General features: G+C 68.7%; 70 protein-coding genes (1 of these 70 running past the window's edge). 45 read left to right on the top strand and 25 right to left on the bottom strand.

The annotated features are described in order from the left end of the window. Both ACLQ2R_RS05145 and ACLQ2R_RS05140 read left to right on the top strand, forming a co-directional pair. A partial coding sequence (locus ACLQ2R_RS05145; RefSeq protein WP_425958110.1) for a WD40 repeat domain-containing protein occupies window positions 1-1,410 on the top strand: 1,410 nt, incomplete at its 5' end. 118 nt (window positions 1,411-1,528) lie between these two features. After that, window positions 1,529-2,464 carry a DnaB-like helicase C-terminal domain-containing protein gene (locus tag ACLQ2R_RS05140; RefSeq protein ID WP_425958109.1) on the top strand — a complete coding sequence of 312 codons (936 nt, stop codon included), beginning with the start codon at window positions 1,529-1,531 and terminating at the stop codon, window positions 2,462-2,464. Window positions 2,465-2,715: 251 nt separating this feature from the next. Here the strand turns inward: ACLQ2R_RS05140 and ACLQ2R_RS05135 are convergent, their stop codons facing one another. Continuing rightward, window positions 2,716-3,153: a hypothetical protein gene (locus ACLQ2R_RS05135; RefSeq protein ID WP_425958108.1), complete on the bottom strand. Its 438-nt coding sequence runs from the start codon at window positions 3,151-3,153 to the stop codon at window positions 2,716-2,718. A gap of 149 nt (window positions 3,154-3,302) precedes the next feature. Between ACLQ2R_RS05135 and ACLQ2R_RS05130 the strand changes: the two genes are divergently transcribed. Next, the gene (locus ACLQ2R_RS05130; RefSeq protein ID WP_425958107.1) at window positions 3,303-3,491 is read left to right on the top strand and encodes a hypothetical protein; all 189 of its coding nucleotides are present in this window, start codon (window positions 3,303-3,305) and stop codon (window positions 3,489-3,491) included. A gap of 178 nt (window positions 3,492-3,669) precedes the next feature. Here ACLQ2R_RS05130 and ACLQ2R_RS05125 read toward each other — a convergent pair whose 3' ends face one another. Continuing rightward, window positions 3,670-3,849, bottom strand: a complete 180-nt coding sequence (locus ACLQ2R_RS05125) for a hypothetical protein (RefSeq protein WP_425958106.1) — start codon at window positions 3,847-3,849, stop codon at window positions 3,670-3,672. A gap of 169 nt (window positions 3,850-4,018) precedes the next feature. Here ACLQ2R_RS05125 and ACLQ2R_RS05120 point away from each other — a divergent pair, with 169 nt between their 5' ends. From ACLQ2R_RS05120 to ACLQ2R_RS05110, 3 genes are all read left to right on the top strand, one after another. Beyond that, window positions 4,019-4,651, top strand: coding sequence for a hypothetical protein (locus ACLQ2R_RS05120; protein WP_425958105.1), 633 nt, complete (start codon window positions 4,019-4,021; stop codon window positions 4,649-4,651). 916 nt (window positions 4,652-5,567) lie between these two features. Next, entirely contained in the window at window positions 5,568-6,218 is a 651-nt protein-coding gene (locus tag ACLQ2R_RS05115) for an endonuclease domain-containing protein (RefSeq protein ID WP_425958104.1), read from the top strand. 257 nt (window positions 6,219-6,475) lie between these two features. After that, window positions 6,476-6,826 carry a hypothetical protein gene (locus ACLQ2R_RS05110; RefSeq protein WP_425958103.1) on the top strand — a complete coding sequence of 117 codons (351 nt, stop codon included), beginning with the start codon at window positions 6,476-6,478 and terminating at the stop codon, window positions 6,824-6,826. 1,535 nt (window positions 6,827-8,361) lie between these two features. Here ACLQ2R_RS05110 and ACLQ2R_RS05105 read toward each other — a convergent pair. Then, window positions 8,362-8,682, bottom strand: a complete 321-nt coding sequence (locus tag ACLQ2R_RS05105; protein ID WP_425958101.1) for a hypothetical protein — start codon at window positions 8,680-8,682, stop codon at window positions 8,362-8,364. A gap of 676 nt (window positions 8,683-9,358) precedes the next feature. Here ACLQ2R_RS05105 and ACLQ2R_RS05100 point away from each other — a divergent pair. After that, window positions 9,359-9,967, top strand: coding sequence for a hypothetical protein (locus tag ACLQ2R_RS05100; RefSeq protein WP_425958100.1), 609 nt, complete (start codon window positions 9,359-9,361; stop codon window positions 9,965-9,967). Window positions 9,968-10,149: 182 nt separating this feature from the next. Here the strand turns inward: ACLQ2R_RS05100 and mobF are convergent, their stop codons facing one another. Beyond that, window positions 10,150-14,127: a MobF family relaxase gene (gene mobF / locus ACLQ2R_RS05095; protein WP_425958098.1), complete on the bottom strand. Its 3,978-nt coding sequence runs from the start codon at window positions 14,125-14,127 to the stop codon at window positions 10,150-10,152. A 472-nt stretch (window positions 14,128-14,599) separates the two neighbouring features. On the opposite strand from mobF, the gene ACLQ2R_RS05090 reads away from it, so the two are divergent. The 3 genes from ACLQ2R_RS05090 (at window position 14,600) to ACLQ2R_RS05080 (ending at window position 15,979) form a co-directional block, all read left to right on the top strand. Next, window positions 14,600-14,902, top strand: coding sequence for a hypothetical protein (locus ACLQ2R_RS05090; RefSeq protein WP_425958096.1), 303 nt, complete (start codon window positions 14,600-14,602; stop codon window positions 14,900-14,902). Window positions 14,903-14,947: 45 nt separating this feature from the next. Further along, window positions 14,948-15,163, top strand: coding sequence for a putative dsRNA-binding protein (locus ACLQ2R_RS05085; protein WP_425958095.1), 216 nt, complete (start codon window positions 14,948-14,950; stop codon window positions 15,161-15,163). A gap of 63 nt (window positions 15,164-15,226) precedes the next feature. Then, window positions 15,227-15,979, top strand: a complete 753-nt coding sequence (locus ACLQ2R_RS05080) for a hypothetical protein (protein WP_425958093.1) — start codon at window positions 15,227-15,229, stop codon at window positions 15,977-15,979. Window positions 15,980-16,292: 313 nt separating this feature from the next. Here the strand turns inward: ACLQ2R_RS05080 and ACLQ2R_RS05075 are convergent, their stop codons facing one another. The 5 genes from ACLQ2R_RS05075 to ACLQ2R_RS05055 all read right to left on the bottom strand — a co-directional run bounded on the left by ACLQ2R_RS05075 (window position 16,293) and on the right by ACLQ2R_RS05055 (window position 21,316). Continuing rightward, window positions 16,293-16,838: a WbqC family protein gene (locus tag ACLQ2R_RS05075; protein ID WP_425958091.1), complete on the bottom strand. Its 546-nt coding sequence runs from the start codon at window positions 16,836-16,838 to the stop codon at window positions 16,293-16,295. Beyond that, entirely contained in the window at window positions 16,780-17,811 is a 1,032-nt protein-coding gene (locus ACLQ2R_RS05070; RefSeq protein WP_425958090.1) for a YdcF family protein, read from the bottom strand. The genes ACLQ2R_RS05075 and ACLQ2R_RS05070 overlap by 59 nt, the downstream gene beginning before the upstream one ends. Window positions 17,812-17,941: 130 nt before the next feature. Next, complete coding sequence (locus ACLQ2R_RS05065; RefSeq protein ID WP_425958089.1) at window positions 17,942-19,015, bottom strand: methyltransferase; 1,074 nt, start codon at window positions 19,013-19,015, stop codon at window positions 17,942-17,944. A gap of 8 nt (window positions 19,016-19,023) precedes the next feature. Continuing rightward, window positions 19,024-19,974 (bottom strand): ABC transporter substrate-binding protein, encoded by a 951-nt coding sequence (locus tag ACLQ2R_RS05060; RefSeq protein ID WP_425958088.1) that lies wholly within the window; start codon window positions 19,972-19,974, stop codon window positions 19,024-19,026. Between the two features lie 523 nt (window positions 19,975-20,497). Beyond that, the gene (locus tag ACLQ2R_RS05055) at window positions 20,498-21,316 is read right to left on the bottom strand and encodes an SAM-dependent methyltransferase (protein WP_425958173.1); all 819 of its coding nucleotides are present in this window, start codon (window positions 21,314-21,316) and stop codon (window positions 20,498-20,500) included. Between the two features lie 191 nt (window positions 21,317-21,507). Between ACLQ2R_RS05055 and ACLQ2R_RS05050 the strand changes: the two genes are divergently transcribed. The 8 genes from ACLQ2R_RS05050 (at window position 21,508) to ACLQ2R_RS05015 (ending at window position 31,854) form a co-directional block, all read left to right on the top strand. After that, window positions 21,508-22,779 carry a hypothetical protein gene (locus ACLQ2R_RS05050; RefSeq protein WP_425958086.1) on the top strand — a complete coding sequence of 424 codons (1,272 nt, stop codon included), beginning with the start codon at window positions 21,508-21,510 and terminating at the stop codon, window positions 22,777-22,779. 8 nt (window positions 22,780-22,787) lie between these two features. Next, window positions 22,788-23,333 (top strand): GNAT family N-acetyltransferase, encoded by a 546-nt coding sequence (locus tag ACLQ2R_RS05045; RefSeq protein WP_425958085.1) that lies wholly within the window; start codon window positions 22,788-22,790, stop codon window positions 23,331-23,333. A 377-nt stretch (window positions 23,334-23,710) separates the two neighbouring features. Then, window positions 23,711-23,884, top strand: a complete 174-nt coding sequence (locus ACLQ2R_RS05040; protein WP_425958083.1) for an FxLD family lanthipeptide — start codon at window positions 23,711-23,713, stop codon at window positions 23,882-23,884. Between the two features lie 108 nt (window positions 23,885-23,992). Then, window positions 23,993-24,157: an FxLD family lanthipeptide gene (locus tag ACLQ2R_RS05035; RefSeq protein WP_425958082.1), complete on the top strand. Its 165-nt coding sequence runs from the start codon at window positions 23,993-23,995 to the stop codon at window positions 24,155-24,157. 97 nt (window positions 24,158-24,254) lie between these two features. Beyond that, on the top strand, window positions 24,255-27,344 hold the full coding sequence (locus ACLQ2R_RS05030) for a lantibiotic dehydratase (protein ID WP_425958081.1): 3,090 nt from the start codon (window positions 24,255-24,257) through the stop codon (window positions 27,342-27,344). Continuing rightward, the gene (locus tag ACLQ2R_RS05025) at window positions 27,341-28,618 is read left to right on the top strand and encodes a lanthionine synthetase C family protein (protein ID WP_425958080.1); all 1,278 of its coding nucleotides are present in this window, start codon (window positions 27,341-27,343) and stop codon (window positions 28,616-28,618) included. The genes ACLQ2R_RS05030 and ACLQ2R_RS05025 overlap by 4 nt, the downstream gene beginning before the upstream one ends. A gap of 40 nt (window positions 28,619-28,658) precedes the next feature. After that, window positions 28,659-30,752, top strand: coding sequence for a methyltransferase, FxLD system (gene fxlM / locus ACLQ2R_RS05020; RefSeq protein WP_425958079.1), 2,094 nt, complete (start codon window positions 28,659-28,661; stop codon window positions 30,750-30,752). Between the two features lie 4 nt (window positions 30,753-30,756). Continuing rightward, a complete protein-coding gene (locus ACLQ2R_RS05015) occupies window positions 30,757-31,854 on the top strand; it encodes a hypothetical protein (RefSeq protein ID WP_425958078.1) in 1,098 nt (365 codons plus the stop codon). 12 nt (window positions 31,855-31,866) lie between these two features. Here ACLQ2R_RS05015 and ACLQ2R_RS05010 read toward each other — a convergent pair whose 3' ends face one another. Then, window positions 31,867-32,142 (bottom strand): transposase family protein, encoded by a 276-nt coding sequence (locus tag ACLQ2R_RS05010; RefSeq protein WP_425958172.1) that lies wholly within the window; start codon window positions 32,140-32,142, stop codon window positions 31,867-31,869. 301 nt (window positions 32,143-32,443) lie between these two features. On the opposite strand from ACLQ2R_RS05010, the gene ACLQ2R_RS05005 reads away from it, so the two are divergent. Next, a complete protein-coding gene (locus ACLQ2R_RS05005) occupies window positions 32,444-34,483 on the top strand; it encodes a hypothetical protein (RefSeq protein WP_425958077.1) in 2,040 nt (679 codons plus the stop codon). Between the two features lie 520 nt (window positions 34,484-35,003). On the opposite strand, the gene ACLQ2R_RS05000 is transcribed toward ACLQ2R_RS05005, so the two are convergent. The 3 genes from ACLQ2R_RS05000 to ACLQ2R_RS04990 all read right to left on the bottom strand — a co-directional run bounded on the left by ACLQ2R_RS05000 (window position 35,004) and on the right by ACLQ2R_RS04990 (window position 39,021). Further along, a complete protein-coding gene (locus ACLQ2R_RS05000) occupies window positions 35,004-35,630 on the bottom strand; it encodes a hypothetical protein (RefSeq protein WP_425958076.1) in 627 nt (208 codons plus the stop codon). A 47-nt stretch (window positions 35,631-35,677) separates the two neighbouring features. After that, window positions 35,678-35,905 carry a hypothetical protein gene (locus ACLQ2R_RS04995; RefSeq protein ID WP_425958075.1) on the bottom strand — a complete coding sequence of 76 codons (228 nt, stop codon included), beginning with the start codon at window positions 35,903-35,905 and terminating at the stop codon, window positions 35,678-35,680. A gap of 710 nt (window positions 35,906-36,615) precedes the next feature. Then, window positions 36,616-39,021 (bottom strand): PASTA domain-containing protein, encoded by a 2,406-nt coding sequence (locus ACLQ2R_RS04990; RefSeq protein WP_425958074.1) that lies wholly within the window; start codon window positions 39,019-39,021, stop codon window positions 36,616-36,618. 361 nt (window positions 39,022-39,382) lie between these two features. On the opposite strand from ACLQ2R_RS04990, the gene ACLQ2R_RS04985 reads away from it, so the two are divergent. The 10 genes from ACLQ2R_RS04985 (at window position 39,383) to ACLQ2R_RS04940 (ending at window position 52,437) form a co-directional block, all read left to right on the top strand. Continuing rightward, window positions 39,383-39,925, top strand: coding sequence for a hypothetical protein (locus tag ACLQ2R_RS04985; protein ID WP_425958073.1), 543 nt, complete (start codon window positions 39,383-39,385; stop codon window positions 39,923-39,925). Between the two features lie 84 nt (window positions 39,926-40,009). Then, a complete protein-coding gene (locus ACLQ2R_RS04980; RefSeq protein ID WP_425958072.1) occupies window positions 40,010-40,273 on the top strand; it encodes a WXG100 family type VII secretion target in 264 nt (87 codons plus the stop codon). Between the two features lie 3 nt (window positions 40,274-40,276). Beyond that, window positions 40,277-44,524 carry an FtsK/SpoIIIE domain-containing protein gene (locus ACLQ2R_RS04975; RefSeq protein ID WP_425958071.1) on the top strand — a complete coding sequence of 1,416 codons (4,248 nt, stop codon included), beginning with the start codon at window positions 40,277-40,279 and terminating at the stop codon, window positions 44,522-44,524. A 156-nt stretch (window positions 44,525-44,680) separates the two neighbouring features. Then, the gene (locus ACLQ2R_RS04970) at window positions 44,681-46,066 is read left to right on the top strand and encodes a protein kinase domain-containing protein (RefSeq protein WP_425958070.1); all 1,386 of its coding nucleotides are present in this window, start codon (window positions 44,681-44,683) and stop codon (window positions 46,064-46,066) included. A gap of 13 nt (window positions 46,067-46,079) precedes the next feature. Beyond that, a complete protein-coding gene (locus ACLQ2R_RS04965; protein WP_425958069.1) occupies window positions 46,080-47,066 on the top strand; it encodes an AAA family ATPase in 987 nt (328 codons plus the stop codon). Next, window positions 47,063-48,220 (top strand): DUF58 domain-containing protein, encoded by a 1,158-nt coding sequence (locus ACLQ2R_RS04960; RefSeq protein WP_425958068.1) that lies wholly within the window; start codon window positions 47,063-47,065, stop codon window positions 48,218-48,220. Before ACLQ2R_RS04965 ends, ACLQ2R_RS04960 begins: the two co-directional genes overlap by 4 nt. After that, window positions 48,217-50,316 (top strand): DUF3488 and transglutaminase-like domain-containing protein, encoded by a 2,100-nt coding sequence (locus ACLQ2R_RS04955; protein ID WP_425958067.1) that lies wholly within the window; start codon window positions 48,217-48,219, stop codon window positions 50,314-50,316. The genes ACLQ2R_RS04960 and ACLQ2R_RS04955 overlap by 4 nt, the downstream gene beginning before the upstream one ends. A gap of 9 nt (window positions 50,317-50,325) precedes the next feature. Then, on the top strand, window positions 50,326-50,577 hold the full coding sequence (locus ACLQ2R_RS04950) for a hypothetical protein (RefSeq protein ID WP_425958066.1): 252 nt from the start codon (window positions 50,326-50,328) through the stop codon (window positions 50,575-50,577). A gap of 4 nt (window positions 50,578-50,581) precedes the next feature. Further along, a complete protein-coding gene (locus tag ACLQ2R_RS04945) occupies window positions 50,582-51,946 on the top strand; it encodes a hypothetical protein (protein ID WP_425958065.1) in 1,365 nt (454 codons plus the stop codon). Continuing rightward, window positions 51,946-52,437, top strand: a complete 492-nt coding sequence (locus tag ACLQ2R_RS04940; RefSeq protein ID WP_425958064.1) for a hypothetical protein — start codon at window positions 51,946-51,948, stop codon at window positions 52,435-52,437. The genes ACLQ2R_RS04945 and ACLQ2R_RS04940 overlap by 1 nt, the downstream gene beginning before the upstream one ends. Window positions 52,438-53,133: 696 nt before the next feature. Here the strand turns inward: ACLQ2R_RS04940 and ACLQ2R_RS04935 are convergent. After that, a complete protein-coding gene (locus tag ACLQ2R_RS04935; RefSeq protein ID WP_425958063.1) occupies window positions 53,134-53,958 on the bottom strand; it encodes a DUF2637 domain-containing protein in 825 nt (274 codons plus the stop codon). 1,025 nt (window positions 53,959-54,983) lie between these two features. Here ACLQ2R_RS04935 and ACLQ2R_RS04930 point away from each other — a divergent pair. Next, window positions 54,984-55,388, top strand: coding sequence for an ATP-binding protein (locus tag ACLQ2R_RS04930; protein ID WP_425958062.1), 405 nt, complete (start codon window positions 54,984-54,986; stop codon window positions 55,386-55,388). Window positions 55,389-55,478: 90 nt separating this feature from the next. Here the strand turns inward: ACLQ2R_RS04930 and ACLQ2R_RS04925 are convergent, their stop codons facing one another. Continuing rightward, window positions 55,479-55,769: a hypothetical protein gene (locus ACLQ2R_RS04925; RefSeq protein ID WP_425958061.1), complete on the bottom strand. Its 291-nt coding sequence runs from the start codon at window positions 55,767-55,769 to the stop codon at window positions 55,479-55,481. Window positions 55,770-56,004: 235 nt separating this feature from the next. On the opposite strand from ACLQ2R_RS04925, the gene ACLQ2R_RS04920 reads away from it, so the two are divergent. The 4 genes from ACLQ2R_RS04920 (at window position 56,005) to ACLQ2R_RS04905 (ending at window position 57,900) form a co-directional block, all read left to right on the top strand. Continuing rightward, a complete protein-coding gene (locus ACLQ2R_RS04920) occupies window positions 56,005-56,406 on the top strand; it encodes a hypothetical protein (protein WP_425958060.1) in 402 nt (133 codons plus the stop codon). Between the two features lie 139 nt (window positions 56,407-56,545). After that, window positions 56,546-56,884 carry an STAS domain-containing protein gene (locus tag ACLQ2R_RS04915; protein ID WP_425958059.1) on the top strand — a complete coding sequence of 113 codons (339 nt, stop codon included), beginning with the start codon at window positions 56,546-56,548 and terminating at the stop codon, window positions 56,882-56,884. A gap of 232 nt (window positions 56,885-57,116) precedes the next feature. Then, complete coding sequence (locus ACLQ2R_RS04910) at window positions 57,117-57,497, top strand: STAS domain-containing protein (protein WP_425958058.1); 381 nt, start codon at window positions 57,117-57,119, stop codon at window positions 57,495-57,497. Window positions 57,498-57,744: 247 nt separating this feature from the next. Beyond that, window positions 57,745-57,900: a hypothetical protein gene (locus tag ACLQ2R_RS04905; protein ID WP_425958057.1), complete on the top strand. Its 156-nt coding sequence runs from the start codon at window positions 57,745-57,747 to the stop codon at window positions 57,898-57,900. 160 nt (window positions 57,901-58,060) lie between these two features. Here ACLQ2R_RS04905 and ACLQ2R_RS04900 read toward each other — a convergent pair whose 3' ends face one another. Then, window positions 58,061-59,263, bottom strand: coding sequence for a hypothetical protein (locus ACLQ2R_RS04900; protein WP_425958056.1), 1,203 nt, complete (start codon window positions 59,261-59,263; stop codon window positions 58,061-58,063). Between the two features lie 375 nt (window positions 59,264-59,638). On the opposite strand from ACLQ2R_RS04900, the gene ACLQ2R_RS04895 reads away from it, so the two are divergent. Continuing rightward, the gene (locus tag ACLQ2R_RS04895) at window positions 59,639-60,178 is read left to right on the top strand and encodes a cysteine hydrolase family protein (RefSeq protein ID WP_425958055.1); all 540 of its coding nucleotides are present in this window, start codon (window positions 59,639-59,641) and stop codon (window positions 60,176-60,178) included. A 154-nt stretch (window positions 60,179-60,332) separates the two neighbouring features. Here ACLQ2R_RS04895 and ACLQ2R_RS04890 read toward each other — a convergent pair whose 3' ends face one another. The 3 genes from ACLQ2R_RS04890 to ACLQ2R_RS04880 all read right to left on the bottom strand — a co-directional run bounded on the left by ACLQ2R_RS04890 (window position 60,333) and on the right by ACLQ2R_RS04880 (window position 63,129). After that, complete coding sequence (locus ACLQ2R_RS04890; protein WP_425958054.1) at window positions 60,333-61,568, bottom strand: NAD(P)/FAD-dependent oxidoreductase; 1,236 nt, start codon at window positions 61,566-61,568, stop codon at window positions 60,333-60,335. A 390-nt stretch (window positions 61,569-61,958) separates the two neighbouring features. Beyond that, window positions 61,959-62,633, bottom strand: coding sequence for a DUF6766 family protein (locus ACLQ2R_RS04885; protein WP_425958053.1), 675 nt, complete (start codon window positions 62,631-62,633; stop codon window positions 61,959-61,961). A 100-nt stretch (window positions 62,634-62,733) separates the two neighbouring features. After that, on the bottom strand, window positions 62,734-63,129 hold the full coding sequence (locus ACLQ2R_RS04880) for a hypothetical protein (protein ID WP_425958052.1): 396 nt from the start codon (window positions 63,127-63,129) through the stop codon (window positions 62,734-62,736). Between the two features lie 374 nt (window positions 63,130-63,503). Between ACLQ2R_RS04880 and ACLQ2R_RS04875 the strand changes: the two genes are divergently transcribed. Then, a complete protein-coding gene (locus ACLQ2R_RS04875; RefSeq protein WP_425958051.1) occupies window positions 63,504-64,316 on the top strand; it encodes an SDR family NAD(P)-dependent oxidoreductase in 813 nt (270 codons plus the stop codon). Window positions 64,317-64,407: 91 nt separating this feature from the next. Beyond that, window positions 64,408-65,646, top strand: a complete 1,239-nt coding sequence (locus ACLQ2R_RS04870; RefSeq protein WP_425958050.1) for a cytochrome P450 — start codon at window positions 64,408-64,410, stop codon at window positions 65,644-65,646. A 292-nt stretch (window positions 65,647-65,938) separates the two neighbouring features. Here the strand turns inward: ACLQ2R_RS04870 and ACLQ2R_RS04865 are convergent, their stop codons facing one another. Continuing rightward, window positions 65,939-67,192 (bottom strand): hypothetical protein, encoded by a 1,254-nt coding sequence (locus ACLQ2R_RS04865; protein ID WP_425958049.1) that lies wholly within the window; start codon window positions 67,190-67,192, stop codon window positions 65,939-65,941. A gap of 466 nt (window positions 67,193-67,658) precedes the next feature. Between ACLQ2R_RS04865 and ACLQ2R_RS04860 the strand changes: the two genes are divergently transcribed. Next, the gene (locus tag ACLQ2R_RS04860) at window positions 67,659-69,752 is read left to right on the top strand and encodes a cellulase family glycosylhydrolase (protein WP_425958048.1); all 2,094 of its coding nucleotides are present in this window, start codon (window positions 67,659-67,661) and stop codon (window positions 69,750-69,752) included. A gap of 167 nt (window positions 69,753-69,919) precedes the next feature. Here the strand turns inward: ACLQ2R_RS04860 and ACLQ2R_RS04855 are convergent, their stop codons facing one another. Next, window positions 69,920-71,110, bottom strand: a complete 1,191-nt coding sequence (locus ACLQ2R_RS04855; protein ID WP_425958047.1) for a sigma-70 family RNA polymerase sigma factor — start codon at window positions 71,108-71,110, stop codon at window positions 69,920-69,922. Between the two features lie 73 nt (window positions 71,111-71,183). On the opposite strand from ACLQ2R_RS04855, the gene ACLQ2R_RS04850 reads away from it, so the two are divergent. Continuing rightward, window positions 71,184-72,038, top strand: a complete 855-nt coding sequence (locus ACLQ2R_RS04850) for an alpha/beta fold hydrolase (RefSeq protein WP_425958046.1) — start codon at window positions 71,184-71,186, stop codon at window positions 72,036-72,038. A 905-nt stretch (window positions 72,039-72,943) separates the two neighbouring features. Further along, complete coding sequence (locus ACLQ2R_RS04845) at window positions 72,944-73,999, top strand: beta family protein (RefSeq protein WP_425958045.1); 1,056 nt, start codon at window positions 72,944-72,946, stop codon at window positions 73,997-73,999. 135 nt (window positions 74,000-74,134) lie between these two features. Here ACLQ2R_RS04845 and ACLQ2R_RS04840 read toward each other — a convergent pair whose 3' ends face one another. After that, a complete protein-coding gene (locus ACLQ2R_RS04840; protein ID WP_425958044.1) occupies window positions 74,135-74,701 on the bottom strand; it encodes a hypothetical protein in 567 nt (188 codons plus the stop codon). Between the two features lie 648 nt (window positions 74,702-75,349). Here ACLQ2R_RS04840 and ACLQ2R_RS04835 point away from each other — a divergent pair. Further along, entirely contained in the window at window positions 75,350-76,978 is a 1,629-nt protein-coding gene (locus tag ACLQ2R_RS04835; protein WP_425958043.1) for a family 16 glycoside hydrolase, read from the top strand. Between the two features lie 162 nt (window positions 76,979-77,140). On the opposite strand, the gene ACLQ2R_RS04830 is transcribed toward ACLQ2R_RS04835, so the two are convergent. Genes ACLQ2R_RS04830 through ACLQ2R_RS04820 form a run of 3 tightly spaced genes read right to left on the bottom strand, consistent with a single transcriptional unit; the run spans window position 77,141 to window position 80,719 of the window. Beyond that, window positions 77,141-77,797 carry a TetR family transcriptional regulator gene (locus ACLQ2R_RS04830; protein ID WP_425958042.1) on the bottom strand — a complete coding sequence of 219 codons (657 nt, stop codon included), beginning with the start codon at window positions 77,795-77,797 and terminating at the stop codon, window positions 77,141-77,143. Between the two features lie 9 nt (window positions 77,798-77,806). Next, window positions 77,807-79,864, bottom strand: a complete 2,058-nt coding sequence (locus ACLQ2R_RS04825) for a TIM barrel protein (RefSeq protein WP_425958041.1) — start codon at window positions 79,862-79,864, stop codon at window positions 77,807-77,809. A gap of 9 nt (window positions 79,865-79,873) precedes the next feature. Continuing rightward, entirely contained in the window at window positions 79,874-80,719 is an 846-nt protein-coding gene (locus tag ACLQ2R_RS04820) for a shikimate dehydrogenase (RefSeq protein WP_425958040.1), read from the bottom strand. 230 nt (window positions 80,720-80,949) lie between these two features. On the opposite strand from ACLQ2R_RS04820, the gene ACLQ2R_RS04815 reads away from it, so the two are divergent. The 4 genes from ACLQ2R_RS04815 to ACLQ2R_RS04800 form a co-directional block, all read left to right on the top strand. Beyond that, window positions 80,950-82,299 (top strand): MFS transporter, encoded by a 1,350-nt coding sequence (locus ACLQ2R_RS04815; protein ID WP_425958039.1) that lies wholly within the window; start codon window positions 80,950-80,952, stop codon window positions 82,297-82,299. Window positions 82,300-83,343: 1,044 nt separating this feature from the next. After that, a complete protein-coding gene (locus ACLQ2R_RS04810) occupies window positions 83,344-84,582 on the top strand; it encodes a hypothetical protein (protein ID WP_425958038.1) in 1,239 nt (412 codons plus the stop codon). Between the two features lie 62 nt (window positions 84,583-84,644). Further along, the gene (locus ACLQ2R_RS04805; RefSeq protein WP_425958037.1) at window positions 84,645-86,591 is read left to right on the top strand and encodes a hypothetical protein; all 1,947 of its coding nucleotides are present in this window, start codon (window positions 84,645-84,647) and stop codon (window positions 86,589-86,591) included. Then, window positions 86,588-87,426, top strand: the start of a protein-coding gene (locus ACLQ2R_RS04800) for a hypothetical protein (protein ID WP_425958036.1). Its footprint extends 1,381 nt past the window's final position; the window shows 839 of its 2,220 coding nt (coding positions 1-839); the start codon lies at window positions 86,588-86,590; its stop codon lies off the right edge, out of view. Before ACLQ2R_RS04805 ends, ACLQ2R_RS04800 begins: the two co-directional genes overlap by 4 nt.

The following is an 87,426-nucleotide window of genomic DNA, read 5'->3' as shown; positions in this document are numbered from 1 at the left end:
CACCTCCTCGCCACCGGCAACGGCGACCACACAGTGCGACTATGGGACCCCACCACCGGCCAGGCTGTCGGAGAGCCCCTCACCAGCCACGCCGAGACCGTCTGTGCGCTGGCCTTCCACCCAGACGGCCACCTCCTTGCCACCGGCAGCGACGACCACACGGTGCGGTTGTGGGATCCGACCACCGGCCAGGCTGTCGGAGAGCCCCTCACCGGCCATACCGAGGCCGTGTACGCGCTGGCCTTCCACCCCGACGGCCACCTCCTCGCCACCGCAAGTGAAGACCACACAGTGCGGCTATGGGACATCAAGGTTGGTCAGCCTGACCGCAAAACCTTTTATGAACGGATTCGACGGTCCCAAAATCGGACATTCGTATTACGACGTGATCAGCTAGAGCTACGACGAAGGCTTGAGGAATCGGATGCGCGTATTACGAGCCTTTCCGGTGAGCTCAAAAATGCCCAGGCTCGCACCAGTCCACTATATGGTGAATGGTTTGTGCCCAATACGGCGTTGGATGCCCATAAAGGCGAAGCCAATGCGGTTGCTTTCCACCCTGGTGGCCGTCTGATCGCCAGTTGTGGCGATGATGGAAAAATACGCTTATGGGAGTGTTCGACTGCCGGCCCGCCTGTCAGCGTCGGTGCGCTGCCCAGTAGCGACGGCGGGATTATTCTTCATGCCACTTTTCATCCCTGGGGGCACATGCTGGCCAGTACGGATGCTGACGACCTGGTGCGGCTCTGGAACCTGTCTACCGGGAAATTCGTTGAGGTACGAACCGGCCAAGAAGAAATCAAAATGATGGCGTTCCATCCAAATGGTCACTTACTGGCTACTGCAGGGTACGACCATACGGTGCGGTTATGGGACGCAGCCACTGGCCAGTCCGCAGGTCCTCCCCTTGCTGGTCACACCAATGCCGTAAGAGGGGTGGCCTTCAAGCCTGGCGACAACGTACTGGTCAGCGTAAGCCTCGATGGCACAGTGCGGCTATGGGATGTGGGGACCGGTAAGCTTATCGGTTCGCCAGTCATGACCAAAGCAAAAAGCCTCAACGTGTTGGCGTTTCATCCTGGCGGTAATCTGATAGCCGTTGGTGGCGCCGACGGCTACGTGGATTTGTTTGACTTTTCCGGCCAGGCCGCTCCTATGTTGTTAGGCGGACACACGGGGGATGTCACTGCGGTTGCGTTCCACCCTGGCGGCCATCTACTGGCCACTGCGGACGATAATGACACGGTACGGCTGTGGAACCTACCTACCTATTCCCCTGCTTGCCATCCCCTCACTGCAGATACGGGAGGAATCAACGCGGCAATATTCCATCCTGGTGGCCATTTGCTGGCCTGCGCTGAAACGAGCGGCTGTGTGCGACTTTGGGGAGTAAAGAGCCCGTCAGCGTGATCTCGTGGCCGCAATAGAGGTTTTACTGGCAGTTCACCCAGACAGCCTCGCACATACGCGTGAGGAAGTGCGGAAACCCATGCCCGACGGAGGCTCTCAGAGTCTACGGTAATCAGCCATGGACACACCCTCACCCGACGATCATCCCGCCCCTGCCGAGCAACTCGACGCTGCCTCAGTGGTAGACGAGCCACAGCAGCTGTGGGAGATATTGCCTGGCGTTTTGGACGCAATGGAGGCCGTTGCCAGCGCCGAGGGAGATCCTGCGCTTGTCGCCACAGGGTTTCAAGACCTCGATGAGTTGCTGGGCGGAGGACTGCATCCAGGGACGCTGATCGTGGTGGCCGCTCGGCCTGCGATCGGCACTTCTACGTTGCTCAACGATTTCTGCCGATCCGCAGCATTGCGGCAGGATTTACCAACATTCCTGATCAACTATGAATCCCTGCAAAAAGACATTGTCTGGCGACTACTCTCGGCAGAAGCACGTATTCCTCTTCACTCCATTCGGAATGGTAAAATGACCGACGAAAACTGGTGCCGGATAGCAAAGGTCATGAAGCAGGTTGCTGAAGCCCCCTTGCACATCGCCACTCCTGCAGACTGGACCGTCACACAGATGTGCGAGCAGATCACCCGGCTGCACGCCGAGCACCAAACGCGACTGGTGACAGTAGACAGCCTGCACCTCATGCGAGCGGATGTGCGCAGCGATACTCGGGAGCGAGAGGTCACCGAGGCCACCTCGGCCTTGAAGAGGCTGGCCATGCGCCTGGGCATCCCGATCGTGGTGACGGCTCAGGTTAACCGCCAGCCGGAAGCTCGCCCCGACAGGGCACCTTGGCTATGTACCGATCTCCGCGATTCAGGCGCGGTGGCACACATCGCCGATGTAGTGATCTTGCTCCATCGCGAGGATGCTTATGTTCGCGAGTCACCCCGGGCCGGCGAGGCTGACCTGATTGTCGCCAAGCATCGCCATGGACCGGCTGCCATGGTCACCGTGGCCTTCCAAGGCCACTACAGCCGCTTCGTAGACATGAAAATGCCCTAGATGTACACCTAGAGCAGCGTCCTGCGACAAGAGGCGCCCACGTGGCGACCCTCACACGAAGCGAGATGGCTTCTTATCTGCTGGGCTTCGTCTCAGGTTCTGAGCGCTTTGGGGCGTTGTTACCCCCTTAGCTGCTAATAGGTTTCAGTGGATAATGTGAGTTATCCGGGGACATTGGAAGCGGAGGGGCGAAGACACCAAGGGGCGTGAGCGGTCGGCGTCTCACCATACGCTTTCCGGTATCGCCGAAGTCAGTCCTGCGTCGGCTCGACCACGGTCGGTGAGGGACCCGGTGTGCCGCGCGCCCAGACCTCCATTTTCGATGGGGCCTTTTTGAGGACTTTGTCGGCGCGGTACTGGGCTGTGGACTTACGGCGATTGAGGGCCAGGGCCAAGTCGGCGTAGGAGCCGCCGGCAACGAAATGGGCGCGGATCAGCGCGTCGCGCATGCCATCCAAGCGGGGGGCAAGCTGGTGCTCCAGATCGTTGATCGCGGTCTGGATCTCATCGAGCGTCTCCTCGCCCGGGGTGTCCCAGGCGCCCGAGCGCAGCCGGTCCAGCGCCCACAGCAGAGTTTGGGCCCAGTCGGCAAGCCAAGCGCCATCGACACCGAGGTCAGCGGGCATATGGATGACGGCATCATGGGAGCCGTCATCGCGGGTGATGAGCCCAGGGTTGTTGCGGGGCATGCCCCTCCTTCCGTACGGAAATCCGTACGAGTCACCATCGTACGGATTTCCGTACGAGTCAAGGAGTGCTGTCTCGCATTCGCGGCACACTCTGAAGTTGCGCGGCGATGCGAAGGAAGATGGGAAAGCGGGAAACGGATTCCCCGCTCATGTCGATGCCTTTCCCCAAGTCCTACGCCGAGATGACGGAGCACTACGTTTCCGGTGCCCAGCAGGATCGCTTCTCCGACGACACGAAGGTGGCCCTAGCCATCTGCGCACAGGCCAACGCCACCCTGGCTGTAGCCGCCGCGATCGAGCGCCTGGCCGACGTGCTCGCCCCCTCTTCTCTCCGGTGAGGCACCGCCCGGCGCGCCCGAGCCGCCCACCAACGGGCCGAAGCGAGGGGCGGTAGATGAGCCGGCCAGAGCGACCGGGACGCCCGGCCCCAAGGACCTGCCGTGGATCACCCACCTGATCAGCCCAACAGGTGAGCGGCGCCTGGGATTCAACCACCAGGAGGGCCGCTTCTACCGCCTATGGCAGCACCGAGAACCAGAGCCGCTGCACACCGGCGAGGCCGTTCTGCTGCGCCCCAGTGACATTGACCTGATCATCAAGGTGGCCATGATCTGGGTGATGGCTCACCCCGCTGCCCCACGCAGCAAAGAGATCAGCGATGAGGTCGCCGCCGGGGCGAAAGCCGTGGTCCTGCACTTCGCCGGCGCCTCGCAACGCAGCACGCCAGGCGGTCCTCGCACCGGGGCCGACAAGCGATCACTTTCCCAGCGAGAAATCATCCCGCCGCATTGGGCCTAGCCTGCAGTTCGGCCCCGCAGGGTTGTCCCATTCAGATCGTCGGTGGTCACTGTTAGTGTCCGTTTCCATGTCCGAGGTCAGATACACCGCGGCGTGGGTTCCCGATGACGATCCCCACCGCGATTGGGAAGATGCCGCCAAGCTGGCTGTCGCCTGGGTGCTCCAGCAGGCCAAACAGGAAGGTGCCACCCCGCTGCTGGTGACACCGACCCAGAACCAGTGGAACACCGGCGTCAACTCCATCACCCGGTTCGCCCATGCCTATCCGGCAACCACACTGCGCAGCGGCCGCGAGCAGGCCCGACGCGGCCCGGGCCCGGTGCTGGTGTATGCGCCCGACTTCGAAACGCTGGACCTGGCCGTCGGCTACGCCCGCGGCTCTTGCCTCGCGGTGATCGAAACCAGGGCGACACCGCTGATCGGCTGGGCGATGGAGGCCCGGGCCGTCAACCTGCTGACTGGTGAGGTGACCGCCGACACCCGCACCGACAGCCAGCGAGAGACCCTGGAGCGCGTTCGCGTCAATGGAAACAACGGGTGGACGCGGGGATTCGGACAAAATCAGACAATGCGAATCCTTCAAGGCACATACGGGCGAGATGGACTGACGAAGGACATCATTCTCGGGACGATGCTCGCCAAGGGCCGCCACGGCAAGGCCGTCGACCGACTCGGCAAACTCCTCGACCGGTTGGCGTGACGATCCCTGGACGCGAGGCCGCTCACCAGCTCTCATCTGGCGTAGGCCAGAAGCATGCGTCAACGGTCCGTTGACGCAGGTGAGCCGTTCGACGTAGATCGGCCATCCGCTGAGGACATTGCCGCGTCTGGGCCCGTCTGCCTGGGCGCGGGAGGTACGGTCACGATCTATGACGACAGCCGGGGCCGGCAAGCCCCCCGCGAAGGGTAGCAAACCTCTGCGAGCCTGCCCGGTCTGCAAGAAGCCCGTCGGTATAGGCCAGCGCTGACAGAAAACCAAGGTCGGGGGGTGGGCACGCACGCTGCATGCCCACCCCCAAAGCGGTCGAGGGCAAGCCAGCGAAACCGGCGAGAAAGGCACCGAGCGGTTCGCAGAGCGAAGCTGGCAACACGGGCACGACGGGCCGCGTGGTCGCGGCGCGGTTCGCCAGCACCTGCGTCGGCTGCGGGTAGGGCTACCCGGCCCAGACGCTGATCGACAGGGTCGAGCAGGGGTGGGCGCACCCGGCATGCGCACAAGCCATGCGAGCGCGAGCGCGGATCCTGGCGGGGGAGACTACCGGGGGCGCAAAGCGCCGGACTGGCGGCGAGGATCCAGCCCGTCGTCAACGCGAACCACCCGTTGACGACGTAGGACACCGGGGTGCTCATCCCGAAACGCCCCCCCGCGCAGAATGCGCGGGCGTTCGGCCGCTCTCCCAGGGGGCGCAGCTCGGTGTACCCGGCTGGCCACATTCGGCCCACCTTGTCTTCAGCAACTACAACGTGCCTGACCTGCGTGTCACCGTGGAAGCATGCAAGGCGATGTGCCAGAGGTACGCGTCGTTGACGGACGCGTGGTCACCGCGCCCGGGATCGGGCCGGTGGCGATGGTCTGGCTCCCACGAGACGGGCAGGTCATCGCGAAGATCCCCGCGATGACAGACGATCGGCGGTGGCTGCACCAGATTGTGGGCATCCGTTCCCCGCACTTCGACAACGACCGGTGGCACCTTCCGCGCAACTGCCTGCTCAAGCTGGTGACGGCCGCGATCGACCGCTACGGCTACATCGTGGTGTGGCGGGACATGTCGAAGCTGTCGCGCTGCTCCAAAAAGTGCCTGGAGGCCGAGGGGGTCGAATGCGACTGCTCGTGCATGGGGGCTCACCACGGCGGGAACTCCAGCGGCTGGTTCGAGCGCATCGGGGACGTGGTGGTGGCCAACCTCGGTGAGATCACCCGCACCGCCGTCGTCTACGGCGCGAAAGGAGACGAGGCGGGCACCGCGCTCTACAACGGCGAATTGCAACGAAGGCGCTACCGCGTGGACCGCGCCGGCCGCCAAGACTGGCCCACGGCCTCGCGGTTCATGTGCACCGGCTGCATGAGCGCGCGAGCACGCGTCTGGGACCACTGCCACACCCACGAGTTCGTCCGCGCACCGCTGTGCAACCCCTGCAACACCCGCCACTGGAGCGGATGGCAACCCCAGCACGGCCGAGCCCCCCGCAGCCGCAACATCGACACCAGCTACTACCGCTGGTGCCCCTTCTACGGCGAGAAGCAGCTCGGAAAGTGCAGCGCGTAGCCCGCTCACAGAAACGGACTGTCCAGGCGCCAGCCTTGCGTCGACGTTGAGCACCAGGGCGACGACGTTGTCCGGTGGCACGCCGACGACGAAGGAGTTGGCGTGGCGTCGATCGCCGTCGACCGTCACGGCGAGCACCGAAGTGGCGATCGCGAACGGTTCCACACATCGCACCGGCACCCTCCAGGAGCGGGGAGCGTGTCATCGTGGTGACGACAAATCTGTCATCACTGTGACGACGTCCGGGAGGCCGCGCTGTGGAACCTGCCTACGACCTCACCGATCCCGATGACGCCCGGCGGTTCCTGGAGGACGACCCCGCGGGCGGGGCCCGCTGGCGCCTGCCCGGTAGTGAGCCCATCTACGTCGACCAGCTGGCCTCGCTGCTGCAGTTCACCGAGCCGCGCCCGCACTCTCACACCCTGACCGGCGACGAGGCGCTGGCCGGGCTCACGTTGCTGGCGGCACTGCGGGACTGGCTGGCCGACGCCGAGCCCGACCTGGTCGATGCGGCCCGCCGGGCCGGGGGCACCTGGGAGGAGCTCGCGCCGGTGCTGCGCGTCGCCGACCGTCGTGCCGCCCAGCGGCGCCGCGGCCGCTCAACGTAGGAGGACGTCAAGCGCCGCCACCGGCGAGGTCGTCATCGGCATCGGCCGGGATGTTCGGCAGGCAGAGGGCACACCATCCCCACCCCGAGGGTGTGCGGGCAGGCCGGCATCTGGGCAACTTCGCGTGACCCTTCGGGGAGCCATCGCAGCCACCAGCACTCCTGCTAGTCCTCGGTGTGCTGCCCCAGGGCGAGGTGGGCGCCATTGGGTTCCCGTAGTACTCGCCGAAAATCGGGCGGATATGGCTGGGTAGGCTTCTGAGCTGGGAATCTGTGGGTCTGGCGGGAGGTCTTTCTTGGCGACGCAGGTGTTCGTGTTCGAGCCAGAACGAAATCACCTATGGAAGGGTTGTCTCAAGAGTGATCCAGGTCACAAAAATGCCGTTTCGAGGCTCAGCTTCTCTGAGTGTGACGAGTTTCATACTCCTGCAGCATAAAAAGCTGTGATCAGCAGATACGTCGCGACATTCGAGGTGGATGATCTTCCGATTTGAGGATCGCTTTGCTCGCCATCGCCCAGCGGAGTAGGTTACGCGACGCCACATTCAAACAGCCATCTCACCTCTCCGATCGGTTGCCCCGTACGGGATCGATCGGCCGGCGCCTTGATCGATCCCCGATCTACCGGGCTCCGGAGGAGGTACGGGGTGACCGCCAGAAGGTGGCATCTGGAGAAAGTTCGCAGACGGGTTGCGGTCTGCGGAGCTTGGGTACGCGAACGGGCTCAGAGCTGTAAGCGAAAGAGTCTTGAGGGCATCGAAGCTGCGCGACGGACCGCCCCCGTGTGGGGGCCGCTCGCAATGCGAGCAAGCCACCTCCTGTGGGAGTGGTGTAAAGACAGCGAGCCCAAGTAGATGATCATCTACCTGAGCTCGCGGTAGCACGAGAGGCTCTGTTCTGGTAGGCCGCCGGGGCAGAGCCTTTCGCTTGCGCCCACAAAATCATCCAGCGGAACACTTTTGACGACGCGTCGTGGAACCTATCTCCGATGCATGGTTCTTGCCAATGCGACTGGTCACGGAACGGTAACGAACATCTGTGCTTGCAGCACGGAGTGACGCTTCTACCAGGACAAAGGGCCTCCAGCGATCGCTGGTTGTGATTCCAGTCACAACTGGGGGTTCACCTAGCACGAACTCACCGAAGGGTCGGACCCGCAATCTCTGTGGCGCCAGATGAACTTCGCGCCATCGCGAAATTCATCACGTTTTCGCAGGTCAAGAAGCGATCATCCCGTGTCGGCCGTACCGCTGGGCGCCATCAAAGAGACCAATCACTGGGGTGATAACTCGGTGAGCGGCCTGTGGATCACCGCTTAGATTGATCTTACGGACAACGCCGCTTCGACACCGAGCTTGCACGAGGCGCTGGCCACGATCGCCACCGTGTCATGCTCAGCTACACCAACGGCCCCAACCTTCGGGTGCGCTCCTCATGCATCGTGCACACGGTCGATGACGACTTAGCTGGGCGGGCACCGCATGCCAGCCCGGCTTGCATGGTCGGGGTCAGCAGCTGGGATCCGGCCGCAGTTTCCTACGCGCTCGCCGACAGGGTCCCGGGCCTCTGGTATCGGCAGGGCGTCATCACCAGTGTGCGGGTGGCCGCGTCCAGGTGGGCCACCGTCTGCGAGCCCAGGCAGTAGCGGCATCCCAGGACGGCGGCGGCCGCAGAGTCGAACCAGATGCGGTGCTCCCACGCCGGGGGCTGCTCAGCTGGCGGTGGGGGAGGTTCGGCGGGCTCCTGCTCGGCACCGACCCAGCCCCGGCCATCACAGAACCGGCACGCGATGCGCAGCCGGCCCAGCCGCTGGCCGCCCTCCCCTTCGCACTCGGGGCAGGTGATCGGGTCGCTCATTGCTGCCCCGTCCCGGCGCACGAGGTACACGCCGCCCAGATGCTCTGCTTCTTGGTGCTGCCGTTGCGGTCGATCCATTCGCCGCTCGCGCCCAAGCAGGTGCCGCAGATCGGCGGGTCCTGTTGCTCCTCGGCCCTACCTCGACGCTACGCCGCCCCGGAAACCGCGTCAGGTCCTTCCCGGCCCCCTTGCCCGCTTTCCTCTCGGCCCTGAAGCGGAGGGAACTGTTCCACCTTCCCGCCTTTACGACGTTGATTCATTTCCGCGTTTCGGGCCGCGTGGTCGTCGGGGTGGCCCGTAAGGCGGTCGGTGATTGCGGCGGTCAAGGCCACGGGGCGAGCGCAGCGAGGACCCGTGGACTTGAGGGCCGCGGAGCCGACCGCCATACTCCGGGCCGCGATGACCAAACCCCGCCCCTGAGAGTGCCAGCCGAGCCTCGTCCGACTCAGCGCAGCGCTCTAACCACCGCGCGGGTGGTTGGCCGAGTTCGTGCTGTCGCTGCCGGAGGAGCGGCATGCGGACATCGGTCGGCGAGTGCGGAACCTGATCGGCCCGTAGGGCAGACAACGCGAGAGCCACCCCCCTGCCCCGGAGGGGGTGGCTCTCGTGTTGTCTGGAGGATCACGGTCTGGGCACTCCCCTCCCTCACAGCCGGGCCGGGCGCGACGATCGAAGGGTGGCGGAATGGGCGAAGTTGATCGAGGCCATTGCGGGCCTGGTGGGTGCGATCGCGTGGCCGGTGGCGATCGTGCTCGCGGTGTGGTTGATCATGCAGCGGCACAAGGCGGCGTTCGGCCGGCTGATCGACCGGGTGACGGCGGTGTCGTATCCGGGCGGTCAGATCGATCTGGCGGAGATTGAGGCGGCGAAGCTGGCCGAGGAGGAGGCCGATCAGGAGGCGCAAGTTGCTGAGCTGGTCGAGCAGGCGGCTGGGGAGGAGGAAGGACAAGAGCAGAGACGCGAGGTGCTGGAGGCTCTCGCGGCGCAGGCTGAGGAATTGGGAAGGGTGCGCTCGGAGCTCGGTCTCCTCAGAAGTCAGCAAGACACCTGGTTGCCGACGAAGCAGCCACCGCCGAGTGGATTTCCAAAGGTACCGGATTACGTCGCGTTGTTGAGCCGGGTTCCCGAAGAAGTCGCCCGTCTTGACGTGAACCGCGCTGAGGCGCGGGCTGAGCGCCGCCGACAGGAAACGGTCCGAGCGAAAAAGCGCCAAGACGAGGCAGATCTAGTGGCTGCGGAGACGGCGAAGCGCGCACGCTCGGTGAGGCAGAGTTCCGAGGGCTGAGCTCCCCGGCGAATCCATCCCACCAGCGGCTTTATGCGGTTTCAGGGCGATAAGGACAACCTTGGCGACACCGAGGGGAAGTCTGCGGTTCACCACGGTGTGGCACTACTGCAGAAGCTGCGGCCGCTTTCGGCTTCCTTCTCAGGGGATTCCGAAAACTCCAAGATTTCCACCGTCGCGGGTCACAGTCCCAACCCTGGGCGGGGGCTCTTAGTGCTGGGTGGGCGGTAGGGGCGTGTGCGGTTGCTGGCCCGGGCGGTGGCCTGGCGCTGTTGCGCTTCGGTGCGTTCGCGAGCCTGTTCGTTTCGGGTGCGGACCCGCTGGGCTGCGGCCGGATCTTGGCGGGCGAGGTCTTGGCCGCGTCGCACCTCCTGGTTGAGCTGGCCGCGATGGTCGCGCTCGGCGACCAGATCAGCCAGCAGGCGGGTGGCGCGCTCGTACTGGCTAGCCGGGGAGTCGGCGATAGTGCGGAAACTGAGCCAGGCAGCCGCGACGCGCTTCCGGTCGGCCAGGCCCGGCATCACCTGCTCCACGCGCTCAGCGATCGTCGTCTCCAGCACCCTGGCGAAGGACCTCGAGTCGCCCAAGAGGCGGCGCCGCGCCTGCAGGTCGGCCACGCTCGCACACGAAGGAGAGGCTCGGCGGGCGGCGTGCAGCGCGGCCTGCTCGGCGCGCGCGGCGGCCTCAGCCCGGCGAGCAGCCCTGGTCATCGCCTGAGAGACCTCCTGCAGCTTCTCCTGCAGCCGGGTGCGCTGGCTGCTGGGCAACAAGGCGCGCAACCCGCTGTTCTTCTCGGCCAGCGCCGCCCGCAGCTGGGCAACGCGCTGCTGAGCGCGCTGGTAGGTGCCCTGGGCGTTTTGTCGCCGATCGCCAGCGGTGCGGCCCTGGTCCAGGGCACGGGCTAGGCACTCGCGCTCGTCGGTGAGCTCGGTCTTCACCTGGGCGCGGATGGCGGCGACCTGGTCGGCCTCCTCGCGCTCGTGGCGCCGTTGCTGGGCGACCTGCTCGGCCAGGGTCGTCGCTTGGGCGGCGGTCGCCTCGATGCGGGCGCGCAGGGCCGCGTCGCTGAGCAGACCGTGCGGGCGATCGGGGCGGGTGACCTCGGTCAGCGCCACGCGGGCGGCCACCACCCGGGCCGCCTCGGCTTCGATGGCCGCCAGTTCGCGGGCCCGCACCGCGGCGATCGGCTCAGGCTCGGGGGTGAGGAGCTGGTCGGCGCGATCGCCCTGCAAGGTGGCGGCGTAGGCGTCCAAGGCGCGGTGCAGCTCCTCGGCCCGGTTGCGCGGCTCGCCGTGGCGAGCGCGATCGGCATCGGACTCCAGGACGGTGCGCGGCAGGTACAGGCGCGCCGACAGCCGGTCGCGGCTCATCGCCGCGTACAAGGTGTGCGGGTCCAATCCCATGCCGTAGATGAGGGTGTGGTGGCTGGTCAGGCCTTGGGCGGCCGCGACGGTCATCGCGGTGCCGTGCGAGAGGCCTCCGGCGGCGATGTAGGCGGGCCTCACCCGCTCGACGACCAGGGCCGGGCCGTCGGCGCCGAGCCGTCGCCACTGCACGTCCACCGACCGGTCGCGGTGGATCGCCACCACCACGCCGCGGTAGCCGTTGAGGACGTCCGCGCGCCGCCCCTTGCTCTTACGGGAGCGGTAGTCGTTGGCCCGCACCCGCACATGGTCGCCAACCGCCAACTCCACCATGCGCCCACCGGGAAGCCGGTACCGGACATCTGGCCCCGATAGCTCCCCGGCCTGGCGGCGGATCGCACGGGCGGCGGCGTTGAGGCGTTCGGCTTCGGCGTTCGTGCCGGTCAGCACCAGGACCGCGGCGAGCTCGTCGTGCACGTCGTCGCGGTAGCCGGTACGCACCGTGGCCCAGTCGGCCAGCAGCGCACCCAGGGTGTCGGTGGCGTCGCGTCCGGCATGCACATGCCCGCCGCGACTCCACGTTCGCAGCGCCTCGGTGCGGTCGCCGTCGCGCCATTGGGCCAGCGCCTGACGCTCGATCGGGTCGCGCTGGCGCCGGTTCTCGCCGAGCACCAGGCCGTCGACTTGGCGGTGGATCGCAGCGAAGGTGCCGCCGACGCCGATCGCGCGCAGCTGCAGCGGGTCGCCGATCGCCACGACCTTCGTGCCGGTGCGGTGCGCCTCGCCCAGGACCACCGCCAGGTCGCGGTCGTCGACCATCGCGGCCTCGTCGAGAACCAGGACGTCGACGCCGTCCAGGCCGCGGCCGCCGGGGCCCTCAGGGTCGGTGATGCGCTGCATCCAGGTGGCGAGGGTGTACGCGCCGATGCCCGATTCGGCGGTCAGGTTCGCGGCCGCCACCGCGGCGGTCGCGGCGCCGGCCACCACCAGGCCGCGACTTTCCCACCCCGCCCGGGCAGCGGCCATCAGCATGGTCTTACCCGCGCCCGGAACGCCGATGAGCGCATCAACGCCATGGCCGTCGCCGAGCAGGCGGTCCAAGGCGGCGCGCTGGGAGAGGGAGAAGGTGAGGTTGTGGGCGACCTCGAAGGCCTCGCGCGACAACTCGATCGCCGCGGTGTCCAGGACGGCGGCGCCTTCGGTGTAGCGCTGACGGGTGATGCCCAGCACCTGCTGCTCAGCTTCGAGGATGTCGGTGGAGGTGTAGCGGGCGGAGTTCACTAGGTGCCGCGCCCCCGCGTCGGCCAGGCGCACGGCGGGGTCGTGGGTCAGCACCGCGTCGGTCAGCGCCTGCAGGTCGGCCAGATCGGCGACGCCATCAGGGCAAGCGTCGGCGACGGCGGCCAGGACATCGGCGTGGCTGACGGTCTTGGTGTGCGCGGTCAGGCCACCCTCGGGGCGCCAGATCCACTCCGCGATCTGTTGCGCGCTGGGCCGGGGCGGGAGGCCTTCCCCGGGGTGGATGCAGCGGGCCAGCGTGCTGGTGGCGTCGATGCCGTCGGCGGCGCACTGGGCGTGCCAGTCAGCGCGCCGGTCCCCGTCCGGCAGCCGGTGCTTAGCCTGGCGGCTGGTGGCGCTGGCCACCTTGCGCGCGTGCGGGTGCGCCTCGTCGTAGGTGAGGCCGTGTTCGGCCAGCAGTTCCTTGATCTGGCCGTCGCGTTTGGAAAAACGGGTGCGCATCTCCTCGTCGACGCCGACGATTTCCCACGCGCCGGTGTGCGCGTCGCGCTCCCAGCGCACCCCGAGGTCGGTGGTCAGGCGGCGTCGCAAGCGGGCCTTGAGGAAGGCGTCAGCGGCGTGGGCGTGGCGGTGCAGGTCCTTGCCACCGGCCGCGATGGCCGACCATTTGCCGTCGACTCCGCGCACCATGTTGGCGATCTGGACGTGGGCGTGCAGGTGCGGATCAGGCATGGCGTCGCCGACGGGGCGGGCGGTTTGGTGCCACATCACCCACCCCAGCAATCCGCCGGTGGGCGCGCGGTCGGCGAGCTGGCCGTCGCCCTGGTGGCCGCGCTGGCCGTAAGCGACCCATCCCTGCACCGCGTCGACGGTCTCGATGACCGAGGCGGTGAACTCCTCGTCGACGACAGCGGAGACCGTCGGGCTGCCCAGGCCGTGCAGCACGCTGATGCTCTTAGTGAGGTCCAGGGTGAGGTCGTAGCCGCGGTTGCCGACGCGCACCCGCGCTGCGCGCCAGCGTCGCGCCTCGGCAAGTTGGTCGGCGTCGTAGACGGCCGCCAGGTCCAGCCCGGCGGCCTTGGCGAGTCGGCGCGCGTCGTCGTAGGGGATCACGTAGGCCTCGCCCTTGCGCCGCACGCCCCGCGCCAGCCGTACCGCACGCTTGGCCATCTCCTTGTTGCCGGCCACCAGCGCGGCGACGTCGGCGACGCCGCGCTCGGTCGCGGCCTTCTCCAGCGCGTCGGCCAGCGGGCCGCCGGGCAGCATCGCGCGCGGGTCGACGGCTTGTTTGGCCTTCATCAGGACCTGGCGGGTGTGCGGGTGGCGGCCGTCCATGAGGGCGCGGGCCGCCTCGTGCTGGTCGGCGGTGAGCGGGGTGCCGGGGGTGAGACCGACCTCGCGCAATCCGTCGCCGATCCACATCAAGGGACGATCCCCGGCCAGCCGGTAGGAGATCTGCCCCTCCTCCTGGCCGCGCACGAGGTGGTGGCTCTGGCAGCCGGCGCCCTCCTGCAGGCGGTAGTCGACCTGTGCCTGGTCGGGGCCGAGCGTGCTCACCCACGCCACCAAAATCACCCCCTTCACGTCCGCCCAGCTCGGCGCCGGTTTCTGCGGCCGCAGGCCGTTCGTATCGCCAGATACCTTGGGTCCAAGATCCTTTCTGTGATCTTTTTATTTTGTGATGATGAGTCTGACAAATGGTTCATATGGTGTCTATGGGTTGTGCTGCTGTGATGCTGTCCGATCGATCGTTGAGTGCTGTTTTTGTGCTCTTGATCGTTGGTCGTTGTCATGGCTCTTGTCATGTTCGGCGTCGGAAGGGCCGCCTCCGCCGTGCCGCTCGCTGGCTCTGCAGCCCTCGGCGGTGAGGCCGCTCTGGCAGGGTGGGCTGTCGTGAGTACCGACGAGCAGCATCTGATTCCGGCCTCGCGTCGCCACGGCGGCCTGGTGGCCACCCCGGGGTGGCCACCAGGAGGGTGAGCGGTCGTTCTTCTGCCGGATCTGCCAGCGAGCCGAGCGTGGGGTATGGGTGCCAGCGGGCTGGTATCTCCTTGAGCGCGCGCCCGGCGGCAAGGGCCGCCACATCCGCCTCGGCCTGTACTGCAGCGTCGCTTGTCTGGTGCGCGCGGGGGAGATGTTGAAGGCCGGGGCGGCCGAGCACGCCGCCCGGATGGACCTGCCCACCGAAGAAGACCGGCGCCGCGAACGCACCCGCGTCGTCGACATCGCCAAGAGCCTGAACGTAGAGACCTTCACCCTGAAGACGTGGCTGAAGGAAGCGGGCATCCAGATCAGCCCGGCCTCGGCCGCACCGGTGGCGGCGGGGACGTAGGGGGCATTGGTCGGGGTGAAGGCAGGGGGGCGTCATCCGGTGAGCGTGTTGAACGAACTGACCCAGCAGGGCCGCATCGAGGCGGTCATCTGGACGGTGGAATCGACCGGCCCGTCGCACGCGCCGGCCTTCACCGCGGCCGCCACCACCCGCCTGCTCGCCACGAACACGCCGGTGCGCGGCCAGGGGAGCGGGGCCAATAAGGCGGCCGCTCGGGCGGCGGCTGCGGCCGCGTTGCTGGAGCAGCTTGATCCAGCCTGAGTGACTTGCGCTTCAAGGAACAGCGCTGCTGTCCGCACTCTGGTGCACCTCACGGCCTGTGCGATGTCCGGCACGCTTCTGGCCGCGATGGTTCTTGATCGGGCGCGTCTTTGGCATACGAAATTCCAAGTCGCGTGTGCCGTGCTGGAACGCCATCGGCAGGCGGAGAAAACTCAGCGGCTGATTTCTGTAGGCGGTGGGTTACCGGAGAACGTCGTGTTGAAAATTCCCCGCTGGGCGATGGAGGCGGCCGATCCCTTCCTGGAGGCAGGCTGGCGAATCAGCGATGTGCTGTATGCGCTGGACCACTATCCGGACGGCAGCCCATGGCAGTACACGCCGTTTGTCCACGGAACCCATGACTGGGCCAAGCAGCGTCTGAACGCCTGGCGGGATGGGCACGGCTATCCGCTCGCTCCGCGACATGTGGTGCTTGAGGAACAAGCAGAGCGCCTTCGTGCCGAACAGCATCAACAACGTCAGAAATGGGCGGCAGAGCTCGCGCAGGCCAGTGCGACGCCCCTGCAGGCGGCCCAGTGGGCGCGGTTCTTGCTGAGCAACGCTTCTCCCAGGGCCGCGCGGGTGATCCGCGCTCGGGAGCTAGCCGCGAAAAGTAGTCCTGCTGAGAATTACCGCACGGACAAGGAGCGGTGGGATAAGGCCGACAAGGCGGCACAAGCAGCGGTAGAGAGCGCAGCAAAGTGGCCAGCCGAGCCGTGGTGCCCACCCGACCCCGACGATGAACAAGATCCGCGCATAATATCGCTGACTCGAGCTCGGGACCGAGCACACCGGGAACGACGCTGGCGAACCTGAGGGGCTCTTGTCAGCCATATCAGCACGGCGCGGTTCAAGGGCGCTTCACCCCACGCGCGCGCGCTTACCCTTAGGTCACGAGCTGGCGGCGCAGCTGCTCGCGTTCAACATCAGTGAGGCCGGTCAGCCATTCCCAGCGGGTGACCCGGCGCACCTTCCCCCCCGGGCTGAATTGTGGGCCAGCACAATGCGCGAAGCCCGCCCCATCTCTTGTTCGGCCACGACGTGGGGGTTGGTCGCCTCCCACGCCACGTCGCTCCAGGAGGCGTTCTCGGCGATGTCGGCAGCCGCGCGGTAGGCCGGGGCGCCGTGCTCACGGGGTCGGTCTCCCATCGGCTCCCAGCACGAGGCGCAGCGCACGAAAGCCATCGACCGTCGCCGGGTCGGTGTCGGCCACGGCCGCCTGGACGCCCGCGGCAGGGTCGGCGGTGTTGACGAGCGCGATGACGACCGGGCCGGTGAAGACCACGTACCTGAACGAGCTGCGAAAGCCCGGGCACACCGCGCCGCGCGCTCCGGCCGGTCGGCGCTCGCCGAGCGCGATCTCCTCGGCCCGGCGCCGCTGCTCGGCTTCTTGGGCGGCCAGGTGGGCATTCCAGGCCTCGATCGCCGCGACGGGCAACTGCGGCTGCCACGAGCTGTCGAGCGAGGCGAGGCGTGCGCGGTGCTGGTAGTCCCTGCGTGCGAACTGCACGTCGTCCAGGACGATCCAGTAGTCGGCGGCGAACAGCTTGGCCAGCGTCACCAGTCGGGGGAAGAGGTTGGGCTGGTGGATGGCGCACACCTCGCCGTACGGCGGGTCAGGGCGTAAGGAGCCTGCTGTCGAATCCGGCGCGGAGAAGACCCTGGTAGGCGTCATGGACCTCTCCTGGGACGGGCTGCTCGATGGCGTAGCCGAGCTTGGGGTACTCGATCACGCGCTGGAGGTCGCCGACGAGCATGTCGATGACCAGCTTCGGATCACCGATCGAGCTGACGTAGTCGTCCAGCTCAAGCGGCTCGGAGGCGCACACCACCTGGACCTCGGGCCATACCTTTCGTGCCGTGGCGTAGGCCCGGCGCTCCATGTACGGCTTGGAGATCAAGAGCACCGAACCGGGCCGAATACCCGCATCGGCCAGCACCTGGCGGGACAGTGCGATGTTCTGGCCGGTGTTGGTGGCGTTCGGCTCCAGCAGAATCGCCTCCTCGGACATGCCGAGGTCGAGCGCGTGCTCGCGGTAGTGGACGGCCTCGCCTCGGGGGAAGCGCGCCGCCGTAGTGGTGCTGGTGGCACCGGAGAAGACGAGCAGCGGGAACCAACCGGCGCGGTGCAAGTCGACCGCCGCGCGTGCCACCCCCAGATCGTGGCTACCCAGACCGATGGCCACGTCACACCGGCTCAGGTCGTGGTGCATCTGATGGTAGTCCCAGATGGTGCAGGCGTGCTGCCACTGCTCGTCGGTGATGACCTGCTGCTTGACGCTCACTCGATTGCTCCCTGGTCGCCGTGGCAGAGGGAGGCGGATCTCCCCCTGGATGGTCCGCTGGATGCCCTCGATGCTGCGCAGTTGGTGCGCGAGCCCGTGCTGCGCGGCCTCGCGTGCGGCACGGTCGAGGATCACCACCCCATCATCCACAGTGACCCGATCCGAAAGCAGGACGTGCCCGTAAGCCGTCTCCAGCCGGACCCGCTGCATGGGCGCATCGGTGACTGCGGTAGCGCGGCCCTGCAGCGGAGAGGTCAAGACGGCCTCGGCCACGACGAGCAGGCTGAACAGCTCGTCGTTGTCGCCGACGAGCTGGTCGAGCTCGGCGGGAGTGATGTGGATCAGTTTGGTGACATCGTTCACGCGCTTAAGTCGAATCACGGGGGTTCCTGTAGGGGGCAGGTTGAAAGGTTCGGTGCACCAGAGCTGATCGGCAACGCCAGCGCGTGCGTACGGTGTGGGATCCGTACGCACGCGCTGGCGTTGCCGAGCTTCACTTGAGCGTCGCGACCACCAGGTTCAGACCGCCGGCCAGAGGCTTGTTGCGCCGTGGCACGAACCCGGCCTTGGTCAACAGCTCGGTGTACTGGCTGCTGGTGCGCTCCTGTCCGCCGGGGAAGAACTTCATCATGGTGACGTCCAGGAGGGCGTTGAGCGTCAACTTGTCGATGCACCACAGCGCGGTCGGGCGCTGCGACATGACCATGGCGGTACGGACCCGCGCCAAGAGCCGCAACGCGTCCTCATCACCCCAGTTGTGCAGGATGCTGCCCAGCAGGTACACCCCGCTCCCGGGCGCCGCGTCGAGGCAGGGGACGCCTTCAAAGGCATCGCCTGCCAACACCTGCCAGCGGTCGGCCATCCCGCGAGCGGCCATGGCCGCCTCGGCCTGTTCGGCGACCGACGGCAGCTCCTGCAGAACTCCGTTCAGGTGCGGGTGGGCCTCCAGGACGGTCGCGAGCATCATGCCGGTGCCGCCACCCACGTCCACGATGGTCCGCACCTTGGAGAAGTCCTGATCGGCCAGTGCTCTCGCGACCGGGTGGGAGCGGGAGGACATGAACTCGCCGAACATCTCCCTCTGCTTCGGGTGGCCTTCCAGGTACGCATACAGCGAGTGCTTGCCGCCGGGAAGGACGGGCCGGCCGGTGCGAACGACCTCACCCAGCTGGGGCACGGCGCTCCAGCTGACGGGAGTGGCGGCCCAGGTCACCGCCTGCCGCATAGAGCCCGGGACATCGCGTCGCAACGCGGCCCCCAGGTCGGTCAAGCTGACGCCCCCGGGGGTCAGGGTGACGACGCCCGCGGCGACCATCGGGAGCAGGATCCGCTCCAGCAGGTCCGGGATGGCGCCGCACCGCTCGGCGACCTCGTGCACCGGAAGGATTTTCTCGTCGGTCGCGTCCAGGGCGTCGGCGACGCCGAGCTCGCAGAAGGCGTGCAGCGCACCGAAGAGCGCGATGCCGTCGATGATGTCCTGGATGTTTTCCTGCTGCCGGGCGCTCACATGGTCGGTGCTGGGTGGTGGAGTGGTGCGAACGCGCTGGGGCAGGCTGGCCTGGCTCATGGGTGCGGTTACCCTTTCGGCGTTGAGGTTGGTGTCGGCGTCGTCAGCAACTGGTCCACGTTGAACGGTTTGGTCAGGTAGCCGATCTCGTGCATGGTGTCGGCGACGCGCTGCAGGCGGTTCTTGTCGCGCGTGACGGGCCAGGTGCCCAGGGCGATGACGGCGGCGGTCGCGGTGTCGATCTTGGTGTAGGTCGGCAGGATCTCCTCGACGGCGTTGCGGTCACCGGCGGCGTCATGCTGAGCCCGCACGATGGCGCGCTGGAACCTCGCGGCGAGGTCCGGGTTCCGGGCTGCCCACTCTGAGGAGACGATCCACCCGGCGATGGGGAAGATATCCAGAGGGCCGCCGGCCGCGGTCATGTCCCCGATCTGTGTGCCGCCGGAGTAGCCGATCTGCGTGCTGTAGGGCTCGGTGACCCATGCGGCATCGACCCTGCCCGCCAGGAGATGCGTCTTCATCTCAGGGAGCGGGAACTCCTTGAAGGTCACGTCGTTCGCGGTCAGGCCGACCTGCCGCAGGGCCACCGTGACCGTCAGCGTCCCGATGCTGCGCAGCGTCGCGACCCCGATGGTTTTGCCCTTCAGGTCCGCCATGCTCTTGATGGCGGAGTTCTTGGGGACCATGACGACGAACGTGCCGGGCGCGGCCTGGTAGTTGTCGGCGAGCACCGTGAGTTTCCGCCCGGCGTCAGCGGCTTGGATGACCGTGACGTAGTTGCCCTGGATGACGTCGAAGCTGCCACCGATGAGGCTTTCCAGGGCGGGACCAGCACCTTGGATGGGCGCGATGCTGACGTCGAGCCCTTCGGCGCGGAAGTAACCGCGATTTCTGGCGATGTGCGCGGTGGAGGCGTCCGGGACCGACAACGCACCGACCTTGATCTCGGTCAGCGGAGACTCTGCGTCGTCCTTGGAGGGATCCGTGGCGCCACAGGCCGATATGGCGACAGTAAGCAATAGAGCAATTACTGAAAGTGTCCGTTGGGGGGAACGCAAGGACCGCTCCGAATCGTAAAAGGAAATGTCAGATGAGTGGGCGGCGACTGCCGCTCAGCGAAGAGGGGGAAACTTGGCTCTCATGAGAGGGCTGAGCGAAGTCATGGGGTGAGATCGAGGGGAAACGATCGGACGCGTCAGAGCTCGTGCGATATGCGAGGTGGCGGCCTCGATCTCACTGGCGGGGGCGATGGGCGCTCCCCAGATCCACCACAGCCACGGCTTGCCCTGCCGGGGTCTCACGGTGATCCGTCCTCCGAAGGCGGCGTTGTCGCGCCTGACGACGACGAGAGACAGATGTGATCGCGTGGTGAGGGTCGCCTGGAATCTTCTACCCTCCACCGCCCGGCCGAGGGCACGCAGAATGATCTCGTCGCCGGGCTGGTCCGTCACATTGATCACCGCCGTTTTCGTCGTGAGGTCGATAGATAGCGTGTGAAGGTGGGCGGCGCTCGCCGTCGGCCGGGGATGCCCTCGCTGTGCATCATCGGTTTCGCAGCACGGCGATACCCCCGACGAAGTGCCCGCTCTGCGTCACCGGTGCGTTTGTCCGGCGAGGCCCGTGGGGCTTCAGTGGCACCACTCCCGGCTCCAGCGCCTCAAACCCGTCGAACAACCCGACGATCTCCTCCATCGGGCGCGGGTAGATCTGCGCGTCCGCAGCCACGTAGGCGGCGGTCGCCTTCTCCAGATCCTCTTTGCTCATGGCACCAGGGCAGGCGTGTGAGAGCACCAGGTGGCTACCCTCGGGCATCCACTCCCGCAGCGTGGTCAGGATCCGTTGCGGCTCGTCGTCGGGCATGAAGTGCAACAGCGCGCCGGCGATAACCGCGCCCGGCTTACCACCGGACCGCAGTGCCTCTATGTCCGGGTGCTGCAGCAACTTGGTGGTGTTTCGGACATCGGCCTCGACGATGCGCACCAGGTCGTTCGTCGCGAGCAGCGCCCGGCCGTGGGCTGCGACGTTCGGGTTGTTGTCCACATACACGAACCGGGCGTCAGGCACGATCCGCTGGACCACCCGATGCAGATCATCCTTGGCGGGACTGTTCGAAGGCAGGCCCGACCCCAGGTCGAGAAACCATCGCATCTCCATGCGGGCGAGGGTCTCAACGCTCTCGATGAGGAACTGTCGGTTGGCGCGGGCCAGCTCGGGCAGTTCAGGAATGATCTCGGTGAGCTGCTCGGCCGTAGCGCGGTCGCCCCCGAAATTGTCCTTGCCACCCCGCAGCGTGTCATACACGCCAGCGGATGTAGGAGGCGAACCGGGCAGCTCAACGTATGGTCTGAGGTCTTCACTCATCATGGAACTTTCCGGGCTAGTCATCGTGTTCTCCTTGCCTTTGCTTGCCCTCCCCTCCATGCAACTGTGCGGGCGGGCCACCAGACCGGACGCGAAGGGGGACCTTTCACCGGACTTTTCCGTCTCTCGGCGGACTTTCGCTGGAAAAGTCCTGCGCTACCGTGAGGAACGGTGACTACCCCGAGGCGGACATGACCGAGCAGTGGACGGCGTTCGATCGCGAGTGCAGACTGCGTGGCTGGGGACAAGCGGCCGCGTTCCTTGCGGAATACGCGAGGTCAGCGCAGTTGATGGGGGAGGAGGCTAATTTGACCGAGCGACAATTACGTCGTTGGCGCAAACCGAATCCGCCCCTTCCTCGTCCCCGAGCATGGCGGGTGCTGCACGCGATGTTCGGCATGAGTCCTGCTGAACTGGGATTTCCGTCGCCGCCTCCGAGTAGAACGGAATACATTGAGCGGACATCCGAAAACACGTTCGGCCTGGACCGTAGAATGTTCCTGGCCGATACCCTCGGCACTGCTGCGAGTATTAGCCTGTCCGGTTCCGGCTCTGTAGGCACCACCCATATCGCTGAGCTGCGCGAGGTTTTGCGTTCGCTCTATGCTCTCGACGATGCCTATGGCGGGGGTGATGTGCGATCTCTTGCCATACGACATCTGCAGCGGATTCGTCGTGTGATCAACACTGGAAGCTACCCCGCCAGTGTCGGCCGACAACTCCAGCTTCTAGCAGGAGAAACAGCGGAGCATTGTGGTTGGTTACATTATGACGCCGACCAGCAAGACGAGGCTCGCCGGTTCTGGGGCGAGGCATTGACCACCGCCACCATGCTGCGTGATCCAAGTCTTGAAGTTATGGTGTTCGCCAGCCTCAGCATGCAAGCCATTCACGAGGACCGGCCGCGGGACGGCTATGACTTAGCCCGCGCGGCCCGGTTGCGTGCTGAGGCTATGCAGTCGCCAATTTTGGTATCGATGATCGTCGCACGTGAAGCTCGCGCTCTGGCGAAAATGCGAGACAACAGCGGTGCGCGACGGGAACTCGCTTGTGCGATGCGCGTGATTGAACGTTCCGACCGAGAGCGGCCGGCACCGTCATGGGCAGCCTTCCATGGACAGGCCGAACTTGGTTACACGCAGGGCTTGATCTACGCAGAAACCGGGCACCATAACGCGGCTGTTCCGTTTCTGCGCGCTGCCCTGGCCCATCAAGAGCGCACCTACACCCGTAATGCTGCTCTTTATCGGATCACTCTGGCCCGCAGCCTGGTACTGGCTGGAGAGGCTGACGAGGCCGCTTCCGAAGCGGTTGCTTCTCTGCCTCATCTGGAAGAAGTCGAATCCGGGCGGGTGATCCGGCGGCTGAGGGAAGTCCGCAATCTTCTCGCGAAGACCGACAGTCGAACAACAGCCGGTTCGGTAGAGGTCTTATCGAATCACCTAACAGAGAGGGCGATATGACTGATCAAGTGACCATCCAGCGATGGGACGGCAGCGGGGCGGTGGCGCAGCTGGACGCGATCCTTTCAGCGTACGAAGAGGTATACGCCGAGCCTCCGTACCTGGAGGGCCCACGAGATGTCGCAGAGTTCATTGAGCGCTTCCAACGCCAGGTTGAACGCCCCGGTTTCCGGCTTGCGATCGCGTATGAGGATACGGAGGTCGTCGGCTTCACTTTCGGATACCTGTTGCCGCCGGACACCCAGTGGTGGCGAGGACTGCTTCAACCGGCACCGGAGGAGTTCACGCGGGAAAACGGGAATCGAACTTTCGTCATCATAGAACTGGCTGTCCGAAAATCGTGGCGGCGGCGCGGCATTGCCAAAAAGCTTCACACCGCTCTGATAGAAGGTCTGGAGGTCGAGCGGGTTACGTTGACGATGCGACCCGAGCCGGAAGCGAGACCGGCTCAATTGGCGTACGAGTCGTGGGGATACAAGAAGGTCGGGGAGTCGCGGCCTTGGGACGAGGCGCCACTGTATGACTCAATGGTCCTCAACATGAAGAGCCGCTGATCCATAGCAGGATGTCAGCGAATACATAGACGTCCACCGTCCGGAGCCGCAGAGTCGAATAGGGTCCGGTCGCGATATCTGCATGCCGCTTTCGCGGGTAGGGTTACCTTTAATCACTTCGACTTTCCGTAAACCCGAAAGCCTCATTCTGTAACCCTTGCAATAAATGTTCAGCAAACAGCCTGACGTTAAGCGTGCCCGCAGTCAGGCATCACATCATCGTCGATTGCTTCTTTTGGCTGCCCGGTATTTGAGAAGGTAGCCGAAAATAGCATCGCGCCAAACAGGCGCCGAAAATAAAACTCTTGACAACTTCAAGTGGAAGGCATGAAATACGGAGCACTTCCAATCAATCGTTAAATCGGAAGGAGCCTTTGATGAGCGCCAGCACGATGACGCTGGAGTCGCGGGTCGAGGAGACGGCCGACTCGGACCTCTTCGACCTGGACATCCGTGTCGTGGAGACCAGCGGTCAGATCAACAGCCTGATCTCGACCACAGACGGCGGGTGCGGGTCCACGTGCGGCAGCAGCTGCGTCAGCAGCACGTAACCAGCGAACGTGGGTGCTGGCTGTGCATATCGCCAGGCATCCGCTCTCGTACGGAACTTAGGGCGGGGCCATTCCAAGCTCCGCAATCGAGCGGAAAGGAGATTTCGGATGACCGCGACAGTACTGGAGTTGCAGGTTGAGGAGACGGCCGAGTCGGACCTCTTCGACCTGGACGTCCGCACACTGGAGGTAGCGGACTCGGCCGGTCTGATCAACATGACCGATGACGGTTGCACCAGCACCTGCGGTGCCTGCGTTACCAACGCCCCCTGATCGGGCGCACGCCTGATCTCAGGCCGGTGCCGTTGCATGGGCCCTCCCGCAGCGGCGCCGGCCATCCCTTGATCACCGCGACATCACGGAGGTATGCATGCCCTCCCACGTTCGTCCGGGGTTCCGATCTGCCGGCACGGCCCTCATCCGTGCCAGCGCCCACTCCTGGCCAGATCTGCCGCCGTGGCCTGACCTGACCGATCCCGCGCCCGAGCGCGTCGCTTCCTGGGCGCACTGGCTCCGGCAGGTGTGGGCGGTCGACGGCCTCGCCGAAGCCCTGGACCACGCCAGCCCCGTGCTCGCCGCGCAGGTGCGAACCCTTTGCGCGGCCGAGGAGCCCGCCGTCCGCGAGACGTGGCGCGCGGTGCTGTCCGTGGCCCGCTACCTGCAGCGCATGGTGGGGCGAGCGACGCCGTTCGGCTTGTTCGCCGGGGTGGCCCCGGCGTCCTTCGGGGCCACCGCGCAACTGAGCTGGGGTACCCGGCATCACGCCGTTGCCCGAGCGGGGGCGGAATGGCTGGCCGACGTCGTCGCACAACTGGAGGGATGCTCCAGCCTTATGGCCCGGCTGCCGGTGGTGGCCAACACCACGCTGATGGTGCGCGGAAACCGTCTGATCGTGCCCTACCAGCCGCGGGGAACAGGGGCGGTGGAGATCTCGCTGCGCCACACCGCCGCGGTGCGCGCCACGATCGACGCGGCTCGCGCACCAATCCGCATGGAGGACCTGGAAGCGAAGATTCAGGCAGAATTCCCAGCGGCCGCGTCGGCGAAGATCTCGGTGATGCTCATCGAGCTGGTCACTCGTGGCGCATTGATCACCAGCTTGCATGCGCCCAGCACCGAACCCGACGCCCTGGGCCACTTGGTGGAGCAACTGGAGGCAGCTGGGGCCGCGACGGTGGCACCGGTCGCCGGCCTGGCCGTCGAGTTGAAGGAGGTCCACGCGCTCCTTGAGCGTCACAACCAGGCGCCTGCGAGCGAGGGGCGCGTGGTTCGTACGGACGCGACCGCGCGGATGCGTCGCCTCGCCCGAACCGGAAGGCACCCGCTGGCGGTGGATCTGCGGCTGGACGCGCAGGCGGTCCTCCCCGAAGAGGTCGCCCGTGAAGCAGAGCGTGCCGCGCTGACCCTGGTACGTCTGAGCGCTTACCCCTACGGCACACCCGCTTGGAGGGCCTACCACCAGCGGTTCTACGAACGGTTCGGCATCGGGTCGATGGTGCCGCTGCTGGACGTCGTCAGCGACAGCGGTATCGGCTGGCCTGATGGATACCCGGGCACGGTGACACCCGCGCAGCGCTCGCCGATGTCGAGCCGCGACGAGGTGCTGCTGGCGCTGGCTCAAGACGCGGCACTCGACGGCCGCGCCGAGGTGGTCTTGGACGAACAGCTGATCGCGGCCCTGGAACTGGGTTCCCAACAGCTGCGGCCACCGTCGCACCTGGAGCTGGGCGTACGTATTCATGCCGCCGACCAGCAGGCTTTGCAGCGCGGTGACTTCCGCCTGGAGATCATGACTCTCTCACGAGCTGCGGGGGTCGTGACCGGCCGGTTCCTGAGCGTCCTTCACCCGCGGGACCGGAAAGAGTTGGCCGCTGAGCTGGCGGACCTGCCGGGCGGCGACCCCGACACCATGGCGGCGCAGCTATCCTTCCCGCCGCTGGACCCGGCAACCACACACGTGACCCGAGCTCCGCAGACCCTGCCGACCGTGATCAGCTTGGCTGAGCACCGCACCGCCGACGAGGGGACACTGACTGCCGAGGATCTGGCGGTGGGCTGCGACGGCCGCCGGATGTACCTGGCCGCGCCCGCGCTCGGACAGCGGCTGGAGGCCGCAGGGATGCACGCGCTGAACCTGCAGACCCACACACCGCCGCTCGCCCGCTTCCTGACCGAACTCACCCGCGCCCAGTGCGCCCAGGTGGCGATGTTCGATTGGGGGGCCGCCGCACGCCTGCCGTTTTTGCCGAGGTTACGCTTCGGCCGCACGATCTTGTCCACGGCGAGGTGGCGACTGAAGGCGGCCGAGCTGCCTGTGCGCTCGCAACCGTGGACGGTATGGGATGAGGCCCTGACCGCCTGGCAGGTGCGGCGTCGGGTGCCGAATCTGGTGCGCCTGACCGAGGGGGACCGGCTGCTGCCTCTGGACCTGGACGTGGCCGGGCACCGGGCGCTGCTGCGCGCGCACCTGAACACCTCGTCGCACGCCGTGCTGACCGAAGTCTCAGCCCCCGAAGACGCCGGTTGGTGCGAAGGACGGCCTCATGAGGTGATCGTGACGCTGACGTCCGTCGAACCGCCGCCGTGGCCGCGCTTGCCGACACCCACCCGGGCACGGATCGTCGGCCGCACCCAAGGTCAGATGCCTGCCACTTCCCGTGTGCTGCTGACCAGCCTGTATGGGAACATCCACCGCCAAGACGTCGTCCTCACCGAGCATCTGCCCATCCTGCTCGACCGGCTCGGCCAACCGGTCTGGTGGTACATCCGCTACCGCGACCCTGACCATCACCTGCGCCTGCGCATCGCCTTGTCCGACCCGACAGGATTCGGCCTGGCCGTGCGTACGGTGAGTACCTGGGCCGAGGAACTGCATCGGGCCGGTCTGTTACGCGAGGTGACCTACCCCACCTCCTACCCCGAGACCGGCCGCTGGGGATCCGGCCCGGCGATGGGCGCGGCCGAGGCGGTGTTCGGCGCCGACTCGCGCGCCCTGCTCATCCAACTTGGCCAGCCGGTCCGCCCCCACCACCAAGCGCTGGTGGCCGCCCATAATGTCGCGATAGCCGTGGCGTTCACCGGCAGCGTCGCCACGGGCATGCAGTGGCTGATCGACCACATTCCCGCCACCGCACCGGGCCGGGTCGCGCGGCCGGTGTTCACCGAGGCCGTCCAAATCGCCGACCCCCGCGACGACTGGGCGGCGCTGCGCGCGGCCCCGGGCGGCGTCGCGATCGTCGCCGCCTGGAAGCCGCGAGACGAGACCCTGGCCGACTACCGTACCCACCTGGCCGGCCCCGACACCGTGGGCATCGACGTCGACGACGTCCTCGGCTCCCTGATGCACATCCACTTCGTACGCGCCTGCGGCATCGACTTCGACGACGAGGCCGTGGGCATGTACCTCACCCGCGCCACGGCCCTGGCCTGGCGTGCTCGCACCTGCGGTGGCCGCTCGTGACCGATGACCACCCCGCCGCCGCGTTCGCCGAAGCGGTCGCTGACCAGTTGGCGCATCCCGATGCCGTTGCCGGGCCGTCGACCGCTCAACCGTGGTGGCGCCAGTCGCTGGCGCACGGGGCGCCGGGCATCGCCCTGCTGCACATCGAACGCGCCGCCGTAGGCCTCGCACCGTGGCGGCGCGCCCACGACTGGCTCACCTACGCCACCCGAGTTCCGCTCACCGCCGGAGCCGACAGCCACCTGTTTCATGGTGCTCCTGCTCTCGCTCACGTTCTCGCCTGCGCGGCCGCCGCCCGGCCCGGCTCCTACGAGAAGGCCCTGGAAGGTCTCGACAGGGTGATCACCGCTGATGTCCGACGCCGGGCTGGTTTCGCGCAGGCCCGCATCACCGCAGGGCGCCTGCCCGCATTGGCCGAGTTCGACGTGATCCGAGGCCTAGCCGGCGTCGGCTCCTACCTGCTGCGGCGTGACCCCGGCGGCGAAGTGGTCCGCGCCGTCCTGGAGTACATGGTGCGCCTGACCGAGCCCCTGAAGATCAATGGGGAGACACTGCCGGGCTGGTGGAGCGCCTCGGGGCCCTCCGGGCGCGACAGCGTCCGGTTCACCGGGGGACACGGCAACTGCGGGGTGGCCCACGGGATCGGCGGTCCGCTGGCCCTGCTGGCGCTCGCCGCCCGGCGCGACGTCACCGTGCCCGGCCACCGTGACGCCATCGGCCGGATCTGCGCGTGGCTGGATCGGTGGCGCACCGACACCGGCGCCGGCCCGCTGTGGCCGTACTGGGTCAACCGCTCTCAGCTACGCGCCGGACATCGCGACCTCGACGGCCCGCAACGTCCCGCATGGTGCTACGGCACGGTCGGCCTGGCACGCGCCCAGCAACTCGCCGCCCTGGCCACCGGAGATACCGACCGCCGACACATAGCGGAGGACGCCTTGATCCACGCTCTGACCGACCCTCTCCATCGCGCGGCGATCACCGACACCTCGCTGTGCCACGGCTACGCCGGGCTCGCCCACATCGCCACCATCTCGGCCTCTGACGCCACCCCGGACGCCGCGGCCCGGCTGCACGCCCTCGTCCCTGACCTGCTGGACGCCGTCCAGCCCGCCGCTGTCGATCCCGAACACACCGCCGCCGCTCTCCTGGGCGACGTTGGATGCGATCCGGCTTTTCTCGACGGCGCCGCCGGCGTCGCCCTGGCCGCCCTTGCCCCCAGCACCGCGACCCTGCCCCGAACCGGCTGGGATGCATGCCTGCTCATCGCCTGACCGCCCGCGACCGACCTACCTTGTGAGGACGCCCCACCTGATGCTCACTATCGACTGGCGCCAGTACAACATCGAGGTCCCCGACCGTGCCACGGCCGAACACGTCGCCATCTGGGATCTGCGCCCGACGCTGACCGCAGCCCAGGGCGCCGGTCTCCTGCACGGCTGGTGGTTCGTCCGCAAGCACCCCTGGCGGCTGCGCTACCTGCCCGATGATCCCATCTCCACCGTCGTCGCCGACCTGCTGGACAAACTGGCCGCCGACGGCCGGATCGTCAGCTGGGCGCTCGGGATCTACGAGCCTGAAACGACGGCGTTCGGCGGGACCGCGGCCATGAGCGTCGCCCACGAGCTGTTCCACCATGACAGCCACCACCTGCTCACCCGCGCCGCACGCCACGACGGTCCGGTCCTGGGGCAGCGTGAGACCACGGCCCTGCTGTGTAGTGCGATGCTGCGCGCCGCCGGTCTGGACCTCTACGAGCAAGGCGACGTCTGGGAAAAGGTCGCCGAGCTACGCCCCGCCGAGCCCGGGACCGTCGCCCCCGAGCGGGCTGCCAGGCTGGTCGCGGCGATGCGCCGCCTCATGACCGTCAACGTCCGCGATCTGTGCGATCCGGCGAACGCCGGTCCCCTCGTGGGCTACGACGGGTGGGTCACCGCCTTCGAAAAGGCCGGGCAAGCCCTGGCGGACCTGTCGCGCCATGGACGGCTGACGCGAGGTCTGCGCGCTGTCCTCGCCCACCACATCATCTTCCACGCCAACCGCGCCGGGCTCCCCGCAGCCGACCAATCCGCCCTTGCCGCGCTGGCGTTGGACACCGTGTTCACCACAGACCGGGACCTCGCGTCTCGACCTGCCACCACCTTCGAAACAACTAAGGTCGACCGAATGACTACTCTCAGCGATAACCCCGCGTTGTCCGCCGACCGGCTCCGCGCCGAGTTGACCGACCGGCTGCGCGAGCAACAGGTGCTTCGCACCCCCGCCGTCGAGGCGGCCTTCCGGCGAACTCCCCGGCACCTGTTCCTTCCCGGCGTACCGCTCGACCAGGCGTACGCCGACAACCCCGTTTACACCAAGACGACCGAGGACGGCACCCAGATCAGCGCCGCCTCACAGCCGTGGATCGTCGCCGGAATGCTCGAACAGCTCGCCCCGAGCCCCGGTGAGCGAATCATGGAAGCCGGGGCGGGCACCGGCTACAACGCGGCGATCATGGCCGCCATCGTCGGTGAGAGCGGCCACATCGTCACGATCGACATCGACGAAGATCTGGTGGACGGCGCCCGCGAGCACCTGGCCGCCGCAGGGGCCGACAACGTCGAGGTCATCCTCGGTGACGGCGCGCTTGGCCATCCTCAGCGCGCTCCCTATGACCGGATCATCGCCACCGTCGGCGCGTTCGAGACGCCGACCGCGTGGCTGGAGCAGCTCGCCCCCGGCGGGCGCCTGCTTGTGCCGCTTCGCCTGCGCGGAACCAACTCACGCACCATCGCCTTCGAGCGAGGCGAAGACCGCTGGCACAGCGTGGGCAGCAAACTGGCGGTCTTCATGCCGCTGCGCGGGATCGGCGACGACGCACGGCGCATCGTCACCCTCACCCCCGAGGAGGGCGTGACCCTGCAGGTCCACAAGGACCAGGCCGTCGACGGCCACGCCCTGGCTGGGGTACTGGACACCGAACGGCATGAGAGGTGGACCGAAGTGCTCTTCCCGCCGGGGGTGCTGCTGGAGTGGATGGAACTGTGGCTGTGCCTGCGTCTCGACAATGCCCTGATGCGGATGAACGTCGAGCCCGCGGCCAAGGACCGTGGCCAGGTCACCCCCATGTTCCCCTGGGGCTCCATGGCTACTACCCGAGGCGCTGACCTCGCCTACCTCGCTATCCGCCCCGCCACTCCCCCGCCGGCCGATGGCGGCAAACTGTACGAGATCGGCGTCATCGGCCATGGGCCCACTGGTCAGAACCTCGCGGACCTGGTGGCCGAGCAGGTCCGGATCTGGGGTACGGAGTACCGCACCCGTACCGTCCGTTTCGAAATGCCCGATAACCCCGAGGCCTCCGATCCCGTCTCGGGCCGGTTCGTCCTGGATCGGCCACACCGACCCATAACGGTCATTTGGGAGTAGCGGCATGGATCCGGCCGGGCCAGTAGCGCGCCGGTTTCCCCTCGTCGCGCGCTCACGCCCGGCCTGTACACCGCTCGATGCCCGCGTCGGCGAATTATGCGCCCTCGCCGACGCGGCCGAGCGCGACGGAGATCCATCGTCGGCCTCCGTCGTCTTCAACCAGGCTGCCCTGCTGGCCTCCGATCTCGGGCTTCCAGACCTCGCGCGGGCCTGGTGTCACCGTCACGCCGAGCTCTACCTGCATGCCTGTCCTCTGAGCGGGAAGGCCGCGCGCCGTGCGCTGGAACCCCTCGTCAACCTCGCTCGCCTGCGCATCCGCGACGGTGACGGCGACGGCGCTCTGCGGCTCCTCACCGACCTGTACGAGGCCGTCACCACCCGCGCCGACACCATCCTCGACGGTCTACCGGTGCGGGCGGGAACGCTCACCTCGACCACCGACGATCACCGAGAGGTTCGCCAGTGGTTGTGGGGCGTCTTGCTAGCCGAGGGAGCTCGCGCCCTGACCAGCGCGGGCCGCTGGCAGGACGCGCTCGCGCATCTCCAACAGCACAACGGTGTCGGCCGACGGATGCTCGACGGCCGCCAGGTCGCGGTCATCGCGAGCAGCACCGCGGGCGACGCTCAAGGCGCCTTGGCGCTGCTCGCGGACACCGTTCCTGGTGAGCCGTGGGAAAACACGGTGACGGCGTGCCTGACCGTGCTGTCCCGTCGTGCTGCCCACCAGCCGGTCGATGACAACCTGGCCGTGCTGGTGGACCACTACCAGCGGCTCGTTCCCGCGCCTGGCCTGACGGTGTTCAGCGTGCGGCTGGGCTTGTCCATTCTCGACGCCGCTGAGGGCGCAGAGCATCCCGGTGTGAGGGATGTCGCCGCCACGCTGATTCAGCGAGCGATAGCGTCCCGCGATGGATACGCGGCGCGTGAGGTGCTGGCCCATGAGGGGTGCGCCGCGCTACTCACCGGCGAGCAGACGCGCAAGCTCGCCGGAGTGGTGGAGATCTGCGCTATGGGACACCGGAGATTTCCGGTGCGGTCGAGGGCTGGTCTTTCCATCGCACTGAACACCAGCGAAGCAGTGCTTTCCCACTCATTGAGGTGATCTCAGTGACTTTTAAATGAGTCTGCAGGGCTCGAACTGGGTGAGAACGAGGGCGGCGCGGACGATATTGCCGATCTTGCTGGGGCTGGTGGTGATGTGCTGCAGGGTGCGCCAGCGTTGGGTGAGCAGGGCGAAGCCGCGTTCGCCCAGGCAGCGCAGCAGCATGTTGCAGGTGTTGACGTCGAGGACGTTGCCGTCGGTGGGGTGACGGACGAGGATGCGCACACCGATCCCGGCGCCGTCGTAGCCGGCATCGGCCAGGATGGGCATGCCGTCGAGGACGAACAGCGCTTGGATGTTGCCGCCGTGGTGGTGGGCCTTTCCTGAGCCGCGCGTTCCACCTCAACGAGAGTCTCAACGGGCTGGCGCACGTGGTCCTTGGCCAGCTTTTCGACGGACGGTTGCCGGGTGTTCCGAACGATCCACATGAGCAGTTCGTACGCTCCCGCGAAAGCCAGCGGTGCCAGAGCGCTGGCCAGGCGCGATCCGAGTCCGCCGGACCAACCGTGCGCCACGTCCACCGCCAGCGTCACCGCCCCACCCGCCTTGCATCTATAGAGTGGGATGTCCGAACGTAGAGAGGGACACGATGGCGCTGACGACTTCTCTGGCGGGGCGGGTTCGGAACACGAGCCTTCCCAAGAGTCACGCCCTCCTGCCCCTTCTGGAGGCTGTCGTCAACGCGCTCCAGGCGATCGATGCACGCTTCGATCAAGACGTTGAGCAGGGTCGCCTGCGAGTCACGATTGAGCGAAGTGGACAAGACGAGTTGGACTTCGGCCCTTCAGGCCCTGGTCGCGTAGCGTTGAAGCCAATCGCCGGGTTCACCATCGAGGACAACGGCGTGGGCTTTACCCCGGACAACATGAGCTCCTTTGAGACCTTGGATAGTGACTACAAAGCGAGTATCGGATGCCGCGGAGTAGGGCGCCTGCTCTGGCTCAAAGCATTCGACAGGGTCTCCGTGCGCAGCGGATACAAGGATCATTCTGGGAATCTTCGCGTTCGGAAGTTTAAATTCTCTGTAGCCCACGAAGTTGAGCATGTCGACGAGTCGGGGGACTTCACCGAAACTGGGGCGATTGTGCACCTGAGCGGTTTCAAAGAAGCCTTTCAGCGGAGCGCCCCAAAGAGCGTGGATGCTATTGCCCGCGAAGTGTTTGAGCATTGCATCTGGTACTTCCTTCGCCCGGGGGGCGCCCCAAATATATCCATCGTCGATGACGAGATTGTCTCACTCAACAAGCTAATGGAAGAATTCATCTTTTCCAAGCTGCCGAACACCTCCATAAATGTCAAGGGCAAGAAATTTGACATGGTCAATCTCTGTCTTAAATCCTCGACGCGAAATCAGACTCCGCGGCTGTATTGGTGTGCAGCAAGCCGAGTTGTTCTCGAAGAGAACCTTGCCGGCAAGATTCCAGGGCTCTACGGAAGACTGAAGGATGAAACAGGAGACGAGTTCACATATGTGTGCTACCTCTCCTCCGATTATCTCGATACGCATGTTCGCGCCGATCGAACCGATTTCGACATCAGCGAGCGGTTTACAGAAGCCACGCTGGAAGATGACATATCGCTAGAAGATATTCGATCGGGCGTTCTGGGCGAGGTGGAGAGATTTCTCTCCGACCCGCTGGCCAATGCGCGCAAGGAGGGCAAGGCCCGGGTCAATGAGTTTGTGAGCAGGCATGCTCCGAGGTATAGGCCAGTCCTTTCCCGATTGGAGTCCCTAGGCACAACCGTGGATCCATCTATTAAGGATGCAGATCTTGAAATTCTGCTTCATCGAAGCCTTCAGAAGCTAGAGGCTGATGCGATCACTCAAGGTCAAGCGGTATTCGCAGAGGCTGGCTCCACCCCTCTAGAGGATTATCAAGAGAGACTGGGCCAATATCTCAGCACTCTAAACGATATCAATCAGTCTGACCTCGCGGCCTATATTTCCCGCCGCCGGGTGGTTCTCGACATTTTGTCAAAGCTCATCCGATCCAGCCAACAGGGCACGTACAGTCGAGAAGATGCGATTCATGCTCTGTTGATCCCCATGCGTACAGACTCGAACGAAATTGGGACAGACGCATCGAACTTGTGGATTATTGACGAGCGACTCGCATTCCATGACTACCTTGCCTCGGACAAGACGCTTAAGAGCATGCCAATCACTGGCTCTGATTCAACCAGGGAGCCGGACATACTCTCAACAAGACTCATCGATACGCCAGTTCTTGCTGCGGAGGGTGAGACATTGCCGCTGGCTTCGATCGTCGTTATCGAGATCAAGAGGCCAATGCGTAACGATGCCTCCGAGGATAAGGACCCCATCCTTCAGTCCCTAGACTATGTGAAGCGTGTTCGTAGCGGCGGTGTGCTAACGGCTTCGGGGCGGCCAATCCCAGCGTCTCAGGAATCTCCCGCCTTCTGCTACATCGTGGCCGATCTCACGCCGACGCTAGTGAGCCGGTGCGAGTATGCAAATTTGCGCCGGACTCATGATGGCCTCGGCTACTTCGGCTTTAACGAGTCCGCGAAGGCATATATCGAGGTCATTTCATTCGATAGACTCGTAAATGCGGCCACAGAGCGAAATAGGGCCTTCTTTGATAAGCTGGGATTGCCGTCTAGCTGACACGCATCAACAGACTCAGAGCACCCTTCTCCAAAGGGAACGTACACTTGTCAAGAATTGCTTCCATACAGTTCAAACGGCACGTGTATTCCTGAAAAAATCCTCCGGTCGGTCGCGTCGGTGGATGCTCAGGTCGACGATGTGCACTGGTTGGCTGAAAAGGCTCTGGCGCGACGTGGAGCAACCGCAAAGGGTCATGAGCGCCAAGCCCCTGGCCAGAGCAAATCGAACAGTCAAGCCCATGCAGTTGCCGCCAGCGCACCCTGGGTGGGCCATGATCAAATGCTCGCGACATTGCGTCTGCCGAAAATTCCGTCCATGCAGTTCAAATGGCATGTATGTACTCTTGGAGGCTCCGCCGAGCCGGTCTCGTCGGCGTATGGGCAAGCTCGCGATTCGCTCTTGATCGATGATCGAATCCGGGACGGGACGTAGTGGGGCGGCTTGGGCGAAGGCTTGGTGGGCACGGTGCCGGTTGTGAAATTGTTCGTACTCGCGCAGGGCGTGCCGGAGATGATGTTCATTCCAGGGCAAGCAGCAGTCGAGTAGTTCGCGGCGGGCAGGACTGCACCCACCGCTCCATGATCGCGTTCATCCGCGGCATCCGGATGCCGGTAAGCACGGTCTGAATGCCGGCCGCAGCGAGGATCTCGTCCATGAGCGCGGGGAGCTTCCCGTCCCGGTCGCGGCTCAGATAGCGAGGCCGGTAACCGGTATCCTCCAGATCTATCACCAAATTCTTGACGGCCTGGACGACCCGGTTCGCGGCCGGGCGAACGGTGATGCCGAGTACGCGGGCGCGTCTGGTTGCATGGTCGATGACGGCCAGGATGTACTGACGCCCTCCATCGAGGGTGGCGGTCTCGATAAAGTCGCAGGCCAGCAGGGCTTCGGCCTGGGAGCGCAGGAAGTCGGCCCAGGTGGTGGACGCCTGTTCGGGTGCCGGATCGATGCCTTCCTGCTTGAGGATCTCCCAGACCGTGGATGGCGCGACCGTGATGCCGAAAGTGGTGAGTTCCCCGTGGACCCGCCGGTAGCCCCAGGACGAATTCTCCCGGACCAGGCGCAGGAGGAGGCAGATGGAACGGACGGTTAGCAGGCGCCCGTGCCGTTTCGGTCCGCAGGCACGAGCGTGACGCCGTTTCATCAGATCACGGTGCCACCGCACGACGGTATCCGGCTGGATGAGACGCCTCAGCTGGCGCAGGACGTCGCGGGGTAGCGGCGCCAGGAGGGCGGCAGGAAGGCTCGGTCCTCGGGCGCGAACCTCACCCGGGTGTCGGTGCCGAGCTGCCGTTCCATGGGGGCGATCTGGTGACGCAGGGCGAGGATCTCGATGTCTTTATCCCGATCTCCCATCGGGAGCAACCGCAGCGCCGCGAAGGTATTCGTGACGGCGAGATAGGCCAGGCGAAGGAGCACGACCGGTCATCCTGCCGCACTGGCTCCTCTACAAGAGCCGAAGCCTGCCTGCAAGAGAAGCATGCAAGACCGTGCCCTGTGGCGGATGGAATTATCAGCAGGCACACACACCGTCGGCTGCGACCCGCAGCGATACCAGCAACGCAACACCGTCGAACGCTGCTTCCAGAAGATCAAGGCCTGGCGCGGGTTAACACCGCTACGACAAATCCCAGCAGAGCTACGAGACCGGACTCCACTTATGAGGCTCGATCATGTGGCTGAAGCCCTCGCCTCGACCACATGATCCGAACTCAGAACAGCTCCTAAGGGGCTCCGCCCCGCGCGCTCCTTGGCAAGGCCTCGCTCCGCTCGGATCGAGCTCGCTTCGCTCGGGGCATTTGCGTGCTTCGCCTCCGAAAAAAATGACCTCAATGCCACAACAGCAACAGATAAGTCACGCGCAGACGAACTACGTCATTTGAACCGCAGCATCGCCGACTCAGCAGTACGACTATCTGGCCGAGATGAGAGGGAGAGAGACGTTCCCACTCCTGGCCGCCTCTTAGCAGCAGAAGGCTCTTGATCATCGGCAGGCGTAGGGCGGGAGCTAAGGGCTCAAAGGGCTCATCGCGTACTTGCCGAGGGCCGTGGAGGTGAGCAAGAAGTCGTGTCGTCGAACGGGGCCAGGCTGGTGGAAATGAACCCGGCCCCGGCAAAACGACGACACGTTACCCGGGCGGCCAGATGTAGCACACGGCGAAGTCGAACCTGGAGCCGAATCCGGTGCTGGCGAAGTGATTCCACTCTTGGCTGCCATGCACGGCCCACACCCACGTACCCCCGGATTTCATCGTCGCCCACAGCGGGACGGTGCCGGGTACCTGTGTGGTGAAGCAGGAGAAGGCCGGCCCCTCAAGGATGAACCCGGCGTGCTCACCGGCTCCAGGCGAGAAGTAGTAGCTGCCGGGCTCGTCGCACAGTTCCGGACGACCGCACCTGAATTGGTGGATGACCTGGAGTCCGCTGATGCCGCCCGTCGGCGGGTAGACCCGCCCGAGCGAACTCTGCTGGCTCCAGCCAGCGGGGCCGCCGGCCAGAGAGAGGTGGTTGGCGCGGCCGGGCGCGGGTGCCTTGGTACGGTTCAGCGGCACCGGGGCGGTTGTCTCGAAGACGTACGTCACGGTTTCGCCGGGGGCCAGCCGAGTGCCCACCGGGTGGTTCTGCGTGAGCACCTTGTTGACATCAAGGGTGACCGCGTCATCAACGGGATTGCACTTGAGATGCGCGCCCTGCAGGGCGGCGCAGGCGGCGTCCGGCGTCAGCCCCACCAGGTTAGGAACTGCGGGGTTGCCGAGAAAGTCGATGGTCACGGTGCGGCCAGCGGCGAGGCCGGTGGCCGGGGACGGATTCTGCGCCCGGACGACACCAACCGTGGCACCCTGCCCCACCTCACGTTGCTCGCAGTTGAATCCGGCCTGCTGCACTGCCGCGCAGGCCGCTTCGATGGGCTGGTTGAGATAGGAGCCGACCTCGATCAGCGACGGATAGACGACGTTCACCTCGGTGCCCGTGGTGGCGGGAGTCCCGGCCTGGGGAGTTTGGGTGGTCACCTTGCCCACTTCGGTCGAGGTTTTCGCCAGTCCCTGGGCCAGCTTGCGGCAGGTGAGTTTTGCCTCAGCCAGAGCCTGGCAGGCCTCGTCCGCGGAGACGCCCAGGACGGAGGGCACCATGGTCGGCCCGCGGTAGAAGACCTTGACCGCTGTTCCGCGCTTGACGCGTTCCCTAGCCGCCGGAACGCTCGACTGAACGACGTCCGTCTCGCCGCTGCCTTCGGGTTGTGAGACTTCGACGCACCGCAGCTTCGGCATGAGCTTCGCGCACGCCGCCCGGCGATCGAGCCCGACGACGTCGGGAACCGTGTCAAGAACGGGTTCCGGCCGCGCACTCGGCCGGAGCACGCGTGGCCGCGCGGTGGGCTGCACTGTGGGCTGAACCGTGGGCGGCGGCTCGATGGTGGGGGCCGTCGGGGTCGGCGTCGGCGTCGGGGTGATCAGCGGCTTGTCGTCCACGCCGCTGTCGAACTGGGTCTTGCGGCCGTTGGCGTCGAAGGCGATGATCATGCGGTCGTGCTGGTTGTTGACCCAGACTCGGTCATCGCGCGCGACGATCTGGAAATCCTCGTCGGGGCCGGGGACGGGTTCATGAGTGACCTTGCCACCGGCCAGGTCGACGATCACCACGTGCCGCTCGGTGTAGTCGGGCACGTAGACCCGGCTGTGGTTGACGACCGGCGGACCGAAGACGTGCCCGGCCCGATCCGGCAGCTCGATGCTCCCGATGTCGCCGGAGTTGAAGTCTCCCGTCACCAGTGTGCCGTCGCTGCGGACCGCGACCGCGACCGTGGTTCCCGGGCCGGGCGACGACGGGATGCCGTGCCGCGCGCCCAGTTCGAGCTGTCCCCGCAACCCCTCAGGACCGTAGAGACCAGCCTGTCCGGTCTGAGGGCGGTAGACGACCGGGGCGTCGGCGACCGAGGTCAGCTCTACCGCCTCACCGGGGTCGGCCACCTTCCAGGTGTTCTTCACCTTGACGTCGATGATCTCCATCAGCTCACCGGTGGCGGCCGAATAGGCCCAGACGACGCCCTTGGAGTCCACCACGGCCTCCGTCACCGGGTTCGGAGTGGGAACCGGTCCCGGTTTGGTGCCTTTGCCGTCGAGTTTGCTCAGGGTGCCCGCGGTGCCGTCGAGCAGGTACGCCTGTCCCCCGCCAGCCATCAGGTCGAGCTCACCCTTCGATTTCGGACGCTCCTCGACGGATTCCGCCATGAGCGTGTCGGTGGGGAGATGGCTGACGACGCCGGTGTCGTTGTTGACGACGAATACCGAATCCGGACTTACCTGAACGACTTCAAGGGTTTCTTTGCCCGTTGCGAGATTCCGGGCTGTTTGCGCATCAACGGCTCGATTGTCCAGATCGACGCGGACCACGCCCTTGCCTTTCGGCAAATACATGCCGCTATCCAGGAAGGCGGCCTGGGAGATCCGGTATCCGGATCCGACTCCCATCGCGGTCACCAGAGCCACCACGCTGACCACCAGGATGACCCGGTTGACGCGGGTGCCGGTCAGCACCGTCTTCCGGGCCGGCAACCTCTCTCGTAGTTTCTTTCCGATCGCGACAGCAGCAGGCCGTGGCAAGGTGGCTCCTCCGCAAGGGGGGCATAGTGCGGCAAATCCCGGCGAACATTCCCAGAGAGTCAGATAATAGGGCGATGCTGGCCATCGGCGCGCCGGTTGGGCGTAGTAAGGGATTCCCAATGCAACGGGAGCTCCAGCTTCTGCAGGGAGAATCGGAGAAAACGGGAAAATGCGGATAAAGACGATGGACCTTGCTGTGGAACTGTCGGATGACGAACAGCTGACTTTCGGCCGGGCCCGTGAGTGCACTATCTGCCTCGACCCCGAAGACACGGGCATGTCTAGAATCGCGGGTGTGATCGCCAGGGAGGGCGGCACCTGGTGGCTCGCCAACAGCTCCACCACCCGTCCCCTCGCGGTCATCGACGAGCTGGGCTTCCGCAGCGTCCTGCCGCCCGGACGCCGGGTCGCGGTGGAGTCGCCCACCAAGGTGCTGGTCGACGGCACCCGGGGCCGCCACTCGCTGGCCCTCGTTCCCCCCGTGCCGGGGCCGCGTGACACGACCGGTGTGGTCCGGCTGGAAAGCGCCTCGCCGACCGCCGTCGGCGAGGATGTGATGATCAACGATGCCGACCGGATGGCGATGGTCGTGCTGTTCGCGGGCTACCTCGAAGACCCGCCGCGGTACGACCCGCATCCCAAGGACTACGCAGCGGCCGCAGCCCGCCTCGGGTGGACGCGTACCGCCCTGATCAAGCGCATCGAGTATCTGCGCAAGCGGCTGGACACGGCCGGGGTGCCCAACATGACGGGCTTCAACGCGCTGGTACACCTCGCCGAATACGCCATCAGCCGCGGCCTCGTCACCCGCGAGGACCTGCTCCTGCTCCGCCGCTGACGCCCGCCGCTGGGGATCCCTTCCCATTCCCCGCCGATCCGGCGCGCTCATAACCTCGGGCCACCGACACGAAGGAGGAAGCACATGTCGATCATCGGTGCCGAGATCCCCCAGTTGCATTCGCTTCATGGGAACTTCCAGCGGCAGAGCGCCACCGTGGAGACCCTGCTGCGCGAACTGCGCAACGAACTGGCCAACGCCTACTGGCGTGGCGGTGCGGCAGACCGGTTCCGCTCCTCATGGAGCTCCGAGTACGAGCCCGCGCTCACCCGCCTCTCGGCCGCACTGCAGGACGCCGCGGTGGAAGTGCGCCGGCGCGCCACCGGTCTGGAGCAGGTAGGCGGCTAAGCAGTGGAACGGGAACTGATCGCCGTCATCGACGGGCGTGACGTGCCGGTGCTGGTCCGGGCGGACCCGCAGGCCACCGTCGACGACCTGGCCTCGGCGCTGTCCGAGGGCGGTCGGCTGCACGTGGCCGGACGCGCCCTCCTGTCGGGCACTCGACTCGCGGCGCTCGCGCTGCCGATCGGTGCCCGGCTGGACCCGGCCGGTGCCGTGCCCGGCGAGCTGGACACGGCGGATCTTGAAATCGCCGTGGCCGGCGGGGCGGGGGGCGCCGGACGGGCGTCGCTGACCTGCGGCCTCACCGTCGGGCGAGACGAGGTCGCCGACCTGTCGCTGCGGGATCGTGAGGTCAGCCGGGTCCACGTGAGTGTGAGCCTGGCCGACGACGGCACGGCCGAGCTGACCGACAGTGGCTCGCGCAACGGCACGGCCTGGCGCGGAGTACGACTGACCGAGCCGGCCGCCCTGGCCCCCGGCGACGTGTTCGGCGTCGGGGAGACCGTCCTGACGATGCGCGCGGTCGACCCGGCCGACGCGCAAACCGAGCCCTCGCCGTCGGGGGACGTGCTGCTGTACAACCGTCCCCCGCGCATCTCGTTCCGCCCTTCGGTTCCGCACTTCGACGTGCCGCGCCGCCCGGAGGAGCCCCGCGGGGTGCGGTTTCCCCTCGTGGCGATTCTGCTGCCGCTGGTGTTGGCCGCGGTGGCGTACGTGCTCTTTCCAGGGGCCGGATACTTCTTGATCTTCCTCGCGCTTTCGCCGCTGCTCATCCTGGCCAACGCGGTGTTCGACCGCAGTAGCGGCCGGAAGGACCACCGCAAGGCGTACCGGGACTACGAGAAGGCGCGGGCGGACCTCGCCGACCGGCTCGGCAAGCTGGCCGACGAGCAGGGACGGGCTCGCCGGGAGGCGTTCCCCGACCCCTCCCGGATCCTGCGGATCGCGACCGGGCCGACCCGGCGGCTGTTCGAGCGCCGCCCGCATGACCAGGACTTCCTGCTGCTCCGCCTGGGTCTCGCGGAGCAGCCGGTCGAGGTGACCTTCACCGGTCAGGACGACGAACTCCCGCCGGGGACGATCGAGCACACTCCGATCACGGTGGACCTGGCCTCCGCCGGCGTCATCGGGCTGGCCGGCCGCCGCCTGGAACTCCTCGACGCGGTACGGGCGTCCCTGGCACACCTGGCCACCCTGCACGGACCCCACGATCTCGGCCTGGTCATCCTGACCGGGCAGGACGAGGCGGCGCAGTGGGAGTGGGCGACCTGGCTGCCGCACACCCTGCCGCACAGCAGCGAGCAGACCTGCCTTCGGATGATCGCCACCGACGCGCGCCAGGCGGCGGCGCGGTTATCGGAGGTCTCCCGCATCGTGGACGAACGCCGGACCGCGCGCCAGGACGCGCTGCGCGCCGGGCCGCCCACTGGACGGCGGCTGGTCGTGGTCGCCGACGGGGCCCGCCGGTTGCGGGGCCTGGCCGGTATGGCGGAACTTCTCGCCACCGGCCCCGAATCGGGGGTCTATGCCATCTGCCTGGACGACGACGAGACCCGGTTGCCGGGAGAGTGCCGGGCGACCGCCGTGATCACGAGTGCGTCGGGTACCCGGGCGCGGATCCGCGGCACCGACGGCACCGTCACCGAGAACGTCCTGCTCGACCGTCTGGACGCCGACGACGCCATGGTCCTCGGGCACGCCCTGGCTCCTCTCCGCGTGCTCGGCTGCCGGCTGGAGGAGAACGCCGGGATACCGGACCGCATCCGGCTGCTCGACCTGGTCGGGTTGGGCGACCAACCCACCCCGGAAGCGGTCGCCGCGCTCTGGGCCGGGCAGCCGGGCGGGCGGAGCACGGCGGTGAAGCTCGGGGTCGGCGCCGACGGCCCGGTGACGATCGACCTGCGCAGGGACGGCCCGCACTGCCTGATCGCCGGAACCAGCGGCGCCGGAAAATCCGAACTGCTGCAGACCCTCGTCGCCGGACTGGCGCTGGGCAACACTCCGGAGTCCCTGGCCATGGTGCTCGTGGACTACAAAGGCGGCAGCGCGTTCGCCGAATGCGCGGACCTGCCGCACTGCGCCGGAATGGTCACCGACCTGGACGGCCATCTCGCCACCCGCGCCCTCGCCTCGCTCGGCGCGGAGCTCCGCCGCCGGGAGGAACTCCTGGCGGAGGCCGCCGCCAAGGACATCGAGGACTACTGGGCCACGGGACGGCGACTGCCCCGTCTGGTCATCGTCGTCGACGAGTTCGCCACCCTGGCCGAAGAGGTCCCCGAATTCGTACCCGGGCTGGTGGGCATCGGCATGCGCGGCCGGAGCCTCGGCGTCCACGTGGTCCTGGCCACGCAGCGGCCCGCCGGTGTCGTCAACGCCGAACTTCGGGCGAACCTGAACCTGAGGATCTGCCTGCGGGTCACCAGCTCGTCCGACAGCGCCGACGTCATCGACGACTCCTCCGCCGCCCGCATCTCGCGGCACCTCCCCGGGCGGGCCTACCTGCGAGCCGGCTACGCCGATCTCTCGCTGCTGCAGACCGCCCGCATCGGCTGGCCGCGCGGTCAGGTGACCGGCCGACCCACTCAGTTGTCGGTACGCCCCCGGCGGGTCGACGACCTCGGCGAGGTGACCGAGGCCCAGCCGGTGGACGACCTCGAACAGGACCGTGAGACGGACCTGGGCGTTCTCGTCACCGCGATCCGGTCGGCGGCCGAGCAGGACGGGCACGCCCGCGCCCGCAGCCCGTGGCTGCCGCCGCTGCCGGAACGGGTCACCGCCGACCAGCTGGATGCCACCGGCTTGCGGGTACCGATCGGGCTCGCGGACCACCCGCTGGAGCAGGCGCAACGGCCCTACCTCCTCGATCTGGAGAACGGCGGGCCGATCCTGGTCAGCGGCATGTCCCGGTCTGGACGCTCGACGCTGCTCTGCACCTTCGCCACCGAGGCGGCGCGCCGCAACAACCCCGCCGACGTGCATCTGTACGTGCTCGACCAGGGCAACCAGGCGCTCGCGCCACTGGCCGGTCTGCCCCACTGCGGAGCATACGTGGAGGGCGACGACGCCGACCGGACCGCGCGGGTGCTGGCCCTTCTCACCGAGCAGATCGGCATCCGGCAGCGGCTGCTGGCCGCGGGCGGTCACGCCTCTCTCGCGGAATACCGCGCCGCCATCCCCGGGACGCTGCCGTACCTCGTGCTGCTCGTCGATCGCTACGAGACGTTTCTGGCACGGTACGGGGAAGCGGACGGCGGCCGGCTGGTCGACGTGCTCGACGGACTGATGCGGCGCGGCCCGTCGGTGGGGCTGGTCGTCATGATGGCCACCGACCGGTCCGGGTTCACCCTGCGCATGGGCGGCGCCGTGGCCAGGCGTCTGGTGCTGCGCCACGCCGATCCTGAGGACGTCTCCGCGTACGGCGTCAGCCCCAAGCAGATGCCCCGCGACATGCCCCCCGGCCGCCTGATCGCGATGCCGGGGGCGGTCGAGGTGCAGGTGGCGCTGCTCGACCCCGATCCCGACGGAGCCGCGCAGGCGGCGGCCGTCGAACGGGTGGCGCGGGAAAGCCGCTGGGAACCGGGCAATGTGCCGCTCCGAGTGGACCCGCTACCGGAATCGATCACAACGGAGGAGGTCGAGGCGCTCCGGGCCGGTGACCGGCCTGCCATCCCGTCCCTCTGCACCATCGGCGCCGGCGGCGACCACCTGGGTCCCGTCGACCTCGACCTCGGCACGCAGGGCGGCTGCTTCCTGATCGCCGGTCCCCCGGGTTCCGGACGCAGCGGCGCCCTCATGGCCGTCGCTCGCTCGGTGACCCTGCCGCTGCTGGTGGTCAGCCCACGTCCTTCTCCGTTGCGTGCGGTGACCGGCGCTCGGGTCGTCACACCCCACGACGCCGCCGACGTCCTGATGGAGCTGGCCTCGCCCTGCGCGGTGCTCGTCGACGACGCGGAATACGTGGGCGACGGCGCCGCCGCAGATGCGCTGGAGCACCTTGCCCGCGGCGCCCGCGACAACGGCAGCCTGCTGATCGCCGCGGGCACTACCGAGGACCTTCAGGTTCAGCGTTATCGGGGCTGGCTCGCCGTGCTTCGCCGGGCGCGGACCGGGCTGCTGCTCAACCCGTCGTCGAACACGGACGGAGAGCTGTTCGACCTCAAACTGCCGTCGTCCACCCGGGGCGGCTGGCCGTGCGGTCGCGGCGTGTACGTCAATCGCGGGCAGTGGTCCGTGGTTCAGGTGCCCTGGAACGGTTGAGAAATGACCCGGTCGGCGAGTATTTGGATGGATATAGTACGCCCGTGCCACGAGGGCACCACGGCCGGCCCCCTGTCTGCGGAGACCAGTGAAATCTTGGACAACGACCCGGCGACGTCGCCCACCCTGCCGCCTGCGGGAGGTCCCGGATTCACCGTGGACGGTCCAGTCCCGCTCGGCAGCCGGTACCTGCTCGACAACATCATCGGCTACGGGGCCGCCGGGCACGTGTGGCGGGGGCGGCGGCGCAAGGACGGCCAGCCCTTGGCGATCAAGGTGCTGCGCCGGGAGTTCACCTCGGATCAGGACGCGGTCGGGCGGTTCCTCCGCGAGCGCACGGCGCTGCTGAGCGTGAGCCATTCGAATCTGGTGCCGATCCACGACCTGGTAGTGGAGGGCGAGACGCTCGCCATCGTCATGGAGCTCGTGGACGGCGACAACCTCCGCGTGACCCAGGCGCGGATGGCGTTCGAACCGGGCCAGGCGGCGACTCTCCTCAGCCAGATCGCCGACGCGCTGGCGGTCGTCCACCGCGCGGGCATCGTGCATCGCGACGTCAAACCCGAGAACGTGCTGGTGACCTGGCGCGGCGGGCACCCGTGGGCGCGCCTGACCGACTTCGGCGTGGCCCGGATGCCCGACGGGCAGGCGATCACCAAGCAGTCGCAGTTCGTTGGCACGATCGAATATCTCGCCCCGGAGATCGCGACCGGCCGTCCGGCCGGTTCGTCCGCCGATGTGTACGCGTTGGGCGTCACCGCCTACGAGCTGCTCGCCGGCCGCAGGCCCTTCGCCGCGGACAACGCGCTGGCGCTGATCCGCGCGCATCTGGAGGACGAGCCAGAGCGTCCGCCCACCGCCGGTGACGCCATGTGGGATCTGGTCAGGGCCTGCCTCGCCAAACGGCCCGGCGACCGGCCACCGGCGCACGCGCTCGCCGAAGGGTTCGCAGCGGTCACCGGACGGGCCGCCCCGCTCCCCGCGGGCGCTCCACCGCCGTTACCCGCCCCCATGTCGGTCTCCCCGATGCCGGCTGCTCCCCCTGCTCTGAACGAGCCCGAGATCCTGCTCACCGCCGGGCCCACGACACCGATCCCGGATGCCCCGCCGAAGCCCCCGCGACCGAAGCGCCGCTGGCTGGGTCCGGCACTAGGAGTCCTCGCGCTGCTGACCGGTGCGACCGCGATCGGATTCTGGTTCGGCCGCCCAGAACCCACCGTTCCCGCGCCGCCGCCGGCGACCCCGTACCAGCCCTACTACCTGCCGGTCACGGCGACCAGCCCGAAGGTGGGCACGATCCAGCTGGACTTCACCGACGTCTCCCAGCTGCCCGGCTTCAAGATGTACGTCGTCTACCGGGGGAATCGGAAGCTGGATGAGTTGCGGAACGGGCAGACCTCGCCGTACCTGATCCCCGGGGTCGACCACAAGAGTCGGTACTGCTACCGCGTCTGGGCGCTGATCGAGACCGACAAGCCCGTCCCGCCCGCGCCGAAGCCCGCCTGCCGGGTCGCCGACGGCCGTCCCGCCACCCAGAAGTGATCATGGAGGACACATGTCCCACGGTTCGGCCGACACCGAAACGGACGCGGCGGCCTACTTCGCCGCTGGTTACAGCACCATCCTGAAGAACGTCGAACGCGCTCTCAGCGGCAAGCGGCAGGTGGTGCGGTACGCCCTCACCTGCTTGTTCGCCGGTGGACATCTGCTGGTGGAAGACGTACCTGGCGTGGGCAAGACGACCCTGGCCAAGGCGCTCGCCGCGTCCGTCGACGCCACGTGGAACCGGGTGCAGTTCACTCCCGACCTGTTGCCCTCCGACATCACCGGCACCACCGTCTACGACCAGAAGTCGGGCCGCTTCGAGTTCCGGCCGGGTCCCGCGTTCGCCCATATCGTGCTCGCCGACGAGATCAACCGGGCCTCCCCGAAGACGCAGTCGGCGCTGCTGGAGGTGATGGAGGAGCGGCAGATCACCGTGGACGGGCGGAGCTATCCCGTGCCCACGCCGTTCATGGTCGTCGCCACCCAGAACCCCATTGACCTGGAAGGCACCTACCGGCTGCCGGAGGCGCAGCTCGACCGGTTCATGGTGCGCATCGCGGTCGGCTATCCGGACGTCGCCGCCGAGCGAGACATCCTGGTCGGGCGGAGCCGGAAGGGCGCGCCGCCCACGCTGTCACCGGTGGCCAAGATCGAGCAGATCCGCTGGATGATCGAGTACGTCAGCCGGATCCACTTCGCGGAGTCGGTCGCCGACTACGTGGCGCGCATCGCCGAGAGCAGTCGGTCCCACCCGAGGCTGCGCCTGGGCATCAGCCCCCGTGGCAGCCTGGCGCTGGTCCGTGCGGCGCAGGCGTGGGCGGCGGGTGAAGGGCGCTCCTTCGTCGTGCCGGACGACGTCAAGGCGGTCGCCTCGGCCACTCTGGCACACCGGCTGATCCTCGACCCGCAGGCCGAGATCGACGGGCTGCTCGTGGCCGAGGTGCTGGACGAGGTGCTGTCCACCGTCGCCGCGCCGGCCCTGACCACGGCGCCATGAGGGCCGCGCGTCTTCCCGGCGTCACCGGCACAGGCCTGGCGGTGACCACCGGCGGGGCGGGGCTGCTCGCCGCAGGACTGGCCGTCGGCTATCCGGCGCTGGCCGGGGTGGGCCTGGCCGCGCAGGCGGCTGTGCTCTTGGCCTTCCTGCTCGTGTGCGTGCCCGCCAAGCTGACCGCCTCCCGGACGCTGGCGTCCGAACGGGTCACGGTGAACGCGGGCGCCAGCGGCACCCTCATAGTGCGCAACACGGGACGGCTGCCCGCACTCTGGATCGAGGCGACAGATCTGATCGACGGCGCGCGGACGTGCTTAACGGTGCCCGCGCTGCCGGTCGGTGCCGACGCCCGCCATGGTTACGAGCTGGAGACTCCCCACCGCGGGCTGGTCACGGTCGGCCCGCTCACGTTGCGGCGACGGGATCCGCTGGGGCTGGCCCAAAGCGCCGACTGGACATCTCCCGCCACCCGCGTCTGGGTGCATCCGAGAGTCCATCCCCTCAAGCGGCTACCGATGGGCGGCGCGATCGACTCCGGGGGCAGCCCTCGGGCGACGCCAGGCACGACCGCCTCCTCCTCGCTGCGTGAATACCAGCCCGGGGACGACCCTCGCCGGATCCATTGGCGGTCGACGGCCAGGATCGGCACACTCGTCGTCCGGGAACAGGCCGACACGACCGTGCCGGCTCTCACCGTGGTGCTGGACACCAGGTCGGATGTGCTGTCCGCCGAGGAGTTCGAGGCGGCGGTGGAGGTCGTTGCGTCGCTGGTCGCCGCCGCCGACCGTACCGGCCGGAATGTCACCCTGGCCCTGCTCGGCGAGGACGTCGCGGATGCCGCGCGGGCAGGCGCGCGCGGGCCGATGGACCGGCTGGCCGCAGTGCGCCGTTCCAACGACCAGAACATCAACGCGTTGACCGCGTTGATCCGCAAGGCGCCCGCGCATGGACTCCTCGTCGTGGTCACCGGCCAGGAGGGCGCCGCTGTCCTCCGGATCACGGCCACGCGGGGACTCCGCCGGGTGGCCGTCGTCGAGATGGCCGGCACCGACTCCGCTTCGTCGGTCGCGGAACGCGCAGGCAACGTGATCATCCGTGCCGCTTCCGGCGCGGACGCGGTGTCGGCGCTGGGCAGGCTGGCGGGCGCCGGGCGATGAACCGACCATCCATCTCCGCCGTGGGCACGGCGACACTGCTTGGCATGGCGCCCATGGTGGCCTTCGCCGGCGCGTTCGGCGTGACACCCGTGGAGGCGCTCGGGAACCCCGGTTACGTGGCACCGGTCGCAGGGGCGGCGCTGGTCACCAGTGCGGTCTGCATGCTCGCTGCCCTGACCACCCGGCTGGCCCCGGTCACCCGGCTCACGGCCGCCGCTGCGGCGCTCGCCGCGTACCTGACGCTGATGGTGCCCTCGGACATCTTCAGTGCTCCCCGGCTGCTGCTGATCTCGCTGCCGCCGCTGGATCCGGCGGGTCCTGAGCTCGCCTTCGTGGCGATGATCTGTGGGCTGGCGACCCTGGGCGCCGTCGAGCCCGCGCTGCGGGACACCCCGGCCGTATGGCGTCTGCCTGCGCCACTCCTGGCCACCGCGGCCGGTCTGGCCGTCGCCGCCCCCACCGGCGCGCCAGCCTGGATCGCCCCGGTCGTCGCGTGCGCCGCGCTCCTCGCCTTACAACGGCGCGACGCGAACGCCACCCTGCGGGCCGGCCGGCAGACGCCGTTGTGGGTGAAGGTCCTGAGCGGCGGAGCCCTGCCGGCGATCGTCGTCGCGGGGACGGTCGCGAGTCTGCTGGGCGCGGGCCTGCCGGAACGTTACGGCCAGCCGCGCCCGATGGACGCCCGCGAGCTGATCGACCAGCCGGTGCAGCCACGGCAGGTCGTCAGCCCGCTGTCCCAGTTCCCGGCAATGCGCAACGGCAGGCTGCCGCTGAGCCTGCGAGTGACGTCGGAGAACCGGCCGCTCCGGCTGCGTTTCGCCACCCTGACTGACTTCGACGGGTCCTACTGGACCAGCAGGGCCACCTACTGGAGGGCCGGGACCCGGCTGCCGCCAGAGCCGCAGGACGGCGGCCGTACCTTCATTGAGCAGGTTCGCGTCGACGAGCCGGGGCCGCTCAACTGGGTGGTCGCGAGCGGCCGACCCACCGAGATCTCGGTGAACGGCCTCGGGGTCGACGTGGCGAGCGGCGACGTCGTGTTCCCCAAGGATCGTCCGGTGCCGAAGGAGTACACGGTTCACAGCCTCGTCGCCGACCATCAGCCGGCCACGCTGGCAGCCGAAGCGACCGGCACGCCCGCGCGGCGCGAACCGCGATGGCCAGACTTGGCCAGGCGGGCGGTCACGATCATCAACGGCGCGCAGGGTTATGAGGCGCTCCACCGGCTGAGCGATCATTTCGCGCGAAGCGGCGGCTTCACCCTCAACACCACGCTCCAGGCCCCCGGCGGGCACGGCATCTTCCAGATCAACCAGTTGCTGAAGGAACAGCGCGGCACCGCCGAACAGTACGCCTCCGCGTTCGCCGTGATGGCGCGGGAACTCGGTTACGACGTGCGCGTCGTGGTCGGGTTCCGGTCCGCCAAGGCCGGCTCGGGCGGTCGCTACCAGCTCACCGGACGTGACGCGGACGCCTGGGCGGAGGTCCGCTTCGCCGAATCAGGATGGGTTCCGTTCCATCCCGCGCCCCGTCACCAACACCCGGAGAAATCGGAGGCGGCGGCCACAGGCCAGGAAGAAGACTCGGCGCCTCCTGCCGACGCCGACGACCAGTCGGCGAAGCCCGCCCCGGCAGCCGACGCGGGGAAGCCTTCTCTCCCGAGCGGCACCCCCTGGCTGGCCCTGGCACTGGCACTGGCCGTCGCCGCAGGTGCGGCTCCGTCGGCGGCCAAAGCGATCCTGCGGGCGCGCCGCCGCCGCGCCGCCGACCCGGGCAGCAGGATCGCCGGGGCATGGCGCGACGTGCTCGACTCCTACGCGGGGGCGGGGCTGGTCTTCGGGCCGGCCACGACGAGCGGGGAGGTCTCGGCACGCGCGTTGGCACACCACCCGCTGGTCGCCGACAGCACCCGCGAGCTGGCGACACTGGTCGACAACGTCTTCTACAGTCCGGGTCAGGTGTACGCGCCGGACGGCGACCGCTCCTGGGCCCTCGCCGACGCGGTGCGCACAGGCCTCCGTAAGGGCATGTCGCCTGGCCGGCGCCTGCGGGCATGGGGACCCTTTCCCATTTCCCGTACGTTCCGGCGTTCCTAGCCTTTGAGCATGAGCGAACACCACATCGCGGCAGACCCCGCCGCGCTGGGACAGATCGGCCTCACTCTCCGGGCCGCCGCGGCGGCGCTCCCCCGTTCCGGCGAAGCCGAGGCTTTGGTGGGGTGCCCGGCGGCGGACGCGGCCATGCGCGAGTTCACCAGCCGGTGGACGGACCGCCTGGGGGAGCTGAGCGAGGTCACCGGCCTCGCCGCCAGGCAGGCGGACCTGACCGCGCTGTCCTTCCGAATCGCTGGAGGGTGACGCGATGGCGATCACCGATGATCCGGCCGTACCGGACGACCTCCGACGGTCGTCCCGTGCCATCGGGACCCTCTCGACCGCCGTGGACGGTGGGGTGCGGTCGCTGCAGATCGCCCGTACCGGGCTGAGCACCGGGAGCACGCTCGTCGGACCTTGCGGAGTCCGGTTCCAAGCCTCTCTCGCCGCCCTGCACGAAGGATTTCGGGCCGCCAGGACCGCTCACGAGGAGGTCGCGGAGGCGCTGAGCCGGGTCGCGGGGCCGATCGAGGCGGAACAGCAGGCCCGGCAGGTGCTGAAGAAGGCCAGAGGTGAGCTGGACGACGCCCGCCAGAGGCTCGCGACGGAAGAGCACCGGATCGCCGCGCTGGAGCGGACCACGACCCTGCGCGCCATGTCGGGCGATCACACTCCCATCGACCGGTCCGCCCTCGTCTCCGCACGGCACGAGGTCGAGGAGGCCGAGCGGGCGTTCCGGCGGGCCGAACACCGGCACGAGGAAGCCGACGCCGACCGGCGCCGCGCGGTCGAACGGTTCTCGGCCGTGTGCCGGTCGGCGACCGCGCTCACCCCCGCGCCCGCAGCCCCGGGCGCTCCCCCGTGGACGCTTCTGTTCGGCCCCCGAGTTCAGGACATCTGGCATCAGAAGGACCTGACCCCAGTGGGGCGTCGGCGTTCGGCGAGCACCGGACTGACCCCGCGGGAGCGGCGCCGGCTGGAGCGCAACGGGCTCTCCCCGCGGACTCCGATGTTCTCTCTCCTGCACGCCATGACGTCCGGCGAGGGCGTGCTCTCCAAGCGCAGGCTCTTCGACGTACGGGGAAAGCGGGGCGACGCAAGCGGCGAGGTCCGGCTCGGACACGGGGAGTACAAGGCCTCGGCCGGCCTCGGCCGGATCGGCAGAGACTACGGCGTCAAGGCCGATGCGGGGGCCGAGGCGTACGCGCTGCGGGCGAACGCGCAGGGGAAGATCCGGCTGGGCCCAGTGGGCGGCAAGGCCGGAGCGGACGCCAAGATCGGTGGCGCCGAGGCATCCGCCGGTGCCGACCTGTACGCGGGGCCTGGCGGTGCGCGCCTGCGCGCCGGAGGCGAACTGTTCGCGGGCGCCAAGATGGGCGCGAACGCGGAGGTCGATGTCGCGGGGATCAAGCCGTCGGCCGGGGTTGAAGGTCAGGCGGGCATCGGAGGCTCGACCAACGCCGACTTCGGCTATGCGGACGGCAAGGTCAAGGCCAGGGCGAGCGTGGGCTTGGCGTTGGGGATCGGCGGAAAGGTGAGCATGGGAGTCGAGGTCGACGTGCCCAAGGTCGCCAATCATGTGGAGGACGCCGCCGGAGCGGTGGCCAAGGGCGTCAAGGGGATCTTCGACTGATGACCCCACCCATGCGCTGGCCCAACCTCGTGTCACCCGGACTCGAGGCATTCGACATCGACGCCCCCTCTGACTGGCGGGCCATCGAACTGCCCACCGCGCTGCTCGCGTTCCTCGGCCCCGAAGCCGACGGCTTCCGGCCGAACCTGGTGATCTTCGGCGAACGCCTGCCGGACGAGATCACGCTCGACGAGGTCGCCGACCGGACCCTCGACGATGTCGGTTCCGACACGGTGACCACGCCGCTCGCCGACGCGGAGATCAAGACAGCGGACATGCGTCCGCTGACCTTACGCGAGTCCATCACGGTGATCGACGGATTCACGCTGCGTCGGCTCATCATGGCGACAGAGATGCCGACGCGATCCCCAGGCGGATTGCGCAGTGTCTTCGTACTGGTGGCCACGCATCTGCGGGCACGGCCCTCCGACGGCGACGTGCTGACCAGCACGATCGCCTCCTTCCGGCCGATACACGGCCCATCTGACTAGCAGGCACTGATCGGGTGAGAACGCGCGAAGCCGTGTGGTGTGGGGTTGGGTTCCCACTTCCCATCGAGGGCCGTCACCCCTTGACGCCGCCGGTTCCACAGCGCTTGATGCCGTTCGCCTTCTCGCCGGGGCGAGTCAGTGTAGATTTCGGAGCAGAGGTCGCGTCATCGCGGTTCAGTAAAGCCCGACCGGGTAGTTCACGGTTGCTCGACGGTTGCTCGCGGGTACGCGATACAACGCGGCACGGGCCCCATCGACCGGCACTATCGCATGGATACTGGCGGGCAAAACGGCAGAACTCGACATGCCCTGACAGCGGACGGCATCGAACCCACCAACTTTTAATCCGTAGGTTCAGAATTCGAATCCCTGGCGTCCCACCACCTCACATACCAGATCGCTTTTGTCCAAAGCTGAACTGCTACCTGGCGTCACTTCCTCCATTGAGGAGGAGGATCTCTAGCTTGTCGGTGACGTATCCACACGAATGATTGCCGTTGCTTCGGACGTGCGAATCCTCTAGTCGCAAGCGGAGTTCGGCTGCACGCGCCCATGCTTCGCGGAACTCAAACTGATCTTGGTGTCAATCCCGGGCCGCGATAAATGATTTATCGCGGCCCAGAACTTGGATCGTTTCAGAACGGGAGACCGCCCGATGATCGAACTGGGCGATTGGAGGACGACCCGACTACCCCGTTACCGATGTCCTTTACTACGCGCCACAGCCTCGCTCGTGCCGGTTGAACGGAGGCCGCCCAGTGGCGGCACGACACTCTCCGAATCGTCCACCTCGACACTCTTCGCTTTCATGGCGTGGGCCCGCTCCTTCTCCACCTCGGCGATGATCTCCTCGGCCTCACGCTGTTCCAGTCCCCACCGGCTCATCAGCGGGCGTCGGCCGACCCGCTGATTGCCCTCACTGAGGCTCTCGATGTAGGTGAGCCGCGCCGCCTCGTACCGGTCGGTGGGCAGCAGCGGCACCACGCGTTCCACCTCAACGAGGGTCTCAACGGGCTGGCACACGTGGTCCTTGGCCAGCGTCTCGGTGGACGGTTGCCGGGTGTTCCGGACGATCCACATGAGCAGTTCGTACGCGCCCGCGAAGGCCAGCGGTGCCAGAGCGCTGACCAGCCGCGATCCGAGTCCGCCGGACCAGCCGTGCGCCACGTTCGCCGCCAGCGTCACCGCCCCGCCCAATGCGAGCGCCACCCATGCCAGCACCGGCACACGTAGCCGACGACGCGAGCAGTAGACCATCACCAGCGACGCCATGACGATCACGCCGTCGGACATCGCCGGATACAGGATGGCCATGTCGTGCCGCTCACCCAGAGCGATCGCCAGACCGTAGAAGTGGTGGTACGAGACGTAGGCAGCCGCGCCGGCAACCGCCAGCAGGACAGCCACCGCAAAGCCCAGGATGACCCGGTCCCCGGCCCGATCGCGCTGAGTACGCTCGACCCAAGCCCCTTCGACCGGAACCACCTCCCCGGCGATTTCTGGTGTCGAGGGGTGGCGCACGGCCTGGCTTCCGGGTTGATCAGGTTGCTGGGATGCAGGAAGGGGTTCGGTGCTGCGATCACCGAACTCCTGCCCTCTTACCACCGCTGCCCTGAGCGCAGTTGAGATCGTCTGCTGAGGATCCTGAACTGGCGGTTGCTGAGCTTCCCCGGCATGGGCGTGTGCCGCGAGGTAGGACCCGATCTCATTGAGGTGGGTGTGGGCACCGCCCCCTCTCCGCGCGCCTATTCCGGGCATGAGAGGTCCAGCCACGGAGCGTCGGTGCTGCTCAGGAGATGGGCGAACGGTTCAAGTCCCCCCTCGGACACGTTCGATTCGCCCGTGAGGTCCTGGTCAGACGCAGAGCTGACCAGGATTCTTCTTTTACCGGGGTGACAGGTCAGCCGAACGCCGAGCCCGGCGTACAGCCGGGCCTTCCTGACCGGCTCAGCCTTTCCCAGAAGCCGCGCCGCGTCACCCATGGTGTTCGTCACCTTCGCAGGGTCGTCCCGGGTGAGCTGCCGCCTGCGGTTCGGTTCACGACGCAGCTGTGCTTCGGCTCGGATCATTCGGCGTCATCATCCACGTTGCCCGGCAGTCGGGCATCGGATCCGAATCCCTGCATAACTGGGTCGAGCAGGCCCAGATCGACGGTGGTCAGCGGCCGGGGATCCGCACTTCGAGGTCCGCCTGACGCTGTCCGAGGCGGTGCGCTGCGAGGGCACGAGCCGCGCTCCTGCTCAGCGAGAAGACATTGGTGCAGCGCTTCGCCCTGCGGCCCACCCGCACCGACACCCTGCCCCTGCTGCGGGCCTCATCTTCTCTCTCACAGCAGAGCCCGCCCTTACGCGGTGACCTCGACGGGTCCAGACCGCAGCTCACCTGTGGCCACCCATGTGGAGCGCTCCCATCGATCGGTGATGGTTACGCCGGTCCCGGCGGGTAGTTACCCTGATGTCGTTCCTCGTCGATCATCTGGTTCTGGTAGGCGCGTCGGTAGCCCCCCGGTGAAGCCACAGACGGCGTTCACAGGAAAAGAGAGAGGCGTGCACAGTCAGCAGCGGTGTCGCTGGCCGATCAGCGATGATCTGATCGGTTTACGCCGGCACCTGTATCACCATATCGACCAGGCCGGGCTGGCCGGGCCACGGCGCGATGACCTGGTGCTGGCCGCCAACGAGGCGGTCATCAACGTGCTGGAGCACGGTGGCGCGACCGGCACCGTAAGCATCTGGCACGACGCGCAAGCACTGACCGTCGACGTCGTCGACGCCGTCGGCCGGCTACGTGCCGAGCACACCCGCCGCGAGCGCCCCGCTCCGGGCGCGACCCGCGGGTTCGGACTGTGGCTGATGGGCCACCTGTGCGATGAGTTCACCATCGACCAGGCCGACGCGAGTTCCCGCGTCCGGTTGCGGATGTACCTGCACCCCACCTCCGCACCGGCCTAGCCACCATCACCGTGGCCGGGCACCGTCTCCCGCGGGAGAACAGGCCTCCCCGGCGAGGAAAGCCACTGTTCCATCGTCAGGGGCGCTGCCTCAGTCGCCGGTGAGGGCGTCGAGGAGGTCGCCGACCGGTGCGTCGGGCGGGGCGCGGGCCACGTCGGCCGGTGCCACCATGCCCACCAGGGTGTGGCCGTCGATGACCGGCAGGCGCCGTGCCTTGTGCGAGGCCGTCGTGCGCAGGATCTCCAGGGAGGTGCCGGCGATGTAGTGGAGCTCGCCGGTGGCCAGGGTCTCCAGGCACGGGTCTTCGCCGGTGCGGTAATGGCGTGCCTGCGGTTTTCCGGGGCTATGGCCCAGCGGCCACCGGCGATGAGACGTCTGCATGACGGGTACAAGGTGCCCTCGGTGACCCCTCCCCCTTCGCACACCCCGAGCGGCTCTCAACCGCGGGCATGGGTAAAGTAAGGACTGGTCCAGAGACGAGGCCACTCTCGCGTCATGCCCGCGGAGGTGACCGCCTCATGTTCTCACCCCAGCTTTCCCGCTCCCGTCGCCGCTCTCGGCGGCACAACAGCCGGAAGATCGCCGACAGGCGGTACTGGATCCTCCGGAGCGTGCGATGAAGCTGTCGGTTCAGCCGGCCATCGTTCGCCCGGAGACGGCCGTGGCCACCGTTGACGGCGAACCGGACCTCGCCACCACCGCCCTGCTGGACGCGATCTTGTTGCCGCTGCCCGGCCAGGGTGTCCGCTATCTGATCGTCGCCGCCGACCGGCTGCGCTTTTGCGACCTGTACGGTTTGCGGGTACCGGCCAGCGTGCACACCATCGTGACCGCCATCCGCGGCGCCCTGGTCATCGCCGCGCCTTCTCTCTTCCTGCGGCGGCTGCCGGCGTTGCTGCAACCACCGCAGGGTGATCCGCCCGCTGAGCCGATCAGGATCTATCCCAGCCTCGCCCAGGCTCTGCGTGGCGAGAACGGCCTTCGCCGCTCCTCACTGGCCGGCGCCGGCCTCTCGTGATATCCCGTTCCCGGCGCTGTGCGCCGCCACCTTTCGCCGTCGTCGGCGGCCGGCACGCCGGCCCGATGAGCCGGGCCATCGGCGAGATGCTCGCGCGCCGCGTCCCCTCGCGTCAGGTCACGCGACAGGCGGCGCCCGCGTGACCTTGTTGTCAATCACCGTCACCGATCACCACAGTTGCTCGGTGATCACCCTGGGCGGGGAGCTCGACCGGCTTTCGGCCGCTCACCTGAACCACGTGCTCGACCAGGTGATCAGCGCGGGCCGGGTCCATCTCATCGTCGATGTCGCCGATTTGGCCTTCTGCGACTCCACCGGCGTGTGGACCCTGATGAAGGGCCACTGCCACGCCTCGGCCGCGGGCGGCTGGCTGCGCCTGGCCTACGTCCACGGAGTCCTCAAACGCGTCCTCCAGATCAGTAAGAGCGTCGGCATCTTCCCCGCTCCCCTCGACCTGACAGTGATCATGGAACGGTGACCGGCGCGCGCCCGGACACCTCGGGCGCGGGTGCCACGGTGATACCTCCGGGTGGCTGACGACCAATGATCGTTTGATTGTTTCGTCCGCCCCGGTTGGTGTCCACCGCGGCCGGTGGCGCGCGTGTGGCCGGGTTCGGGCGCGTCATCGGGCGGTGCGCCTCATCTCATGCCGCTGGTAGGAAGGAGGGAACGTCCGCGCCGACGGCGTACCCGAGGAGTTGAGGAGCACGATGTCCGAGCCGCATTCCAACTCGCCGTTCACCGCCGTGTTGCAGCTGCGCCAGGACGTGGCCGTCATCCGCGCCGCGGGGGAGCTGGACCTTGGTTTCGCGCCGGTGCTGCGTGAGCGTTTGTTCCAGGTGAGGGAGCTGCCGGAGGCCCCGTCGGCACTGATCGTCGATCTGGCCGGGGTCTTCTTCTGTGACTCTGTGGGGCTGGGCGTTCTGATCGCGGCGTTGCGCCACAGCCAGGCCACGGGCCTCAGGCTGGTGCTCAGCGGCGTGCACGGCACCGTGGAGCGGGTGTTGTCCCTCACCGGCCTGAGCACCGCCTTCGAGATCCATTCCAACCTGAATGAGGCGTTGCGGGCAGTCGGCCGATCGGACCGGTAGTGCGGTGGTCAAGATCCGGCTCCGCCGACTCAGGCCCCGCGTCTCACAGATGCAGCCGTTTGCGGGCCCGGCCAGGGCGTGGTCGAAGGCGTCCCCGCCGACCTGGTAGCTGGTAGGCCGGCTCCAGCGCCGCGGCGATGCTGACCCGGTGGCCGGCGAAGGTCATCGGCGGCATCAGCGTCCACCTTTTCGCGGTGGGTGGGCAGGGCGGGTCGGGCACCGGGAGGGTCCGGGAAAAGAGGGAGTCATGGCCGATCGTCAGGCGGTGCCCGAGCTGACGGGCGAGGACGATGTGGTGGATCTGCGGCCGGCTCGGCACGCGTTGATCCGCGACCTGTTCGACGAGGTGGAGATGGACCGGGCCCGTGACGTGATCCGCAGGGCCATGGGCAAGGACGGCTGAACGGGGCGGCCGGCCTGACAGGCGTACGGCCCGCGTCCCCGGGTCCGGGAACGCGGGCCGTGCGCGTGAGGCGGGATTCCACCCCCGGGCGCGTGGAGTGAGCTCATCGCCCGGCGCCGGGTGCCGGCCCCCGGAGGGGCCCGGCACCCGGTCCAGGAGATCACCGGTCGGCGCGCAGGGCCTCCACCGGGTGCGGGCCCTCGGTCTCCAGCCGGTACTCCCGGCCGGACTTGCCGCGGTTCTCGTCGATGACGACCTCGCTGGGCGGCTTCTCACCACCCATGATCGCCTCCTGGTACTTCTCGAACCGCTCGTGCATGTCCTGGACGTAGCCGGTGCCGATCGTGGTGGCGTCGATCTGCGTGGCCAGCAGCTCGCGCAGGTAGGCCTTGTTCGGCTCGAAGGTCACCGGCGCGGGCAGCGAGGGCGCCAGGACCTCCTGCGGGTCGCGGGTGTCATGGCGCTTGAACAGCTCGGCGGCGAGGCGCAGGTGCTCCAGCTCCATGTTCAGGTGCAGTTCCCAGACCGCCTTGACCTTCGGGTCGGACTCGGTCTGCATGAACGAGTGGTACAGGTAGCACTCGTTGTACTCGTGGTGGAGCAGCATCTCCCACCACGTCTCACCCGGGTCCACCAGTGACTCGTAGTGGGTGACGTGTTCTTCCTCGATCAGCCCGATCTCCTGGTAGAGCTGGCGGGCGATCGGCTCCATGTAGGTGGGGCCGACGTTCATGTAGAAGTTCATGGTCTGCTGCTCGGCCGCCATGATCGTCAGCGCGTGCAGCTTGGAGATCGGCGCGGTGGCGCTCTTGTCGTAGGGCTCGCGCAGGTTGTCGATCGGATGGCGGTGGTGCAGGTAGGTGGGCCTGCCCGGCATCACCTCGGTCAGGTTGTCGACGATCTTCTCGGCCTTGCGGTGCTCGATCATCTCGTACAGGTTCGCGTAGCGGTACAGGTGGTCGAAGTCCTCCAGGACCCCGAACTGGTAGGCCTGCTTGAGGTAGGGGTCGGGCTCCATCCGCGCCACCCACGCGGTCAGGTCGACGGCGACCTGCTCGTAGGCGATGGTGGTCTCCAGCACCGACGCCAGGCCGGGCAGCAGCCAGTTGACCACTTTCTGCTGCTGGGCCTCGATGAAGCGCACCTGGGCCAGCTGCTGCTTGACGGCCGGGTCGGGGCAGTGCCGGGCGAACTGGTGGCTGAACATGATGGCCTCGACCTCGATGCCGTTCAGCGCGATGATCCGGCACCGGGTGTAGGGGTCGCCGTGGTCGGGATCGATCGGGGTGACGTTCAGCTCACGCCAGTTGCGCAGCTGCCGGTCGAGCGGGATGCCCCGCTCCTGTAGAGGATTGAAGGTCATGCCGTTCCCTTCCTGAAAGACAGTCAGGAGTGTGAGCAAACCCGGGTACCCCCTTTTGTGCCTTCAAACCCGGCAGCGGTCTCACGCTGGGCGCCGACGCCGACTTCCCTCCGCCGACGTCCGTGACGGCGAGCGGATGACGGCCGGGACGTACGCCCGGCCGCGCGAACGAACGGACGGTACACCTCTCACGTGGATGTTTGCCCGTTGGAGAGCGGGTAAGGGCTCGCTCGCAGTCCGACACCCTGGCGGACGTGGCACAGGCGCTCGGACACGGCAAGGAAGAGACGGGACAGGGCTGAGACCGCAGGTGATCATGGCTTTGCCGCCCGGAAGGCCGTGATCACCTTTGGTCCGGATCATGGGAGCGGGTACATGGGTGCTGTTGCGGTGATCGTGGTGGACATGTTGAATCCCTATGACCACGAGGACGCCGACACACTGCAAAAGAGCGTCGAGCAGATCGTGGAGCCCCTGGCGGGATTGATGAGACGCGCCCACCGGCATCCGGACGCCCGGCTGATCGTCGTCAACGACAACCACGGCGATTTCACCGCCACGACCGAGGACCTGCGGCGGCGGGCCCTGGAGGGCCGGCGCCCCGACCTGGTCGAGCCGGTGCTTCCCCCCGACGACTGCGACTTCATGCCCAAGGTGCGCCACAGCGCGTTCTTCGGCACGCCGCTGGAGTACCTGCTGCGCCGCGAGGAGATCGACACCGTCGTGCTGGCCGGGCAGGTCACCGAGCAGTGCGTGCTCTACAGCGCGCTGGACGCCTACGTACGCGACTTCTCCGTCCGGGTGGCCTCCGACTGCGTGGCCCACATCCACTCCGACCTCGCCGAGGCGTCGCTGCGGATGATGGAGCGCAACATGCGCGCCGACCTGCTGCCCGCCGACCACTGCCTGGAATGACGGGTCCTCTCCCCGGGGCGCCCGCCACCGCCGGCCGCGAGTCCCCGGGGTGCCCGCCGCCGGCCGGCAGGTTCCGTGGAGAGCAGTCGCCGCCGACCGGCGAGGGGCCGCCGAGTTTCGCCTTTCCCGGAAGACGACTCACCGTGCCCGTCGGTCACTCGATGACGGAGGCGGCGGTACGGCGTGGCCCGACGTATCGCCACAGGAAGTTGATCAGCACGCTGATCCGGTTCCTCCCGCCCAGCAGGTAGGCCACGTGCAGGCCGATCCACGCCAGCCAGGCCGGCAGACCGTGCATGGTCCAGCCGTTGGACAGCTGCAACACCGCCTCGGCGCGGCCGACCGTCGCCATGATGCCGGGATCGCGGTACTCGAAGGGGGTGGCCGGCCGGCCCTGGGCCGTCGCGATGATCTGCCGGCCCACGTGTTCCCCCATCTGGATCGCGGGCTGGGCGAGCTGCGGCAGCGGGTCGGGCAGGCCCGCGAGGTCACCGGCGACGAAGACCTCGGGATGGGTGCCGACGTTGAGCTCTTGAGTGACCGTGATCCGGCCTCCCTTGCCCTGTGGCAGGCCCCAGTCCGCGACCTCCTCGGGGGCGGTCACCCCCAGCGCCCACACGGTCACGTCGCTGGGCAGCCGGGTGCCGTCGGTCAGCACGACCGCGTCGGGCTCGACCCTGGCCACCGTGGAGCCGAGCCGCATCCGTACCCCTCGCCGGCGCAAAGCGCGATCGGCCGCGGCACGCAACCGGGGTTTGTACGGCGCGAGCACGTGGTCGAACCGTTCGACCAGGGTGACACTCGTCTGCTCGGAGGTGAGCTCGGGGTAGGTCAGCGGGATCGTCCGGCGGCGCAGCTCGGCGAGCGTGCCCGCCATCTCCACCCCGGTGGCGCCGCCGCCGACCACCACGACGTGGGTGCTCTCGCGCCGGCCCGTCGCCGTCTCCTCCAGGCCGCGCTGCAACCGCTCGCGCAGTGTCACCGCGTCACCGACCGAGTAGATCGGCAGCGCGTTCTCCTCGGCCCCCTCGACGCCGAGCCAGTTCGTGGTCACTCCGCTGGCCAGCACCAGGTAGTCGTACTCCAGGCTGGTGCCGTCGTCGAGTTCCACGCGCCGCTCGCCGGGACGCACCTTGGACAGGCCGGCCCGCCGGGTGCGCACGTTGCGGTACCGGGCGGCGAAGGCCCGGACCGGGAACGACACGTCACCGGGGGCGACGCCGGCCGTCGCCACCTGGTAGAGCAGGGGCTGGAACGTGGTGTAGGGGTTGTGGTCGACGAGGGAGACGCGGGCGCCTCCCCGGGCCAGCTCCCGCGTGGCGGCGAGACCGGCGAAGCCCGCCCCGACGACCACGACGTGGGGTGCTGTGGCCTGTGTGTTCCGAACCATTGACGAGACGCCTCCCCGATGTGGACGTTGAGGGGTTTTCACGACGGCACCGCTACCCCGGCGAACGCGTCGATACCCGGGATCGGCCGGCGGTTTTCCCTCGGGCAGCCGGTGTACGGGGTGCCCTCGCCCGCCGCCTCGCCCTGCCCTGCGGGCCGGAGCCGATCGGAGAGACCGTGAGGAAACAGGGCGCCGGCCGTTCACGGCCCGTGAGGGCGGAACGACCGGCGTTCCGGGTGCCGTACCGGACTCGGCGCGGTCCGCCGCCCCCGCCGATTCGGTCTACACCCGTCCCGCGGATCGATCCGGCTCCGGGAGGAAGGGACACGGTTTTCCGTCGGGATCCCGGGACATCGGCGGGGACGAGGACCGGCCGTCCTGGGGAGCGGGTCAGCCTTCCACGCCGGTCGCCTCGTGCGGGGCGCCGACGGGTTTGGACTCGGGCGATCCGCGCTGGCGCAGGTAGACCGAGAGCACGACCATCGACAGGACGGCCAGGAACTCCGACTGCCAGTTCTGCAGGGTCCGGTTCCAGAAATCGGCCGACAGGGCGTACTCCCCCCAGCTGACGGGATCCTGCAGCTGGGCGAGTTGGCGGGCGTTGTAGGCGGCCGTACCCGCCACCGACTGCGCCAGCCACGACAGCACGAAGATCAACCCCATGATCAGGCCGAGAGAGCGGCCGTACAGACCCTGACGCAACCCGCCCACCCTGGCCCAGACCGGACTGTCCGCGTCCGCGTGGCGGCCGATCCTCTGCTCGGCGTCGCTTTCCTCCCCCTGCTCGCCCGGCTTCTTCGACTCCGGCGAGCCGCGCTGCACCAGCCAGACCGTGGCCAGGATGAACAGCAGGAACTGCAGGTACTCCGACTGCCAGTTCTCCGCCACGTCGACGGCGAAGTCGGAGGAGGTGACGTACGCCGGCCACGACAGCGCCGTCCCGCCCTCGGCGAGCCGGTCGGCGTTGGCGGCGGCGTTACCGGCGAAGGACTGCCCGACCAGGGCCAGCACGAACGCGGCCAGGAAGAACAGGCTCAGGGCGTTGTCCCTGACGAAGCGTCTCACCGCGATCCTCCCCTCCTAGCGTTGCAGCAGGCCGATGACGAAGAAGCAGACCAGCCCGACCACGATGATCGTCACGGTGGTGATGAACATGAGGCGCATGTCAGGTGCTCACCTCGCAGTCGTAGGGCAGGTCACCGCGAGGGACGCAGCCCGCGCCACGGATCCGCCACCCCTGGGGGAAGCGGTGCAGGAACACGGTGTCGTCACTCAGCCGCACCCGGGCCTCATCCCCCCAGACCTCGGTGACCAGTACCCGCCCGCCGGGCAGGTCGAGCCCGCCGATGGAGGTCACACAGCTCTGCCCCCCGGCGCGCAGGCTCTCGGCCGCCTCCGGGGCCAGCAGCGCGCAGGCCCGCTCCACCTGACGGCCCTGCACAGCGGCGTAGAAGTCCTGCGCCGCCCGCGCAGCGGGCGGCGCGGCCGCCGAGGCGCATCCCGCCACACATGCCAGCAGCACAGCCCCGGCCGCGACCGCCGACACGTCATGGAATCTCATCCCTCGCTCCTGCCCCACCAAACCGTGGTTATCACATCGTGGCCCGCCGGTGCGTGCGACACGTCACGACGTGTCCGGCCGGGGTCGTCCACCCGGCGGCCCGTCTCGGCGTCCGGCACGACGGTCTCCTCGCCCTCGCCGCCGCTTCCGCCCTCGGCTGTGATGCCCCGCGTGAATCCCGTACGGACTCCGTTCGCCGTGCGGCACCGGCCATGTTTTCCCTCGGACGAGCCGGGTACCCGGCCCCGTGAACGTCCCGGCCTCCTGTGTCCCGGCACGGGACGGCGTCCGCCACATCGAAAGCCCGTCCCTCGATCGGCCCGTCTCCCTCGCGTTCGCGGACGTGGAGCGTCGACCGGAAAGGAAGCAAGCTCATGAGCAGTCCCGCCCCCCGGCCGCTGGCACTCGTCACCGGAGCCTCCAGCGGCATCGGGTACGAACTGGCCAAGCAGTTCGCGCACAACGGCTTCGACCTCGTCGTCACCGCCGAGGACGAGGGCATCGAGGAGGCCGCCGACTCGATGCGGGAGCCGGGCGTGCAGGTCACCGCCGTCCGCGCCGATCTCACCGAGTTCGCCGAGGTCGAGGAGCTGTACGCCCGCGCCACCGCCCTGGGCCGGCCTCTGGAGGCCGTGGCGATCAACGCGGGCGTCGGGGTGGGCGGCGACTTCACCCGCCACACGGATCTGACCGCCGAGCTGAAGCTCATCGACCTCAACGTCACCTCCTCGGTGCACCTGGCCAAGCGCGCGCTGGCGGACATGGTCGGCCGGGGACGGGGCCGCGTGCTGTTCACCTCCTCCATCGCGGCCACCATGCCCGGCCCCTTCGAGGCGGTCTACGCCGCCTCCAAGGCGTTCCTGTTCTCCTTCTCCGAGGCGCTGCGCGAGGAGCTCAAGGACACGGGTGTCACGGTCACCGCCCTGCTGCCCGGCCCCACCGACACCGACTTCTTCCGCCGCGCCGGCATGCTGGACACCAAGGTCGGCGCCGGCAGCAAGGACGACCCCGTCCAGGTCGCCGAGCAGGGGTTCAAGGCGCTGATGGCGGGCGACGACCACGTCGTGGCCGGTTCGGTCAAGAACAGGTTGCAGAGCGCCGCCGCCAAGGTCGCGCCCGAGACCGCCAAGGCACGCATGCACCGCGCCATGGCCGAGCCCGTCGGCGACGACCGCGACGGCACCTGACGACCTCTGACGACACCCGGGAGGAACCCCGCGCCGTGGCCGTGGCCGACGAGAGCGTTTTCTCCCGGGGAGTGCGGGCAGCCACAGGATCATGCCTGAACTCGACGACACACTGTCCTTGCTGCTCGAAGGCTATGGCTGGTTGCCGAATCTGCGCCGCCGCACCCCCGGCGGGGTGGTCCGCACCCGGCTGATGGGCCGGCGCGTGGTGGGCCTGTGCGGGCCGGAGGCCGCGCGGTTCTTCTACGACGAGGACCACCTCCGGCGTGATACCGCGCTGCCGGAGATGGTCATGAGCACCCTGACCGGGCACGGCGCCGTGCACACCCTCGACGGCGCCGACCACCGCCTGCGCAAGGCGATGTTCACGTCGCTGATGACCGGCCAGGGCGTCGCGGCCCTGACCGGCCACACCATGGCCGCGTGGGACGAGGCGGTGGCCTCGTGGGCCGACGGGCGCCAGGTGGTGCTCTTCGACGAGGTCGCCAAGGTGCTGACCCGCGGCGTCTGCCGGTGGACCGGCGTCCCCCTGGACGACACCGGCGTGGAGGACGCGGCCGGCGACCTCCTCGCCATGGTCGACGGTTTCGCCACCGCCGGACCACGGCACTGGCGGGCCCGCGCGGCCAGAGGGCGCCGCGAGGCGTGGCTGGCCGCCCTGGTACGGGACGTGCGCCGCGGCGCCCTTCCGGTACCGGAGGGTTCGGTGGCCGACGTTGTCGCCCACCATCGCGATCCCGGCGGCGAGTTGCTCGATCCCCGCGTGGCGGCGGTGGAACTGCTCAACGTCATCCGCCCGACCGTGGCGGTGACGTGGTACGTGACGTTCGCGGCTCATGCCCTGCACCGCTGGCCCGAGCACCGCACCCCTCTGCGCGGCAGTGACGGCGAGGGGTCCTTCGCAGAGATGTTCGCCCAGGAGGTCCGGCGCTTCTACCCGTTCGCCCCCTTCGTCGGCGGCCGGGCCGTCAGGGACCTGTCCTGGCGGGGAGAGCCGATCGGTGCCGGCTCGCTGGTGTTGCTCGACATCTACGGCCAGAACCACGACCCACTGCTGTGGAAGAAGCCGTACGCCTTCGACCCGCAGCGGTTCGACGGCCGGCGGATCGGCGACTTCGACCTCATCCCCCAGGGCGGCGGGGACCCGCGCACCGGCCACCGCTGCCCCGGCGAGCCCATCACCGTCGCCCTCCTGCAGGCCCTGGCCGTCCGGCTGGCACGGCTGGACTACCACGTCCCCGACCAGGACCTCGGCATCCCCCTGCGCCGGATCCCGGCCCGCCCGGCGAGCGGGTTCGTCCTCACCCTCACCCGTCCCGCCGGGAACTGACCACACCGGCCCGGCCGTCGCAGCGCGACGCGGATCTCGCGGCAGGTCAGGACGTAAGGAGCCTGCCGCCGAATCCGGCGCGGAGAAGAGCCTGACAGGCGTCATGGACCTCTCTCCCAGGGCCTGTACGAAATTCTGATCTTCAGATGGGTCGAAGGCCTCGAAGCCACAGGACGGCTCCGATTTCGCGCGTTCCTGCCGGCTGTGCCGTTCCCGGTTCGGCCGCCGGGGAAGGCGCGACGGCGCGTGCCCCGGAGGTGGGGCACGCGCCGTCGGACGTCGGGAGGGACCGTCAGGAGATGGTGAGTGTGCCGTTCGGGTTACGGGCGCACGTGATGACCGTCCGGGACGCGGCCGCGAGGGCGCCGGTCAGGCACTGGCCGAGGACGGCGTGGCCCGCGGCGTTGGGGTGCCAGGCCTCCTGGCAGGTCTGGAAGTAGGTGACGCAGGTGTTCGCCGCCTTCTGGACGCGGATCTTGTCCCAGCCGGACAGGCTGGTGACGACGTTGCCGTTCGGCGACTCCTGGATCCGGACCGGTGTGGCGAGCGCGCCCGACGGGCTGCCGGGGTTCTCGCAGAGGCGGGCGCCGTCGAAGGCCTTCTGGACGTCCAGCACGCGCAGGTCGGCTCCCGGGCGTTCGGCCGCCAGCGTGTTGTAGGAGTTCCTGACCAGGGAGCCGAGGTTCTGGGAGAACACGTGCCCGGGGGCGAGGCTGGCGCGGTGGATCGGGCAGCCGGCGGCGTACCGCTCGGCGCCGAGGGCGCGGAACTTGTCGCGGGTGTCGCTGCGGTTGTCCTCCTCGCGGTACTCCGAGACGACGTCGAGCGGCAGCGGGTTGGTATAGGTCTGCAGGACCACCTGGTGGACGCCGTCGGCGTCGATCTGGGCGAGGGTGTCGAGGATCTGGCGCAGGGCTGCGGTGGTCTCGGTGGTGGCCGCGGCGACCTCGGCGTCGGAGGCCAGGTCCGAGACGGTGCAGGGCTCCTGCGGCACGTCGCCGCCCAGGTAGGCCCAGAACTCCCACCAGCCCGTCCAGGCGTCGGCGATGAAGCGGTTGGCGCACAGCGTGGCCACGTCGCCGAAGGTGAACTGGCTGTTGTTGGAGCCGAGGCCGATGAGGACGACGTCGATGTCGTGGGTCTGGGCGACGGCGCGCAGCTGGTCGAGCTGCGAGGCGACGGAGCGGCCCTTGGGGCGGGAGTTGGAGGCGTTGGCGATGTCGGTGGGCTGGCCGCCGGAGCACGCGAGGTTGAAGCGGTCCTGGACGTTGGGGAACGACGCCTTGAACAACGAGGCGTTCGCCGACCGGTGACAGAAGTAGGCGTTGTTGTTGGCCGCCGACCAGCCGGGGAAGGACTGTGCCGTTCCGGAGACGTCGACGACGGGCTGGTAGGCCCCCGCACCCTCCCCGCTGATGAAGCTGTCGCCGAGCGCGACGGCGGCGGTGGGCAGGGCCGCCTGTGCCACCCCGCCCTGGACGACCTGGATGCCGACCGCGCCGACCAGGAGCGCGACCATCGCGGCCGCACGCCGAAGAACCCTCACAACAGCCTCATTTCCTACTAAACTTACCTGAAATACCGGATGGGTAGATCACAACATGCCGCGCCGATGGCGTCAATGTCTCCATACGGCCCGACCGTTTCCCCTAAGAGATCGCGTCTTGAGCTGATCGTCAAGCATGCGTTTGTTCGCCCAGGTCGGACGTCCGGAGATCGGGCGAGGCCCGGCCGGAAGGGTGGGGTGGGGGCCGTCCGGGGGCCGGGAGCGCGGGCCGGAAGCGCGGGCCGGGAAGGCGGGCCGCGCGTCCCGCGACGCCTCCCGCCGGCACGGCTGACGACTTTCCGGACGCCTCCCCGACCGCCGCGTGAAATTTTCAGACCTCCGCTGAATTCTTCGCGTCCAGAAGCAGGTCAGCGACGGGCCTGGGGAAACACGCTGTACACGTGCGCGAAACAGGCCAAACATGGGAGCGCTCCCGCACGGGTGCTCCTTTCATGGAGGCGTGAAGATGAAGACACTACGGTTGTGGGCCCTGTCCACGGCGGTCGCGCTCCTCGCGGCGATCGGGGTGACCCTCACCTCCGCCACGGCCCACGCGGCGATCGCCTGCTCCGTGACGTACGCCAAGACCTGGGACGGCGGAAGCGGGTTCGGCGCCAACATCACGATCAAGAACCTGGGCGACCCGGTCGCCGCGTGGACGCTGACCTACGCCTGGCCCGGCAACCAGAAGGTCGACCAGGGCTGGAACGGGAACTGGACCCAGTCGGGCAGGAACGTGACGGCGACCGGCCCGTCGTACGCCCCGGGGCTGGCGTCCGGAGCGAGTGTCACCATCGGCTTCAACGGGAGCTACAGCGGCACCAACGCCGCCCCCACGACGTTCGGCGTCAACGGTGTGACCTGCGGGGGACCCTCGAACCCCACGCCCACCCCTACCCCTACTCCCACCCCGACGCCCACCCCGACGCCGACCCCCACGCCGACCCCGACGCCGACGCCGAGGCCCGGTGACGCGCAGGCCGTCGTGACCGCGATGCAGCCCGGCTGGAACCTGGGCAACTCCCTCGACGCCACCGGCGCGGACGAGACCTCGTGGGGCAACCCGCGGATCACGGCGGCGCTGCTCGACAACATCAGGGCGCAGGGCTTCAACAGCATCCGGATCCCGGTGACCTGGGGCCAGCACCAGGGCGGGGCACCCGGCTACACCGTCGACACGGCGTACATGAACCGGGTGAAGGAGGTCGTCGACTGGGCCCTCGCCGACGGGTTCTACGTGATGATCAACATTCACCACGACTCGTGGCAGTGGATCAACACGATGCCGGCCGACCGGGCGAACGTCCTCGCGCGGTACAACGCGACCTGGACCCAGATCGCGAGCACGTTCCGCGACTCCTCGGCCAAGCTGGTGTTCGAGAGCGTCAACGAACCGCAGTTCACCGGCAGCTCCGGTGACGCCCAGAACGCGACGCTGCTGAACGAGCTCAACACGTCCTTCCGGACCGTCGTGCGCCAGTCGGGCGGCGACAACGCGAGCCGGCTCCTCGTGCTGCCGACCCTGCACACCTCGGCCGACCAGGCCAGGCTGGACGAGCTGGCCGCCACGTTCACCGCGATGAACGACCCCAACCTCATCGCGACGGTCCACTTCTACGGGTACTGGCCGTTCAGCGTGAACGTCGCGGGCGGCACGCGCTTCGACGCCGCCGTCCAGCAGGACCTGACCGGCGCTTTCGACCGCGTTCACACCACCTTCGTGGCCCGCGGCATCCCCGTGATCATCGGCGAGTACGGCCTGCTGGGCTTCGACCGGCACACCGGCACGATCCAGCAGGGTGAGAAGTTGAAGTTCTTCGAGTTCCTCGGCCACTACGCGCGTACCAAGAAGCTCACCACCATGCTCTGGGACAACGGCCAGCACTTCGGCCGGACCTCGTTCCAGTGGTCCGACCCCGAGCTGTTCACGCAGATCAGGTCGAGCTGGACGACACGCTCGGGTACGGCGTCGTCGGACCAGGTGTTCGTCGCGAAGGCGTCCGCCATCACGAGCAAGACGCTCACGCTGAACCTGAACGGCGCCTCGTTCGTGGGAATCCGCCAGGGGAACACGGAACTGGTGCGCGGCACCGACTACACCGTCTCGGGCGACCAGCTCACGTTCACGGCGTCCGCGCTGACCCGCCTGGTGGGCTCACGGGCCTACGGCGTCAACGCGACGCTGTCGGCGCGGTTCTCCCAGGGTGTTCCGTGGCGGATCGACATCGTCACCTATGACAGGCCCACGGTGCAGAACGCGAGCGGGACGACGGCCTCCTTCTCCATCCCCACCGCGTTCAAGGGTGACAGGCTCGCCACCATGGAGGCCAGGTACGCCGACGGCACCAACGCCGGCCCGCACGACTGGACGTCGTTCAAAGAGTTCGACGTCGCGTTCGCGCCCGACTACGCCGCCGGCGCCATCACGCTGAAGCCGGCCTTCTTCGCCGAGGTCAACGACGGCTCACGGGTCACGCTCACCCTGCACTTCTGGAGCGGCACGACCGTGACGTACAACGTCACCACATCCGGGAGCACGGTCACCGGCACCACGGGCTGACCGGGCGGGTTCCCGCCGGGCCACGACCCGGCGGGACACCGTCACAGCGGGACACCGTCACGGCGGGACACGGTCCGGGATGCCGGGGAGCGGTATGCCGGACCGTGGCCCGCCGGAGCGGGAGGTGCCCGCCGCGCGGGGACGGGACCGGAGCCCCGCGCGCCCGCTCAGGGCAGGGACAGGGGGAGTCCCAGGGCGGTGAAGTGGGCGGGGTCGACGAACGAGACGATCTCGGCGATGCGTCCCTCGCGCAGGGTCATCACGTTGACCGACCAGGCGAGGTGCGCGCCGGCCTCCTCGTTCCACAGGTAGCCGGCCACCGCGGGCTGGCCGTTGGCGCTGGCCGGCAGGTGCCGCCAGTGCCCGCACGCGTCCAGCGGGACCCGTACGGCGAAGTCGGTGACGGCGTCGAGGCCGCGGTACCAGTGCGGCATCGGCGGCATCGACCAGGTGACGTCCTCGGTGAGGAGCGCGACCAGGGCGTCGGCGTCGCCCTGCTCCAGCGCGGTGGAGTAGCCGGTGACGATCTCCCGTACCCGGGCGTCGTCGATCCGGCGCAGCGTCCGCTGCTGGGTGACGGAGGGCACCTTCTCCGCGACGATCCTGCGGGCCCGCGCCAGGGCGGAGTTCACCGACGTGACCGAGGTGTTCATCATGGTGGCGATCTCGGCGGCGGAGAAGCCCAGGACCTCGAAGAGCAGCAGCGCCGCCCGCTGGTTGCCCGGCAGGTGCTGGCAGGCGGCGACGAAGGCGAGTTCGACGGCCTCGCGCTGCTCGTAGCGGGCGCCGGGGCCGGCCGGGCCGGAGGCGAGTCCCGTGTCGGGGTAGGGGCCGAGCCAGGCGACGTCGGTCAGCGGGACGTTCGGGGTCACGGCGCGGTCGCTGGAGGGGCCGAGGTCGATGGGCAAAGCCCGCCTGCCGCGGGTCTCGACGACGTCCAGGCAGACCCGGGTGGCCACGGTGTAGAGCCACGAGCGCAGCGAACCGCGGCCCTCGAAGCGGGCGAGTCCCCGCCACGCCCGGAGCAGGGCGTCCTGCAGGGCGTCGTCGGCGTCGTGGGAGGAGCCGAGCATGCGGTAGCAGTGGGCGTGCAGCTCCCGCCGCAACGGCCGGACGAGACGGGTGAACGCGGCGTCGTCCCCGCCGCGCGCGCGGGCGAGGTCGGGATCCTCGGCGCCCTCCGCGGCCGTTCCCACCGGACCCGAGGGCTCCCCGGCCGCTCCTGCGGGACCCGAGGTCTTTCCCGCCGTCCCCGCGGGCCCCGAGGTGTCCCCGGCCGTCCTCACGGGACCCGGGATCTTCGCGGGTTGCCCGGAGTCCGCGAGCTGCCCGGAGTCGGCGGAAGAAAGTTCGCTCACGAGCGACGATTCTGCCCTACGGCCGAGGTCTTCCCTTGTACGGAACACCACGGCACCGTTTCTGGAGATGTTCATGGACAGTAAGACGACCGTCACCGCCGGATCCCTCAGGGTCTCCGACGCCACGCTGTACTACGAGGTGCGCGGTTCGGGTCCGCTCGTGGTCCTGGTCGGCGCGCCGATGCACGCCGTGTCCTTCGCACCGCTGGCGGACCTGCTCGCCACCGACCACACGGTGCTCACCACCGACCCCCGGGGTGTCAACCGCAGCACGCTCGACGACCCCGAACAGGACTCGACCGCGCCGATGCGCGCCGACGACCTCTCCCGGCTGCTGACCCACCTCGACGCGGGCCCGGCCGCGGTGTTCGGCTCCAGCGGCGGCGCCGTCAGCGCGCTGGCGCTCGCCGTCGCCCACCCCGCGCTGGTGCACACCGTGATCGCGCACGAGGCTCCGCTGAACGAGGTGCTCGACGACCGCGAGGAGCGCCACGCCGCGGTCGAGGACATCGTCGCCACCTACGCCTCCGGTGACGTCGGGGGCGCGTGGGCCAAGTTCCTGAAGAACGCCAACATCGAGATGCCCGAGTTCGACGAATCCGAGGACGCGCCCGCGTCCTCGCCCTCGCCGGAGGCCCTGGCCCAGGCCGACCCCCAGCAGGCCGTGGACGAGCGCTTCTGGTTCCTGCACGAGATGCGCGGGAGCACCGGCTGGAAGCCCGACATCGCCGCCCTGCGCGACGGGCCGGTCCGCATCGTGGTCGGTGTCGGCGAGGAGTCGGCCGGCCAGTTCTGCGACCTGACGTCGAGCGCGCTCGCCACGGCGCTGGGCACGAAGCCGACGCTCTTCCCCGGCGGTCACATCGCCTTCACCGAGATCCCGGACGTCTTCGCCTCCAGGGTGCGGGAGGTCCTGCGGGAGAACTGAACGAGGTCCCGCGGGAGGTCCGGAGGAGATCCCGCGGAGGGCCTGAGCGGGAGCGCCTCGCGCTCGTGCACGGGGAGCGGGGGCGGGGACCGGGCAAGGGGGCCCCGTCCCCCGTCCCCCGTTCCCCGTCCTCTCAGGCCTCTCAGGCCTCTCCGAACACCATCGGGGCACTCTGGGGCGCCCCCGGGCACCGTCAAGCACCTCCGAACACCATCGAGGGCCCCGGGCACATCGGACACCCTCAGGACACCCTCGGATACCGTCGGGCGCCTCCGGACACCCTCCGGCACGTCCGAACACCCCGGGTACGTTCAGGCATGTCCGGAGACCCTCAGGACGTCCTCGGACACCTTCGGGCGTACACGGAAGGGTCCCGGCCGCTTCGCGAAGCGGCCAGGACCCTTCCGTGTACGCGTTCTCACGCGTTTCCGTGCATTCACGCGCGTTCCTCGAAGAGGAAACGAATGTCGGCCCGCAATGTTTCCATTCAGGTCTTCTCCATTCAGGTGTTGCCCTTTCCCGCCTTCTCGATACCGCATTTTCCGGCACGATTTTCCCGGGGCAGGATTTTCCGTTCCGGGATTTCTGCCCGGACTTTCCTGACCGCTTCCGCCGAGTGGTACGGGAGTCGAACGCCGGCGCGGCCGATGTGACGTTCCGCTGCCGCTCAAAGCCTCGTCGTGACATGTCGGCATACGCGGTCCGGGGCCGGAGACCTCGTTCATCTCCCCCGTCACAAACGCATCTCCGGTACGGGGTTCATACGGAACCTCACCACGGGGATATTGACGGACCCGCCGCCGGAGTGGACCGTCGGAAGGCCGGGAAGGTGACGGTACGCCCCGTGGCGCGGGGTCGCTCACCTCACCGGTCGCAGGTTCGCCCAGCATACGGAGAACCGATTCATGACGGGGTACATGCCGATCCTGAAGGGCCGGGCCGGCGATTTCCTGGCGTTGGGGAAGGTCGCCGAGGAGCTTCGGCCGTTCATTCGGGCACTGGTCGAGGTGATGCCCGTGGAACGAAAACGAGGAGAAGAAGGACGGACGGTGCTGCAGAGCGTCGCCGCTTTCGAAGAACGCGTGGAAGGACACCTTTCCGCCGAATGTGATCTCGTGGTGGACTGCGGGCCGCTGCTCGACAGATACGGGCATCCGCACGCGTGCGGTGCCATGACGATGGTGTCGAACGTCATGGAGAAACTCGGCCGCCGGATCATTCCGGTCGTGAGACCGACGGATCGGGACTGCGAGTTCCGGGACGCGGGACACGCCGCGAGGCGCCACGGCCGGGGCGTGTGCCTGCGCGTGCCCTGGCCGGGGTCGCGGGCCCGCGTGGAGGGCTCCCGGCTGTCACGCCGGATGGAACACGCGAACCTGAGGTTCACCGACGTCGATCTCGTGATCGACCTGTGGGCGGTCGACTCCGACGCGCTGCTGAGAAGCCGTACCGCCGACGCCCTCACGGCGCTCGCCTGGGCGAGCCGGTTCCCGGTGCGTTCGGTCACCGTGGCCGCCGGGGCGTTCCCGAAGGATCTGGGAACCGTGCCGTTCGGCGCGCCGACACCCGTCCTCCGGTCGGACGCCGCCCTGTGGAGAACCGTCACGGCCTCCCGTCCCGGTGTGTTCTACGGGGACTACGGCGTGTCCAGCCCCCGGGCGGAGCGGCGGAACCCGCATCCCGAACTGCGGTACACGTTCGACGACTACTGGTACGTCTACCGGTGCGAGCGGGGTGACGGGCCGGGCGCTCTCGGGGGGTTCGAGGATCTGTGCAAGGCGGTGGTCACCGACTTCCGGCCGGCGCGGGGAGCGGTGTCCTCGTGGGGTGATCAGGAGATCGAACGGTTCGCCGCCGGACGGCCGTTGCTGCCGAGACGGCCGGGATCGTGGCACGCCTGCGCCATGTCCCACCACATCGCCACGGTGGTCGACCGGCTGAGACGTCTCGAACGCCCCTGACCCCGCCCCGGCCACCAGAGGCGCCGGAACCACTGAAGCCGCCGGAGGCGCTCCGGACGGCTCCACCCCGGTTCACCCGTCGAACCACCTCGGACGGCACCTCCCAGGCTCACCCGCCGGTCCCTTTCGGCGCGCTCACCTCCGGCCCGGACGCCGGACCGCCCCGTCCCAAGCGTCGTGGGGATCAGCGGGAACGCGGGAGCCGGAGGCGTCCCGGGCTTCCCTGGCGAGGATGCCCTCCATCCACCCCACCGCGGTGGCGGCCACCTGGGTCAGCCGTTCGTACAGGTGCTTGTCGAGCTCCTCGCGACCGGTGTGGAACCTGTCGTGGTTGAGCTCCCGGCCGACCTCGCCGATCCGCTCGACCAGGGCCGCCAGCTTCGCCACCTCGACCAGGTGGGGGTTGGAGGGGTCCAGGACGTCGTCCTCGGCCTGGCGCCGCAGGCGCTCCCGCTCGACCTCGGCCAGGGCGCCCTCCAGGCGTGACCGGCGCGCGTGACCCGCCATCGTCTCGACGATGAGCTCGGCGACCTCCCGGGGCCGTTCGGCGTCGAGGATCTCCAGGTAGAGGGCGTGCTCGTCACCGTCACCCCCGGTGATCGCCCAGGTGCCGTCCTCCCTGGCGTCGTCGTTGCCGTCTCCCGGGACGACCCGCCAGGTGGCGGGGTCGGCGGACCCCGGCTGTTCGCGCGTGGGAACCACGGTGACCTCCTGCTCGTGTTTCGCGGATGGGGCGGTCGTGCGTGAGCTGGTCTCCCATCGTGCCGGGCCGGGTGATCGAAGGCGCCGGAATCGCAGGAACGGCCGGATCCGTCCGAACGCGCGGCCGCCCGCGACGGGCCGAATCTCTCTAAACGCGCGGCCGCCGTGACGGGCCGGATCGGCCTGGAGGCGCGGCCCCCGTGACGGGCGGATCACCGAAAACTTTTCCGACCCGTGAGACCCGCCACGACCGGTCCTCATCTGGGAGAACGACGGGGGTGCGAGGCGGGCCGCCGTTCCTCCGGCGGCGGCGGACCGGACGGGACGCTTGACCGGAACCTTTCTCCGGGAGTAAAAGTGCGAAAAGAGTTGGATAGCGCTTTCCCACCCTTCGTCCTGGAGCGGCGGCGGAACCACCCTCGGGTGCTCCGCCGCAGGTCCGGCCATGTCCGGCGCCCTCCGCCAGGGGGTGACGGGCACGGCGGGACACCGCCTGACGGACATCGCTCGCCGGGAGCCACCGGCGGCGGCACGTGACCGCGCGACGCGGCCGCGCCGCCGACGGCGGCCCACCCTCCCGGCGTGAGGCCATGGTCCGGCCGGACCCAGCAGGTCCCGGCCGGCACCGACCCGACCGGAGGTTCCACAGTGCGAAGAAGGAAAGAGCCCCGCACCGGCTCGCTGCTCGTCGCGATCATGATGACCGTCATGGCCGCGGTGCTCGGCGCGCTGGCGCTGCCCGCGCTGCCCAGCGCGTTCGCCGCGACGTTGTTCACCGACAACTTCGAGGACGGTGACTCCGCGGGCTGGACGAAGTCCGGGGGGAGCTGGTCGGTGACCACCGACGGTTCCCGGGTCTACCGGCAGTCCGGCACCGGCGCGGACTCCAGGGCGATCGCCGGCACCGGATGGTCGAACCAGGCGGTGCAGGCGCGGGTGAGGCCGATCACGTTCAACGGCGCCGGACGGTACGCCGCGGTGCTGGCCAGGGCGCAGAGCACCGGAAACTACTACTACCTCGGGCTGAGCAACGCGGGTTCGGTCGTCCTGGGCAAGCGGGCCGGCGGCGGCTCGACGGTCCTGGACACGGCTCCGGCCACCGTGACCGCGGGCACGTGGTACACCGTCAGGCTGGAGGCGTTCGGCTCCACGCTGCGCGGCTTCGTGAACAACGTGGAGGTCGTCTCGGCGACGGACTCCACCTTCGCCTCCGGCAAGGCGGGCCTGGCGGGCTACTACACGAGCGCCTCGTTCGACGACGTGCAGGTGACCGACGTCGCCGGCCCGAGCGAGCCGACGCCCACCGTCACCCCGACGGTCACGCCCACGATCACGCCGCCCCCGGGCTCGTGCAACACCTCGGGCTCGCCCGTCGGGTTCGCCTCGGTGGACGCCTGGGGTCAGAACGGCACCACGGGAGGCGCCGGCGGACCGACCGTCGAGGTCGACACGGCCGGTGAGCTGATCTCCGCGATCGGCCAGAGCGGTCCGCTGAACGTCTGCGTACGCGGGATGGTCACGGTTCCGGCGGGGATGTACAACGTCAGTTCGGACAAGACGATCGTGGGCATCGGCGCCGACGCCGGCATCAGCGGCGGCGGGCTCAACGTCGGTCTTCCCCTCGACAACTCGGCCACCTCACCGCCCGCGAACGCGGTGAACAACGTCATCATCCGCAACCTGTCGTTCCGGAACGCGAACGACGACTCGATCAACGTGCAGATGTTCTCCCACCACGTCTGGATCGACCACAACGACCTGGCCGACGGCTACGACGGGCTGCTCGACATCAAGCGCGGCTCGTCCTACATCACCGTGTCGTGGAACCACGCGCACGACCACAGCAAGAACATGCTGCTCGGCCATGACGACAGCAACGGCGCGCAGGACGTCGGCCGGCTGAAGGTGACCTACCACCACAACTGGTTCGACGCGACGCCGCAGCGCAACCCGCGCGTGCGGTTCGGCGAGCCGGTGCACATCTTCAACAACTACTACTACTACAACACCGACGTCGGGGTGGCCTGCCAGGCCAACGCCGGCTGCCTGATCGAGGGCAACTACTTCGAGCGGGTCGAGTACCCGGCGTCGAACAGCTACGCGGGCCCCTCCGGCCGGTGCGTGGCGCGCAACAACGTGCTCGTCGACTCGGGCGAGCCCGAGTGCAGCGGCAGCGTGCAGGAGGCCAGCTCCTACTACGGCTACACGCTGGAGAACCCGAACTCGGTGAAGGCGAGCGTCACCGCCGGAGCCGGGGTCGGGAAGATCGGCGGCTGACCCTCCGTACCGGGGTCCCGGCGGGCGGCCGTTTCGGGCGCCCGCCGGGAGCCCACCGGGACGTACCGCCCGCCGGGAGCCTGACGGAACGCGACGCCCGCCGGAGCCCGACAGGACGTGCCACCCGCCGGAGCCCGGCGGAACGTGCCGGCCGGGCGGCGGTCAGGCCGGGTCGCCGCCGCCGCGCAGGTAGCCGACGATCATCTCGCCGACCATCCGGCGCTGCCGGGCCCGGTGTTCGGACGCGGTCATGTCACGGCCGAACAGGGCGCCGAAGGTGTGCTGGTTGGCCACGCGGAAGAAACAGAAGGCGCTGATCATCATGTGCACGTCGATGGCGTCGGCCACGGTGACGAAGTCCCCCCTGGCCGTACCGGCGTCGAGGATGCGCTCGATGATGTCGAGCACCGGCGTGCCGAGGTTGATCAGCGCCTCGGACTTGCGGATGTGCTCGCCCTGGTGGATGTTCTCGATGGAGACGAGCTTGATGAAGTCGCGGTGCGCGTCGTGGTGGTCGAAGGTGAGCTCGGCCAGGGTGCGGATCGCCTCGATCGGGGCCAGGTGCTCCACGTCGACCGCGCGCTCCACCTCGCGGACCTCGGCGTAGGCCTTCTCCAGGACCGTGATGTAGAGCCGTTCCTTGCTGCCGAAGTAGTAGTAGATCATGCGCTTGGTGGTACGCGTCAGCGCGGCGATCTCGTCCACCCTCGCCCCCGCGTACCCGTGCTGCGCGAACTCCCGCTGGGCGACCTCAAGGATCTCCGCCTTGGTGCGGTCGGCGTCGCGCCGGCGTTCCCCGGTGGCGGGCTGCGAGGTCATCCGCCCATATTAGTGACCGCCCGCGTGCTGGGCGGCGAGGCGGATCGGGGCGTTGACCGCGCCGTATCCCCGGTAACCGCCGATCCGCTGGACGATCTCGAAGAAGACGCGTCCCAGGGTGACGGTGTAGAGGTGCAGGAACTCGCCGTCCGCGTCGCGGTCGTAGAGCACCCCCAGCTCCCTGAGGCAGGGGTCCACGTCGTGACGGGCCTCCAGGTCGTCGTAGTAGTTGCCGGGGATCGGCAGCAGCAGTTCCGGGTGGTCGGCGCGCAGCCTGCGGGCCGTGGCGAGCAGGTCGTCGCAGGCCAGCGCGACGTGCTGCCAGGGGACGTCCCCCGCGCCGACCCGGGCGAGGTTGAGCACCAGCCGTACCACCCGGCCGGTGGATCCGCCCGTCGTTCCCGGGCCGGACGCGGCCGGCGTGCCTGACGTATCGCGGGCGCCGGACGCGGTGGGCGAGGTGGGCATGCCGAGCGCGGTGGACGCGGTGGGCATGCCGGGCGCCGTGGACGTTCCGGGCACGGCGGAGGTGCCGGGAGCGGTGGACATCGCCATGCTGCGGAGCAGGCCGTAGGGGTCGGGCAGCTCCAGGCTCTCCTGCGGGCGCAGGCCGAGCACGCTCCGGTAGAACAGCGCCGCCTCGTCGAAGTGGTGCCAGGGCTGGGTGAGGGCCACGTGGTCGATGTGGGTGATCGTCCCGGTGGCCGTCGTGCCCGGGACGGGGTCGGCGGGCCGTTCCGGCGTTCCGCCCTGGACGGGGCCGGGCCGTTCCGGGGTCCCGTCCGGGGCCGGGTCACCGGGCCGTTCCGGGGTCCCGTTCGATGTGAAGTCGCCGCGCCATTCCGTACCGCAGAAGAAGATCTCGGTGCCGTCGGGGGCGGCGATCGCGTCCAGCGGCGCCTCCCGCGGGGCGCGCTCGCGCGGCAGCACCGGCGAGAGCAGCGAGCCGGCGTGCTCGACCGCGCGGGCCGGGTCGGGGCTGTCCAGTCCGAGGCTGACCAGGGCGGGTTCGTCGCCGGTGACGTTGACCAGGAGCCGTGCCTCGCCCTGCTGCCACAGCTCCACCGGCTTGCTGGGGTGCGAGCCGGCGGGGGCGAAACCGAGCGCGGTGAGCACGCCGCGCAGGGAACCGGTGGCGGTCGCGGTGCCGGTGGGAGTCGCGATGGCGGTGCCGGTGGGAGTGGCGGTGCCGGCCGCGGTGGCGGTGGCGGTGGCGGTGTCGGAGAGTTCGGCGAAGGCGTACCCGGTGGGGACGGCGGGGTGCGCGGTGCGGTCGAGGGCCTGTTCGAGGGCGATGAGCGAGCGCCGGCCGTCCCGGGCGGTACGGGCCGCGTCGGCCTGCCGGAAGTGGTCGTTGAACACCTCCAGCGACAGCGGCCCGGTGTACCCGGCGTTCAGCACGTTGCCGACCAGCCCGGCCAGGTCGAACCCGCCCTGGCCGGGAAAGCAGCGGTAGTGGCGGCTCCACTGGAGCACGTCCATCGCCAGCAGGGGCGCGTCCGCGAGCTGGAGGAAGAAGATCTTCTCGCCGGGGATCGCCTCGATGCCGATCGGGTCGGAGCCGCGCGACAGGATGTGGAAACTGTCCAGGCAGGTGCCCAGGTTCGGGTGGTCGGCCAGGCGCACGATCCGCCAGGCGTGCAGGTAGTCGTTGACGTGCCGCCCCCAGGCCAGCGCCTCGTACGCGACGCGGATGCCGTGCTCGGCGGCCCGCTCGGCCAGTGACCGCAGCTGGGCGGCGGCCAGCCCGTCGTCGTCGACCGCGGCGGGGGAGACGTTGGAGCAGACCAGCAGCGTGTCCGCGCCGAGCCGTTCCATCACCTGGAACTTGTGCTCGGCCCTGCGCAGGTCCGCGGCGGGCATCGCCTCGAAGTCGCGGAACGGCTGGTACAGGTCGATCGACAGTCCCAGGTCGGCGGCGCGGAGCCGTACCTCCTCCGGGGAGAGCGGGCAGGCCAGCAGGTCGTTCTCGAAGATCTCGATCCCGTCGAACCCGGCGGCCGCGATCGCGGCCAGCTTCTCCGGCAGCGTGCCGCTGACCGACACGGTGGCGATGGACGTGCGCATGGCTCCCCCTCAGGTGTCGACGAGCTCGGTCAGGTGGGTGAGCATCCGGCCCGTGTCGGGGGTCCGCCCGGTGAACAGGTGGAAGGCGTGCGCCGCCTGGAAGACGACCATGCCGGAGCCGTCCAGCGTCCGGCAGCCCAGCGCCCGCGCCTGCCGCAGCAGCTCGGTCTCCAGCGGCCGGTAGACGATGTCGGCCACCCACAGGTCCCGCCGGAGCAGCGAGGCGGGCAGCGGCAGCCCGGGGTGTCCCGCCATGCCGGTGGGCGTGGAGTGGACCAGCCCGTCCGCGCCGGCCAGCAGCCCCGGCAGGTCGTCCTGGGGGGCCGAGGCCGCCCGCCCGTCCCCGAAGCGCCCGGTCAGCTCGGCGGCCAGCGCCGTCGCCCGCGCGGGGTCGGCGTCGACCAGGGTGACCCGGCCGGCCCCCAGGGTGAGCAGCGCGTGCGCGACCGCGGCGCCCGCGCCCCCGGCGCCGAGCTGGACGATCCGCTCGACCGGCGCGTCCGGCAGGCCGCGGGCGAAGGACTCCTTGAAGCCGGTCCAGTCGGTGTTGTGGCCGATCGCGCGCCCGGAGTCGAAGACCACCGTGTTGACCGCACCCAGCGTCCCGGCGTCCGGCGAGAGCTCGTCGAGGTGCGGGATGACGGCCTGCTTGCACGGGTGCGTGATGTTGAGGCCGTCGTAGCCGAACCGGCGGGCCGTACGGACCAGGTCTCCGACGTCGGTGCCGAGGACGTCGGTGTCGAGCAGCCGGTAGACGTAGCGCAGTCCGTGGTGGGCCGCCTCCCGCTCGTGCAGCGGCGGGCTGAACGAGGGGCCGATGCCGGAGCCGATCAGTCCGGCCAGGAACGAGGTCATCGATTCTTCCTTCCCGGCGCGCGTGACGGGCGCGCCCCATGACCGCTTCCCTGCAATGTACGAACTAGTGAGTTAGGTATAACGTACGCCGCGATCGAAGTGAAGAGGTCCTTGACAGGCGACGTCGCCGCCAGCAGCATTACCGCAGCGCTAATTAACTATCTAGTTCGTAAACAGTAGGAAACGCCACCCGGGGGGACGGCCGGACCACGCGTACCGAAGGAGTCATCGTGACCGACAGCTCACCCGATGTCCCACAGGGCACGCCGCGCAAGGCGGCCGTCGCCGCCTGGATCGGCAGCGCCCTGGAGTACTACGACTTCTTCATCTACGGCAGCGCCGCGGCCCTGATCTTCTCCAAGGTCTTCTTCGACGACTCCGACCCGGCGACCGCCACCCTGCAGTCGCTGGCCAGCTTCGGCGTGGCGTACGCGGCCAGGCCGGTGGGCGCCGTCATCCTCGGGCACGTCGGCGACCGGTTCGGCCGCAAGAAGATCATGGTGTTCACGCTCATGCTGATGGGCGTCTCGACCTTCCTCATCGGCTGCCTGCCCACCCGCGACCAGATCGGCGGCCTGGCGCCCGTGCTCCTGGTGCTGCTGCGGGTCCTGCAGGGGCTCTCGGCCGCGGGCGAGCAGGCCAGCGCCAACTCCATGACGCTGGAACACGCCCCCGCCGACCGGCGCGGCTACTTCACCAGCTTCACCCTCAACGGCACGCAGTTCGGCCAGATCCTGGCGACGCTCGTCTTCATCCCGGTGGCGGCCCTGCCGGAGGAGCAGCTGCTCAGCTGGGGCTGGCGGATCCCGTTCCTGCTCAGCGTGGTCGTCGCGGTGGTCGGCTGGATCATCCGCAGGAGGCTTGAGGAGACCCCGGCCTTCGAGCGGGAGGTCGCCCGGGGAACGGTGCCCAAGATGCCGCTGGCGGTGCTCTTCCGCGACCACTGGAGCAGCGTGCTGCGCGTCATGTGCGCGGCCCTCATCGCCACCGTCAGCACGATCTTCACCGTCTGGGCCCTCAACTACGCGACCAGCGACGAGATCGGGCTCGACCGGGCCACCATGCTCTGGGTGAGCATCGCCGCCAACACGGTCGCCCTCGTCGCCATCCCGCTGTGGGCCATGCTGTCGGACCGCATCGGCCGCAAGCCCGTCTTCCTCATCGGAGCCGTCGGCAGCCCCATCATGATCTTCGCCTACCTCGCCGCGATCAACTCCAAGAGCTACCCGCTGGTGTTCGCCACCGGGATCCTCACGCTCGGCGTCGTCTACAGCGCCTCCAACGGCATCTGGCCGTCCCTGTACGGCGAGATGTTCAGCACCCGCGTCCGCCTGTCCGGCATGGCGATCGGCACCCAGATCGGCTTCGCGATCGCCGGCTTCGCCGTCGCCTCCGCCGCCGGGATCGTCTCCCCCGAGGGCTGGCTGGGCCTGCGCGGATGGATCGGGGTCGGCGTGTTCACCGCGATCCTCTGCGCGATCAGCGCGATCGCCGTGGCCACCACCCGCGAGACGCACCGCGTCCCCACGGAGGAGCTCGGTCTCGGCGAGCGCGAGCTCGCGGGCGACGTGCGCGGCTGACCGAGGTCCCGCGGAGCGCGCACCGCGGGGACAGGGGAGGAGCACCGCGGAGACGAGCGTCGACCGGCCCGTCTCCGGCCCGGTCCCGTGATCTTTTCACGGGACCGGGCCTTCGTCGTCCCGACCGGTGGTCGGTGGCGGGTGGCGGGTGGGCTGTGGCCGGTGGGCTGTGGGCAGTCCAGGTGGGCGATCCGAGCCGGACGGCCGGTTCGAGCGGTCGGTCCACACGAGCGGTCCGGGAAGCCGTCCGCGTCACCGGTCCGGGAAGCCGTCCGTATGACCGGTCCGGGAAGCCGTCCGTATGACCGGCCTGGATGGCCCCATCCCATGACCGCCCTGGGAAGCGATCCCCACGGCCGGTCCGGACGACCCGCCTCCTCACTCGGACAGGCGTCGCGATCGGACGAGCGACGCGATCGGACGAGCGACGCGATCGGACGAGCGACGCGATCGGAAAAGACGGAGCTCCAATTCCTCGAAGCAGATGGCCGGTCGGGCGATGTCCCAATGACAGGAAAGCATTCATATCCGTTTGTTATGAGATGGCAGGCCACCCGGAGAGCGAAACCGTTTCGTGACCATCGGCTCGCGGTAGCCGTCCGGCCGGTGCCGGAAAGCCCGACGGAGAGTGAACATCCGGCTCTCGCCAGGTAAATGACGGTCCGACTGGAAACATGAAGGTTGATCCGAAACCCGGAGACGGCTGAGCTCCCCGGAGACCGGGTGGTACGTTCGCCCACGAGAGACCAGCAGGTGAGAGGCACCCCGGGTTTCGGACAGCCTTTATGGCGCCTTAGGTGTTAATTAAAACCCGATAACCATAAGTGCCGATTACTGAGCCCTTTACCTTCCCAATAGATCACGGTCAGTCTAATATTTGGACCTATGTCATGGCATGCAGGTGATTTCCCAGATCGACAGGCTGGGTCCTTCGGCCGTGGCAACGCCTCCCCTGGAAACGATTCCGAGCGGGCGTCCGACTGGCACCCCGAGCGCCTGCTGTCATTCGATTGGCGGAAGTTCTTTCTGTTCACGGCGATCCTGGTGATCATCGCCGTCTCCGCACTCTGGCTCGTCACCAAATCGCCCTCCGGCCCGTCCCTGGCGGCGAACAGTGATGCAGAGCGTCCGGACGGCGACCGGGGCGGGGCCGTCCCCTCGTCCTCGACGACGCCGTCCCCCGCCCGTTCCACCCGGAAGTCCACCCCGAAACCCACCGCGAGCGGCACGGACGGGTCGCCCTCCCGCCCGAAGACCTCCTCAGGGACCGGGGGCGAGACCTCCCCCGGAGCCGTGACCTCTCCCCGGGCCGGGGCCTCCCCCCGTTCGGAGTCCGCTCCCGGGCCGGAGGCCACGACGCCGCAGAGGCCCAGGACCGGGACGGCGACCGCCCCGTCGCCCGCCGACGCGCCGCCCCGGGCCGGACTCACCCCCAAGGAGGCGTACGGCATCCATGCCCGCTACCAGCGGCGCCTCTCGGCGGCGCAGGTCGCGAAGGACCGGAACGCCATGGCGGGCCTCGAGCACGGCCTCGCCCTGGAGATGACGCGGGCGAGTTTCACGACCGCGAAGATGCAGGGGACGTCGCTGGCGTCGGGCATGTGGCCCAACCCCAAGGTGTGGATCCCGCGCCGCGTGGAGGGCGTCGCGGACTGGTTCGTGGCGGTCGCGCACGAGCCCGGTGTCGCCCGGATCGCCGACGTGATGAGCTCGGCCCCGGGCGGCTGGAGGCTCGTCGCCTCGGCCGCCGACACCCGTCCCACCCCGGCGCGCTTCCCCGAGATCGCGACGGACGCCGACGGCTACGCGACCGGCCTGCCCGAGAACGCCACCGGGCTGGTCGCGACCCCCCGCCAGATCGCCGGCGCGCACCTGGCGAGCCTGGAGAGGGCCGAGGTCGATCCTGCGTTCGAGGACGGCCCCTGGACCGGTGAGGCCGTGCTGTTCTGGCAGCGGGAGCGGGAGCGGCTGCGGGAGGCCGACTGGAAGCTCACGCTCTCGTACCGGCTTGAGGGACCGGTACACGCGCTCAGGACCGGTGACGGGGGTGCCCTCGTCTGGTACGGGGCCCGGTCCATCGAACTCCGCGAGGCGGTGCGGAAGGGAGCGACGGTCAAGCTGAAGGGCTCGGCCGCCGTCCGCACTCGCGGCAAGGCCTTCGCCAACTCGGTGAGCGCCACGTACGGCCGTATGTACGTGACACATGTCCCCCCCGCCGGATCGAACGAGCCCGCTCGCGTACTGGGTGAGTGGAGCGACGTCCTGGAGAGCCACGGCGACTGACGCTTTACCGGAAGAAAAGGAACATTCAGATGACACCCTCACGTAAGCCATCACGTGCGACGGTGATCACCGCGAGTGTCGCGATCGGTGTCTTCGGCGCCGGCGCCGGACTGGGAGCCGTCATCGCCGCCCGTCCCGACAGCGGCGAGGGGCGGGTGATGCGACTGGTGGCGGGGACCTACCTCCTGGACGACCAGGCCGTCGCCTGGACGTCGACCGCGTCGCCCGGCGGTGACCGGCCCCTGTCGCTCTCCGGCGCGGACGCGGGCAGCGCGATCTCGAAGGGCTCGGCCGCGGACACCGCCGAGAACCCGCGGGTCTGCCTGACGACCACCGTCGACGGGCACGCGGTCGGAGCCGCGGGGAAGGGCTGCGTCGCCCTCCCGGTCCTGGCCGCGGCGGCCGCCGCGCCGCTCGTGCAGCGGCCGGGCGACCCCAGGAGCACCGGGGCGCCCCCCGCCAAGACCGCCGCCCCCGCGCGGTCGTCGGCGCCCAAGACGTCCTCGGCCCCCAGGGCGACGTCGAACGCCCAGGCCGCCAGGCGCACCGCGGCACCGGTACAGCCCGACCCGGCTCCCGCGGTACGGCCCCCGGTGGTGAACGACCCGCCCGCCAAGCCGGCTCCGACCCCGACCGAGAAGCTCAGCGGCAACATCTCGCAGAACCAGCCGAAGAACCAGGAGAGCGGCAGCGTCATCGAGCAGCCCCAGCAGACCGTGGTCGTGGCCCCTCAGCCGGCTCCCGAGAGCAGCCAGGGGAGGTCGGCGGACCCCTCCCGGCCGGCGCAACCGCGACCCACCGGGAACGTCACCGGCCAGCCCCGGACCGGTGGCGACCGGTCGTCCCAGCCCCGGCCGACCGGCGACCCCAGGACCTCCCAGGACCGGCCCCGGACCGGTGGCGAACGGTCGTCCCAGCCCCGGACCGGCAACGGTGACCAGACCCCGAGGCAACAGGACGGCACGCCGCGCTCCCGGCCGACCGGGAGCCTGAAGCCCGCGATCCGGTCCGGTCCCGGCGGGCCCCTCGCCCCCAGGAGCGAGGCGACGGTTCCCGAGACCCGGCCGACGGACGACGCGGCCACGCAGCAGAGGAGGACGCGGCCGACGCGGGAGGCGTCCCCCGCTCCGCTGCCCGCTCCGCCGACCGCCACGACCCCGGCCGAGCCCGGTGAGCGCCCGCGGGCGGCCGAGCCGTCGCAGGACGCGCCCGACGCTCCGTCCCGGCCCTCGGCGGGCCCCGGCGAGAACACGTCGCGGGGTCCCGACGGGACCACGCTCACCCCCGCCGCGCCGCGGCTTCCCGGCGGCGGCCCGGACGGAGGCGTCTCGCTGCCGATCTTCAAGGATCCCGAGCTGCTGCGGCGGGCCCAGGAGGCCCTCGGCCTGGACAGGGGGATGCGCTACACCGACGAGAACGGTGTGTGGGACCTCAACATCGCCCCGCCGGGCACCCCGCCGTGCCGCGACTACACCGCCGAGGAGATCGACGAGCTGAACCGCTCCAAGGGATCGGATCCGGCCACCGGCCGCCAGGCGATCCCCCGTGACTCGTGCGTGTGGCCCGCCTTCGTCCGCTGGCTCTACGCCGAGCCCGCGCCCGGCGAGGTCAGCAACTGGACGAAGTTCACCGGCCTGCCGCAGCGCAACCTGGAACTCGTGGTGACCGACCCGCCGCCCGTGCCGCTCCCCCGTCCGATCCCCGAGGGGGACGCCTCCTCGCCCGACTCGCCCGACTCGCCCGAGGGGTCGCGGCAGGACGTCCCCGGTGACTCCGGGACCGGTCAGGAGGATCCCGGCCTGCCCGCCCCGCCCCGGCAGGAATCCGGACGGCAGGAGTCCGGACAGCAGGAGCAGGGACAGCGGGGACGGCAGGGACCCCCGCGGTCCGGCTCCGACGACCCCGCCGACGGCCGGTGGGGCTCCGGCCAGGACACCGGAGAGCGGGACGCACTCCTGCCCGACCAGGGCCAGGTCGAGCCGGACCCTGTCGAGTACGACGGCCGATGAGCACACCCACCGGAACCGGGCGCCCCGCGCCCGGCCCCGGCCAGGAGGCGGCCTGGGTACGCGAGCACGGCGCGCACCTGGTGGACTACGCCGCCTCCCGCCTCGAGTCCGGCCGGGTGCACGCGGCGGTCGTCTCCGCGCTGGCGGCCGTCCGGGCCGAGGCGGCCCCCGGGAACGTCACGGTCCGGGGGCGATCGCTGGCCGTGCTGCGGCGTGACCGCCGTACCCGTCCCGACCACCGGGAGCGCTACGTGCCGGGTCCCGGACCCGGCATGCCCGACGCCTCCCTGATCGAGCGGGTGTGGACGATCGTCGACCCCCTGGGCACGGAGACGCTCAGGCTGATGTACCGCCACGCGCTGGGCATGGAGGACCTCTCCCACGTGCTGGCGATGCCCGCCGAGGAGATCGGCAGGCTCGCCACCCGCACCCAGGACCTGATCGAGACCCTGGTGAGCGGGCTGGACGCGCTCACCCACGGGCGGCGTACCTGTCCGGAACTCCCCCCGCTGGTGGAGGCCGTCTTCCCCGGCGCCTTCCCGGCCGGTCTGCCAGGAGGGCCTCCCGACGGGCACGAGCGACCCTCCGGCATCGGCTCCGAGGACGCCCGGACGCGGCTGCTGTCCCACATGATCAGGTGTTCCGTGTGCACCCGGCCGTTCAACATCCGCTACACGGTCCCGCAGATGGTCTCCCACCCGCCGGTCGTACCGCTCTCCGCAGAGGAACGCCGGCGGCTCACGGACGCCCTGGCCGGGGGCGTCCCGTTCACCGAGGTACCGTCCGCGCCCGCCGGGGCTCCGTCCGCGCCCACCGGGTCGCCGTCCCCGGCGCC

It is taken from the genome of Streptosporangium sp. DT93 (genome assembly GCF_049844535.1).
Lineage (GTDB): Bacteria > Actinomycetota > Actinomycetes > Streptosporangiales > Streptosporangiaceae > Streptosporangium.
The sequence above is the reverse complement of the archived record's forward strand: the minus strand, read 5'-3'. Positions and strand labels throughout refer to the sequence as shown.

What these genes read in the sequence shown, in the direction of transcription:
- ACLQ2R_RS05120 (WP_425958105.1), top strand. Translation starts at nt 4,019, where the DNA reads ATGTCCGAGGTCAGATACACCGCGGCGTGGGTTCCCGATGACGATCCC.
- ACLQ2R_RS05035 (WP_425958082.1), top strand. Translation starts at nt 23,993, where the DNA reads ATGACCGCGACAGTACTGGAGTTGCAGGTTGAGGAGACGGCCGAGTCG.
- ACLQ2R_RS04890 (WP_425958054.1), bottom strand. Translation starts at nt 61,568, where the DNA reads ATGGTTCGGAACACACAGGCCACAGCACCCCACGTCGTGGTCGTCGGG.
- ACLQ2R_RS04845 (WP_425958045.1), top strand. Translation starts at nt 72,944, where the DNA reads ATGACGGGGTACATGCCGATCCTGAAGGGCCGGGCCGGCGATTTCCTG.
- ACLQ2R_RS04880 (WP_425958052.1), bottom strand. Translation starts at nt 63,129, where the DNA reads ATGAGATTCCATGACGTGTCGGCGGTCGCGGCCGGGGCTGTGCTGCTG.
- ACLQ2R_RS04860 (WP_425958048.1), top strand. Translation starts at nt 67,659, where the DNA reads ATGAAGACACTACGGTTGTGGGCCCTGTCCACGGCGGTCGCGCTCCTC.
- ACLQ2R_RS04980 (WP_425958072.1), top strand. Translation starts at nt 40,010, where the DNA reads ATGTCGATCATCGGTGCCGAGATCCCCCAGTTGCATTCGCTTCATGGG.
- ACLQ2R_RS05000 (WP_425958076.1), bottom strand. Translation starts at nt 35,630, where the DNA reads ATGAAACGGCGTCACGCTCGTGCCTGCGGACCGAAACGGCACGGGCGC.
- ACLQ2R_RS04920 (WP_425958060.1), top strand. Translation starts at nt 56,005, where the DNA reads ATGAAGCTGTCGGTTCAGCCGGCCATCGTTCGCCCGGAGACGGCCGTG.
- ACLQ2R_RS04905 (WP_425958057.1), top strand. Translation starts at nt 57,745, where the DNA reads ATGGCCGATCGTCAGGCGGTGCCCGAGCTGACGGGCGAGGACGATGTG.
- ACLQ2R_RS04960 (WP_425958068.1), top strand. Translation starts at nt 47,063, where the DNA reads ATGAGGGCCGCGCGTCTTCCCGGCGTCACCGGCACAGGCCTGGCGGTG.
- ACLQ2R_RS05005 (WP_425958077.1), top strand. Translation starts at nt 32,444, where the DNA reads ATGGCGCTGACGACTTCTCTGGCGGGGCGGGTTCGGAACACGAGCCTT.
- ACLQ2R_RS04830 (WP_425958042.1), bottom strand. Translation starts at nt 77,797, where the DNA reads ATGACCTCGCAGCCCGCCACCGGGGAACGCCGGCGCGACGCCGACCGC.
- ACLQ2R_RS04910 (WP_425958058.1), top strand. Translation starts at nt 57,117, where the DNA reads ATGTCCGAGCCGCATTCCAACTCGCCGTTCACCGCCGTGTTGCAGCTG.
- ACLQ2R_RS04950 (WP_425958066.1), top strand. Translation starts at nt 50,326, where the DNA reads ATGAGCGAACACCACATCGCGGCAGACCCCGCCGCGCTGGGACAGATC.
- ACLQ2R_RS05040 (WP_425958083.1), top strand. Translation starts at nt 23,711, where the DNA reads ATGAGCGCCAGCACGATGACGCTGGAGTCGCGGGTCGAGGAGACGGCC.
- ACLQ2R_RS04925 (WP_425958061.1), bottom strand. Translation starts at nt 55,769, where the DNA reads ATGCAGACGTCTCATCGCCGGTGGCCGCTGGGCCATAGCCCCGGAAAA.
- fxlM (WP_425958079.1), top strand. Translation starts at nt 28,659, where the DNA reads ATGCTCACTATCGACTGGCGCCAGTACAACATCGAGGTCCCCGACCGT.
- ACLQ2R_RS04965 (WP_425958069.1), top strand. Translation starts at nt 46,080, where the DNA reads ATGTCCCACGGTTCGGCCGACACCGAAACGGACGCGGCGGCCTACTTC.
- ACLQ2R_RS05065 (WP_425958089.1), bottom strand. Translation starts at nt 19,015, where the DNA reads ATGAGCCAGGCCAGCCTGCCCCAGCGCGTTCGCACCACTCCACCACCC.
- ACLQ2R_RS05115 (WP_425958104.1), top strand. Translation starts at nt 5,568, where the DNA reads ATGACAGACGATCGGCGGTGGCTGCACCAGATTGTGGGCATCCGTTCC.
- ACLQ2R_RS05130 (WP_425958107.1), top strand. Translation starts at nt 3,303, where the DNA reads ATGTCGATGCCTTTCCCCAAGTCCTACGCCGAGATGACGGAGCACTAC.
- ACLQ2R_RS04820 (WP_425958040.1), bottom strand. Translation starts at nt 80,719, where the DNA reads ATGACCTCGTTCCTGGCCGGACTGATCGGCTCCGGCATCGGCCCCTCG.
- ACLQ2R_RS05050 (WP_425958086.1), top strand. Translation starts at nt 21,508, where the DNA reads ATGACCGAGCAGTGGACGGCGTTCGATCGCGAGTGCAGACTGCGTGGC.
- ACLQ2R_RS04955 (WP_425958067.1), top strand. Translation starts at nt 48,217, where the DNA reads ATGAACCGACCATCCATCTCCGCCGTGGGCACGGCGACACTGCTTGGC.
- ACLQ2R_RS04900 (WP_425958056.1), bottom strand. Translation starts at nt 59,263, where the DNA reads ATGACCTTCAATCCTCTACAGGAGCGGGGCATCCCGCTCGACCGGCAG.
- ACLQ2R_RS05135 (WP_425958108.1), bottom strand. Translation starts at nt 3,153, where the DNA reads ATGCCCCGCAACAACCCTGGGCTCATCACCCGCGATGACGGCTCCCAT.
- ACLQ2R_RS04945 (WP_425958065.1), top strand. Translation starts at nt 50,582, where the DNA reads ATGGCGATCACCGATGATCCGGCCGTACCGGACGACCTCCGACGGTCG.
- ACLQ2R_RS04875 (WP_425958051.1), top strand. Translation starts at nt 63,504, where the DNA reads ATGAGCAGTCCCGCCCCCCGGCCGCTGGCACTCGTCACCGGAGCCTCC.
- ACLQ2R_RS05075 (WP_425958091.1), bottom strand. Translation starts at nt 16,838, where the DNA reads ATGACGCCTACCAGGGTCTTCTCCGCGCCGGATTCGACAGCAGGCTCC.
- ACLQ2R_RS05030 (WP_425958081.1), top strand. Translation starts at nt 24,255, where the DNA reads ATGCCCTCCCACGTTCGTCCGGGGTTCCGATCTGCCGGCACGGCCCTC.
- ACLQ2R_RS05055 (WP_425958173.1), bottom strand. Translation starts at nt 21,316, where the DNA reads ATGAGTGAAGACCTCAGACCATACGTTGAGCTGCCCGGTTCGCCTCCT.
- ACLQ2R_RS04825 (WP_425958041.1), bottom strand. Translation starts at nt 79,864, where the DNA reads ATGCGCACGTCCATCGCCACCGTGTCGGTCAGCGGCACGCTGCCGGAG.
- ACLQ2R_RS04940 (WP_425958064.1), top strand. Translation starts at nt 51,946, where the DNA reads ATGACCCCACCCATGCGCTGGCCCAACCTCGTGTCACCCGGACTCGAG.
- ACLQ2R_RS04895 (WP_425958055.1), top strand. Translation starts at nt 59,639, where the DNA reads ATGGGTGCTGTTGCGGTGATCGTGGTGGACATGTTGAATCCCTATGAC.
- ACLQ2R_RS05140 (WP_425958109.1), top strand. Translation starts at nt 1,529, where the DNA reads ATGGACACACCCTCACCCGACGATCATCCCGCCCCTGCCGAGCAACTC.
- ACLQ2R_RS05105 (WP_425958101.1), bottom strand. Translation starts at nt 8,682, where the DNA reads ATGAGCGACCCGATCACCTGCCCCGAGTGCGAAGGGGAGGGCGGCCAG.
- ACLQ2R_RS05015 (WP_425958078.1), top strand. Translation starts at nt 30,757, where the DNA reads ATGGATCCGGCCGGGCCAGTAGCGCGCCGGTTTCCCCTCGTCGCGCGC.
- ACLQ2R_RS04850 (WP_425958046.1), top strand. Translation starts at nt 71,184, where the DNA reads ATGGACAGTAAGACGACCGTCACCGCCGGATCCCTCAGGGTCTCCGAC.
- ACLQ2R_RS05080 (WP_425958093.1), top strand. Translation starts at nt 15,227, where the DNA reads ATGTCCGGCACGCTTCTGGCCGCGATGGTTCTTGATCGGGCGCGTCTT.
- ACLQ2R_RS04870 (WP_425958050.1), top strand. Translation starts at nt 64,408, where the DNA reads ATGCCTGAACTCGACGACACACTGTCCTTGCTGCTCGAAGGCTATGGC.